We start from the raw sequence: 115,343 nt of genomic DNA, 5'->3' as shown, positions 1-115,343 counted from the left end.
GATGAGAGTACTGCAGAAATGGAAGCAACCGCAGCCAAGTACGATCCGAACAGAGGTTTGGGAAAACATGAAAATATTGATGTAAGCACTTTCGATCCTGCTATGGCAGCAGCCGGCAAAAAGGTAGCAGAAGTAAAATGTACTTCCTGCCACAAACCTACAGAAGAAAAATTAGTAGGACCAGGCTGGAAAGGCGTTACAAAAAGACAGACACCGGAATGGATCATGAACTTCATCACCAATCCCGACCCAATGATCGACGTAGATCCCGAATTACAGAAACAGCTTGAACTTTGTCTGGTAAGAATGCCAAACCAGGGTCTTGCTGATAACGAAGCCCGGGAAATTCTGGAATATATGCGCCAGATCGACGGAGCTAAATAGCCCGTAGCCTAGAAAAATTACCTTAATTATAACTATATGAAAAGTCTTAAATTATTTGGACTGTGCTCGATCTATGCCTTAACGGCACTGACCGGATGTAAGCCAAAAAGTACCGAAACTGCTGTGAGCGGTGATGCCGCACAGCGGGTTTACGTTGCGCCCGGAAAGTATGATGAGTTTTACAATTTCGTCAGCGGTGGGTTCAACGGGCAGGTAAACGTTTACGGATTACCGAGTGGCAGATTACTGAAAGTTCTTCCTGTTTTCGCCGTAAATCCTGAAAACGGCTACGGCTACAGTGAGGAAACAAAACCTATGCTCGAAACATCGCACGGATTTATTCCCTGGGATGATCAGCACCACCTTTCGTTGTCGCAAACCAACGGTGAGGTTGACGGCAGATGGCTGTTTGCAAATGCGAACAATACGCCGCGGGTCGCACGCCTGGATTTAAAGACTTTCAAAACAGTTGAAATTATTGAGTTACCGAACTCAGCGGGAAATCACTCCTCACCGTTCCTTACAGAAAATACGGAATACGTAGTGGCCGGAACACGTTTCGCGGTACCTACAGATGATATGAACGGTGACGTTCCTATCAATTCCTTTAAGGAAAATTTCAAAGGAGTGATTTCTTTCATCGGTATTAACAAGGACAGCGGCGATATGGATGTTTCTTTCCAGATCGAAGCGCCGGGAATTAACTTTGACCTGTCGCATGCCGGCAAAGGAAAATCCGGTGACTGGTTTTTCTTCTCCTGCTATAATTCAGAAAAAGCAAATACACTTCTTGAAGTAAATGCTTCCCAAAACGATAAAGATTTTATCATGGCGGTGAACTGGAAAAAAGCAGCTGAACTGGCGAAAGCAGGTAAAGGCAGAAAAGTAGCGACTGAATACGTGCATAACAAATACGACGAAAGTACGCACACCGCAACTTCAACAATGAAAAAAGAAGTGCTTGTACTTTCTGTAGAAGATATGAAGGACGCCATGTATTTCATCCCATGTCCAAAATCACCACATGGCTGCGACGTAGATCCAACCGGTGAATATATTGTAGGCTCCGGAAAACTGGCCGCATTAATCCCTGTGTTCAGCTTCGACAAAATTCAGAAAGCGATCGCTGAGAAAAACTTCAGTGGTGATTATGATGGTGTGCCTGTAATAAAATATGAGGCAGCACTCCACGGCGAGGTTCAGAAACCAGGTTTAGGACCGCTCCACACCGAATTCGACGGACAGGGAAATGCAATCACCTCCATGTTCGTTTCCTCTGAACTTGTACGATGGAACATCAAGGATCTGAAAGTGATTGACCGCGTTCCTACGTATTACTCAACAGGTCACCTGATGATCCCGGGCGGCGATTCTAAAAAACCTTTCGGTAAATATGTGGTGGCGTATAATAAAATCACCAAAGACAGATATCTGCCTACAGGTCCGGAACTGGCACAGTCTGCACAGCTCTTCGACATCAGTGGAGATAAGATGAAACTGCTGCTGGATTTCCCGACTTTCGGCGAACCGCATTACGCACAGGCGCTTCCGGGCGAGATGATTTCCAAAAATCAGGTGAAGTTCTTCAAGATCGGAGAAAACAAACACCCGTATGCGACCAAAGGCGAAGCTGAAAGTAAAGTGGTGAGACAGGGCAATCAGGTTCATGTTTATATGACTTCTATACGCTCGCACTTTGCACCGGATAATATTGAAGGTATAAAAGTAGGTGATGAAGTCTACTTCCACGTGACCAATCTGGAGCAGGACTGGGATGTGCCACACGGTTTTGCCATCAAAGGAAATCAGAATGCTGAACTGCTGATTATGCCGGGAGAAACCTGTACGCTGAAATGGGTTCCGAAAAAAGCCGGAATGTACCCTATGTACTGTACAGACTTCTGCAGTGCGCTGCACCAGGAAATGCAGGGTTATGTAAGAGTCTCGCCCGCAGGTAGCAGCACACCGCTGATCTACTCCCTCAATAATAAGAAAGACAACGCGCAAAGCCCCGTCAAAGAAGGAGAAACCAAATAATTTAAAATAAAGGGCAGATTTTTCTGCCCTTTTTAATTTCATTACCATGCAAAATCAACCCTTACTCAAGTTGACCAGAATTGCGCTCATTATCTGCGGAATTGCTCTGGCCATTGCTATTTTTGTCCCCATGTGGGCAATCTATCTGCAGGCTCCACAATATCCCGAAGGACTCTCCATGTTTCTCTGGGCCAATAAGATCACAGGCGACTACGAGATCATCAACGGGCTTAACCACTATATCGGTATGAAAACCATCCACGAAGAGGATTTCTGGGAATTTAAGATCCTGCCTTATGCCTTGGCTTTCTATGCAATCCTGTGTATCATCGCAGCTGCTTTAAATAAAAAAATCTGGCTCTACGTGACCACTGCTTTATTCCTGATTTTTGGCGTCGCCTTCATGGTCGATTTCTATATGTGGGAATATAATTACGGTCACAATTTAGATCCGCACGCGGCGATCGTGGTGCCCGGAATGTCTTACCAGCCTCCGCTCATCGGCTTCAAACAACTGCTGAATTTCGGCGCATATTCTTATCCGGACATAGGTGGAAGCATCATGATTGGTGTTGCCGTAATTTTGGTTATCTTAGCGTTTATTGAGTTTAAAAAGAGCGGCAAAGCACCGGTCTGAATTCAAAACCATTAATAAAATAATCAAACTAAAAAATATGAAAATTCTAAAAAACATGCTCGTTGCCGGCTCGGCTCTTCTTTTATTTGCCTGTCAGAAAAGTGGTCCACAGGACTTCCTGCTGGAAAGTGACCAGTGCGATAACTGTAAAATGACGATCACTGACCAGAAATTTGGAGCAGAACTCATTACAGAAAAGGGCCGCGTATATAAATTCGATGACATAAGCTGTATGACAATGTATGAAAGTTCCGAAGCGGAGAAAACCGTGAATGCCAAAAAATATGTGATCGATTATCCCACCGGAAAATTTCTGGCACTGGAAAACGCGCACCTGATCACTGGCGGAAGCATAAAATCACCGATGGGCGGGAATACACAGGCTTATGAAAATAAGGCTGAAGCAGAAAAAGCTGCCGCCGCGCTGGGTGCCGAATTACAAAAATAAATTTTTTCATGCTCAGACTTTTTCTTTTGCTGTTTCCGCTTTTTATGTTTTCAGGCGTATTGAAAGTGGGGAAAAACAGACCTTACAAAACCATAAAATCAGCTGTTGCTGCTGCAAAAAGCGGCGACAGCATTTTTGTAGACAATGGAATTTACAGAGAGGGAAACATCAGCCTTACCAAACCGGTGACACTCATTGGGCTGGGGCGGCCCGTGCTGGACGGCGAAATGAAATATGAGATCCTGTCCTTCCGTGCGAGCCATATTGTTCTTAAAGGTTTTAAGATTATAAACTCCGGAGAAGATGAAATTGAGAATATTGGTGCGGTCCGGCTGTATGACAGTCATTTTTCGACCATAGAAAATAACATTTTCGAAAACAACTATTTTGGCATCTACATTCAGCGCGGTTACAGATGCACCATTCAGAACAACAGGATCACTTCTGCGCGGGCAGTTTCGCAGGAAGGCAGCGGCGACGGCATACACGCGTGGGTAAGTGAAGAGCTCTGGATCAAAAACAACTATATCGAAGGACACAAAGACGGTATTTACCTGGAAAAAGTCATCAACTCTTATATTTACCACAACTACTCCAGGAAAAATTTACGGTACGGCCTTCATTTTATGTTTGCGGACAATAATGTATATGTAAATAATACCTTCGATAACAACAATGCCGGTGTGGCTGTGATGTACAGCAACAATATCGGAATGGTCGGCAACAACTTCATCAATAACTGGGGCGATGCGAGTTACGGTCTTTTACTAAAGGATATTGGCTTCAGCAAGATCAAGCACAACCAGTTTCACAGTAACACGACCGCCATTCTTCTGGATGGTGCCACGAAGATCGATTTCTACGAAAATGATTTCGAAAATAATGGCTGGGGCATGAAGATCAGCTCCAACTGTATGGAGAATAAGATCATCAATAACAATTTCATTAACAATACCTTCGATGTGAGTACGACCGGTACCGCAACGATGAATGATTTTAAAAGAAATTACTGGGATAAATATGAAGGTTATGATCTGGACCGGGATAAGATCGGCGATATCCCGTTTCATCCGCTGAGTCTGTATGCTGTACTGGTGGAAAACAACCCCGCCGTCATGCTCTTGTTCCGTACATTCTTTGTGGATCTGCTCGATAAAACCGAGAAAATAATCCCAAGTCTTACGCCCGAGAATTTTGTTGATGCGCAGCCACTCATGTACAAAGTAAAAATTTAAAAAAAATCAACGGAAGAAAGACAGGTTTATGGCCGGTACATTCTTCCGAATTTTAAGATGATAGAAGTTAAAAACTTAACCAAGAAATTCGACCGCTTCACCGCGCTTGACGACATCAATTTATCCTTTACCCAGGGACATTCCGTAGCGCTTATAGGTCCGAACGGCTGTGGGAAAACCACACTGATCAAATGTATTTTGGGACTGAATGTGGTAGAGAACGGCGATATTCTGGTGGGTGACAAAAGTGTAAAGGAAGATTACCGCTACCGCGAAAACATCGGTTACATGCCACAGATCGGCCGCTACCCGGAAAATATGACGATCGGGCAAACCATCAAAATGATCAGGGATACACGAAAAATTCCGCAGACACAGCTCGATACAGAACTGCTGGAATCATTTGAACTTGAGAAAATGTACAGCAAAAAGATGGGAAACCTCTCCGGCGGTACTACTCAAAAAGTCAGCGCCGTACTCGCATTTATGTTTGATCCACAGATCATTATACTCGATGAACCTACGGCCGGGCTGGATCCTTTGGCTTCGGAAATTCTGAAAAACAAAATCATCAAAGAAAAAAACCGGGGAAAACTGATCATCATCACCTCACACCTTTTAAGTGAGCTCGATGACATTGTAAGTGAAATCGTGTTCATCAATGAAGGAAAAGTTCTCATACACCAGTCGGTCGCCGATCTGATGGCCGAAACCGGAGCCGCTAAAATTTCGGACTCGATCGTCACCATTTTGAAAGGCATGAAGAACGCGGCTGTGTCGCAGTAAAATTCTTACCGAAAGATTTACCTTATTAAAAATTATTTATTCAGATGAACAAGATCGCCCGCTTTATACTTTTTGATATTTTAAAGAACAAGACCGTTATTTTCTATACCGTTTTACTTTTCATCATTTCCTGGTCGGTGTTGGGTCTGGAAAGTAATTACACCAAAGCTACGCTCAGTCTTTTAAATGTAGTTCTGCTGGTGGTCCCGCTGGTGAGTATTATATTTTCAACCATTTATGTGTACAACAGCAGCCAGTTTGTGGAGCTGCTCCTCAGCCAGCCTGTACCTCGCGTGAAGGTCTGGTTTAATATTTTCCTGGGACTTTCGACCGCTTTGGTTCTCGCATTTCTCATCGGCTGTGGAATTCCGATCCTCCTCTATTCTTCGATAGAAACAGGTTTTTCGCTTATCATTATCGGCATTTTTCTGTCCGTCATCTTTACGTCCTTTGCCATGCTTTCCGCCATTGTAAGTCGGGACAGAGCCAAGGGAATAGGTATTTCGATCTTCATCTGGCTTTTCTTCAGTATAATTTACGACGGAATTCTTTTGATGTTGATGTTCCAGTTCGCAGATTACCCGATCGAGGGTATAATGGCGACGCTCACCGGTCTGAATCCCGTAGGTTTGGCCCGGATCTTCGTTTTGCTGCAGCTGAATATTTCGGCTATGCTGGGTTACGCCGGTGCGGTTTTTCAAAAAGTCTTCGGATCCGGCGGCGGTATGGGAATCTCAATGCTCATTTTACTTATTTGGGCAACTGTTCCATTTGTACTTTCCTTAATAAAATTTAACAGAAAGGATCTGTAAATTCGCTGCAGGGGAACTGAGCTTTTCACAATTTTTTCTCTGACATTACGGGTTTATTTAAACTGAAACGCTGCACTTCCCACTTTTTTAATTTTTATTGATAAATATCAGGTGTATTGTGGTTTACGTATGATTATGATCATAGGTGATCCATCCCTTCTGTTGTACATTTATATAAAATTACAGCAAATGAAAAAGTCAATTCTTATTTTGGGCATCTTGGGTTTTATGCTCAGTTCCTGTGCGAAAAGCGAGACCATCGCTCCGGCAGGTACAGAAAACAGTTCGGAAGCAGCCGGTCCCGGCCAGGAAGCGGTTGTGGATGATGAATCAAATCCAAATGTAGTGCAGCTGGCCGCCACAAATCCAGATCTGTCTACACTTGTTACAGCAGTAAAAGCTGCAGGATTAGCCACCTCACTGAGTAATGCCGGGCCGTTTACGGTTTTTGCACCGATGAATTCTGCCTTCGAAAAGCTTCCGGCAGGAACAGTAGACGGACTTTTAAAACCGGACAAAGCAGATCAGCTCTCAGACATACTTGGTTATCACACTTATGTAGGCGTGATCAAAGAAGACCAGATGACCGACGGACAAACGCTGGGAATGGTCAATGGAAAAAATATTAAAATTACGATGGTCGACGGGAAACCGGTGATCAACGGAAAAGCAAAGATCGTAGCCACGGTTCCGGCCTCAAACGGAATTGTATATGCGATCGATGAGGTGCTACTGCCTGAATAAGTTTCATTCTTTTATTGGTTTAATTGGAAACGGCTGTCAAAATTTTTTGGCAGCCGTTTTATTTTGAAATATATTTTTTTCAAATCAATCCTGGATCACATCCTTCCGCGTTTTCATATTGATGAAAATAACGAAGATCGAAATAAACATGAGCAGCGAAACATACAGGAGTATATTGTTTGCATACGGTACCGCAATGTATTTAATGGATAAAATGCCCATCATGCCAAGCACAAATTCATTCAGGAAAATTCCGAGCAGCAATAACTTCAGTCCGAGCAGCAGCGGTTTTGTAATGGTGAAATAGTTGGTTGCCAGAATCTGGTTGATCAGGAAAGTTGCGATACACATCAATAATACCAAGTGAAGGTAGGCAATTACCACATTTCTGAAACCAAAGGCAAACTGATTAAGCGCCGGAATATTGGAGCCCAGCTGCAGTGCAATTTTTACGGCAAAGGCAAATCCGGCAAATATGAGCACAAACCTTTGCATCGGCGACCATTTTAGCACAAGATTTGTCCAGCTTTTCTTCACAAAAGCATATATCATTACCGCGCCGACCGTCTGCGCAACGGAGGCGATCACAATTACGGCGAAAATATAAGCAGGCATTTTCAACCACAGAACAGAAAGTCCGAAACCAATTAAACAGCCAATAAACATCAGCCAGAATATAATGCTGTTGTGCCTTTTGGTTATTGCCGCACCAGTTTCCTTTAAAGAAAACAAAAGCAGCCCAATGCAGGAAAAAATAAAGAAACCGTTATACTGAAAGTGCAGATAATAATATTCTGAAGCCAGATACATATCCTGTTTCATAGTTCCGGTCATACCCATGTACGCCAGATTAAAAACGCCAAGTGACGAAATAAAGGCGAAAAACAAGCCTGCCAGAAACCAGATCTTCGAAGCATCCTGAATCTTAAATGAATCGCGGATAAAGAAGAAAAAGAAAACAAAACTACACAGCAATGCAGCGGTAGAAGCCACAATCGATGCCCAGAAGTAACCACCGTAAATAAAAGTTCCCAGCATAGAGAACGACGCGACCAGATTGATGATGATCAGATATTCGTACTTCTTCAGATTGAGCGCCGCGCCTACTTTGCGCAGGTAAATGAGGATGAGCACATAAATCGCGTTGGTGATCCAACCATAAAATGCAAAATGGGAATGCGCCTCCTGCAGATGTTTCTGATCGAGAAATGGAAGTGAATATAAGATTTTGTACCGCATTACCACGCCCAACAGCGCCACGATGAAAAAATTGAATACTGAGAATTTCAGCCAGAAACTGCGCTGCATTAGTAAAATATTTTATGGTTAATAAGTTCAAGTTTATTTTCGCGCTCCATTTTCTTTACAGCACGGATCACGGTTTCTACAGCCAAACCTGTGGAGTTGGCCATTTCTTTACGTGTAATATTGATCACGGTTTTTGTGTCGGGTTCTATACCTGCCGAGACTTTGTGCATCTTCAAAAAATTGAGGATCCGCTCATGCGGATTGAGGTGTACGATGGACTTCAGCTTCAGGGTTTTTTCGTAGGCTTTGCGTGCGATCGAACGTGTAAAAACGATTAGACCTTCGGGATTATCGAGCATGAATTTCTGAAAAAGCGCGTCATTAAAACTGAATAGCTCTGCAGTTTCGCTGGCAATCACCGCATTGGCCGGGTAGCGCTCGCCGAGTAAAAAAGGCGGCTCGCCCAGAAACATGCAGTCTGTAACCTTGTTGATGAGAAATTCTTTACCTTCGGAATCGGTATTGTAAATTTTTATTTCACCTTCCATCAAATAATATAAATTTACCGCTTTCTGATCCTCACGGAAGAGGTTGTCTTTGCGCTTTAAATGCAGTAGCGGAACATTATTTTTCAACAGAATCTCTCGTGAAAACATATTTTTACTTTGTTTCAAATTTAATAAAAATAACCGACCGTCCCAAGCCTCAGACCTGTAATAGTTCAGTGGGAATTCCTTATTTTTGAGGAAATCCCAGAACTTAAAATGGCAAACATTTACAACCCCAGAGATATTACCTGGCTCGCCTTCAATGAAAGGGTGTTGCAGGAAGCGATGGATGAGCGTGTACCGCTGCATCTGCGCATCCGTTTTCTGGGGATCTTTTCCAATAATCTCGACGAGTTTTTCCGCGTGCGTGTGGCGGGGTTGAAGCGCGCGATGGATTTTAAAGACAAATATATTACCGAATCATTTTACCAGCCGCCCACAAAGATCCTGCAGCGGATCAACGAGATCGTCATCCGCCAGCAGCAGAACTTCGACAAAACCTGGCATAAGATCCAGGCAGAGATGGCCGCTCAGCATATTTTCATTAAAAATTCTAAAAACCTGAATGCCGCCCAAAAAAAGTTCGTGAGCGGTTACTTTGATGAGGTCGTGGAAAGCAATGTCATCCCAATTCTGTTAAATGAAAATTCGGCGATGCCCTATTTACGGGACAAATCGCTGTATCTGGGTGTCGCCATGCGCAAAAAGAAGTTGCAGTACGAAAGTAAGTTTGCAATCATTGAAATTCCCTCGCGCCTGTTGGGGCGTTTTGTCCTCCTGCCATCCGCCGAAGGTGAAAAAGCGGTCATGCTGCTGGAGGACGTGATCATCTACAACCTTCCACATATTTTTTCTTATTTCGGATATGAGGAATTTGAGGCGCACTGTTTTAAAGTAACCAAAGACGCGGAGTTCGATCTGGACAACGATATAAAAACGACTCTCGCCGAAAAAATTGAAAAAGGCATAAAATCTCGCCGGAAAGGTAAACCGACACGGTTTGTTTTCGATAAGGAAATGGATAAGGCTTTGCTTGAATTTCTCATCAGGAAACTACATCTCACCAAAAAAGACAGCATCATTCCGGGTGGCAAAATCCACAATTTCCGCCATTTTATGGAGTTCCCCGAGGTTTTCGAAACGTACAGGAAACCCGTCGAAAGAACTTCCTTCGATCATCCCGAAACAGTAGGAAAACGGGTGACCGACGTAATTCAGAAAACAGATATTCTGCTGTCTTTTCCGTACCATAAGTTCACGCCTGTAATCGACCTGCTGCGGGAATCGGCTATGGATCCCGACGTGAAATCCATTCAGATCACGGCCTACCGCCTCGCCAGTCATTCCAAAGTCATCAATACGCTCATCAACGCAGTGCGCAACGGCAAGGAAGTTACCGTAATGCTGGAGCTCCGCGCAAGGTTTGATGAAGAGAGTAATCTGCAATGGAAGGAAATCCTGGAACAAGAAGGTGTAAAAGTACTCGTAGGCATCCCGAACAAGAAAGTTCACGCCAAACTCTGTGTGATCAAAAAACGCGTGCAGAACAAAACCATTCAGTACGGATTTGTGAGCACCGGAAACTTCAACGAAAAAACAGCGAAAATTTATGGCGATCATCTGCTGATGACTTCGGACAGAACGATCATGGCAGACATCAATAAAATTTTCAATGTCCTGCGAAAGCCTAAATCAGATATCGTTGCGGCGCTGAAATCCTGTAAAAGTCTGGTGGTTTGTCCGACTTATATGCGCGAAAAGATCATACAACATATCGACAAAGAAATCGAGGAAGCCAAAGCCGGCCGAAAAGCGCTGATGATCATTAAATCCAATTCACTGAGCGACCGCACGCTGATCCGCAAATTGTACGACGCCGCAAGAGCCGGTGTCGTCATCAAACTCGTCATCCGCGGGATTTACTGCGCTGTAAATCAGAAGGATTTTAAACATAAAATTGAGGCCATCAGTATTGTTGATGAATATCTGGAACATGCGCGCGTGATGTATTTTTACGGTAAAGGCAATGAAGATATCTACATTTCATCGGCGGACTGGATGACCCGGAATCTTGATTACCGTATAGAGGCAGCCGCAAGGATCACCCAGAAAAACCTTAAGAAAGAAATCAAAGACCTTCTCGAAATTCAGCTCAGCGACAATGTAAAAGCCAGAATCCTGGATAAAAAACTGAGCAACAATTATGTAAAAGGCGGCCCTGAAAAAATCCGCTCGCAGGTTGAAACCTACCGATATCTGAAAAACAAAACAGAGTCTGCAGAGCCCGCAAAAAAGTAAGGCTCAAAATCTTTTGTTTATACCACACAAACTCCTATTTTTGCAGAGCTTGTAGAAAAGGGAATTGTGTGCAAATCACAAACTGTCCCCGCAACTGTAAATCACCATTAGTGAAACTGCCATACAACCACTGAGCGATCGGGAAGGTGCAGTTTTGTGAAAGTCAGGAGACCTTACTGCCAGGCGTTAACTTAGAAAAAGCTTTCGGAGGAAAGGCCTTAATAATGACTGTAAAACACCACTTTTCTGCGGCGCTGATGTTTTGTTTTTCTCTGGGATTTGCTCAGGAGAAGACAATCGACACGGTTTATATTTTCGACAGTCAGTTAAAGAATTCCAGAAAATTCCAGAAAATCGAAACTTTAAAACAGGAAGATTTTCTGAAAAACACAGCAAATCTATCGGAAGTTCTGCGTTTTCAGTCGCCGGTTTATATTAAAGAAAACGGGCGCGGCATGGTTTCTTCGCCCTCATTCCGCGGTACCACGGCGCAGCAAACAGCTTTTATCTGGAACGGTATCAATATCAACTCGGTTTTTCTGGGCCAGGGCGACATCAATAATTTAAATCTTTTAGGATACGATCAGCTCGAGATAAAGTCCGGCGGCGGCAGCGTAATTTACGGCAGTGGCGCGATTGGTGGCACCATTCATTTGAATAATGACCTGGCTTTTAACAAAGGATTCAACGCTGGCTTTTTTCTGGAAGGTGGCTCATTCAATACTTTTAATTCTTTTTTAAAAACTTCCTATAGCGATGAAAGATTATCAGTAAAGGTTTCAGGTAATTTTGTAACAAGCGACAATGATTATGAAGTGCCCGAAAAAGATTACCGAAACCTGAACGGTGCGTATAACAACCGCACTTTTAATCTGGGCGCGGCTTATATGGTCGGTCGGAACAACACGATTTCCTGGCAAACCCAGATTTACGATGGAATTCAGCACTACCCTGTGCGCTCAGAAGATTATACAAAAACGAAATATTTTGCCGACAGTTTCCGCAGTTTGGTTTCGTGGGATTTTAAAAGCAAAAAAATCACGAACAGTTTCAAACTCGCATATTTGCAGGATGATTTTCAGTATTTCGACCATATTGATCAGCCCAAAAGCAGTGGCGGGAATTCAGAAGTCTATCTGGCGAAAAACGATCTCAACTACATTTTCAGCGATAAATTTGCATTCAACCTCATCGGCGATTACCAGCTCAACAAAGCTGAAGGTTTTCAGTCCGGAATTTCTTCTGTTCAAAGAAATGCGGGTTCCGCAGCAGGTTTAGTGCGATGGAATCCGGTGAAAATCATAAATTTCGAAGCTGGCCTTAAAAAAGATTTCGTGGAAGGAATTGCCACACCGATACTCTATTCATTTTCGGGAAAACTCGCGGTGAATAAGTGGTATGACGTGGTTCTGAATTTCTCGAAAAATTTCAGATATCCTTCCTTTAATGACCTTTACTGGAAACCCGCCGGTAACCCAAATCTGAAATCCGAAATTTCTCACCAGGCTGAACTCGGGAATCAGTTTCAGTATGGTGATTTCAGGCTGAATGTCACTCCTTATTACATCTACATCACCGATATGATCCGTTGGCTACAGAATTCCAAAGGCGTCTGGACACCTGTCAATACAAATAAAGTTGAATCTTATGGTGTTGAATCTAAGCTCGATTTTGCTAAAGATTTCGGGAGAAGCACCACAAAACTTTCTTTAGGCTATATTTTCACCCATTCGAAAAATCTGGAAACCAACCGTTTTCTCTCCTACGTTCCGCAACATAAAATTTACGGCAGCGCTGTTTACCGTTATGATTTCATGGAAATATTCTTTCAGGGACTGTTCAACGGACTCACCTATACCACGGACGACAGTAAAATATCTGCGGCAATCAATTCCTATTTTGTTGCGAATGCCGGAATTAATCTTACACTTGCAGCACACTATAAACTCGGTTTCAAAGTTCATAATATTTTCGACGAGATCTACGAAACCACCGCTTTCTTTCCTTTACCAAAAAGGAATTACAGCGCAAATCTGTTCATTAACTTTTAAATAATTATTATATGAAATTTCCAAAAATCCTGGCGTCAGCATTTGCGCTAACTTTACTTTTTAATGTTTCCTGCCGGAAAGACGATGATCCGATTACACCGCAGCAACCCAAAGGCGCGTATGAAAACGGCATCCTCATTACTAACGAAGGCGGATTTTCTACGCCCACCTCCAGTGTCTCATTTTTGAGCAGCGATCTTACGACGCAGGAAGACAATATCTTTGCAACGAATAACAGCAATGCCACGCTGGGAAATGTTTTCCAGTCGGTAGGTTTCAAAGATGACCTGGCTTATCTTGTCCTGAATGTACCCAATAAAGTGGAAATCGTAAACCGCTACACTTTTGCAAAAACCGGCACGATCACCTCCAACCTGAGCACGCCGAGATATATCGCCTTTACAGATAAGAACACATACATTACCAACAACGATTTCTTCAGCGTGAGAAAAGTGAATATTTACGACAATGCCAATACTTTTGTAAAAAGCATCAACTTCGACCGTTACGCCGAAAAAATTGCAGCCTCCGGCAACTACGTATATGTACAGACGGACGGTTCTACCTATGATACAAATTACAACGAATTGCCCACAGGACACACCATCACCAGAATTAATGCAACTACAAATGAAGTTGACAAAGTGATCACACTTGATGACGAACTGATCATTAAAGATATGGCCGCTGAAGGTGGTTTTGTGTACGTATTAACATCCAATAACAGCAGTACAAACCTTTACAAGATCGCAGCCTCGGCAGGTACTGCACAAAAAATTACTTTAGATAACGTGGCGGGCGGCACCAAACTAGCGCTCGAAAACAACAAACTGTACCTGATCTCTGCGCAGAATAAAGTGTACAGCGTTACCGGCACGGCTGCAAATGAACTGTTTACGGCAACTGCCAATAACGTATATGGTTTTAATGTAATTAATGGGAACATTTACATTGCAGATCCTACCTTCAGCTCAGACAGCAAAGTGCGGATCTACAACCAATCCGGAACTTTACTTAAAACGCTGACTACAGGCATCGGAACCAACGGTTTCTACAAGAATTAATCGGTAAACGCACCAGCAAAAAGCCCTTTCAAACCTATTTTTGAAAGGGCTTTTTCATTGTTTCACGGTTTCAGGAGCAGACAAGCCCGAGCTCTTTCCCCTGGTTAATGACAAATTCGCGTGCTTCGTTCTTATCATTTGCGATCTCGCCTTCCAGGATGGCTTCTTTAACTTTTTCCTTTAAGATCCCGATTTCCCTGCCGGGTTTCAGGCCAAATAATTCCATAATTTCCTCGCCCGAGATCGGCGGCTGAAAATTCCGGACGTGATCTTTTTCTTCGACTTCTTTAATTTTTATGGCTACCTCCTCAAAATTTCTTTTAAATTTTGTCTGCTTGGCGGAATTTTTTGTAGTGATATCGGCTTTGCACAAAGTGAAGAGATCCTCCAGATCTTCGCCGGCATCAAACAGCAGACGGCGCAATGCTGCATCCGAGGTGTCATCATCAACCAGTGCGATCGGCCGCGAAGACAGTTTTACGAGTTTCTGCACATACCGCATATGAGAACCCAGCGGCAATTTCAGCCGGTGAAAAAGCGATTTCACCATTTTGGAGCCTAAAAACTCGTGACCGTGGAAAGTCCAGCCGCTGCCTTCCACAAACTTTTTCGTCGGTGCTTTTCCTACATCATGAAGCAGGGCCGCCCAGCGCAGCCAAAGATCGTCGGTATGTTTGGAAATATTATCAACGACTTCTAAGGTATGCCAGAAATTATCTTTATGGGTTTGGCCTTCAACCTCTTCAATACCTTTTAATGCCGTAAGTTCGGGAATGATGTGCTGTAAAAGGCCGGTTTCCTCCAGCAGTTTTAAACCTTTCGAAGGTTTTTCACTGAGCATGATTTTGTTAAATTCCACCATGATCCGCTCCATCGAAATAATGGAAATGCGGGAAGCTTCAGTTTTTATGGCTTGCCGAGATTTGTCCTCAATTTGAAAATTGAGTGTGGATGCAAACCGAATGGCGCGCATCATACGCAAAGGATCATCGGAATAAGTCTGGCTCGGCTCCAGCGGTGTGCGGATCAGCTTATCGTGAAGGTCGGAAACCCCGTCGAATGGATCAAGCAGTTCGCCAAAATTTTCCTGATTAAGGGAAATCGCCAGCGCATTGATGGTGAAATCCCTGCGTTTCTGATCATCTGCCAGCGTTCCGGGCGAAACGGAGGGATTTCGGGAGTTTTCCGCATAACTTTCTTTGCGGGCGCCCACAAACTCAAGGTCGAGACCTTTGTAATGGAACATGGCGGTACCGTAATTTTTGAAAACAGAAACCTTGGTTCCTGGATTTATCCGGGCTGCTGCTTTTTTAGCCAGGTCAATTCCGTTACTTTCGGTTACAAAATCAATGTCTGTGGGATATTGCCTTTTCATCAGCAAATCACGAACGTAGCCGCCGACAATATAAACAGTTTGGTTGTTATCTTTTGCAACTTCAGAAATGAGTTTGAAGAGTTTTAAGTTTTTGTTTTGGGCAAGGTTGATCTTCATAACATACGCGAAAGTTCAGGTAATGAACTGAAAATTTCTGCAAAGATACTTAAAAACGCAGACAGACATTAAGCCAGATCCAGACGGGAAAAGCGACTCGAAATTGAAATGTTTATTGATTTGAAATAAAGTGCGCTTCATCAACGCAAGTGCATTATAGTAGATTTGCCAGAGAGACATTCGATAAAAGCACGAATATGGGGAATTAAAGAAAGCCGCGGCGAACTGAAAGGTACAACTTGAAATCTTAAAAAAAATTTTCGGCGAATTACATTTCTTTTAACGAAATAAAATAGGTGGACGGTTTTTAAACGTGTTTTCTGCTCCAACAAAAGTGAAGACGAAAAAGTTCCGCGGCTTATTGCGGGAGATGGTATTCCTCGAGCAGCAGATCATCGATCGCATGTTCCAGATAATCTGACTGAATTTTCATAGCCTCCACAAAATCATCGGGAATACTGTGCGCACTGTCGGTCTGTACAGTCCAAAGTTCATCATTGATCAGTTCATATTCCGAATAGATCCGTTTGAATTTGGGACATTTTTTCTCGAGTTCCTCGATTTCCTTTTGTTTCGGACTAAACTTTCGGAAGGGTTTGCGTGCGGTCATGGTCAATTTTACTTTTAAGAATTTAGGAAGTGCCGTTGTAACTGTTTTTCTGTACGATAAGTGCCGATTGTACCAACCTGATCAGGACCAATTTATCGTATATTCTCTCGCTTTGGGAAAATAAATGTAGCCATTAAATCGAAACAAAAAAATATTTTAACAGCTTTTTCTGATTGTTTAACATATAGTTTTAAATTTGTGCCAGCCAAAATATGAAGGAACTTTTACTAAGACAGAAACAGATTTTATTTTTCGCCCTGGCGGGCGGAATCAGCGCGGTGATAGAGATAGGGTCTTTCAAAATATTCAGCATACATCTGCCGCAGATTTTCCCCAGCGAGCAGAATTTTCATGGGGTGCATTTCCCGCTGAGTAATATACTTTCCACGTTTTGCGGGATCATTACCAATTATTTTTTAAGCATTTGGTTTGTTTTCGAGCGCGGCAAACATTCGAAAAAAAAGGAATTCATTTATTTCATGTTTATCTCTGCAATTTCTACATTGGTAAGTTTAAGTTTCTTCCAGATTTTCTTCCGTTTTGTTTTTGCAGATCATATTGATGCGGGAATCTTTGTATTCAGCCGCGAAATGCTCAGTAAGATTTCTGCCATACTTCTTGTTTCCATATTAAATTACAGCGTAAAAAAGAAAGTGATATTCAATGGTTAGATTGTGGACTTTTGCCGCATCAGTTATTTAAAATTCTTAATGAGTAAAATATTAAATTATATGTGGCGCGGATGGATGGTACTTTTGGGTGCTGTACTTACTGTGGTTATGGGGATTCCTGTGCTGCTCCTATCCATTCGCAAAGAACATTATAAATACGCCTACAAATTTATCCGGTTCTGGTGTTTCGGCATGTTTTACGGGATGGGCTTCCGCTACGAACTCCACAATCTTGCGAACGCCAGAATTGATCCCGGCAAACAATACGTTTTTATCTCAAACCACACTTCTATAATGGATGTGATGCTGCCCTGCATTCTGATGCCGCGCCACCCGCTCTGCTATGTCGGCAAAAAGGAGCTGGTGAAAATTCCGATTTTCGGCACGATTTATAAAAGGATCTGCGTGATGGTGGACCGAAGTTCTGCAAAAAGCCGCGCCGATGTATACCGCCGCTGCGCCGAACGTATGGAAGAAGGCCAAAGTATTGTGATCTTTCCCGAAGGTGGCGTGCCCGACGATCCGACTGTAATTCTGGATGACTTCAAAGACGGTGCTTTTATTTTAGCATCAAAACACCACTCACCTCTTGCAGTTTTTGCATTTGTGGGATTAAAGGAAATGTTCCCGTTTGACTATTCCAAAGGTTTCCCGGGAAAAGTGCAGGTATACCTCACCGATATCCTGGAACCCGGCAAAACAACCAAAGAACTGAAAAGCGCGGCGCACACGCAAATTAAAAAAGTACTGGAGACCAAATAAGGAGATTATATTGTTATATTTGTTTTAAAGAAACTTTTAATAAATGTCAACAACTTACACTAAGCAGACTAACTGGGGACAGTTCATACCGTTAGTTACCGTATTTTTCTTCTGGGGATTTGTTGCCGCGAGCAACGATATCTTAATTCCTGTTTTCAAAAAAGCCTTCGATCTTACACAAAGTCAAAGCCAGCTGGTTTCCGTCGCATTTTATGTGGCGTATACTGTGGGCTCACTGATTTATATGTTTGTGTCCAAAACCATGAAACAGGATCTTGTAAACAGGATCGGCTATAAAAATGGACTGATTGTCGGACTTCTTATTTCTGCCTCGGGTACGCTGCTGTTTTATCCAGCTGCCAATCTAGGATCTTTTCCTTTAATGATCACCGGCCTTTTCATATTAGGACTTGGTTTTTCGTTACAGCAAATTGTAGCCAATCCGCTCGCCATAGAAATCGGGCCTACGGAGACAGGTTCACAACGACTGACGATGGCCGGTGGAATCAACAATCTGGGAACGACCATTGGACCGCTAATTGTGGCATTTACCATTTTTGGCTCAGCTACCGCGTCAAATACCGAAGCAAGCATTGAATCTGTAAAGATCCCTTATATGGTTTTGGGTGGAGCATTTATTCTTGTAGCCGTGTTGCTGAAATTTTCTTCGCTGCCACAGATCACACCTACAATCCAGGAGGATCCTGCAGAAGAAATTGGCGGCAACCACCGGACTTCTGCCCTGAAATATCCGCAACTTGTTTTGGGCATGATCGCCATTTTTGTGTATGTGGGCGTAGAAGTTTCTACCGCCAGTAATTTACCAGCTTATATGGAAAAGTCACTCGGCTTTTCGACCAAAGATATTGCGCCCTATGTTTCATTGTATTGGGCATCACTTATGATCGGGCGTTGGACCGGCGCTGTTGATGCTTTCGATTTCGGTGCAGGAGTCAAGAAAATACTTCGTTTTTTAGCGCCATATCTGGCGTTTGGAGTTTTTCTTCTGGTCAATGCGATCGCCAAGCATGACCTCTCACACTTCTATATTTACGGCTTGATTATATTGGTGATGATCGCCTGCGACATTTTAAGTAAGGGAAATCCCGCACGGATGCTTTTAATATTTTCCAGCATGGGGATTCTTGCTCTGGTTTTCGGAATGATGACTTCCGGTATGGTTTCTGTGTACGCTTTCACCAGTGTGGGTTTGTTCTGTTCCACGCTGTGGCCGTGTATTTTTGCGTTGGCGATCAACGGTCTGGGAAAGCATACCAACCAGGGTTCCGGCTATTTGATCATGATGATTATGGGCGGCGGAATTATCTCCTGGATACAGGGAACTTTGGCTGACATGACGAACATACATGTTAGCTATATTGTGGGTGTGGCCTGCTTCGCCTATCTGGCATTTTACGCGGTTCGCGTAAGCGGAATCTTAAAAGCGCAGGGAATTTCACTTGATCATGTAAAAAATGGAGGCAACCATTAAAGGAAAAAAGCTTTTTCAAAGGAACAGATTCTGGGCAGGTTTTTTACTTGCCCAATTTCTTTTGTTCTTTATTTTTTCAAAAAGTGAATTATGTATTTCTCTGTTTGAAAAGTTCTTCGAAGTGCAGAAAACAGTCCATCAAAAGATATTTTCTGTATTTCCATTTTCGGTGGGCGACATTTTGTATCTGGCAACGGGAGTCTGGTTTTTGTTGCTTTTTTTAAAAATATTAAGAAATAAAAACCGGAAAAAGGCACTCAGGCTTGCGCTGATTACATTTAATGTCTTCTATTTTCTGTATCAAGTCTTTTGGGGATTGCTTTATTTTCAGACGCCACTTTTAAAGAGAATGCCTACAGATAAAATAACGCTCGATGAAACAAAATCTTTAGCCTTGAAATATCTGGAACTGTGTAAACAAACACGGGAGCAAGTCGCTGAAGATCCGAACGGTGTTTTTATACTCACTAATGCCAGGGAGCTTAAGAAAGAAATCCTTAAGAACCAATCGACACTTCCCGCTTTTTTAAATATAGAAAAACACGGCACCGGAATTCTTTCGTTAAAACCAAGCCTGTTTGAAGGTATTATGAGCTTCACCGGAATTTTGGGTTACTACAATCCTTTTACAGCGGAAGCGCAGTATAATTCAGACCTTCCACCGACTTACCAGCCGTTTACACTGGCGCACGAAAGTTCGCATCAACTTGGGTTTGCGCGGGAACAGGAAGCGAATTTCATCGGTTATCTTGTCGGCAGAGAGGCAAACAATGCAGATCTAAGATACAGTACGCAATATTTTGTATTAAAATCCCTGCTTCGGTCTCTGGCTGAAAAAAATCCCGATTTCGTCAAAACTATTTTAAGCCAATATTCATCTGGGATGCAGAGAGACCGGCGCGAAGAACATAAATTCAATAAAGAGCACGAAGGTTTTCTGGAAGTTTTTTTTGGCGTCAGCAACGACCTTTTCTTAAAAAGCAATCAGCAGGAAGGAAGCGTTACGTATTCATATTTTGTAGAATTAATGGTACGTTTCGAAAGAATTTCACCCGTGAAAGCATAAAAAAAGAATCGCATTTTGCAATACGATTCTAAACACAAATGATGAAAAAAAATTTAGTTTTAAGCAAGACTGTCGCCTCTTTTAAAACAGTGTAAAATTATAACTTTTATCCTGATAAAAAAAATAAAAATACCTATTATTTGCCATGTTTTCGATTAACCTGAAAAATTTCGGCATCATAAGAACAATCGGTTGCAGTAACAGTAATGAAGCGTGGGATCCATTACGATTTTGGTGTTAAAATTTTATAAAAGTGCTCCGTATGACATATAACATACCAAATTATTTTTTTCAAATTTTTCAAATATTTAATGTTTCCAAAGCGACTCCTGACTTGAAGAATTTCTCACGAGCCATGGCTTAAGATTTTGAATTGTAAAACTCCATTTAAATAACTTCCCAGGCCGATAACGAAAGGTAAATCCTTTGGTGGGAGAATGAGTTGTGAGAATGAAAACGTTTTATCAGTCAGAAGTGAAGCCGACATACCGTTTCTTAAATTTTTTAGAATATAAAATATAAACAGCAAATTCCACAAAAAATCCCGACCAAAGCCGGGAAAGTTAAGGTCGGAAATTAAATCCGAAACCATTAAATAAATTTACGGCGAAAACTGCATGAAAATTTCCGCCGCCGTGAAAATATTACTGAAAATAAGTAATAAAATCACCCTAACCTTGTAGCGAAGACGGGAATTGAACCCTGTCCGCCGCGGCGGATATGAATCCTTTACTCGTCGGAAAAAGCAATATTCAGATTGATCCAATCCCGCCCTGCTCCTGACTTGAAGAATTTCTCACGAGCCATAGCTTCAGATTTCGAATTGTAAAACTCCACATAAATAACTTCCCAGAGACAGTATCGCAAGGTAAATCCTTTGGTGGAAAGTGAATTGTGAGAATGAAAACGGTTTATCAGATCAGAAGTGAAGCCGACATACTGTTTCTTATATTTTTTAGAATATAAAATGTAAACAACAAAATCCATAAAAAAATCCCGACCAAAGCCGGGAAAGTGAAGGTCGGAATTTAAATCCGAAACCATTAAATAAATTTACGGCGAAAACTGTATAAAAATTTCCGCCGCCGTGAAAATATTACTGAAAATAAGTAATAAAATCACCCTAACCTTGTAGCGAAGACGGGAATTGAACCCGTGTCCGCCGCGGCGGATATGAATCCTTTACTCTTCGGATACAGTAACATCCAGTTGATCCAAATTTTGCTTAGTCCCCAAGTTTTGCGCTTGGTCCGAACTATCACCCAGCATTACAATGATATTCTGAATTACTTTATAAAAAGAAGCACAAATGTAAGTGCGGAATAATTCAAAATAAAAAACTTCAGAATGCAGCTTCGCGGAGTGAAAGACCGAAAAATTTTCCTCTTCAGATTAACACAGATTTTTGCTTAGTCCCCAAGTTTTGTGCTTGAGCCATATAAACAACAAAATCCATGAAAAAATCCCGACCAAAGCCGGGAAAGTGAAGGTCGGAAATTAAATCCGAAACCATTAAATAAATTTACGGCGAAAACTGTATAAAAATTTTCGCCGCCGTGAAAATATTACTGAAAATAAGTAATAAAATCACCCTAACCTTGTAGCGAAGACGGGAATTGAACCCGTGACCTCAGGGTTATGAATCCTGCGCTCTAACCGACTGAGCTACCTCGCCAAAATCTCAGAAAAATACCCAGGATAGAGTAATTTTCTACACTCTAAGCCGCTGTGGTTGCCCCGCTGATTAAAGTGGTGCAAAGATAGAAATATTTTGTAACTCAGCAAATAATTAATTTAATTTTAAAAATTTAATTACATCTGCCGCGTGATCTGGCTTCGCAATAATTTTATCTGCACTGTCCAATATAAAATATGTTGGAGTCGCATGCACGTTATACTGGTCTACGTAAGAACTGTTCCAACCTTTTAATTCTGAATCATTGATCCATGGTAAATCTTTCACCTTATTGTCATAAGCTGCCTTTTCACTATCCAGAGAAAGCGCGATAACCTGAATGTTCTGCACCTTCATTGCCGCATATTTCTCAATAATTGTCGGAAGTTCCTTTTCGCAATGTGAACAGGTGGACGCCCAGAAAATAATTACTTTTTTTGCTGCTTTTACGTCTGCGATAGATTTTGCACTGGTATTCGAAGGCTGCTTAAAAACATAGTTGGGGAAAACAGCACCCATTTCTGTATTCTTGTTGGTTGCAATAGTTGCAGAAAGTCGGTCGTTGATAGTGCACTTCAGATTGGTGGCTTCGGTAAGATACTTTTCTTTAAGATCTTTCATATCGTAAGCATCAAAGATCTCAATAAGTTCGGAAAGAATGGTTTGTCCGCGCGGCGTTTCTACATTTACGGCTTTTAACAGCGCATCAATATCAGAGGTTATATTTGTATTTGGACCTACATTGAGATAAGCAACCAAAACCGGTCTCAGCAGTGACGACGATTCCAGCATATCATTAGACTTCGTCAGAAAGTCGATGATCTCTTCGTGAGTTAAGACTTTCTGGGTGGCTCCTTTCTCTAAAAACCGCGAATAATTCGTATTGTAAAAACTGATAAAAGGATGTTTTGCAATATCTGCCGGTTTGGAATTAAGACGGGCAATCTCAGCATTCACGGCTTTACCAAAATCCGAACTGTCTTTGTAGTACGATTTCATCTGCACCAGAGCGGGAAGGATAAATTCCTTCTTCTGCTGAATGTCCTGGATATTATTCATGACGGAATTGCTTTCATCAAGATACTCCACATCTTTAATTTTCCCCTGGTCAACCTGGAATTTAAGTTTTACATCTTTGTTTTCTGAAATAAAATTGATGGATACATTCTGTTCAGGAAAATAAAGTTTCATCATTCCTGTGTAAGGCTTCGCGACATTGAGCTGCCACGTATTGCCTTTTCTAATTTCCTTGGTGTTCAAAATATCCTTCGAACCGTTCAGGGAATAAAGGTAGACTTCGTTCGGGGTAAAGGCAGCAGGAGCCTCTACAAATACTTTAAACTGTGCCGAAATTGTGTTGATCAGCGAAAGACACGCTATTCCAAAGATTTTTTTCATGTTGTAAATATAAAAAAACCCACCGGGATTCCGATGGGTTGCATATGGTAAAAAAGCCTAAACCAGTTTTTTCTGCATTTTTTTGGCGTAATAAAATATGAAGATAAGGGCGGCAACTGCTAAAATATATACATACATATCAATAGGCGCAGGCGCACCGGGCCCCACTCCACGACCACTGCCGCCATCGGGTGGTGGTGGCGGACCTTCCTGCGCACTTAGAATTGCTCCTATGAGGAGAAAGGAAAAATAGAGAAGTTTATTAATTAGTTTCATAATTTGTGTTTTTAATATTATCTAATAATTTTAGCGCTTACTTTTTCACCCTTTTCGGAAACTGCCGTAACTACATACGCCGAATTGGATTTCGAGAGGTTAATGACATAATCTTTATCTGCCAAAACATTGGCTTCAGAAAGAATCAGTTTTCCACTCATATCGTAAACGCTGATGTCTGCTTTTTGCCACTGAGGGTCAAACCGCACAACAAAATTATTAATGTAACCATTATAAACAACCCTGGTGCGTGAGATCTTTACATTCCCATCCGTGCCAAGAACTGTGGCTGATTTGCCATAATACAAATTATACTGGTCACCGGAAACCGGTATGATCTGGTTCTGGGCAATTTCTGTTTTTTGACCGGCGGGGGTTTTATAATAAAAGCCTATACCTGTAGACATTTCAGAGGCTCCGTCATCTAAAAGTTCGGCATTTTCCCGAAGTTCAAATTTCAGGGATTTGATGTCATTGCCATATAAATTCATGGAGACTGCTTTCCCGAAAAAGTCTGTTTCATTCGCTTCATTGATGTAAAGCCAATACAGATTGGCAAAATTAGTATCAACCCCGCCTGCTACTGCATCTTCTTCGAAAGTGCCCATCTGGTCTGTACTGCCGAGAATGGTCTGGGTATTAGATTGCGAAGTATGGCCGGAAGTGGCGTCAGGATACACAACAAAATACGTTCTGGCCAATTCCTCGCCATTCTCATTAAGACCGATGACACCAAGCTGCTTGACGGAACTGCCAGCTTTGTTATTGACACCATACGACGTTCCGCTTGGTCTAGGTGTATATTTAAATCGTCTTAGGTTATCAAAACTAAAAAGTCTGTCCGCCGGTGTTGGAAGCGTAGCATTATTATTTTTCAGTTTGATCACGAAGGTCTGCATGGGTTTGATCATTACGCCCACATCGCCCACAGGCGTATTGGCAGGCGTGTAGGTCACAATTTTAGCACCAACCGATTTCGTTCCGCCGCCGCTGATGGTCACTACAGATCCCGGATCATACCGCACACCCTGAATAGAGGTAATATTGTTATTATCAGTAACTGCACCGGTTTCTACCAGGCCTATCATTCCAAGATCAAGATTTGTGAGGTAAGGGTTTCCAAACTGGTACATGTTCCGGCCAAAAGTTGGAACTGAGAAAGGGTCACTGGGATTCAATGCATAATCAAACTGATCTTCCGTATATGTATTGTACTTTTCGCCATAGCTGTTGTTGTAAGTCCCCTGCGGTCCGAAAGATACCCCCGCACCCGCATTTTGCAAAGGTTCCTGCACGCCGTTTGCAAAAGGCACACCGCGTAGCGTATAAACGCTACCTGCCGGCGCAGGATAATTGGCAGGCATAGAAGCAGGCGGTGTTCCTGTATCGAGATCTTTGGAACCCAGCATATAATATGTGGTGCTTTTTGGTGTCACAGAAGCCACACTCAGATTATCTGAAACGACTGTGGTATTATTCCAGGTAAGCACTTCATTTTTCGAGTACCGGACATTTGTAAAGGTTTTACCCAGCGTGCCAATGGTAGACGCGGAGCCTGATAAGCTTGATATCGTTTTGTTGAAAAACGGAAGCGCAATCTGCTGATATGTACCGTGCTTTGCAGTGCGGTATTCTTTATCAACCACAGCGGTAATGCCACCGGTTTGCGGCAAGCCGTTGATATAAAGCTGACCATAGGTTGATGGAGCTGTCGGGCTGGAGTGATTGGCCGGATTATTAAGGCGCAGAATTATATTTCCGCCATCTGTCTTGGGACCGGTGCCCGCAGCATTCTGTGTTCTAAATACATCATTTGTACCACCAACAATCATCATATTTCCATGAATGTCGTAAATGCCATTTCCTTTGGTCTGCACTCCACCGCCGTTATATACCAAAGCGTTCTCCCCCACGTAGAAAGTTCCACCTGGGTTGACATTGACGAGGACGTTTTGGGCGGGTACGAAGTAGCCTATGGCGAGAAGCGCCACTGCGAGTAGATTTTTTTTCATTATTGTGTGTTTTGTGTTTAGCGAATGCTACTTGCAAAGATATTTATTTTTTTCTAATACAAAGAAAATATTAAATAAATACTAGAATTTTGTGTTTTTTTCCGTCAGTATGATCTTTTTTTGTGCGGATATATCAAACATATAATCTTCAAGGACTTTTTCTGTAGTACCACGCAGACCACGTGCTCCCAGACCCTTCTCCATCGTTTCTTCCACTATTTTTTCAATGGCTTCCGGCGTAAATTTCAGGTCCACGCCATCCATTTTAAATAACTCTGTAAACTGGTTGATAATGGAGTTTTTGGGCTCCTTCATAATACGGACCATCATGTCGCTGGTCAGTTTTTCCAGGTAAGTCACAATCGGAAAACGCCCGAGAAGCTCCGGGATCAGTCCAAACTTTCGCAGATCTATCGCATTGATCTGGCGCAGGATATAATCCTCGTCATCGGTCTTGGTAAGTTTATCTGAACTGAAACCAATAGCCTGTTTGTTGAGTCTTCTTTCGATAATCTCTTTAATGCCATCAAAGGCGCCACCGGCAATAAACAGAATATTCTGCGTGTTTACCTGGATATATTTTTGGTCAGGATGTTTTCTGCCGCCTTGTGGCGGAACATTTACAATGCTACCTTCCAAAAGCTTCAGGAGGCCCTGCTGTACGCCTTCACCTGACACATCGCGGGTGATACTTGGATTATCGGACTTTCTGGCGATCTTGTCGATCTCATCGATAAAAACGATTCCTTTTTCAGCTTTTTCCACATCATAGTCAGCAACCATAAGCAATCGGGAGAGGATGCTTTCCACATCTTCGCCTACGTAACCTGCTTCCGTCAAGATCGTTGCATCTACAATACAAAAGGGCACATTGAGTTCCCGTGCAATGGTTTTTGCCAGAAGTGTTTTTCCCGTACCGGTTTCACCGATCATAATGATGTTCGACTTTTCGATCTCCACGTCACGGTCTTCTTTTTTGGAATGTAAAATTCTTTTGTAATGGTTATAGACCGCAATCGAAAGCTGTTTTTTTGCCTGGTCCTGACCGATTACATATTGGTCAAGAAACGTTTTTATTTCCTTTGGCTTCTTTAGATCTTCCATACTTTCTGCCGGCGAGAAGCCCGAAGTTTCTGCATTTTCAGTCACAATAGCGTGTGCCTGTTCAATGCAGTTTTCGCATATAAATCCATCGTTTCCGGAAATGAGCATTTGAACTTCGGAGCGTTTTCTTCCACAGAAAGAACATTGGTTTGAATTCATTGAATATTGAGATTATTAAGAATTTAGAATAGAAACTTCTAAATTATTTTTAAAAATTTGAGTTAAATTAAGAATTGAGTATCAGGTTCTGGATTTCCTGATATTCTGAATCACTGAACCGAAGCCGCTCATTGTGAAAATTCATGTCGCCCATGCTACTGATGGGAATAAGGTGAATGTGCGCATGTGGAACTTCTAATCCTACCACGGCGACTGCGATCCTTTTTTGCGGATACGCCCTCTCCAGCTTTTTTGCGACCGTTTGTGCAAAACTCCAGAGGCTTTTATGATCCTCACTTTCAAGATCAAAAATAAAGTCGGTTTCCTGTTTCGGAATCACGAGTGTATGCCCCTGTACCAAAGGCATTGCATCTAAAAAAGCCAGATGACTGTCGTCTTCTGCAATTTTATAGGAGGGAATTTCGTTCTGAATGATTTTTGTGAAAATGGAACTCATGATCTTGGTATTTATAGAATTGAAGGCAGATGGAATCTCCAGCGCGCCGGGCGTTCTAAAAATACAAAATTACGATTTATTAAAAAAGCAGTTCTTAAAATTTGAGGAAAATTAAAATGTATTAAAAGCCTACGACAGGAAAATATCCAAAACTTCAAAGGACAGTTTATTGCCGTTCGGAAGTTCAATTTCTGCTGTCTGACCCACGGTTTTTCCTAAAAGCCCCTTGGCAATTGGTGTATTGACCGAAATTTTCCCGGCTTTCAGATCGCTTTCATTATCGGGCACCAAAGTAAACTGCTGCTCAGCTTTGGTCGCATTATTCTTGAGTTTCACGGTAGTCAGAATGGAAACTTTAGAAGTATCAAGCTGTGTTTCATCAATAACCTTGGCATCGGAGATCAGATTTTTGAGTTTGGAGATTTTCATCTCCAGCATTCCCTGGGCTTCTTTGGCCGCATCATATTCTGCGTTTTCAGAAAGGTCACCTTTATCTCTGGCCTCAGCGATCTGCTGGGTAATTTTTGGTCTTTCGATTGTTTCCAGCTGTTCCAGTTCAATTTTCATTTTATCCAGACCTTCTTTGGTAACATAACTTGCCATCATTCTTGTATTTAGCGTTAGTATAAAAAAATAATCCGACATTTGTCGGACAATGTTTTCTGCGTTGATTCGTTTTACAAATATATAAATTTATTTTCGATGAAAAGAAAAATTTCACTGTTACTTTCCACAATCTTTCTCATTTTCAGCCTCTTAAATATGAGCTCCTGCACAACGCGGGAAGAAACAGTGAACTGCTTTCCGGATCAACCAATCAATGTTTCATTAAACCTGAACCTTCCCGCTTATTTTGCGTTGCAAACTGTTGGCGGCTGGATTTATGTGGATGAGCAACAGGACGGCACGCGCGGACTTATCGTGGTGCGCACTACCACAGGATTTAAAGTGTATGACAGAAATGCGCCGCACATTTGCCCCGACACCAACACCACACTTTTGGTGGAAAGCAATATTAAGATCGTGTGTCCCAAGGATGGTGCAGAATGGATTTTGATCACAGGTGAACCTACCAAAATCGCGAAGGTCGCACCCAAAAGTTACCGTTATAATTTCGACTCCAATTCGGGGAATCTTGCCATTTTTTATTAAAGCCAAATTAAAGACTGAATGAAGGCAGTTATTCAAAGGGTTTCCGAGGCAAATGTGGTGGTTGAAGGAAATACAGTGGGTGAAATAAAAAACGGCCTGATGATTCTTGTCGGTATTGATGAAGCTGATGAAAACGCAGACGCAGACTGGCTCGTACAGAAAATTCTGAATCTCCGCATTTTCGCTGATGATGACGGGAAACTTAACCGTTCGGTGCGGGATATTGGCGGCGAAATCCTTTGTATCAGTCAGTTTACGCTGATTGCCGATTATAAGAAGGGAAACCGGCCATCTTTCATCCGTGCGGCAAGACCTGAAAAAGCGGTCCCTTTGTTCGACTACTTTAAAAGTGAACTCGCAAAATCGAAGCTGAAAACAGAAGCCGGAATATTTGGTGCCGACATGAAGGTTTCGCTGCTCAACGATGGGCCGGTTACAATAGTGATGGATTCGCACACAAAAATGTAATTTCTAATCATTAAAAACTTTAATAAATAAGATAAAACCATTCAAAAAAAAGAAAGGGGAAACCAAGTACATCGCCGCCTATTTTGTATTTTTGAAATCATTAATCATATAAAATGCGAGAACTAAGTCTGCTTTTCCTTCTCATCGGCTGTTTTTCCTGCAGTAAAAATAAAAGTACAGGCCCCAAGTATTCTGCTGCGGCAAATATAGACTCGATCAATGCTGCGCGTACAAAATACAATGACAGTATTAAGATCCTGAATACTAAAAATCATTTCCGGGATCTGAGCGGCAGCCACAAATTAACACACAGTTCCATAACCAGTTTCGGCGCGGTCAACTTTAAAAATACCGGCCGCGACCTTTATCAAGTTTCAGGCGGTGCAAAATCCGGTAAAAATTACGTGGAAATTGAGGGGCAAATAAAAATGGTCTCAGAAAAATACCTGAACTTCACGGGAAAAGTCACGCAGCGTATTATAGAAAATGATGGAGGAAAAACAGATGTCCGCTCCAAAAAAACGAGTTTTGTAAGGACTGGAAATTCACCTTACTGGAGATTCCAGAACAGAGTAAACAATTCAGGTTTTGCCGATAATATCGACATTTACCGATAATGTATCTTAATTTCAGATCTTTTTATATCAAAACAAACATATATGCTACACTACGAAATAACCGGTGAAGGAAAAGTGAACCTTGTACTGCTTCATGGATTTATGGAGAGCTTAAAGGTGTGGGATGATCTGCAGAAAAATCTTGATGCAGAGTTCAGGTTAATAAAGATCGATCTGCCCGGTCATGGTCTTTCCGATACTGATCAGGAAACCAACACGATGGAATTCATGGCCGATGAAGTACACAAAATTACTACTCAATTGGATTTAGATACTTTTCATCTTTTAGGTCACTCCATGGGCGGTTATGTGACACTTGCTTTTGCGGAAAAGTATCCGGATCTACTCCAGAGTCTTACCCTCTTTTTTTCGACGTGGATGGCAGATGACGCTGAAAAGAAAGAACAGCGGAAAAAGAGTTTGCGGATTATTGAACAATCCTACAGCACCTACGTAAATGCAGGAATTCCTAATCTGTTCAACCCAAATGAAAAAGATATTCTGGAAGGCAAAATACTGCTGGCAAAGGAAATTGCACTTTCTACCAAAACCGAAGGTGTGACAGCAGCAGTAAAAGGTATGTTGGAACGACCGGACAGGCTCAAAGTTCTTGAAAATTTTGAAGGTAAAATCCTGGTCATTTCGGGTAAACACGATTCGGCGGTGAACAGTGTAAAAACGATAAGTCAACTCCCTGACAAAACCAACATTAAATCCTATCTTTTAGATTGCGGCCACAACGGCCACTGGGAAAAGCCCACAATATGCGCGGAAATCATCAACACGGAACTGCTTCACAATCTGCCTAAACATCTTATTTTCTAAAAAACAAAAATGGGAATTTATGCCTAAAAATCCTCCCCCTCTATTTTTTCTTTAAAGTCCTCGATCGTGCCTTCGATGGTTTTATAATATTTTCCGCCTGCGGCATTGATATGTCCGCCGCCATTAAAATATCTTCTGGAGAAACTGTTTACATCCACATCATCTTTGGAGCGGAAGGATATTTTGATGAAATCATCATACAGATCCTCCATAAAAAATGCGGCCACCCGCGTGCCCATGATGCTTAAACCATAATTTACAAAACCTTCGGTATCACCTTTCTGAAAGCCGAATTCCTTGAGTTCATCGCGTTTCAGCCAAAGGATCGCAACCTTACCGTCTTTCACCACCTCAATACGCCCTAAAATCAGTGCCAGCAGATGCAGGCGGGACACGGTGTTGGTATCCAGAGTATTTGAAGAGATCATTGCAGGATCGGCTCCTTTTTCAATAAGGTTTGCCACGATCCGGTGTGTAGTGGCACTGGTGGATCTGAAACGGAACCCGCCCGTATCGGTCATGATTCCGGTGTAGAGACAGTCCGCAATATCTTTATTTATAAGATCTTCCCGGCCCAGTGCTTCTATGAAATGACAGATCATCTGCGAGGTTGCCGGAACACTCACATCTGAATAGATATAATCAAAGTCATCGGGCTGCTGATGATGATCGATAAGAATCTTTACAGCACGGGCCTTATCGAGCCACGGACCTACAAGGTTGCCACTGCGGTGTGATGCATTGAAATCCAGTATAAAAATAAGATCTGCGTTATAAATCGCTTCACCGGCGACTTTGCGTTTGTAATCTGCAATTATAATTTTCTTTGCCCCGGGCATCCATTTCAGAAACTTCGGAAAATCATTGGGCACAATTACATCTGCGTCCACACCATTTTGACTTAAGAAATGTTTCAGCCCCAAGCTTGATCCTATGGCATCACCATCGGGATTATAATGAGTGACAATTACAATCCTGCGGTCCGGAGTTAAAAGTTTCTTTATTTCTGAAATTTCCTGGGAAGTAAACATTTATCGATTTTTTTTAATGAGCAAAGATAAGGTTTGTCTGTTTGTTTTTAGAACCCGCCGCAAGAAAGAATTGGCATTTTGAAAGCAAACCCAGGTTAACAGCCCTCAGTAAGGGTCTAATCACCTCTGTTAAAAAGGCTAAATCTACATTGTTGATGTATAGATTAAACTAATATTTGCATTCACAAAAACCTTAAAAATATTAAGTCATGAAAAAACAATTTTTACTTCTTCTAAGTTTGTGCAGTACATTGGCATTTGCGCAAAGCAACCGCTCCACTGATGTAAACCGCACTGCAACTCCAAAAAAAAATGTGGTTGTTACACAAAAACTTCCGGAAAAACCTACCGTAAGCACGAAGGCTTATATGGATATCTTTAACTCTCAAAATCTTATCAACCCAAAGCTTTACAAGCAGGAACTGGATCAGACTTCAGGTGTCTCCTCACAGGAATTTGAAACCGGCAACGCGGCTTACAGTGCGATGGCAGCAGATGATTTCGAAGTACCTGCAGGTGCTACCTGGAACATTACTGATGTATATGTAAGCGGTACATCATATAATTCAAACTATCCTACGTCATTCAAAGTTACTTTTTATAATAACTCGGGCACAAATTTACCCGGAACGGCAATCAGAACCGATAATGTAGTGCTTACCGCCGGATCCATCAGCCCCACCATTCCTTTACCTACACCGATGGTATTACCTCCCGGAAAGTACTGGATGAGTGTGCAGGCAGTAATGGATTATACCGTGGGCGGCCAGTGGTACTGGAATACCTACACTGCCACATCAACACTGGGTGCATCATATGCGTGGATGAATCCCGGCGGAGGATTTGGAACAACGTGTACAGGCTGGAACACAGGAACAGTTTGCGTACCTACCACACTGAAAGACCTGCAGTTCTCGCTAAATGGTACGACCGCAGGAATCTGTAAAACTTTTACAGGCAGAGTGTCCACATCTGACCCTACACAAAGCCCACGTGTCAGCAGAAATGGAGTTGCTTCAACCTGTGCCACACCAAAAACATATCCCGGAGATATCAGTTCAGGAAATTTCCATTACAAAACACATTCGATCACCAATACTTCCGGCTCGGCAGAGTGTGTAACCTTTAATTTAGATAACACAGATCCAGACGCTTTAAATCAACTGTTCCTTGTAGCCTACAACGGGTCATTCAATCCTGCAAACGTAGGCCAAAATTATATTGGTGACAGCGGAAGCAGTGCAAGTGGCGGGCTTCCTGTCTCAATGAGCGCTACGATTCCTGCAGGCGCAACAGTTGTTCTTGTCCTCAGCGAAGTTACAGCCAATTCGGTTTTCACTGCAGATTACACGCTGGATGTGGTTGCTGCCAACTGCGGCGCGATTCTGAAAGTGGGTGATATCAGCGGAAAACAGTCCGTGGCCTTATATCCCAATCCCGTAAATCAAACGCTCCACGTAAACGGCATGAATGTAAAAAGCGCGAATATAATTGATGCCAGCGGAAAGCTTATTCCAGTAAAAAATACAGGTAATGAGATCAACGTAGAAGCACTTACCGAAGGAACATACATCATCCAGCTTCAGGATAAAGATGGAAATGTACACTCCGATAAAATCATTAAAAAATAACTTTTTCCTTTAATGTAAACCTGCCTCTGATATAGGGCAGGTTTTTTGTTGAAAATAATTAAGTTATTGTTTGTGGAAAATAAAAACTTTCCTATCTTTGCAATCTGAAAATACGATATAGTTTTTACTTTAAAATATAAGCAATGAGCAAGAGAACATTCCAGCCATCTGAAAGAAAGAAAAGAAACAAGCACGGATTCCGTGAAAGAATGTCAACCCCAAACGGTAGACGCATCTTGGCTGCAAGAAGAGCGAAAGGCAGAAAGAGTTTAACTATCTCCGCGGTTCGCGCGAAGAGATAATCTCCGGATTTATCAGATACGATACATGCTTGAAAGAAATCTTTCAGGCATTTTTTGTTTGTTAAAATGTTTTAATTTTAGCCCAAAGACAAAGTTTTTCGTTATTTTTGAAAAGATTAATTTACACCAATATAACTGTACAACATGCCACATTCATCTAAGGAAGGTCAGGACGTAATTCATCTGAAAAACGCGAAAATTGCACAGAAAAATTTCACGGTTTTGAATGAAGTAAACCTCCATATCAAAAAAGGACGGTTCTGTTACCTGATCGGAAAAACAGGTTCCGGTAAAAGCTCTTTGCTGAAAACCCTTTACGGGCATATTCCCCTGGTTAGCGGAGAGGGAAATGTGGCGGGTTTTGACCTTGAAAAATTAAGGACTTCTGAAATCCCTAGTTTACGGCGAAAGTTAGGAATTGTCTTCCAGGACTTTCAGCTGCTTACAGACAGAACTGTTGAGAAAAATTTACGGTTTGTTCTGGAAGCGACTGGCTGGAACGATAAAACCAAAATGGACGACCGAATAAATGAAGTTTTGGGAAGCGTAGGCATGAAGTCTAAAAAGCATAAGATGCCGCATGAGCTTTCCGGCGGTGAGCAGCAAAGGATCGCGATTGCGCGTGCGTTACTCAACCATCCGGAATTGATCCTGGCCGACGAGCCCACGGGGAATCTGGATCCGGAAACATCAAATGAAATCATGACACTGCTCAAGCAGGTAGCGTTTGAAAACAATTCAGCAGTAGTGATGGCTACACATGATTACCACATGATTCAGAATTTTCCCGGCGAAGCGATACGGTGTGAAGACGGAAAGGTGACTGTTCTGGACACTGCGGAACTTTTCGAATAAGATTCAGCTTCTAATAAAACTCAATTCTGTATTTTTTACAGAATTTTTTTTGCATTTTCATTAAAAAATTTATCGGATCCCGGAAACAGTTTTAAATAAAAAAGACGGGCTAAAGCCCGTCCTGTAATATTTTTCGTAATAATACTTAGCCTTTAAACTGACCCATGGCGATAAATTTATCCTGCCGCTGCGTTTCAAGTTCTTTTCCCGTGAACTTGGAAAATGCTCTGATATTCTGCAGGATGGAAGTTTTTAAATGATCATACGCAAGTTGTGGATCATAGTGCGCGCCACCCAGGGGTTCCTCTATAATTCCATCGATAAACTTTTCACGTAAGGCATCAGAGGGTGTTAATTTAAGTGCATTTGCAGCGTCTTCTTTATGATCCCAGTTCCGCCACAAAATCGAAGAGCAACTCTCCGGTGCAATCACTGTATACCAAGTGTTTTCGAGCATATATACCTTGTTTCCCACGCCAATTCCCAAAGCGCCACCACTTGCACCTTCACCGATAACATAGCAGAAAATCGGAGTTTGAAGTCTGGTCATTTCAAAGATATTCCTTGCAATAGCTTCGCCTTGGCCGCGTTCTTCGGCTTCCAAACCGGGATAAGCTCCGGGCGTATCGATCAGGGAAATGACAGGAATATGAAATTTCTCGGCAAGTTTCATTAATCGTAAAGCTTTTCTGTAGCCTTCGGGATTACTCATTCCGAATCTGCGAAGCTGGCGCTCCTTGGTGGTCCGCCCTTTCTGTGTCCCAATGATCATCACTCGTTCGCCATCAATAGTTGCAAGACCGCCGATCATGGCAGGATCATCGGCAAAATTCCGGTCACCGTGAAGTTCCAGGAAACTGTCTTTATCTGTAATGCCTTTAATAAAATCTAAAGTGTAAGGACGGTTTGGGTGCCGCGAAAGCTGCACACGCTGCCATGGCGTCATACTGCCGTAAATTTCCTTTTTCTTTTCCGTAATTTTATCTTCAATTTGGGAGCAGGCCAACTTTACGTCAACGCCGCTTTCCTCACCGACAAGTGAACATGTTTCATACTGATCCATAAGTTCTTTAACGGGAAGTTCAAAATCTAAATATTCCATTTCTTGCTTTAAAGTTATACCTCAAATTTAGTAAAAATAAGAGGAAATTAAGAGATATTATTCAGCGCATTTTTTATCCTGCGCAGTGACTCATCTTTGCCGAGAGTGGCCAGGATATCAGGAACTTCAGGGCCTTTTAATTCGCCTACGAGGCTCAATCGGAGCGGCATCATGAGTTTCCCCATTCCAATTTCTCTGGATTCTGCAAAGTTGTGAAGTTCTTCTTTAAGATTTTCGGGATGGAAGTCTATATCCTGCAAATGGGCAGATAAAGCATTCAGTAATTCAGGAGTGGACTCATTCCACGATTTCTTCACGGCTTTGGCGTCGTATTCACCTGGGGTTTCAAAAAAGAATTTTCCCTGTTCGTAAATGTCTTTTACAAAAGTCGCCCGCTCTTTTATCAGAGAAATTATTTTTAATAATTTTTCGTCGGTAGCCTCCAGATCAATATCCTGGACGTCTCTCAACATGGCCAGTAACTGCTCATCGGTCTTGGTTTTCAGGTATTCATGGTTGAACCATTCGGCTTTTTCTTTGCTGAACCTCGCGCCGGCTTTATGAACTTTATACAGATCAAACTCCCCGACCATTTCGGGCAGTGAAAGGATTTCGCGGTCATTTGCGGGACTCCAGCCCAAAAGTGCCACCATATTGATAAATGCTTCCGGCAGGTAACCTTCTTCGCGGTAACCTTTGGAAACATTGCCCGTTACAGGATCTTTAAAATTTAAAGGAAATACCGGGAACCCAAATTTATCGCCATCGCGCTTGCTGAGTTTTCCCTTACCTTCGGGTTTTAGGATCAGAGACAGATGCGCAAACTGAGGTCGTTCCCAACCCATGGCCTCATACAGTAAATAGTGAAGGCCAAGTGACGGCAGCCACTCTTCACCCCGGATCACATGTGAAATCTGCATTTCGTGATCATCTACAATATTGGCAAAATGATACGTAGGCATTCCATCGTTTTTAACAAGGACCTTATCATCTAAGGTATTTGTATTCACAGCGAATTTACCGCGTATGATATCTTCCATATTCAGGATGCGGTCGACGGGCATTTTGAAACGAACAACATAAGGAACATCCTGATTTATAAGACGCTGAACCTCTTCTTTGGAGAGTGTAACGGAATTTTTAAGTTGGTTTCTGGTAATATAATTGTAGGCGAAAACCTCGCCTTTTTCCTCCGCTTTTTTTCTGGCTTCATCGAGTTCTTCCGGTGTGTCAAATGCGAGATAAGCTGAATCGGTTTCCAGAAGCTGTGCTAAATATTTATCGTATATATCACGTCTTTCGGACTGGCGGTAAGGTCCATATTCACCACCGTGTTTAGGGCTTTCGTCGGGAATCAGGCCGCACCACTCCAGTGCTTCCATAATATAATCTTCGGCACCTTCCACATATCGGGCAGTATCAGTATCCTCGATACGTACTATAAAATCGCCACCCTGGTTTTTTGCAAAAAGATAATCATATAAAGCGGTTCGTACACCTCCTAAATGTAAAGGCCCTGTAGGACTCGGTGCAAAACGCACTCTTACTTTGCTCATTTCTCTATTAATTTTTAAGGTGCAAATTTAACTAAAAAAATGGCGTGTCCGAAATTTGTTTATTTTTGCAGTTAAATAAGGGAAGATGTTAGAAATTGGCGAAAGACCATGGGGAAAATATTACGTTTTAGAGGATGAGCCGCATTTTAAAGTAAAACGCATTGAGGTAAATCCCGGACAACGGCTTTCGTATCAGTTCCACCATAAACGACAGGAACAGTGGACCGTAATTTCCGGTGAAGTCACCGTGATTTTAAATGATGAAAAAAAGGTCTTGCAGTATGGCGAAAGTCTGTCCATACCCCGCGGCGCCAAACACCGGCTCATGAATCTTACGACGAAACCCGCAGCTATAATTGAAGTTCAGACCGGAACATATTTTGGCGAAGACGACATTGTAAGGCTTGAAGATGATTACGACAGGAAATAATTTCCTTGTAAATTTCATAAACTACCTGAGCAGCAAAAGCTTAAAAAACAGGACAGGATGCTTATATTTTATTTTATACTTTTCGGTTTTCCAGGATTTCTGTAAAGTCTTTCTTTCAGTTTTTGAGGTAGTTTCTGCCAACAGGATCTCGTATTTGTGCCGAAGCGCATTGATTTTATACTTTTTTAATAAATTCTTATCAGCCCGGATATCATCCATGTATTTGGAAGTGATTTTTCTGAAGGAAATTTCCATGAGCTTCCAGTTTTTCGACAGACTGCCGGATAAGATGCGGTAATAAAAAAGTTTTTTATTTAAAAAACCAACTTTAAAACCTAAAGAAGTCAAGCGCAAATTCATATCCCAGTCTTCCGCGTGAATTTCTTCATCAAAGGGATAATTTACCAAAAGTTCCCTTTTCACAAAAACACCAACATTGAAGGGTTGGTTTCCGGTTACATTTTCATAGAAAAAATTATCAATGGTGCGCATAATTCTGTTCTTCTGCTTATCGGTGTACGCATCTACCAATTTATTCTCATCCTGAAGGTAGCGGTAACCATCAGCTAAAATAAAATCGAGCTTGTTTTTTTCTAAAAATTCCAGCTTTTCTGTCAGACTTTCTTCAGCCAGCCAATCATCACCGGAGAGTATTGAGACGTATTCCCCACCTGCATTCGACACCAAAATGTTAAGGTTTTTTGCCACGCCAAAACGTTCTGTATTTTCAATGATCCTGTGCGGAATATCCGAATTCTTCAAAACAGATTTGGCCACACTTAAGGTTCTGTCATCAGATTTGTTATCAAGCAAAACAATTTCAAAATTGGGATAAGTTTGGGCGAGAGCAGAATCAACGGCCTGCGCAATGAACTTTTCGTGATTCATTGTAATGATAATCAGGCTGATAAGTGGATGTCGCGTCATCGATAGAAAGTTTAGTTGCTGATTCCGGTTTTTAATAAACTGCTCAGGTGATCTTTAAAAACATTTGAATCCACCTCGTAATCCTCATGAAATTCTGCGCTTTTACTTTCAAAACGAATATACTTCAAATCAAAACCCACGGATTTTGCAAGTGTTGAGAATACGGAAAAACTTCCCCAGACTGAACCCAGCCACGTTAATCCTTTTCCTCCGCGTTTCGCAAAGATCAAATTGGTCCATGCCGCGCCACTGGAACCCACGACCAAATCGGCGTTCTGCATCAAGAAGATTTGTTCATGGATATTTAAGTCTTCGAAATAAACCGCCTGGAAGCCATAATCAACAGCAATACAAAGTAATTCCTCTTCGTTATATTTCCGTCGGGCGGATTTTCTGGCGATAAATATTTTGGAAACCGGCTTGACCTTCACCTCCTCAACTTTGTAATTCTGCAGGCAGACATCGCGCAGATACTGCACCGACTGCGGATCGATCATTGTAAAATCGGGCTCAAATCTTAAACCTTGCTGCAAATTGGGAACTGTAGGATTGGGACTGGTAATAAACCAAAGTTTTAAAAAACCATGGTAGAAATTCTTTTCCAAATAAATGATTTTTAAATCCTTCAGAAAAAATTCGGCAAGTGTCTTTAAGTTTGGAATCTTCTGTATGTCTTCGTCCAATATAAAAGTGAGTTTCCTGTAGTCAGGGATTTTGGTAATAAACTGTGTCTTGGATAATAACTCGATGACAAAATGATAGTAATTGAAGGAAAAAGTTCCGCCCAGATAAACCGCGTCCAACCGGTGAAATTTTGTCGGATGATTGGTTATTTTCGCCAGACTATTCGAATGAAACGATATATTCGTATGATTATAAATAAAATTCACCGGCGGATCTGTTGGGTAAACTTCATAGAAAATCGTGTCTTTCTGCTTTGTTAAAAAAAATGAAGAATTCCCTGGAATAAATACATCTCGGAGGCAAAGTGCGCAGACGGCAGGTCGGGTTACTCCTACAGAATATTCGGGCGCACCGGTCTCACGCGGCAAAAATATCTGCAATTCCTTTTCGGGATCCGCCAGAATTGTTTTCGTTAGAAAAGGAAAGTGAATATTCTGCAGAGGCAAAAACTTCACAATCCGAGCCTTGGTTCGGAAAAATACCGACAGAATTTTATACTTCTTTTTTTTCCTGAGAAGTATTTGGTGAATTTTATCCAAATTGTTTCCTTCCATGAATTAGTTCTGAAAAAATCCTGTTATTTACTTTCCAGAAAGCCATTTCCGCATCGTATAATCTGCCCATTTACCACATTCTGATAAATCTGAAAATTCCTGTTTTCAGATTTGCGGTCAAAAAAATCGTGGTAAAGATGAAAACAGACCGCTTTCATCTTTAAGCGCCGCTGCTTTATTCCCAGATTATTCAGCCGTGCAGCCAGTTCAATATCCTCGTGTCCCCAGCCGTTCATTTCATTGTTGTAACCATTAACAGCGATAAAATCTTCCCTCCAAAATGAAAAATTACAGCCTTTCACATTGCTGGATTTAAAATGATTCTTTCGGAAAAACCTGGAAAGTACGGTATTTCGTGTGGCATTGATTTTATTTTTTGCCAAAACCGCAATTCGGAAAAAGTTCAGTTTGCCGTGCGCCATAATTTCTTCAGTGTGTTCTTTTGAAATAAGAGAACGGCTGCCATTGAGAAAATATTTTTCTTCACGTTCAGAAATATGGTCTTTTATAAAATCTTTATGAAGCAGAATATCGCCGTCGATCTGTATAATATAATCTGCAGATGTTCCTGCCACAGCTTTATTCATAATAACCGTTTTGCGGAAACCCTGATCTTCCTGCCAAAAATGTTTAATGGGAATTCCGCTTTTAAGTTCCCAACGGTCAATCAGGATTTTAGTTTCTACGCCGGAACCGTCATCAGCAATTAATATTTCCGCAGGTTTTATGGTTTGATTCTGAACTGTTTGCAACACCAGATCCAACGCTTTGGGCCAGTTATAAGTAGAAATTAATATTGCTGTTCTCATCTTCACAAATATTGGCTGACACCGTTTTCACAGTACTTTACGCCGTTTTCTTTGGCGAGGGCGAAGATTTCCTCGTTCTTTTTCAAATTTTCTTTTGCATTTACAGGATGAAAAATATGAAAAACCAAGCCGCCAAGTTTCAGGAACCGCTTTTCTTTTCCGGCATTGAGCAGGCGTGCGACAAATTCCTTATCCTCCGGTCCCCAACCTTTGAAATCTTCGTTATAGCCATTAACTTCAATAGCATCGCTGCGCCAATAGGCCATATTGCACCCATGAATTTCCCACCGCTCGTCGCCACTGATCTTATAATTCGATTCGAACTTTTTCCAAAGGAAAGGTATACGGAACGAACTGAAAAAATTGGCAATACCGCGGGAGAACGGGTTAACTGATATATCTAAGTTTTTCAGTTTCTCTGCTGAAAGCTTTTCATCGATATATATGCGGCTTGCACGTACGAATGAATTTTCCTTCGCAAAATCAATATGATCTTTTATAAAATAAGGATGCAGGATCAAGTCACCATCAATCTGAATAATATACGCACCACTGGCTTTTGCGATAGCCTTATTCCGGATTTTGGCCAGCTCAAATCCATTGTCTTCGTGCCAGATATGAAGCAGTGGAACGGGAGAAATTTTCTGATATTTCTCTACTATTTTCGCGGTACTTTCGCCGGAACCATCATCTGCAACCAGGATTTCAGCCGGCAGAACTGTCTGTTCCATAACACTTTTCAAACAGATATCCAGTGCTTCGGGCCAGTTGTATGTCGATATGAGCAGTGAGGTTTTCAAATATTAACGCGTAAATTCCAAAACGGTCTTTTCAATGATTGCTACGCAGTCCAGGATCTCGGCTTCGGTAATTACCAGTGGCGGCGCCAAACGGATAATGTTGCCGTGTGTTGGTTTTGCAAGTAAACCGTTTTCCTTCAGTTTCATGCAAATATCCCAGGCTGTGGTACTTTCGGGCGTATCATTTATTAAAATTGCGTTAAGCAAACCTTTTCCGCGCACTTTTGTAATGAGCGAAGTTTTTGCGATTACTTTTTCGATTTCGGCGCGGAACAGTTTTCCGAGTTTTTCGGCTCTTTCAGCAAGATCTTCTTCCTGCACAACTTTTAGTGCGGCCATGGCCACGGCGCAGGCAACGGGATTTCCTCCAAAAGTTGAACCGTGCTGTCCAGGTTTGATGACGTGCATGATCTCATCATTGGCCAACACCGCAGATACAGGATACATACCACCGGAAATCGCTTTTCCTAAAACAAGAATATCCGGTTGTACGCCTTCATGATCACACGCAATGAGTTTTCCTGTGCGGGCAATCCCGGTCTGAACTTCATCTGCAATAAAAAGAACATTGTGCTGTTTGCAAAGTTCAAAAGCTCCTTTCAAGTAACCTTCATCCGGAACATATACTCCAGCTTCTCCCTGGATAGGCTCTACCAGAAAGGCCGCAATATTTGCCGCATCATTTTTTAAAGTTTCTTCCAAGGCCGCGAGGTCGTTATATGGGATTTTAATGAATCCTGGTGTAAAAGGGCCATAATTCTTACTTGCATCGGGGTCATTTGAAAAAGAAACGATGGTGGTTGTTCTCCCGTGGAAGTTATTTTCGCAAACAATGATTTTTGCTGAATTCTCATCGATACCCTTTACTTCATAACTCCATTTCCGCGCTAATTTCACCGCAGTTTCCACAGCTTCTGCACCGGAATTCATCGGCAGCACTTTATCGAAACTAAAAAGTGAAGTGATCATCTTCTCATATTCGCCCAATTTGGAGTTATAAAATGCACGCGATGTAAGCGCGAGTTTTTTTGCCTGCTCCACCAGGGCTGCCAAAATTTTCGGATGTGAATGCCCCTGATTTACAGCCGAATATGCCGATAAAAAATCATAGTATTTCTTACCCTCAACATCCCAGACAAATACACCTTCGCCTTTATCTAAAACCACAGGCAGCGGATGGTAATTATGCGCTCCATATTCGCTTTCGAGGTTGATATAATATTGGGAATCTTTCTGTTGCGTAACTTCTGACATATCTTTGCTTTTTTACAAATTTAAGGATTATTAATGGAAACAAAAACTGCCTCAAATTGAGGCAGCAGGTATAAAAAAGTATATTTCTTAATTTTCGAAATTTTTATCCATCACGAAATCCTCCATGAATTTTGTGGTGTAGTTACCGGCGATATAATCTTCATTTTCCATCAGCTGGCGGTGGAAAGGAATTGTTGTTTTTACCCCTTCTATATAAAACTCCTCGAGCGCACGCTTCATCTTGGCAATCGCTTCGTCCCGCGTTTGTGCCGTAGTGATCAGTTTTGCGATCATAGAATCGTAGTTCGACGGAATCGTGTACCCGGAATATACGTGCGTGTCTACGCGAATTCCGTGACCACCGGGAATATTAAGTTCGGTGATCTTTCCGGGTGACGGGCGGAATTCATTGTATGGGTCCTCTGCATTGATCCTGCACTCTATGCTGTGAAGCTTAGGTAAATAGTTGGTGCCGGAAATTGAAAAACCTGAAGCCAAAAGAATCTGCTCACGAATCAGATCGTAATCCACCACCTGTTCCGTAATCGGATGTTCTACCTGAATACGCGTGTTCATTTCCATAAAATAGAAATTCCTGTCTTTGTCGACGAGAAATTCGATGGTTCCTACACCTTCATAACCGATATATTCTGCAGCTTTTACGGCAGCGGCGCCCATTCTTTCGCGAAGTTCATCGGTCATGAATGGCGAAGGCGTTTCTTCGGTCAGCTTTTGATTTCTGCGCTGGATGGAGCAATCTCTTTCGGATAGGTGACACGCCTTGCCATACTGGTCACCGGCGATCTGAATTTCTATATGGCGTGGTTCTACAATCAGTTTTTCCATGTACATACCGCCATTTCCGAAGGCAGCAGTCGCTTCCTGAACGGCCGAGTCCCAGTGATCGTGCAGATCCTCGGCACGGAAAACAGCACGCATACCTTTTCCGCCACCACCGGCAGTTGCTTTAATCATCACAGGATAACCGATTTCTTCTGCTAAAACTGCGGCAGTTTCGTAGCTGTCAATAAGACCTTCTGAACCGGGAACGCATGGAACACCGGCTTCTTTCATGGTTGCTTTGGCGTTGGCCTTATCGCCCATTCTGTCGATATTATCGGGAGTTGCACCTATGAACTTGATGCCGTTTTCCTGACAGATTCTGGAGAAATTGGAATTCTCCGATAGGAATCCATAACCCGGATGTATCGCATCTGCATTGGTGATCTCGGCAGCTGCAATGATATTTGAAATTTTTAAATAAGAATCTTTACTCGCCGCAGGACCGATACAAACTGCTTCATCTGCAAACCGCACATGCAGACTGTCCTTGTCGGCGGTTGAATACACAGCGACTGTTTTGATCCCCATCTCTTTGCAGGTACGCAGGATGCGCATCGCAATTTCGCCGCGATTGGCTATTAATATTTTTTTAAACATCTAAGAAATTTTGAATTTTAAATTTTGAATTTTAAATTATTTTAGAAAGGTCATCTAAAATTTATAATCTATCATTTAAAATTATATTAAGAAGGATCTACAAGGAATAATGGCTGATCATATTCTACCGGAGTGGTATCATCCACAAGAATTTTCACAATTTTACCGGAAACTTCGGATTCGATCTGGTTGAAGAGTTTCATAGCTTCGATCACACAGACTACTTTACCCACGGATACTTCGTCGCCTACATTTACAAATACATCTTTATCCGGTGATGGTTTTCTGTAGAAAGTTCCGATCATTGGGGATTTTATGGTCACCAGTTTACTTTCGTCGGCTACCGGTTCTTCGGCTGCATTTGGAGTTGCCGGGGCTGCGGCCTGTGGCTGCGGTGCGGAGATCTGCTGCGCACCTGTATGATAAACTGGTGGCTGCTGCATGTAAGTTACCTCATTTCCCCCAAGCGGGGTTTTAATGGTGATTTCGAAATCTTTTGTTTTGTACTTTACCTCGGAAACCTCAGCTTTAGACACAAATTTAATGAGATTCTGTATGTCTTTAATGTCCATAAAAATAATATTTATTTATTATGCCAAAGATACATAAAAACAACAAAAAACCACCCGAAATCAAAAAATCGAGTGGTTTTTGTATAAATTTAAGTGAAAACCTTGCTTTATCGCTTAATCTTCGTCTGTAGTTTCTACGGCTTTTTCCATTACCACTTTACCGCGGTAATACAGTTTACCTTCGTGCCAGTGTGCTCTGTGGTAAAGGTGCATTTCTCCGGAAGTTGCATCTTTGGCCAACTGAGGAACCTCAGCTTTGTAATGCGTTCTTCTCTTATCTCTTCTTGTACTGGATTGTCTTCTTTTTGGATGTGCCATTTTCTTATAATTTTGTTGATGAGCGATGAGGAATTGATTGCTCAATACTCATCATTTTAAACTATTTTAATTTTTATCTTTCAATTTCTGCAGTGCTTCCCACCGCGGGTCAATTACGGGTTTTTCTTCCTCTTCTTCTACGGGACTGAATCTGTTCAGTATTTCCAGGTCTTCTTCCGACAGGTCCGGCGAAACTTTTTTCATAGGTATCGCAAGCACCACATCTTCATATATGAGCTGAACAATGTTGAAGGCGTGATCCTGAGCAGGAATGGTAATTACATCAATATCGCTGTCATCATATTCCTCTCCGAATTTTACCAGAACTCTGATCTCATTTTGTAACGGGTAACGGAAGTATTCGTTTGAAATATCACAAACCAATCTTACCGAACCTGCTGTTGTAATCCAGAACTCCAGAAATGTGGCGTGTTTTTCCATTAACACATCTGCCACCAGTTCAGGTTCCGAAAATTCCTGTTCCGTATCGAAAAGCGCAAAGAACGTCTTATCTATCTCAAATTGGAAATTATGTTTTCCGTTTTTCAGTCCGGAAAAAACAACTTCGTAGTTTTTTCTCCTGTCCATAAATTGAGTGTGCAAAAATATGCAATTTTTTTAATATTACAAATAATTCTGAAAACAAATCCCCGACATTTCAAATTTATCCCGGTTTAATGATTTTGGTCGCGTGGCAGGTCCTCATCAACACCACTGTTCACGGGGCTTCTGCGTGGCTGAAGCCTGTTTGTCATCAGATCATTATATTCCTGCCGGTTCTTAAATATTTTGATTGCAGTAAAAATCGCTTCTGTAAAACTGTGCTCATCTGCAATATTTTGTCCGGCAATATCGTAAGCCACACCGTGATCGGGTGAGGTCCTCACAAAGGGAAGACCGGCGGTATAATTTACACCGTCTTCGTAAGCCAGTGTTTTAAACGGTGCCAAACCCTGATCGTGATACATGGCTAAAACCGCATCGTATTTTCTGTAATTTGCGGGCTGAAAAAAACTGTCTGCCGGAAAAGGGCCGAACGCCAAAACACCATTATCGAATAGTTCGCGGATCACAGGCTGAATAATTTCAATCTCTTCCCTGCCGATTGCGCCACCATCGCCGGCATGCGGATTAAGTCCGAGTACAGCAATTTTTGGCCTTTCGATCTGAAAATCTTCGGTAAGACACTGGTTCAGGAGCTTGATCTGTTTTTTAATCTTCTCTTTTGAAATGCTTTCTGCAACCTGAGAAACAGGGATATGGTGTGTCGACACAGCCACTTTCAAATCATCGGTAACCAGGAACATCAGTCCTTTTTTCCCGAACTTTTCTTCGAGATAACCGGTATGACCTGCGTGGGCAAAACCCTGCTTCAACATTTCATCTTTATTAATGGGTGCGGTAACCAACACATCAATCTCACCGTTCATAAGTGCTGTAGAAGCTGCTTCAAGAGAGTCGATTGCCATACGCGTTGATTCTTCAGTTGGCGTTCCCAGGTTAACATTTACATTGTCTTTCCAAAGGTTAACCATATTGATCTTGTCATTCTGGACCTGACCAACTTCGGTAATATAATTAAAGGTATGCTGAAATTTGAAAATATTCTTCTGATAGGTAAACAGTTTTCCGGAACCAAAAATAACCGGTGTGAAAAATTCGGTAATCGCTTTATCGTTCAAAGATTTCATAATGATTTCCGGACCAATGCCATTAAAATCACCTATTGATATGCCTACTTTTATTTTCTGATGTTTCGGACCCATTTTTGTTATCTTTGGATATTAATAGAATTTCACAAATTTAATAAATTAGGACGAACTATCCCGATTTATTTAAAACAGCGGAAACTCAGACCTCCTGATTTTAGCGCTTTCTTAAGAAAAAAAATATATGTTTACAGGAATTGTTGAAGCCACAGGAATCGTGGAACAAATTACACCAAAAGGCACCAATGTAGAGTTTATTCTGTCCTGCCCTTTCACCCAAGAATTAAAAATTGATCAAAGCCTGGCGCACAACGGCTGCTGCCTTACGGTAGTTGAGATTACAGATGACAAATACAGTGTTACTGCGATCCAGGAATCACTCGAAAAAACCAATCTTGGACAGTGGAAAGAGGGTACCCAAGTAAATCTCGAACGCTGTCTGAAGTTCGATGGACGGCTCGACGGACACCTGGTGCAGGGACATGTAGACCAGACAGGAACTGTAGAAAATATTGAAGATAAGGACGGAAGCTACCAAATCACGATCCGGCATTCCGAGGATGGAGGGTTTATAACCGTACCCCAGGGCTCGATCACGGTCAACGGAATCAGCCTCACAGTAGCCGAAAGTGGCGAAGGTGAATTTAAAGTGGCTATCATACCTTATACCTGGGAGTTTACCAATATGAAAAATCTTCAGAGTGGTGATATTGTCAATTTGGAGTTTGATATTATCGGAAAGTATGTAACGAAACTTATGACAAAAAATGCCATTCTCTAAATACAAAGGTTACAGTCTGCGGAACAAGGTTTTCGGTGGTTTTCTGCTCATCTGTCTGCTGAGTATTTTGGGTTCAACCGTGCTTTCTTATTTTGTTTTAAAGAGCAATGCTATAGAGCAGAGCCGCACCGATCTGCAGAAAAAGTCAGATGCGCTTATGTCTGCGCTGGATTATGCAGTAAGTCACCGCCAGGTTCAGACCGCCGATCTTCCCGACGTTTTATCCAACGATATCTTCGAAATTGCCGACATTAATAATCAGGATATCATGATTTATGACCTGAAAGGTAACCTACTGATCTCCAACAAAGACATTCACCTCATTCCAAACAAAAAAATCGAGCTCGACATTGTAAACCGGGTTTTAAAAAATGTAGGCCGCGTTGATTTTCAAAGTTATGACAAGAAGACAGACGCCAATGTAACTTCCTCTTATATGCTTTTGAAAAACAATATGCTGGAACCCATCGCAATTGTCTATTTTCCCTTCTACCACAACGATTCCTCTTATTTTAATGTTTTTGATAAGTATGTGAATTATATTGTATTAGTGAATCTCGCAATTATCGCCATCGCGATTTTCATGAGCTGGATCATCTCCAACAATCTTACAAAAGCAGTGTCGAAATTCTCGGAACTTGTAAACAGGATCACACTTTTTGAAAATGAACCGCAGCCGATCAGGTATTATCAGAATGACGAATTAAACCAGCTTGTAAAGGCTTACAACAAAATGATTTTGCAGATCAAAGAGCAGAAAGAACGGCTGAGTTTTAAGGAAAAAGAAGAAGCCTGGCGCGAGATGGCAAAACAGGTCGCGCACGAAGTGAAAAATCCGCTTACTCCGATGAAACTCACCATTCAGAATTTCGAAAGGAAATTTGACCCGGCGGACCCCAAAATTCATGATAAGGTAAAACACATGAGCAAAACGATCGTAGATCAGATCGACCTTGTAGCTACAGTGGCCACCGCTTTCTCACAGTTCGCGCAACTTCCCGAAAAGCACAATGAAATTTTCGATCTGAACCGTGAGATCAAAAACATCATCAATGTATTCAGCGACGAGAAAATCTATTTTCACGCGAACCAGGACAATATAATGATCGATATGGACAAGATCTACCTCTCGAGAATTATTACAAATCTGGTATCAAATGCGCGCCAAGCACGTGACGAAACTCGCGAAAGTGTAGTAAACGTAGATGTAGAACAACGCCACAAACGCATTCTCATCACAGTCCACGACAACGGGATCGGAATTTCGCAGGAGCTGTACGACCGGATCTTCGAACCCAATTTCACCTCTAAATCCAGTGGCACCGGGCTGGGTCTTACCATGGTCCGCAAAATGGTTGAAGATTACAAGGGTGAAATTTCGGTGGAATCTGAAGTGGGAAAAGGCACAACTTTCAGGATTTCTTTACCTTCAAATCTTTAGAGCGGCAAGCAATTCATTAAATAAGAATACAGAATTCTTTGGCAAAGTATCATTAATGAAACCTTTTCATTTTCAGCAATTCAGTCTTCAACAAAATCAAAACGTTTTCCGCGTGGGTACCGACGGGGTTTTACTCGGTGCGATGGCCAGCGTAGAAAATGCCCCAACCATTCTGGAAGTCGGGACAGGTACTGGCTTAATCTCGCTGATGGTGGCGCAGCGAAACGGGAGCGCTAAAATAGTAGCTTTGGATATTGATAATAACGCCGTAAGCCTGGCGGCCGAAAATTTTAAGAATTCACCGTTCACTGCCAGGTTGTCTGCGCAAACCGTCGATTACAGGGACTTCGAAACCGTAGAAGAATTCAGTCACATTATTTCAAATCCGCCCTATTTTGAGCAGAATTCTTCAATAAAAGATATCACTGCACGACAGCAGACACAACTTTCGTTTAATACTTTAATTAAAAAAACTGCCACACTTTTAAAGAGTGACGGCCGATTTTCTGTAATTATACCCTTTGAAGCAGGACTGGAATTTGAAAAACTATGTGTTGAAAATGGACTGCACGCCTTTAGAAAAATAAAAATATCCGGACTGAAAGATTCCAAACCAAAACGGTGGATCCTGGAATTCAGCAAAAAACCCGGTCCATGTAATGAAGCAGAATTTACGATCGAAAAGTCAGCACGACGGTATTCGGACGAATATCTTGAACTGACTAAGGACTTTCATCTCTTTGGAAAAAGATAAAAAAAATTATTTAGGAGCGTTCAGCGTCACCACAATATCCTTCGAAATATTTTTCCTCGAGGTGTATTTGGCATCGCAAACCGAGGTGGTTAAAGTATAGGTTCCCTTATCCAGAAGCACAAAATTCTGATTGTTTGCGGGCACATCCAGATTATAATATTTTTTTCCGCTGATCTTTACGATCAGATTGCACTTCGATTTGTTTACGATCTGCACATAAGCTGTTGTACTGGAGGGATCGCTGTTGAACAGATGGTTCAGCAGATCGGCAGTTCGCTTATGTTTATCGTTGGAGCCGTCTTTGGCGACATCCCTTTTAATGGAGGTCTGCAGTTTTGACGTGCTGAGCGGTTTTACCGTGGGTTTTGCCACTTTTGCCTGTTGCGCTTTTGTTTTATCACCATTGATCACCGCGAAAAGTTTGCGGCGGAATTCGGGAGTTTTCGGGTGGTTCGGATTATATTTTATGAAATTTGCAATAACCTGTGGATCGCTGCTGTTCTCCACCTGTGCAGCAGAATATTTAGATTGTGCAAAAGAATATACCGATAAAAAAAGAGGAAAAAAATAGAAAAATCTTCTCATGAAAAGGGTGATTTTTAAAGTTGAAATTTTAGTAATAACGTATAAATCTGCTTTTTAGTTTGTATGGAATTTATTATCTTTGCACGGCCGAAAAAAGCTAAATTATTCAATTTTAATTATAAAAATAAATATATGTATACAGTGGTTGCTGCAGATGTAGCTAAATTAAGAAACATTACAGGAGCAGGAATGATGGACTGCAAAAAAGCCTTGATCGAAGCTGAAGGCGATTTCGATAAAGCAATTGAAAACCTCAGAAAAAAAGGTCAGAAAGTTGCAGCAAACAGAGCCGACAGAGATTCATCTGAAGGTGCAGTAATTGCCAAAGTGAACGAAGACAACACGCTGGGTGCGGTTATCGCGCTGAACTGCGAGACTGATTTCGTAGGTAAGAATGATAATTTCGTAGAACTGGCGCACGAACTTGCGGAGCAGGCTGTATTTTATGCAAATAAAGAAGAATTTTTAGCGTCAGATTTCCACGGAATGACTGTAGCCGACAAACTGATCGAGCAGACCGGTGTGATCGGTGAAAAAATCGAGATCGGTTCTTTCGAAAGAATTGAAGGTCCTTTCCTTGGAGCTTACATCCACGCAGGAAACAAGATCGCTGCAATCGCATCGCTTTCCGGTAAGGCCGAAGGAGCTGCAGAAGCTGCAAAAGCTGTAGCCATGCAGGTTGCTGCAATGAACCCAATCGCTTTGGATGAAACTATGGTTTCTCAGGAAACGATCGACAAAGAACTCGATATCGAAAGAGAACTTTTAACTAAAGAAGGAAAACCTGCAAACATCATCGATAATATCCTGAAAGGTAAAATGCAGAAATTCTACAAAGACAATACTTTGGTACACCAGGCTTTCATTAAGGATTCCGGTGTTTCCGTAGCAGACTACGTAAAATCCGTGAATTCAGATTTAAAGGTTGTAGGTTTTGTAAGAGTAAGTCTTTCGTAACAGAAATATTTCTGAAAGTATATTTAAAATCTCTTTCTTATTGGAAAGGGATTTTTTCGTTTAAATAGGAGTAATTTTGCAGTCCTAATTTTTATATAATTGAAAAATTTACTTTCCTTAGTTTTTGCCTTGTTTTTTATTGCCGGATATTCGCAACAATATATTACGGTAACTTCAAAAACTCCCGACGAACTTGTAAGAGATGTGTTTATCGGTTCTAATAATGCCAGCTGTATTACGGTCTCTAATATAACAGCGAAAAACTGGTCAGATTATGACAATTATAAACCTTTTAGCTACGGTTATTTCGAAAAAGGCAGTTTACCTTTTGCTATAGAAAAAGGGATAATCTTGAGTACCGGCGGCGCAAACCATGCATCCGGTCCAAATACGACAACTTTGATGGATGGGGTTGCGGACTGGCCCGGGGACACCGATTTAGCCGACGCTTTTGGAGCTTCCGTCGGCAGCTTTGTAAACGCAACTTCCCTGGAGTTTGATTTTATCGCTTATAATACGACGGGAATAAGTTTCGACTACATGTTTTTATCGGAAGAATATCAGAGCAGTGGTTGTAATTATTCCGATTCATTTGCATTTCTTATCAAAGAGGTCGGTGAGACTTATTATCATAATATTGCACTAGTTCCGGGTACGAATACACCTGTTTCATCAACAACGGTTCGCGGAGAAGGTCCCTGCTCGGCCAGAAATCCCGAATATTTTGACAGATATAACTATCCGCCTTACTCCTCCCGTCAGGATTCACCCACCAACTTTGATGGCCAGACAAAAGTGCTTACCGCCAGAACCAACATTATCCCGGGCCAAAAATATCATATCAAACTGGTGATTGCCGACAACACCAATTACTCCCACGATTCCGCCGTATTCTTAAAAGCCGGAAGTTTCGTCGGTAAAAAAGATCTGGGTCCTGATCTTTTGCTGGGCGCAAACACCTCGCTGTGCGAAGGCGCCACGAAAACACTCGATGCCACCACGACAGGTGGAACTGATTACAGATGGTTCAGAAATGGAAATCCGATTCCCGGCACAGATAATAATCCTAAATACACGGTTGATCAGGAAGGAGTTTATGAAGTAACTTTGGATGTGGGCGGCTGCCAGCTGAAAGGCTCCATCACAGTTGAGTATGGCGCAATACCTCTGTTTTCCCCAAATCCATATTTTTGTAATTACAACGAGGGAAATCCCATATCACTTAATCTTCAGGATTTAAAGTCTCAAATTATTTCCAATTATAAAGATTATTTTCAGGTAAGATATTATCAGTATGAAAACGATGCACTCGCCGGAAATTCAAATTTTCTTTCCGAACCATTTACCTATTCTTCTGATACCGAAGTTTATATCTGGGTAAGGAGCGGTTCCTGCCCGCCGGAAATTGAAAGTGTACATTTATTAACGCCTAAAAAGTCACTCCTTTTAAGTGACCAAGCCATCTGTCCCAACGCGACAACTACTTTAAAAGCGGAAACTACATTTATCTATTACAAATGGATGCGTGAAAATGGTGATGTGATAGTGGAAGGACCTACCAATAATATGATCAGCGGCATCTCAACAGGTAAATACAAAGTGCAGCTTACCTCAGCTAATGGCTGTTCGCTGGAACAGGATGTTACGATCTCTGCCGCGACTTTACCCCAAATTACAAATATCGACGTTACCGGAAATACAGTTACAGTGAATGTTGCAGGTGGCGAGCCGCCTTACCGGATCACCAATTCGTGGAACAGCGAAGTTCTTACCGGCACCAATGTTTTTCAAAATGTACCTCGCGGCAAACATACCGTTTCGGTCACTGACGCGCAAAACTGCGAAACAGTAACGAAGGAGCTTCTTATCCTCAATTTGATTAATGTCATTACACCAAACGCTGACGGCAAAAATGAAGTTTTGGATTACTCCGATCTCAACATTAAAAAAGACGTGAAGATCGAGATTTTTGACCGTTTTGGAAATCAGGTTTTTATATCGCAGAAAACTCCTTACACTTTTGACGGAAAAATGAACGGAAGACCGCTGCCAACGGGAACATATTGGTATATACTGAACTGGACTGAGCCCGATACCAATTTGCCGGTTTCCTACAAAGGCTGGATTTTAATCAAGAACAGAAACTAATCTAAGCAAGCGAAATGTGGTCGAAATGCTGAAACCCATTTAGAAAATCTTTGACCGACATTCTTTTTTTTCCTTCGAGCTGCACTTCTTCAGGCAGGTACAGACCATCTGAAGTGGAAATCTGGAAGCAATGTTTACCGATTTCTAATGTTCCGGGCTTTTTACGCTCCTCCGAAAGCTGAATATTTCCTTTGTAGATTTTCAGGAATTTCTCTTCATCGCCAATTTTAAGAGTGGTGAAAGCTGCGGGATACGGTGACATGCCCCGAATAAAATTATGAACGGTTTCTGAACTTTGATCCCAGTTGATCCGCGTATCTTCTTTAAAGATTTTAAAAGCATTTTTGGGATGTTCCACTTGTGGTTGCGGTTTTTCGTGAATCGTATTTTCAGCAAGACCGTCCAGGGTTTTTACCACAAGTCCGGCGCCCATTTCCATCAGTCTGTCGTGGAGGGAACCTGCATTTTCGTGGGGAAAGATGTCGAGTTCCTGCTGCAGTAAAATATTACCTTCATCAATCTTTTCATTAATAAAGAAAGTGGTTGCGCCTGTGGTTTTCTCTCCGTTAATGATGGCGTAATTGATCGGTGCCGCACCGCGATAATCCGGCAGGAGCGAGGCGTGCAGATTAAATGTTCCGAGCGGCGGCATTTCAAATAAAACTTTTGGCATCATTCGGAAAGCGACGACCACAAAAACATCCGCGTTGAGTTTTCTGATATCCTCCAGAAAAGCCGGATCCTTTAATTTTTCAGGTTGAAAAACAGGTAACTGCTGCTCCACCGCATAATCTTTTACCGCCGAAGTGTTTATCTTCTGTCCGCGCCCACTGGCTTTGTCTGCTACGGTTACTACGCCTGCAACTGTATGGTGGGAATTATGAATGGCTTCGAGACAGGTTTTTGCAAATTCAGGCGTCCCGAAGAATACTATGTTCAATGATTTCATTTTTCTGGAATGTAAGGTTGTGCAGCAAGAAGCACATTTTTGTTTTGATTTAAGGCAAAATTTTTATCAGGTTGCGATATAGGTACGGAAATTCAGCATTTTCACCTCCCCGGAATCGAGAAGCTGAATAAGGTTTTCAAGTATATTTTCTTTTTCATAATAATGAAGGCGAATGGCAATTTCCTCTACGTTGGCGGGATTCTGTTTTAGAATGCTCAATATCTCTCCGGATATATTCCGTCCGAAAACGCCCTCCTTCTGTTGTACACAAACCGAACATTTACCGCAGTTCTTTACATTTTTCTCACCGAAATAAGATAGTATCAGTTTCATTTTACAGTAATCTGAATCCTGCACAAAGAACTTCATTTCCTCCCACTTCTGAATTTTATTTTTTTGAATCTGTTCAAATAGATGCCAGTATTTTCCCTGCATGCTGCGGTCATCCCTATGTTTTAAAAATTTAATGCCCGACAGTGCTCCATCGATATAATCTACATAACCTTTCCTCTGCATATCTTTGATCCGCTCGCGGACAAGATGGGGTTCAGAACTAATTTTTGTGCTAAAGTTCTGCTCACTGAACATGATCTTGTGTGTGGTAAGCCCCGAAAAATTCCGCAACATCAATTCCAGAAAATATGCATCGCTTTTAGGAAGAATGTCGAGGTCATCCGCAGAAATTTTCAGTTCAAGAGAAGACAGCGACTTGTTTGCTCTGTAAAATATAAGTTCCTGGTTATGCAGAAAGTTCAGTACATTTCTGATCTTCGCAAGCGAGGTTTTTGTTGCCTGCTGGATCCGCTGGATATGGAGCTGGAAAATATTTTCCGGGAGATCATTTTCAGCGATCTGAAAAGTGGAATAAATGTACGAGACGATATTTTTAAATTCTACTCTCGACGGGATCTGATTCATCAGAATCTGATCAAAATTCTTGAGTTCCTGTTCGTTCCAAAGCAAAAATGCATAAGATTGCTCACCATCCCGGCCGGCGCGGCCAATTTCCTGATAGTAATTCTCCAGTGACTGTGGCGGTGAGAAATGCAGAACAAAACGGACCTGATCCTTATCAATCCCCATACCGAAGGCATTGGTGGAAATAAGCACATGGTTACGGCTTCGGATCCATAAATCCTGCTTGGCATTTTTCTCCTTTAAACTCAAACCTGCATGAAAAAAATCGACATTTTGAATATTATTCCGCTGGAGGTATTTGGTTAACTCTTCGGTTTCTTTGCGGCTGCGCACGTAAATAATCCCTGCCGAATTATTGTACTTAAGAAGATCCAGTACGCGCTGGTATTTATCTGAAATCCGGTCGGAGACAATTTTAATATTAGTTCTGCGGAAACTTTGCTGAAAGACCGCGCTGTTCTGTAAGTTTATTTTATTTTTTATTTCCTGCAGCACTTTCGGTGTGGCAGTCGCAGTAAGCGCGAGCACCGCAATATCTTTAAGGCCGGCCCGGAAATCCTTGATATTCTGATAACTCGGCCGGAAATCCTGGCCCCATTCGGAAATACAGTGCGCTTCATCAACCGCAATAAATGATATTTGAATTTCCTCTATATTCTGTAGAAACACTCTGTTTGTAAGTCGCTCCGGGGATACGTACAAAATTTTAGTAATACCGTTTTTACAGGTATTGAAGATCGTTTCTGCATCGAAGTCATCAAGTTCGGAGGATAAGTATTCGGCTTCAATTCCTTTACTTTTTAAATGGAAAACCTGATCTTTCATTAAGGCTAAAAGAGGCGAAATAACCAGACAGGTTCCCTCCAGGATAAGTGCCGGCAACTGATAGCACAGCGATTTTCCGCCGCCCGTAGGCAAAAGTACAAGCGTATCCTTGCCCGAGATCACCGAATCAATGATCTCCTCCTGCTGTGCACGGAACTGTGAGTGACCCCAAAAATGTGTTAAGGTCTGCCTCTTGAGCTGTTGAAAATCCTGCGCCGAAACCATGAAGTAAAAATACAGAAAGTAAAGGCACAAAACAAAAAAAGCCACGCAGTGCGTGGCTTTAAATATATAATTATAAAAATTATTTAGCTTCGAAGTAAACTCTTCGGTTTGCTCTGTTTTTCCATTCAGGGCATTTCGTAGCTGGATTACACTCCGGATATTTAAGGTCTTTTTCTCCTCTACCGATTGCATCTAACTTACCTGAATCTACACCATTCTGGATCAGATAATTTTTAACTGTATTCGCTCTTCTTTCGGAAAGTCTTTGGTTATAAGCGTCAGATGCTCTTGTATCTGTACCACCTATTACATTATAGCTTCCGGTTGAGGAGTTAATATAGTTAACTGCATTATTTAAAATTGGTGTATTTGACGGAAGGATTCTGTCTGAGTCCAAATCAAATTCAATACCTTCCAAAGTTCTGGTATTATCTGTTACTGTACTGTTGGTCGGACAACCATTGTTTTCAACAGGTCCCGGTACAGTTACACATTTGTCATAAAGGTCAATTACCCCATCTAAGTCTGTATCCAAAGCTACACCTGCACCGTCAACTCTTGCACCTGCAGGAGTATCAAGCTGTCTGTCCCAATCGTCGCAAACACCATCGTTATCCGCGTCTCCTTTTTTACAAACTTCAACATCCTGGTTTTTCTCAGCCAAAACATCTAACTTGTAATAGATTTCCTGCAACGGGTCGTGCCACATCAGGTGTGATTCGTGTTTTCCTAATTTTAATGACAGTCCTAAAGTAGCATTAAAGAAGTTATCGGAAACCGCATCATTTCTACGGTTGATTTCACTGTACTGAGCACCGCCACCATCAAACTGATCGTCGGTAGTAACAACATACATTACTCTACCTTCCAGGTCAATTCTTCTGTTTATTTTATATTTTAAACCTGCACCGGCCTGTCCGAACAGTGAATTAAATTTAAACGGTTTAACTTCTGTCATCAGTCTTTGACCTGCAGCATCTTCCAAATAAGCTCTGTAAGCCAGTGTTCCAATACCTGCGTAACCGTGAAGCGCCCATCTGTAAGGAGATTTGTTGTCAACTCTTCTCAACAGGTTAGAGAAATTCACATCTCCTAAAAGGGAGATCGCGTCATATTGTGTACGTGCACCAAGATCCTGATAACCGGTTCCTGTAGCATTGTCAGTTTTGGTGTTGAACCAACCCTGTCTGGTTTCTCCCCTGTCGTACTGAAGATTTAAGCCGAAAGCATGGGTAATTGCCTTGTCGATACTGACATAAGCAGAATATCCAAAAACATTCTTACCGTTTCCATTTTTAATTGAAGTTAAATCTGCGGACTGAAGAAGCGGAACGCCGGCACCAACAGAAATTGCCCAGTCATTAAATCGTTTAGACTCCTGTGTAAAAGGAGATACATTTGCAGAACCTGAAGAATAGGTATCTGGGTAACCCATTGTTGATACTGCGACCGAATCCTGCGCAAAGATAGCGGTAGGCAGAGCCAATGCTAGAGCTGCGATTGCTAAATTTAGTTTCATAAATTTATTTTTTTAGTTATTATTATTTATTTTTTTAAGTAGCTGTATTTGTTGAAAACGTAATGGACAAGGGATATTCAAGCGTTTTCTTTCTCCGTCCTACTCAACAATTACCGTGCCACTATCCTAAATTTTATTTACCAACTGAGTTTGTCGCACCTGTATAATTGGTGGGGCAGCCATCATTTTCTACCGTTCCGGGAACAGTTACACATTTATCATACAGATCGATAACGCCATCCAGATCCATATCCAGGGCAACACCGGCACCATCAACCCTTGCACCTGCAGGCGTGTCAAGTTGTCGGTCCCAATCATCGCAGACACCGTCATTATCATTATCGCCTTTTTCACAGACTACAAAATCGTTTGAAGCGTTTTCTAAAGCGCCTGTTCTGTAGTAAGCTTCCTGTAACGGATCATGCCATGCGAGGTGCGAGTCATGCTTACCAAGCTTGAAGGTTAAACCCAGATTTACGGTCCACATATCATCACTGTGTGAGTCGCTGATGAGATTATAGTTGATGCGCGGTGATCCCGTGTCACGTAACCGTCCGCCTCCATCGAATGCCTCGTCGCCAGTAAATATATACATCGTTCTCGCTTCTACATCGATCAGTTTATTCACCTTATACTTCACACCCACACCACCCTGAAAAAAGAAAGACGAAATGTTCAGTTTCTGATCCACAGAAATGGGAAAGGTTCTCGGGTTATAATTAGAAAGGTCATTATCAAGCAGCAGGGTTTCATAGCCCTGCAATCCTACACCCCCGTAGCCGTGCAATGCCCATCTGTAAGGAGAATGATTATCGACGCGCCGAAGTAAGTTTGAAAAATTGAGATCTCCCAGAACAGATATCTGGTTAAATTTCGTCCATGCATCTGCTACACCGGCTTTTACACCTTCCGCGCCAGGTAACATACCGCGCTGATTGGTTTTGCCCGTGGCATACTGTAGACTCATACCAAAGGTGTGTGATATCTGTTTGTCCAGTGATACATAAGCGTTCCAGCCCCAGTTGATTTCCTTGTCGTAAAAGGACGTTAAGTCTGCTTTGGCCATAAATGCAGCACCACCACCGACGGAGATTGCCCAGTCGTTGAACCTTCTCGCGGAATTATCGAATTTCTGAACCTTCGCCGAGCCGCTGGAGAAAGTATTCGGATAATTGCTGGTACCCGAAACCTGCGTTTGGGCAGATATCGCCACAGGAGCAATAACTGCTAAAAATAAACCTAATTTCATATTTTGTGTTTTAGTGTTTTAAGGACTGTAGAAGACGCATTGAAAAATCCCGGTCGTGCAGATGTCTGATGTGTGGAATTTGCAATCTCTTGCACTTGAAAATTACCTGCCCGAATAAGACGATATCAATATCTATAACTCTGTCTGCATAGGTTTCTGTAACCGACGAATCGACCAATCGGCCCATCTCCACTTCTATCTTTTTTATCGAATTCAGAAGTTTAATTGGCGAAAAGTCGGATTTTATCAGTACTGCAATATTACAAAATATATTATTACTTGCAAATTCTACAGGTTCAGAATAAAGGAACGGACTTTGCGCCACCACCGGACCGATTTCTTTTTTAATCATTTCTAAGGCACGCTCCAGATTTCCGCGCGTATCTCCAAGATTACTCCCAAGTAACAAAGTGACCTCATATTGCGACATATTCTGAAATATTAAAAATTTATGAAAGGGTTCTTTAAAAACGTCTTAGCAAATATAGTGGCAATTATGCTCATAGGTGCCGTTTTTTTTATGTTTATACTAATGATGATCGTCGCAGGTTCTTTCAGCGACAGCAAGAAAACAACTGTAAAATCAAATTCCGTACTTACTTTAGACTTTAAAACAAAAATCATAGACAGCCCTACCGAGGGAAACGAAAACTTGTTTTCCTTTACCGAAAAGCAGAAGAACGTCCTGATCTATGATATGCTGCAAGCCATTAAAAATGCAAAGACCGATGATCACATAAAAGGAATCAGCATAGAAACTGATGGCTTACAGGCTGGGATGACGCAGCTCGACGACATTAGGGCCGCATTGCAGGATTTTAAGAAAAGTGGAAAATTTGTGTATGCCTATGGAAATACAGTTTCGCAGCCTGCATATTATTTAGGGTCCGTAGCCGATCAGTATTACCTGAACCCCGCCGGTGGAATTGAACTGAAAGGCTTAAGCTCAGAAGTCCTTTATATGAAAGGTTTTACGGAAAAATATGGTATTGGCGTAGAAGTGATCCGCCACGGTAAATATAAATCTGCGGTAGAACCCTTTCTGCGCGACGACATGTCACCTGAAAACCGCGAGCAGATATCGGTTCTGCTAAGCGACCTCTGGCAGCCAAATGCCATAAAAATCGCCAACTCAAGAAAAATTGACACGGCACAATTCCGCTCCATAGTCGACAGCCTTTACGGCATTATTCCCGATTACAGTTTGCAGCACAAACTTGCAGACCGCCTGATTCAGAAAGAACAGTATGACGAGATTTTAAAATCCAAACTGAAACTCGGCGACAAGGATAAGCTCAACAGAATTTCTTTTACCTCCTATTTAAAATCATTTGGAAGCGATAATGCCTCTGCGGATAATCAGGTTGCGGTTTTATATGCCTCCGGAGCAATTTACAACGGCGAAGGCTATGATGCGATTTACGCGGATAATTTCATTAAAGAAATAAAGAAACTGACCGAAAACAAAAAAGTAAAAGCAGTGGTCCTGCGAATTAATTCTCCTGGCGGCAGCGCAAACGCATCCGATGAAATTCTCTTTAACCTGCAACTCCTTAAGAAGAAAAAACCACTGATCGTTTCCTTTGGCGATTACGCGGCTTCAGGCGGTTATTATATTGCAATGGCTGCAGACAGAATTTTTTCTGAGCCCAACACGCTGACCGGCTCGATCGGCGTGTTCGGTGTAGTACCGAATTTTAAAGAAATTGCAAACAGGAATGGCTTAAATGCTTACGCAGTCAATACAAATGCAAACTCAAACATGTATTCACCCATTAATGGCGTTACGCCGGGCGGCCTGGCGATGATGACCCGAAGTGTGGAACAGACTTATAAAAGGTTTGTACATTTTGTTTCGGCAAACCGCCGGAAATCACTTGAGCAGATCGACGAGATCGGCGGCGGAAGAGTCTGGAGCGGCACGCGTGCTAAAGAGATCGGCCTGGTCGACGAGTTGGGAACCATCAACGATGCAGTTGCCTATGCCGCAAAAAAAGCAAATATGAATGAATACAAAGTTGCAGGATATCCGAAAAAAATGAGCAAGTTCGAACAGCTTTTCAAGGAAATGGATGAAGATAAGATTTCTGCAAAGCTTATTAAAAATAAGATCGGTGCAGACAATTATAAAATATTCGAACAGTTTACCAACCCCCAGGCGCGGGCCGGAGTTTTGATGGAAATGCCGCTCAGCATTAAATTTGATTAAAAAAAAATTCCGGTCTGAAAGTTCAGACCGGAATTTTTATCTTGTTTATATATTAAGCTCTTCTTGTAGCCATACCGTAAATCCAGAGGACTACCAAAGCACCTACCACGGCGAGCAACATACTTTTGATGTCGAATTCATTTACAGTTCCCCAACCGAGCATACTGCCGATCCATCCGCCTACGAATGCACCTACAATACCTAAAATAATTGTCAGTAGCCAACCCATTCCTTGATTTCCCGGCATGATGAATTTTGCGATTGCACCTGCGATAAGACCAAAAATGATCCAAGTTAAAATACCCATAGTTTTAAAATTTAATGTTAGTAAATAGTTAAATAATTAATTTTAGTGAAACGAAGTCGCAGAATCTTTACTAAGATTATACTATTTCGCTCTTCTAAAAAAAGAATCTACAAATTCCGTTCCATTAAATAATTGCAGGTCCGCCATTTTTTCTCCAACACCAATATATTTTACCGGAATCTGAAACTGATCCGAAATCCCGATGACCACGCCACCTTTGGCAGTCCCGTCTAATTTAGTGATCGCCAGCGCATTTACTTCGGTCGCAGCGGTAAACTGTTTTGCCTGCTCGAAAGCATTCTGTCCTGTAGAACCATCCAACACAAGTAAAACTTCATGTGGCGCATCAGGTATAACTTTCTGCATCACCCTTTTGATTTTCGACAGTTCATTCATTAGATTCACTTTGTTGTGAAGCCGCCCTGCCGTATCGATGATGACCACATCGGCATTTGAAGCTACTGCGCTCTGCACCGTATCGAAAGCTACTGAAGCGGGATCAGAACCCATATTTTGCTTTACGATCGGAACTCCCACGCGCTCACTCCACACGACAAGCTGTTCCACTGCCGCTGCACGGAAAGTGTCTGCAGCACCCAGAACTACATTTTTGCCTTCACTTTTGAACTGATGCGCCAGTTTCCCAATGGTTGTGGTTTTTCCAACGCCATTTACACCGACCACCATGATGACGTAAGGTTTTTTACTTTCGTCGATATTCCCTGTTCCGCGGTGTGGATTTTCCAACAGAAGTCCCGAAATCTCTTCCCGCAGAATCCGGTCGAGTTCTTCGGTACTCACAAATTTATCGCGGGCCACGCGCTCTTCGATACGGCTGATGATTTTTATGGTCGTAGCCGCACCTACATCGGAAGCAATGAGCACTTCTTCCAGATCATCCAGAACATCTTCATCGACTGTACTTTTACCGACAACAGCTTTGGAAATTTTTTCAAAAAAATTCTGGTTCGATTTTTCCAGACCTTTATTCAGTGTTTCCTTTTCTTCTTTTTTAAATAATTTCTTATACCAGCTCATCTTTTCATTTAGTCATTTTATAATCGCTAAAACCTGCAATCTGCCCGTAAAGATAACAAAAAAAACTACCCAAAGATTTGGATAGTTATATATTTCAGGGCTTTGAAGACGGGATTATTTTTTCAAAAAACTGTCCACTTCGTCAGCATTCATTACTTTCTCTTCGAAAACGAAAGCACCACTTTTTGGTGACTTTACCATTTTCACAACTTTGGTCATTTTCTTAGAACCTGCACCACCTTGAAGCGTTGCTACTACTTTCTTTGCCATTTTTTATTATTTTAAAAAATTACTTGATTTCTTTGTGTAAGGTGTATTTCTTAAGAACAGGATTGAATTTTTTCAACTCCAATCTTTCGGTAGTGTTCTTTTTATTTTTTGTGGTGATGTATCTTGACATTCCTGCAACACCGGTTTCTTTGTGCTCTGTGCACTCCAAAATCACCTGTACTCTGTTTCCTTTTTTTGCCATGATTTCTGCTTATTTAATAAATCCGTTTCTTGTTGCTCTTAGTATTGCTTCTTCAATCCCAATTCTATTGATGATTCTTAAACCATGAGCCGAAATCTTAAGAGTTACAGATTTTTCCTGCTCCGGAATGTAGAATTTCTTCTCCAATAAATTAATTTCAAAACGACGTTTCGTTTTGTTATTAGCGTGAGAAACATTGTTTCCTACCATGGCACGCTTTCCTGTTATTTGGCAAATTCTTGACATATCTCGATGTTCTTTATTACTACTGAATATTTGAGAGTGCAAAATAACGAAGAATATTTCAGTTAGACAAATAATTTTAAAATTTTATTTGCTCATTTTCGGAAAATTACGCCTGCCAGACCGTTTAAAGCGATCCTGATAATCTGCGCTAGATAATATTAACTTCCCGCTCCAACTCGATCCCAAATTTATCCTTCACCGACTCAATAATCCGCGCAGAAAAATCAAAAATCTCCTGTCCCGAAGCTCCACCGGTCGCATTAACCAGAACCAGCGCCTGAAGTTTGTGGGATGCCACATTCCCCACTTGTTTGCCCTTCCAGCCGCACTGTTCGATCAGCCAGCCGGCCGGAACTTTTACAAATTCGCCCTGAGGAAAATTGGGGATATTCGGATACTCTTTCTGAACTTCCAGAAACTGCTTTTTCGGTACCGACGGATTCTTAAAGAAGCTTCCCGCATTCCCCAAGACCGCAGGATCCGGCAGTTTGCTCTGTCTGATGTTGATGACCGCTCTGCTCACGTCCTGAATTGTGGGCCTTTCGGTTCCTAAGCTTTCTAATTCGGAAGCGATAGCGCCATATTCTACTTTGATTACATGGTCTCGGGTTCTTAGTCTGAAAGTAACTTCCAGAATAATATATTTTCCTTTTCCTTCTTTTTTAAAAAAAGATTCACGATAACCAAAACTGCATTTTTCGGCACCGAAAGTTTCAACTTCTAAGGTTTTAAGGTTCAAAACTTTGCAGTTTACAAAAGTGTCCTTTATTTCTGTTCCGTACGCACCAATATTCTGCATGGGCGAAGTTCCTACATTGCCCGGAATTAAAGAAAGATTTTCTAAGCCGCCATAATCTTTTCTAAGGCAATACTCCACAAAGCCGTGCCAGTTTTCTCCGGCACATGCGGTAACCAAAACTTCACTGTCACTGATCTTTTCCTCAGAAATTCCTTTTAAATCCAGCTGAATAACAAGACCGGTAAGATCTTTAGTAAAAAGAACATTGCTTCCGCCACCCAAAACCAACAAAGCCAGGTGCAGGTTTTTCGAAAAAGTAACCGCTTCCAGAAGTTCTTCCAGAGAATTGACTTGCGCAAAATATTCCGCAGCCACATCCACACCAAAAGTGTTGAATTTTTTTAAGGAAAAGTTTTGTTTTATGTCCATGATTTATCTGGGGCTGCGGGCTAAAATGTGATGTACTCTTTTTTCGGCTTCTTCTTTTGTAATGCCGTGATAAAAATCCGCTACAAATGGATGACTGAAATCCAGCACCGGATAAACTTCCGGCCTTTGGTTTCCGGTTTTTGCCTTTACATCCATCGGGATGCTTTTTTCAAATTTATAATCCGGCAGGGCATTACTGAGCCAGCCGAAATATAAACCCTCGTGGTTTTCATTTCCGAAATTAAAGAGATAGTCATTGTAATCGTCCTCATCCAGCGCTACCCAAAGGATATAATCCAGGTAAAGACGTGATTTCTTAATCTTCTGCCTCATTACTACTTTAATGAAACGGTCGACGCGGTCGGGATACTGAATCGTGCAAAAATCTGCATCCATCTTTACATTTTCGCTCTTCTGCTCATCGGTCAGCCAATAGTAGGGATTAGGATATGTAAAGGTGAACGCCGGATATTCCGTATGAATTTCACCGCAGATCCCGCATTTATTTTCTATACTCATTTCTTTCGGTTTTTTTCTGATGTCCTTTAATAAAAACAAAAAACGGATTATAAAACCCGTTTTCTAAAGTTACAAATTAAACTCAATTTTATATTTCTGCAGTGCGTCGTTCAGCAGCTCTACACTTCTTTTTAGATCCTCTTCTTTCAATACGTAGGCAATCCGCACCTGTTTCCTGCCGAGTTCCGGATCGCTGTAAAAACCGCTCATCGGCGCAACCATTACGGTTTCGTTGTTGTGCGAATAACTTTCAAGAAGCCACTGTGCAAATTTATCAGTATCATCCACAGGCAGTTCTACGGCGCAGTAAAAAGCACCTTTGGGTTTCGGACAAATTACACCGGGAATACCGTTCAGCAGATTCACAAGCACATTTCTGCGGTGCGTATATTCGGCACGGACTTTCAAAATATAGTCGGAATCATTCTGGTGCGCAGCCGCTGCGGCGATCTGACCCAGAAGTACGGGACTCAGTCTTGCCTGTGCAAAAAGCATCGCGGCATCGTGTATTTTTTGTGAGCGTGTCACCATAAAACCGATCCGTACGCCGCACATCGAATAGCGTTTTGATTCCGAATCAATGATGATGCAGTTTTCCGCGATTTCAGGAAAATCAAGCATCGAAACCGCCTGTTTACCATCGTACACGTATTCTCTGTAAACCTCGTCAGAAATGATCACGATATCATGTTTCAGCGCAATATCTGCCAGCTTCTGCAGTTCTTCTCTGCTGTAAAGGTAGCCCGTGGGATTACCCGGATTACAGATCAGAATTGCTTTAGTCTTTGGCGTTATTTTCTTTTCGAATTCTTCAACCGGTGGCAGTGCAAAACCAGTTTCAATAGTCGATGTTACCGCCACAACATTCACATTGAACGTGCTGGCAAATCCGTTATAATTCGCGTAATACGGTTCGGGGATGATCACCTCATCGTCGGCATCGCACAACGTGGAAAGCGCAAAATTAAGCGCTTCCGAACCACCGTTGGTCACAATGAAATTGTTGGTGGTTAGATCCGTGAATCCCAGCGCATGATAATAGTTGTTCAGTGCCGTTCTGTACTCCAGATTACCTTCAGAAAGTGCGTATTCAAAGATCTTGAGGTCATTGTCTTTCACCGCATCCAAGGCAGACTGCGGTGTTTCAATATCGGGCTGGCCAATGTTCAGATGGTACACTTTTATTCCCTTCTGTTTCGCTAACAAAGCATACGGAACCAATTTCCGGACAGGCGAAGCAGGCATGTTTTGAGCGCGCTGAGAAATGTTTGGCATTATTTTATATTTTTTACAAAATTAGGAATTATTTTGGAGCAATCAAGCATTATTCCCTCCCGAAAATCCGTACCAGCTCTGCGCTGCTCCCGAAATTTCGGGATCCACTGCCATGGTAAGTTTGCAATAAGAAAAATAAGTAATAATTTGGTTAATAATATTAACCAAAGAGTAAAAGCAGCAGGATAAAGGCAGACGTTGCGTTGATACTTAGATATCGCCCCGGATTTTATTCCCCTGCTGCTGTTTTCTTCCAAATCCGGATAGAACATTGTTGGTAAGAACTTTTACCATGGTGGATCAGAAGAAAACCTCTTTTTAAAAAAAAATGTATGTCAAATGTATTAAAAAAAGTGATTGGTGTTGATGTTGGAGCAAAATTTTTAACAGTAAGTTTTAATGACCACTGCGATAAGGATCAAGTTCAAAATATTGGAAACAATCAGCGTTCGATCGTAGCTTTTTTGAAGAAGTTCTCTACGGAAGATTATTGCTTCGTGATTGAAGCGACGGGTAATTACAGCAGTCGGCTTCTGCATCTTTCTTTGTCGAAAGGTTTTGAATCCAGTTTGATTAACTGTATGTCTGTGAAACATTTTTCGAGAATGAAAAACATCATCACCAAAACTGATGCGGAAGATGCTAAACTGATCAAGCTTTATGGAGAAATGTTTCGACCGGAGGTTTATGTGCCCAAAAGCATTGAAATTGAACATTTGGATCAGGAAATAAAACTGCTGAATGATCTTGAAGAAGAAAAGCGTCGGTATGCGGTAAAACTCCAGGCACTTCGTTACAATCCTTTTCTTAATGCTAACACAGAAAAACATTATGAGAAAAGACTTAAACAGTTAGAAAAAGAAATTACTGAAGTAGAACTGCGCCTGCCACAACTTCAGGATGAAGAGTTTAAAGAAGTAAAAGATTTGATACAAAGTGTATGTGGAATTGGGGAGAAAACCTCTCTTCAACTGATGATAGCTACCTCTGGTTTTAAAAACTTTGATTCTGCAAAATCATTGGTAAAATACTTTGGTTTAGCACCCCGAATTTATCAATCGGGAAAGAAATCCTATTCACCCCGGCAAATGCAGAACCTCCAAAACTCATATCAGAGGAATGCTGTATGTTTGTTCCTGGACTGCTATGAAACATAATCTACCTTGCAAAGAACTTTATCTGCGACTCTTGGCAAAAGGAAAACCAAAGAAAGTAGCCTTAATAGCAGTTTGTAATAAACTCCTGAGAATTTGTTTTGGTGCCGTAAAAAATAAAACTGCATATCAACAGGATTATCTAAAAAACTTGAAAATTTTAACCTGATTAATTTGCAAATTAACATAGAACATCCGGGCTAAAAGAAAAGATGGTTTCCCCCACCGAAAATTTTTCCTGCAGATTCCGCTGATTGCAGGATACAGAAGCGCTACGACTTATCAACTAAAAAAACCGGTCAGCGAGCTCCCTGTTAAATCCTTTAGTCATAAAAAAAACCGCAGAAAAATCTGCGGCATTCTTATTCAATCTTAAACTCCTGATAAATCCAGTGTTCTTCATCCTTAGTTACCGGAATATCTTTTTCAAAAAAGTAGGTTTTTGAAATCCTGTACCGTCCTGCTTTTAAACTGGAATAATACGCAGTGATATCAGTCTCCAACCTTCTGCTTTCGCCCGGATTGACGATGTATCCTATACTGGAGAAAATGCTGTTGTGAATTACTTTTTCCTTCGTCCACTGTTGGCCGTTCCACTTTTCGATTACGAAATAAGTTCCTGTAGAAATTACTTCACCAGTATTATTCGTAACCGTAAGTATTATTTTTTTTTTAAATCTTTCTGTTCAATGGTGTTATCCGCTATCTTTAACTCAACAGTTCCCGAATTCTGACTGATAAATCCTTTACTTCTTAACAAAGGTTTCAGATCAGGATTTCTGCCGGTAAAGTTTTTAAAGGCTTCATTCAGATCCATCGAATTTCCTACGGATAAGATATATTTTCGGAAACGGTCGCCGTTTTCACGCGTCATGCCTCCATGCGTCGTGATCCAGTCCCAGGCATCGGCATTCAGCATATCGCTCCACATATACGCATAATAGCCGGCAGAATAGCCACCACCCCAAATGTGCGCAAAGTAAGGCGTGTGATATCTTGGCGGTACTTCTTTCAGATTAAAGCCATATTTTGCCAACACATCCTTTTCAAATTCCAAAGTCGGTTTAAACTGCGATGCATCAGTTACAGAATGCCAGTTCATATCCAAAGTCGCAGCCGAAACCAGTTCAGTTGTAGAATAACCTTGGTTGAATGTTGAAGCTTTTTTAATTTTATCAACCAAAGCCTGCGGCATAGGTTGTTTGGTTTGGTAATGAATGGCGTAATTCTTCAGCACAGAAGGTTCAAGCGCAAAGAACTCATTGATTTGCGAAGGAAACTCCACGAAATCCCGCGGAACATTAGTACCCGAAATCGAGATGTACTTCTGGTCGGCAAACAGACCGTGCAGCGTATGGCCAAACTCATGGAACATGGTGGTCACATCATCATAAGAAATCAAGGACGGTTTCCCTTCTGCAGGTTTCTGGAAATTGAATACGTTTACAATAACAGGTTTCTGGTTCAGTAGGTGACTTTGCTCCACAAAATTGCTCATCCAGGCACCACCGTTTTTATTGTCGCGGGTGTAGAAATCCAGATAATAAATCGCGAGTGACTTGCCGTCGCGGTCGAAAACCTCATACGCCTTCACATCAGGATGATAGACTGGCAGGTCATTTCTTTCTTTAAAAGTGATGCCGTAGAACTTTTCTGCTGCAAAGAATACCCCTTTTTCCAAAACGGCACGAACTTCAAAGTACGGCTTAATCTGGTTCTCATCCAGATCATATTTTGCTTTTCTCACTTGCTCAGCGTAGAAATTCCAATCCCACGGCTCAACGGTAAAACCTCCTTTCTGCTGATCGATGAGTTTCTGTATTTCATCGCTTTCGCGTTTCGCAGTTGCAACAGCCGGCGTTGCGAGTCTTGCCAAAAGATTCATTGCATTTTCCGGCGTCTTTGCCATTTGGTCCTGAAGTTTCCATTCTGCAAATGATTTTTTACCCATAAGGTGACCTTTTTCCATGCGCAGTTTCGCTTCTCTTTCCAGAATATTTCTGGTGTCATCGGCATTACCTTTTTCCGCTCTGTACCACGACGCTTTAAAAAGTTTTTCGCGTGTCGCGCGGTTTTTCAGGTTTTGCAGCAAAGGCTGCTGCGTTGTGTTCTGAAGTGTCAGCAGATATCCATCTTTTCCGGCACTTTTTGCATCTGCTGCGGCGGCGGCGATCTCATCTGCAGAAAGTCCGTCGAGTTCCTTCACATCCGTGATCCATAACGCACCATTCTTTCTGGCGTCGAGCAGTTTGCTGCTGAACTGTGTAGAAAGCGTGGCCAATTCTTCGTTGATCTTTTTAACTTTGGCTTTATTCTCAGGTGATAGATTGGCACCCGCGATTTCGAAATTGGTCATATATAAATCGAGGACGCGCTTTTCTTCACTACCTAAATTTTCGGTTTTTATCGCTTTGATCCGCGCATAAAGTTTTTCATTTAAAAGGATCTTATCGCTGAGCGCAGAGAATATCGGCGCATACTCTTCTTCAAGTTTCTGAAGCGTCGGGTTGGTATTTGATCCTGTGAGGTTATAAAATACAAGTTGCGCACGTTTTAAAACTTCGCCGCTGTTCTCCAAGGGAATAATTGTATTTTCAAAAGTGGGTGCTGCAGGATTGTTGGCAATTTGATTGATCTCGGCGATCTGCACTTTCATACCGTAATCAAAAGCGGGTTTGAAATGTTCATCTTTAATTTTATCAAATTCGGGCGCCTGATATTGCAGTGCACTTTTTTTCATGAAGGGATTTCCGGCAAGATTTGCACCGGGAGCAGGCATTTCGGTAGTTGAATTTTCAGTTGTCTTCATTGTAGTACAGGCGGTTGTCGCCGCCAGGGTAGAAATTAATAATACAGATGTAATATTTTTCATGTTGAAATTGTTATTTAAGGTAAAGGTATTAAATTTAACCAAAATAAAACTGAACCTATGAGATCTCTACTCCTGACCGCCGCTGCGACAGCCCTGCTTTTGTCCTGCAATGTAAAATCCGATAACGGGTTTTCATTTAATTTAACGCCAAAAGAAGGAAGTGGACCTGTGAAAACAAAACAGTTTAAAATGGATTTTGACGAAATTAAAGTCGCACAGTCCATCAACGCGCAGATCGTAAAAGCAAATGAGGAAAAGGTAGTTGTAACCGCGCCCGCCGATATTATTGATGAGATCCTGGTGGATAATAATGGGGGCAAACTCTTTATTCACTTTAAGCCCAATATGAATATTTCTGCGCGCAACGTAGCGGTAAAGATTTTTGCTAAAGATTTTTCGGCCCTGGAGGCGAGTTCCTCAGCACGGATTAAAGTTTTGGATAAATTTACGCAGGAGCGGACAGATGTAAAAGTATCGAGTTCCGCTGAAATCTCCGGCGATCTGGAAGCTAATGACATTTCGGTTCAGGTTTCCAGTTCGGCAAACTTTACGGCAAAAATTTGGGCGGTTAATTTAAAGGCTGAAGTATCGTCTTCTGGCGATATCAACATTTCCGGCAAATCGCAAAATGCAGATTTAGACGCTTCCTCCTCGGGAACGCTCAATGCACAAAAAGTTGTAACGCAAAACGCAGAAGCCAAAGCTTCGAGCAGTGGCGATATCAGTATTTCGGTGAGTGATCGGTTAAATGCGGCGGCAAGCTCCTCCGGCAGTATTATGGTCATCAAAAAAGGGAATTTGAATATTTTGGCCAAAAAGGAAAGCAGTGGCGGAAGCGTGACTATTAAATAAAAAGTACCACCGCAATCCATAGGAAGCGGTTTCATCAAAAGAAAAGCATAGGATTTAGAATCTCCAGTCAAAAAATATCCAAATTTTAAAAAAACAAGAAAACTATATGTTGAAAGGTTCTGTATTCGCTCAAGGATAACTGGCACACGCAGTTTCAAACTCTTATACTCTTTAAAAATAAATTCAGCGAAGATATTTCTCCGCTGAATTTTTATTGTGAATCTGTATTTCTTTAAAAACTTTACAAATACTTTTTTTCAAAAAAAACTCGAATTCTGAAACTGTAATTCCAGGATTCGGTATTTCGGCAAGCAGAATTATTGCTAAGATTTCAAGTTCATTCTACCAGCCGCCAGATGCACCGCCGCCGCCAAAACTGCCACCACCACCGAAACCGCCAAAACCGCCGCCGCCACCTCCGCCGAAGCCGCCACCCCGACCAAAGCCGCCGCCGCCAAAACTTCCCGGAAACGGGAAAAAACCTCCCGGATACGTTCGTCTACCCCGTCCTGAGAGCATTTCATCATCATCATCGTCATTGTTTCCGCCGCCACCGCGGTTTTTGAACAGAAAACTTAAAATCATCAAAACAAAAAATGAAATGATCAGCAGCCGAAATGGACTAATGCCCTCGCTGTTACTGGTGTTTTTGATCAGAGGCTTGAACTTGCCCTGCACCGCTTCCATAAGCGCGGTGGTTCCTCTGTTGATTCCTTCGTACCACAAGCCCTGCTTGAAATTAGGCGTCACGATATAATCCAGAATCTGACCGGCAACTGAAGCCGTAAGATACTGCTCCACAGCGCGGCCCTGCTGTATGGCGAATTTCCGGTCTTCTGTCGCGATAAGGAAAACAATTCCGTTATCCACGCCTTTCTGCCCGATTCCCCATTTCTCACCGTACATCGTTGCAAGATAATTTACATCTTCACCACCTGTAGTCGGAATGATGATAACTTCGATCTCCGTGGATGTAGAATCTGAAAATTTAATAAGCTTTTGGTTAAGCTGGTCTTTCTCGGATTTCGTCAGAAGTCCAACTTCGTCGTACACAGGATATAATACCGCCGGCTTTGCAGGAATCTTTTGGGCAGAAACAACAATGTTAAAACCCAGAAACAGGCACAATAAAAGGTTTTTAAGAGAAAGTAATCTCATTGGGAAGTTCATTCGGGTTTTCTCCTGTTACGGGAAAATATTTTTTAAGTTCTAATCCGGTCTGCAGCACGGCATTCCGCAAACCTTCATGGTAATTTCCTTTTGCAAATTCCGAGGTAATTTTGTCGTGCATGCGGTCCCAGAAACGTTGGCTCACTTTTTCGTGAATACCTTCATCACCAATTATGGTAAGATATTTCTGTTCAAAATTCACATGGAAAAGCACAGCATTCTTTGCCGCTGTTTTGTCTTTGCAAAGTGTGCGGAAAACTTCAAACGCAATTTCTGCATTCCGGCCTTCGGTATTGGAATCTATATGGATCCTGATCTCGCCGGTCGAATGGTCTTCTGCTGTTTGAATGGCTTCCACAAGGGAAGCCATTTGAATATTTGTAAGATAAGTGCTCATTAATTTGTAAAGACATCAGGAGCTTTTTGCGCGCCCGCGTCTGCTTTGAAATAAGGTTTTTCTTTGAAGTTGGTAAAATTCGCCAGGATATTGTTCGGGAATGTTTTTATAGAAGTGTTGTAATCCTGCGCAGCTTCATTATAATAAACTGTTTCACTCCGTATGCTGTTTTCAATTGCCGTATATTCCCGCTGGAAATTAATGTACTGCTGATCCGCTTTTAAATTAGGATAGCTTTCTACAACCGCCATTAATCTGCTCAATGCGCCGGTTAGCTCGCCCTGTGCAGCCTGAAATTTGGCCATATCTGCTTCGGTCATATTCGTGGGATCCACATTGATCGAAGTTGCTTTTGAACGTGCTTCAACCACTTTAGTCAATGTTTCCTGTTCGAACTGGGAATAGGATTTTACCGTCCTTTCCAGGTTGGGAATCAGGTTTGCCCGCTTTTGGTACACAGTTTCTACATTCGACCATTTGGCACTTACTGTCTGCTCTTTTGTAGTAAAACTGTTGTATCCGTTCTTACCCCAAAAGAAGAGCACAGCGGCAATGACGAGAAGAGCAATACCGATGGTTCCGGCGCTCATACACCCTCTGTTTCTCATAGTTTATTATTTTTAGTGTTTAAATTCGCTACCCAAATATACAAATTAAGTGCTAAATTTGTAAAAATTACCAGAAAATGATCACAATTGTCGTGGCAATGGGCCTCAATAATGAAATAGGCGCTAAAAATGAATTGCTTTGGCACCTGCCCAAAGATTTAAAACGTTTCAAAGAAATCACGACCGGCCACCCGATCATTATGGGCCGTAAAACTTATGAAAGCATTGGTAAGCCATTGCCAAACCGCACCAATATTATAGTCAGCAGAAAGGAAAACTATTTTGAAGAGGGAATTCTGATCGTAGGCAGTTTAAAGGAAGCCATAAAATTCGCAAAGAAGATCGATGAAAACATTTTCATTATCGGCGGGGGAAATATTTATCAACAAACCATTGATCTCGCCGACAGATTGGAAGTAACGCAGGTAAACGCTAAACTTGAAGCCGACGTATTCTTTCCGAAAATCGACGGAAAAATCTGGGTAAAAATCCAGGAAGAATGTCACGGTAAGGACGACCAAAATGAATATGATTTCTGCTTTCAAACCTTTGAGCGGAAAGAAAAGCTGTAAACTTCCGGCCACCCGTTTTCCTGCGTGACCGCAAATTAATATCTTTGCCCTTCTAAAATTTAACAATGAATAAATACATAAAATTTGTAATCGCGGCAATTATGATCGCTGCCGGAATTTATCTGATGATGAACAGGAATATCGGTTGGGGAATCGTAGTGGTTGTACTTTCGGCAATCCCGATTTTCCTTTTCTTTAAAAATGAGTTTATACTTATGTCTTTTTGGTTTTTAAGAAAACAGAATATTGAAAAAGCCCAAAGCTGGTTAACAAAAATTACCAACTACGAAAGTCAGCTGCACAAATCACAATATGGTTATTTTCATTATTTGCAGGGTCTGACACTTGCTCAGGAAAATCCCGCAAAAGTGGAACCTTTGATGAAAAAAGCCCTGGAGTTTGGTCTGAATATGAAACATGACCGCGCCATGGCCACGTTAAATATTGCTGCAGGTGCCATGCAGAAAGGCCGGCGACAGGAAGCCACAAAACTGCTGGAGGAAGCTAAACGGCTGGATACTGCCGGTATGATGACCGACCAGATCAAAATGATGAAAGACCAGCTGAAAATGCCGTCAATGCAGAAACACATGCATAATCCAAATATGCGCCAGCGCGGAAGATCTTTCTAAAGGATTGAAGCCGCCGGATCTTTGCTGCCGTATTGCAACGCAAAATCATTAATAAAAACAATTAAGCGCTTCTTACATTTCCGAAGTCTGGTCTGTACCATAAAATTTGGGAATCTGCCACTGGTATTTTACAGCGAGCGTGCGGATGAACACGATCAGCAGAATGGTGGAAATCTGTACAAAAGTGTACGTGAAACTGCTGTATTTTACAAGCAGCATAAACACGGTTCCGCCGAGCAGGCAGGCCGTAGCGTAGATCTCTTTCCTGAAAATGAGCGGAATTCTGTTCAGCAGTATATCGCGGATAATCCCACCAAAACAGCCTGTTATCGTTCCCAGCGTAAGGCAGATCAAAGGATGAAGTTCTGCACTTAAGCCCTTCTGTATACCGACGATTGTAAAAAGCCCGAGCCCGAAACTGTCGAAAACAAATAAGGTGACACGGAATTTCTTTTCCAGGGATTTGAAGATCATCGCGAGAATACAGGTAATGAAAATCACGGTACACATCACAAGGTCGCGCATCCAGAAAACGGGAACATCCAGCAAAACATCGCGCACGGTTCCGCCGCCCACAGAAGTTACAAATGCAATGATCAGCACACCGAAGGGATCCAAACGTTTCTGCATCGCGGCAAAACTGCCCGACATGGCGAAAGCAATTGTCCCCAAAAGCTCAATGATGAAATTTAAATTCTCGTGTATGATCAAAATCCCTGTTTTTTAGCAGCAACCCGCACCGCCTCCGGTACAAGAAGTTCGTAATGGCCGCCGAAAGTCAGTATTTCCCGCACAATGCTTGAACTTATAAATGACTTGCTGGCCGAAGTCAGTAAAAATATGGTTTCAATTTTATTGTCCTGCGTAAGCTCACGGTTGGTTTGGGCAATGGCTTTTTCGAATTCGAAATCGGCGGGATTACGCAGACCGCGAAGTATAAAACTTACTTTTTTGCTGTGGCAGTAATCGATGGTCAATCCTTCGAAATGATCAACTTCTACATTAGGGAAATCTTTAAAAGTCCTGCGGATGAAATCCATACGCTGCTCCAGTGAAAACATATATTTTTTCTGGGAATTCTGCCCGATCGCAATGATGATCTTATCGAAAAGCGGTGTCGCCCTTTCTACGATATCGAAATGGCCGAGCGTAATCGGATCAAAGGAACCTGGAAAAACTGCGATTTTCATAATTTAATTTAGATTTTGGATCTCAATTCTTGGATTTTTTCAAAGTAAAATCTACTTTTTATTTTAATGTTTTGGCTAACGCTTTTTCCACTTCATTTCCACAGAGGTCTTTTATAGAGGTACCGTAGTGAGCGGCCTGCTGCGGCAGAATGGATGCTGGTGAAAAACCGGGGTTTGTATTCATTTCCAGCATAAATGGCGTGCCGTTCATAATAATGAATTCACTTCTCGAAAAACCGCTCATTCCTAATGAATCGTAGGCGCGCTTCGCAATTTCTTCTACTTTCAAACGTGTTGCGTCATCAATTCTTGCGGGTGTAATTTCCTGCGAGGCACCTTCGTATTTGGCTTCGTAATCGAAAAAATCATTATCGGGCACTATTTCGGTGATTCCCAAAACCAGGGTTTCGCCTTTATAATCCAAAACTCCCACGGAAACTTCCATACCATCTAGAAAACTTTCGATCAGGATCTGGTCATCTTCTGCAAAAGCAAATGCCACAGCGCGTTGAAAATCTTCTTTATCCTTTACTTTGGTAATACCGAGCGAAGATCCGGACTGGTTGGGCTTTACAAATAAAGGTAGGCCCAGGTCTGCAATGATCTGCGCTTCGTTATAGCTTTCACCGTTCCTCAAATAGACACTTTTTGCGGCAGGAATATTATATTTGGAAAGTACCGCGAGTGTATCTTTTTTATTAAATGTAAGTGCGCTCTGGTAAAATCCGCAACCTGTATATTTCTGGCCGATCGTGTCCCAATACGCCTGTAATTCACCATTCTCACCAGGTTTCCCGTGAATGATATTAAAGCAGACATCAAACTTTACATCGAAACCACTGCTTAGATTCACTGAAAAATCCGCGCGGTTGATGGCGGCTTTTTCACCTCTGTCATCCAGAAAATACCATTCTTCTTTCAGAATGATGACTTTGTACACATTGTATTTCTCACGGTCCAGCGAATCAAAGATCAACTGTCCGCTTTTAAGTGAAACTTTGTATTCATCTGAATAACCGCCCATCACCACGGCTACATTTGTCTTTTTCATACACTGGAAAACTAGTAGCGCAAATTTAGACAAAATGTTTAATACTCCCCGGAATGCGTCCAAATATTCTCCGATGGAAAACTGCCCAAACTTTTCTGCGAAAATAGCTGGCCGGCGTATTTTGCACCGTGCTAAAAATCCGTATTTTTGCGGGCTATGAAAAGATGGTATCTCTACCCTTTTTCTCTTGGTTATCATTTAGTGACCGGTGTGCGGAACTTAATGTATGATTGGGGAATATCTAAATCAACCCGCTTCAAAACACCGATCATCAATGTCGGGAATCTTTCTGTGGGCGGCAGCGGCAAATCACCGATGGTTATGTATCTTGCGGATTTTCTGTCTACCCATTACCGCACCGGTGTGCTGTCCCGCGGTTACGGCAGACTGACCAAAGGTTACGGCATCACCAATTACGACAGCAATTATAAAACGGTGGGCGACGAGGCGATGCAGCTTTTTGAGCGCTTTCGGAACCGTTTTGTAATCGGCGTATGCGAAGACCGTGTGCCAGGTGCAAAAAAAATGATCGAAGACATGGACCTGGATGTTCTTGTATTGGATGATGCCTACCAACACCGAAAAATAAAAGCAGGTTTCAATATTCTGATGACCGATTACAATGATCCTTATTTCAAGGATTTTCTGTTGCCTGCAGGCGATCTGCGGGAAAGCCGAAACGGTGCGCAGCGTGCACAGATCATCATGGTATCAAAATGTCCCGATGACCTTACCGAAGAAAAAAAACAGTACTGCATCTCGCGGATCAAACCGCAGCACGGCCAGAAGGTATTTTTCTCCAGTATCAGATATGATGAAAACATTTATTCTAAAGATGAATTTCTGCCGGATAATAACCTGAGTTATTACGATATACTGCTCATCACAGGAATTGCAAATCCAAAACCTTTAATTCAGCATCTGGCGAAATTTTCGCAGCGCGTGAAACATTTAAAATTTAAAGACCACCATAATTTCACCGAAGACGACATTAAAAATATTACGGCGGAATACAGAAAACTTGGTGAATACAAACTTATTCTTACCACCGAAAAGGATTACGTGCGCCTGAAAACTTTTGATTATCTTCGGGATATTGTTTACTACTGGCCGATTAACGTCCTCATTGATCAAAAGGAGGAGTTTAATAAAACTATTCTTAATTATGTTAGCAAAAATTAAAGAGACTGCAGCCTTCATTAAAAACATTATTCTGGAAACCCCCGATTTTGCAATCATCCTGGGTTCCGGTCTGGGTGCTTTAAAAGAGGAGGTCGAGGCAATCCACACTTTAGAATATCATGAGATTCCGAACTTTCCGCAAACTACCGTAGTTGGGCATGGCGGTAAACTGATCTACGGAACGCTGCAGGGCAAAAAAGTCCTGATGATGAGCGGCCGGTTTCACTATTACGAAGGTCACGATATGCAGACCGTAGTTTTCCCGATACGCGTTTTCCATCTTTTAGGAATTAAAAACCTCATACTTTCCAATGCTTCCGGCGGCGTAAACCCTGCGTTTCATGTGGCAGACGTGATGATCATCAACGATCATATCAACATGATGCCGGAGCACCCGCTTCGCGGGCAGAATCTGGAGGAACTGGGACCGAGGTTTGTAGATATGAGTGAACCTTACAGCAGGAAAATGATCGAAATAGCGGCCATGGTTGCTGAAGAAGAGGGAATCACCGCACATCAGGGCTGCTACGTGGCACTTCAGGGGCCGACATTTGAAACGCCCGCCGAGTACGGAATGATCAAAGCGATCGGCGGCGACGCTGTGGGAATGAGCACCGTACCGGAAGTTATTGTAGCCAAACACCAGGGAATGGACTGTTTCGGGATTTCGATCATCACCGATGTAGGCGGACCGGATATTGCGTACACCGTTTCCCACGAGGAAGTTTTGCAGGCGGCCAATAAAGCCATGCCAAAAGTTATAAAAATTGTCACAGGCCTGGTGAAAAATTACAATTCCTGATCTGTAAAATCAATCCAAAAAAACGCACCTTTTGGATGCGTTTTTTTTATGGATACAGACGGGAATATTTAAGGTCTTACTTCACTTTCACATAAATATGGCGGATATTATTTACGCCAGTTTCCCTTTCGTCGATCTCAATTTTTCCGATACTTTTTATTAAAGGCAAAAGCTTTACAAAACCGAAATTCCGGGGATCGAAATCAGGTTTCTTTTTCAGTATGAAGTTTCCGAGGTTTCCAAGGAAAGTCCAGCCGTCTTCATCACCCAGATCATTGATGCTTTCGGTGATAAGTCTGATGGTGCGCGAATCTACTTTACTGATCGGTTCTTTTTTGGATTTCGGTTTTTCGGTCTTTTTCCTGACCGGATTTTCCGGCTCTTCTGAATTATCAGCATCCTCGGTATCGTTCAGGATTTCCAGGTAAATAAATTTATCACAGGCAGAAATGAAGGGTTTCGGGGTTTTCTTTTCGCCAAATCCTATAACGGTCATTCCGGCCTCCCGAAGTCGTGTTGCCAGTCTGGTAAAATCGCTGTCGCTGGACACGATGCAGAAACCATTAACTTTTTGGGAATACAAAATGTCCATAGCGTCGATGATCAAAGCGCTGTCGCTGGAATTCTTACCTGTGGTATAACTATATTGCTGGATCGGTGTAATGGCATTCTCCAGCAGCACATTTTTCCATCCGGAAACCGTAGGTTTGGTCCAGTCGGCATAAATTCTTTTGATGGTCGGGGTTCCGTTCCGGGAAATCTCCTCCAGCATTTCCTTTACATTCCTGTACGGAACATTGTCTGCATCTATGAGTACGGCTAATTTATCGTCTGCCATAAAATTATTTTTTGGTTTGTGCACTGCGAATTTACAACCTATTTTATTAAATAATTCAGGCCTCTTTAATATACCTGGAAAAACCAGCTGAACTGTGAAACCTCAGCCGTCATTTTACACCTTTATGGTTTTTACTAATGATTTCAGCTGCTTTTAAGGATTCCAGCATGATCAGCGGTAAGTTTACGCTCAGTTTCTGTCCTGCCGGCGAACTGTAAAAGCGAGTAAGCTGTTTGATTTCCTGCAGGGTAAAGTGATTTCTATAAATGTGGATCACGGCATTTTCCAAAGCCCTTGCACCAGTACCGGCTGTAAAAAACTGCTGCATCTTTTCCTTTTCCGCGCTGGTGATCTCTTTATCTTCTTTAATTTTAAAAAGTACCGCTTCCTGAATGTTGAATCCGCCTTTTGCTTCCCGAAGTCTTCGGATTTCCGCCGTAAGTTTATCGTTGGGAACTGCTGTAGTATCCGGCACATATTGCGCTGCCGCTTTCGCAGTCCTGCTGAACATTTCAACTTCAGGTCGTTGAGCGTTACAGAAACCCGAAAGTAGTGCCATTATAAAGAGAATGTGATTTTTCATCATTTTAAATTTGTGTGGATCAAAGTTAGAAATTATTTCAATGAATTTTAAACGGCTTCAAACGGAAAGCCTGCGTGTTTTTTTCAACTTCAGTCATATTTACAGTTAAATATTCCTCACGAGTTTTTATACTTTTGCCCTGTGGAAATTCAGCGGAAAATTATTCATGTAGATATGGATGCATTTTATGCCTCTGTGGAACAGCATGACCGACCGGAACTCCGCGGCAAACCTCTGGCGGTGGGTGGCGGACAGTATGGCGTGGTGGCGGCAGCAAGTTATGAAGCCCGGAAATTTGGCGTTCGGTCGGCAATGCCCGGCAGGTTGGCTCTGGAAAAATGCCCGCATCTGATCGTCGTAAAACCGCGCTTTGCACGTTACAAAGAAATTTCCCAGCAGATACGAGAAATTTTTTATCAGTATACAGATCTTGTAGAACCGCTTTCGCTGGATGAAGCTTATCTGGATGTGACTGAAAACAAAAAAGGAATTGAATCAGCCAATGATATTGCGCGTGAGATCCGCGAGAAAATCTTTCAGGAAACTGGTTTAACTGCTTCGGCGGGAATCTCGGTAAATAAATTTCTTGCTAAAGTGGCCTCGGACTACAATAAGCCCAACGGGCAGAAAACAATTCATCCCACGCAGATCCTGGATTTTATGGAACAGCTTCCGATCGAGAAATTCTACGGCATCGGGAAAGTAACAGCCAACAAAATGCACGAACTGCATATTTATAAAGGCCTGGACTTAAAGAAAAAATCCCTGGAAGAACTGCTGCAGCTTTTCGGAAAATCGGGCGGTTATTATTACAACGTGGTACGCGGCATTCATCAGAGTGAAGTAAAACCGCACCGTATACAGAAAAGTGTGGCAGTAGAGGAAACGTTTTGGGAAAATCTTCTGGACGAAGCTGCTGTCTTTGACCAACTGAAAACCCTTAGCGAAGAACTTGAAACCCGACTTCAGAAAAAAGACATTAAAGGAAAATCATTGACTCTGAAAATCAAATACAAAGATTTTTCGGTCTTTACACGCAGCCGAACTCAGGAAACATATTACACGGGCGCTACAGAATATTTAAATATTGCACGGCAGCTCTGGGAACTCCGCCCTTTCGATAAACCGATCCGGTTGCTGGGGCTTTCACTTTCCAATCTTAACACGCAGGAAAAAAAACAGGTTTCTGTACAGTTGAAAATTCCGTTCGAGGAATTTCTTTAATTTCTTTTTAAAACCGTACTTCTTAACATACATCAATTTTACAGCGCGCAAAACGCCCTATTTTTGCGGCATTAAAAAATTAACAAAAAATTAGAAATGAAAAAATTATCTGTGATGGCACTGGCTGCCTCCTTATTTATCGTATCGTGTAAAGAATCCACAACCGACACTGCTACCACTGCAACAGAACAGCTGGCAGCCGCGCATCAGGGTGAAACTTTCGCTATAAATACCGACAGCACAGTTGTTAAGTGGACAGCTTACCACAAAGGCGGTTTGAATCCCCGTTTTGGAATCATGAAAACTACAGGAACGCTTTCTGCGGATAACGGGAACCTGACGGCGGGTAATTTAAAATCAGAAGTCAGCACTTTGGTTACCGACCCTGCTGCGGTAGACCCTTCAATCACAGATGGTAAAACCTCTGCTGATCTGGATGCACATTTGAAAAGCGCAGACTTTTTCGACGCAGAAAAATATCCGGAAGTAAAATTTGAAATCACTAAAGTGACAGACCTCGCACCGGGAACTGAAACCAAGACTGCTGGCGCCAACAAGACCTTAAGCGGAAACCTGACCATTAAAGACAAAAAAGTAAACGTGACTTTTCCTGCAAAAGTTGAAGTGACCGATAAACAGATCAGCCTATTCTCGAAATTCACAATTAACAGACAGGACTGGGGCTTGGCGTATGGTGCTGAAGGTGACCCCAAAGACTGGATGATCTCTCAGGAAATTGATTTGGAACTGCATGTAGTTGCAAATAAATAATTAGTTGTTTTTAGTGTTATCCGAAAGGGCTGCGATTTACTGCAGCCCTTTTTTTGGTTTGAAAAATCTTTTATAAAATTGTCATCTTTTTTAAAGCCGTTTTGACTTTATTTCTGATGCCGGTCTTTCAGATACTTTTCCAGCGTTTTCCGGTCATTGGAACCCGTGGCACGAATGGCACCGGTTACGGCCTGAGCAGTAACACCCATCTTTTCTTTAAAATACTGAATTTCATAATTTTCGGAGCTGCTTACGGTGGCGCGGTCGCGGCCGCCTCTTTTACTTTTGTCGTCCATGATAAATGATTTTAGTGTGTAAAAAAATTTACAAAAACTGCGCCGATTCTTTCATCTTAAGAGGTTTAGAGCAAAGTTCCAGGCTTGTTTTCAGAGGTAAGCTGGCAGATCTTGCACCAAAATTAGCTAACTTCACGCTTCAAAAAAATATACGATGAATTCAACAATGCTGCAGGCGTTCCACTGGTATTCCGAGGGAAATGCGAAATTATATGATGAAATTGCCGGCTGTGCAGATTACTTTTCATCGCTCGGTATTTCTGCCGTTTGGTTTCCGCCTGCGTATAAAGCTGCAGGTGGCGGTTATTCTGTAGGTTATGATCCGTATGATATTTTTGATTTGGGAGAGTTTGACCAAAAAGGAGCGGTAGAAACAAAATACGGCACCAAAGAACAGTATTTAAATGCCGGTAAAACCTTGCAAGAAAAAGGAATCTCGGTGATTGTAGACGTGGTGCTTAATCATAAAGCCGGTGGAGACGAAAAAGAAAAGTTCCTGGCGGTACGCGTAAATCCGGAAAACAGACAGGAAGATATTTCAGAACCGTTTGAGATTGAGTCCTACACCAAATTCACCTTTCCGGGCCGTGGCGAAAAATATTCTGATTTCAAGTGGGATTTCCAGTGCTTTTCGGGGGTTGATTATGCAGAAGGTCAGGAACCGGGAATTTTTCGGATCATCCACGACCATGGCGAAGGCTGGGAAGAAATGATTGCTGATGAAAAGGGGAATTACGATTATCTCATGTACAACGATATTGAACAGCGGAATCCTTTTGTAAGAAAAGAACTCAACGAATGGGGAAAATGGTATCACGATACTTTACAGTTCGGGGGTGTTCGGCTGGATGCGGTAAAACATCAGTCACCGGAATTTTATAAGGAATGGCTTTACAACCTGCGTGCAAATACGGGCGAAAACATTTTTGCCGTGGGCGAATACTGGGCACCGGGTGAACTTCATCTTCTGCAGAAATATATCGACGCAACCGATGGTGCAATGTCACTTTTCGACTCATCGCTCCAGCATAATTTTCATTTGGCCTCACTCCAGGGCGCGGCGTATGATCTCCGAACGATCTTCGACGAAACTTTAACTTTAGCCAATCCAATGCTTTCTGTAACAGTAGTTGACAATCATGATACTCAACCGCTGCAGGAACTGGAGGCTCCGGTGGAAAAATGGTTCAAACCCCTGGCATATGCACTTATCCTGTTACGCGAAAACGGTTATCCGTGCGTTTTTTACCCGGACCTTTTCGGTGCACATTATACGGATAAGGATAAAGAAGGGCACGATCAGGAAATATTCCTGGATAAGGTGGAAAAGATTGAAGAGCTCTTGAAAGCACGGCAACTTTACGCTTACGGAACGCAGAACGATTATTTCGAAGATGCCAACTGCCTGGGCTGGACGAGAGAAGGCGATGGCTATAATAAAGGTTGCGCTGTAGTGTTAAGTAATAAAGACGCCTACGAGAAACCCATGGAAATAGGGAAACAATATGCCGGCCAGCATTTTATAGATTTCATCGGTTGGTTCCCTGAGAAGGTAATTATTGATGAAAATGGCTGGGGAAATTTCCCGGTGCCGGCCGGAAATGTGTCGGTTTGGGTTCCCGAAGATTAAAATGTTCGCCGGGAAATCTTTTTAAAAAAAAAAGCATTTAAAACCTGTTCAAGAAGTGCTGAACTTAAAATAACTGTGCTTTTTTTACGGGGAAAATTTCTTTAATCGCCAGACTTATCACCGACGTCGTCAGGCTTTATTTATTACTTTCTTAACATAAATTCACTGAGCAACAACTTACCTTTGTTATTTAAATTTAATAAAGAAGATGAATACATTCAACGTAAAAGCTTTCGGAACCGAATCCAAAGAAGCTGATCTAAAGCAAATGCGGATTGAGCGCCGCGAGGTTACACCCACAGATGTTGAGATCGAAATTTTATATTGTGGTGTTTGCCACAGTGACCTGCACACGGCGAGAAATGACTGGGGTGGTACAAAATATCCTGCAGTTCCGGGTCACGAAATCGTAGGCCGGATTACCAAAGTGGGTTCCGAAGTTACCAAATTTAAAGTCGGAGATCTGGCCGGTGTTGGCTGTCTGGTGGATTCCTGCAGGGAATGTGAAAGCTGCAGACAGGATTTGGAACAGTATTGTTTGAACGGTTCTACAGGAACTTACAACGGTGCCGACAAACATTTGCAGGGACACACTTTTGGCGGTTATTCCGAGAAAGTGGTGGTTACCGAAGCTTTCTGTCTGAAAATTCCGGAGAATCTTGATCTGCAGGCGGTGGCTCCATTGCTGTGCGCGGGCATCACAACCTGGTCACCACTAAAACACTGGAATGTAAAAGAAGGCAGCACAGTTGCAGTTGTAGGTCTTGGCGGTTTGGGACATATGGCTATAAAACTTGCCAAAGGTCTGGGCGCGCACGTGACCCTTTTTTCCCGAAGCCCGGATAAAATTCAGGATGCGCTGGATTTGGGTGCAGATGCAGTTGTAATATCAACTTATGAAAACGAGATGGAAACCGTAACCGGTAAATTCGATTTGATCATCGATACTGTTCCTTATGACCATGATCTTAATCCTTACATTAAAACTTTAAATATCAGCGGAACCCTGGTTTTGGTAGGTTATATCGGGCAGATGAATGACGCGCTCTTCACTCCACCAATGATTTTGGGGCGCCGTTCTGTAGCAGGATCTGTAATTGGCGGTATCAGGGAAACCCAGGAAATGCTTGATTTCTGTGGTGAACATAACATTCTGCCGGAGATCGAGCTGATTAAAATGCAGGACATCAACGAAGCATACGAACGGATGTTGAAAAGCGATGTACGCTACCGTTTTGTGATCGATATGCAAACTCTTAAAGATTCCATTTAAAAAAAGTTAGCCTTTTGAGAAATCAAGAATCACTTAATTAAAAACCACGGACTTCAGATTAACTTTCTGCGTCCGTGGTTTATTTTTTTGCACAGATCAAAAGTGGTATTTTACATTCAGGCCTCCAAAAAAATAGGCTTTTGAAGGTCCGGGATTTATATCGGTTTTCACCCCTGGATAATTGGAGCCGGCATCACTGTCATTAATGCTGTTTCCCAGAAACAGAAATGTATAATTGATCTGACTTGTGAGATTATTTCCGGCCACATACGCATCAATTTCCCACGGCCCGAAACCGTGTTTATATCCGAATTTACTGTTGAGCTGTGTAAAGCTTTTCACCGAATTGGTATTTGCAAAGTCGGTATACACATCATCCATATAGGAAAAAGTATTCATCAGATAAAAACCGAACTGCGTTTCAAGGTCCAGACCTGCGGCAATCTTGGTCCGTGGTACGCCGACAACCGTGCGGTGCGTAAAATCGGTTAACTTACCGCCGAGTACAGTTTGGAAATCAGCATACTTGAAGTCATAATAAGAAACCCCAAAAAAAGGTCTCACTGAAGTAATGAAGAATTTTTCCGGGCGAAATACATATCCCAGACTCGCCTCGAGGCCCTGGTTTTTCTGCCGGCCGGTATTCGCCCAGTATGTATAATTTGTTCCGTTTTCATTGGACGAAAGTTGCGTGAGCTTATCCTCTACATCAATCCTAAATACGGAGATTTGATAGTCCAAACGTGTATGGTCAAGCAAACCGTGCACACTGAGATCCCACATTTTTGCGCGCTCAGGCAGTAAATTATCGTTCGCACGGTTAAGAGCACCTATAAAAGCGGTCGAAGATGTGGGCGCATTATAACCTTCGCTGTAACTTAAATTGAAGATCTGCTTCAGCCATGTTTTTTGCAGCGCAATATGCGGCGTAAACACAGTTTTAAACTTTTTCTGAAAGGACATATCTTTGTTGTAACCCGGAACTAAACCCGGAAGAGCGAGCAAATCATCTCTTTGGTAGTCGATGGCATTTCCGCTTAGGCCTAAAAGTAATGTAAGTTCAAACGGCACATAAGAAATCTTATCAATGGCAAAAACGGTGTGCTGATGATTGTAATTCTTAAAATAACTTCCGCCTTTCGCAAGTTCCTGAACCTGGGTGGGCACAGCATCATTGGTCCCTGTAAATCTGTAATTTGTGACCAGGGCGCGTGAATTTGTAAATTCAATCCCAGTTTCCACGGCGTTTTGAAAGTCTGCGCTTAACTTATTCTTCAGGCTAAAAACCGACCGGAACCCATAATTGGGATTCATGCTCTGTTCATACGCGCCGGCCGCAACCCGCTTTGCATCAAGATGTGAGAAATAAACAGAAGTAGTGTTACTCAAATTATGAAGAATACCCCAGTTGTGTGAAACCGTAACCCGGTCCGAAACAAAAGTATTTCCCGCATTTTTTTTGGCGTAGGCAAGATTCCCCGGATCGATCTCCGCATAATAATCTGCGTAAGAAATCTGTCCCGGCACGCCTTCATAAGAAAAGTTATGACTTGTATACACGGTCAGCGACTGTTTGGGATTCAGTTTAAAAGTACCCATAAAGGCGTAATTGTTCTTCAGGCTTTTACCGCGGGGCCGATAACCGTTACTTTGTAAATGACCGTAGTTGAGCATGAGCGAATAGCTGTCGCCAACCGCATCTACACGCGTGTTTGTCTGCAAAAGCCCGAAAGAACCGGCAGCAAATTTTTCCGAGAGCGTAACTCCTTTGCGTGTTTCCGGTCGCATGTAAAAACGTACCGCACCACCCACTCCACCGCCGTACATGGTAGCAGCAGGACCTTTGATCACTTCAATGTTGTTCACCAGGCTAAAATCAATATCCTCCAAAAGTGTCACGCCATCAGCATTGGTAAGCGGCACCGAATTGAGGTAAAACTTTGTGCCCCAGTTATTGAATTTCTGATCGTTACCGTAGCCACGCACCACCACCCGCTGGCCGCCAAGCTGAGTGCGTTTGTCAACCTGCACACCGGGAATCGTGTTGAGACTTTGCTCTACAAAAGCCGGGTTATTGCGGTTGAGCTCGTATTCACTCAGTGTTTCTGTACTTTGCGCATGCCTTCTAAATTCCGCGCGTTCTTTTTTTACTTTGCTCCTGCCGGCGATCGCTACCGTATCGATGACCTGCTCCTGCGCATAGCTAAATGCCGCCAACAAAACAGCGACAAAACATAATATTTTATTCATGGTTCAAAAATTTTACTGTTATTAATGTATTTAATTCTAACAGTAAAATTCCGGGGGAATATCATCCGAAGGTGCTAAAGGGTTTTTGAGTGAAAAATAATTAGACTTCGTTTCTTTTTTCTTTTGACTAAAAGTCTGCAAACTTATTATAAGCTCAGGCTCATTAATAAAAACTGAGTTCAAAGACTTTGCGGTGAAAATCCTGCAGGAATGGAACTTTGCATTGACGGGTTTATTATTAAAAGTATTTGCTACAAAATCCCGGATCTTTCTTACGTTATTTTCCTTCGCATCCCGGAGGCAATAAATATAGGTCTCGCCGTGAAAAGCTTCTGTTTTCAGCACGTCGAACATGTCGTTTTTTAAAATAAACTCATCGCTTTCAATCCAGCGGGCATGATTTAGCGCTGACTTTTTAAAAATGAAAATTTCTTTGCGGCTAAAGTTTTTGTTTAAGATATCGACTCGGACTTTGTACTTAATTTCAGCTCTTAACGCATTAAGTGCCGGCAGGGTAAAAAATCCTGCTGAGATCACTGCAATAAAAATTAAAGGATAAAGCTTTTTCAAGATGCCGTAAAATAAAAAAAGCGGAAAAATATACTCCGCTTTAAGGTTGATTAGGGTATAAGTTCGTCGCCGTCTTTTAAATCAGTCCCAATTTTAGTAAACTCCGAAATGATCAGCTGTTTTGGGTTTTTTGAAGTTCCTTCCAGATAGTAGAGAACTGCCTTGTTGGTGTTCCCGGAACCGGGAAAACTTCCAGGTGCAGCACCCGCACTGATCTGGGGATTTGAAGGAGACGTACGGGCAGTGACAGTGTAAATATTGTTCTTTAAGGTCACGTTCACCGGTATTACACCGTCTGCCGTTTTTAATGAGGTAAAAGTAAAATCTTGGGAAGCAGATCGCTTTATCCGAACCGTGTAAATTTTTCCGCGAACACCTGCCACACCGCCAATCCAACTGCTTTCGGTAGCCGACAGTATATCGAGGGCCTTGTTCTGCACAATCTCATTCTTTGCAGAATCTGATGATCCTTTCACTGCAGGATTGCAGGAAATGATCATCAGGCTCAGTGAAAATATCTTTAAGTACATCAGCGGATCATTACAGGTGTAGTATAAATAATTTCTGTACCGTGATTCACCTGCATTACGTAAAAGCCTTTTGGCAGGCCGGTGATTATCTCTTCATCTGAATTCACATTCCGTTTTGTAAATACCAGTTTCCCCGAAGCATCCAAAAGCCTTACATCTACATTTCCCATTTTCACTTTATCGAATTTCAGGTACACACTGCCTCTGGAAGGATTGGGATATACTTTGAAGTTTTGTTTTGCTGCAGCCGCATCATTTACTGCCAATGGTGAGGTGCTGTTTGTGGAAGTCCAGGCACCACGCCCGTATGTAGCTGCCAACAGGGTTTTGGTAGCAGGGCGATAGTCGAGTTTTGTAATTCTGGTGTTGCCTATAGCGCCCGAAAACTGCGCCCAGGTGGGTGTTGGGGCGGTAAAATCTGCTGTACCCCAAACACCCATTTCTGTGCCGATGACCACTTCGAGGGGATTGCTGGGATTCATGAAGATTGCTCTGACCGGCATATCGGGAAGGTTACCTTCCTTATTCTGCCAGGTTGCACCGCCATCTGAAGTATAATAGACATTCACCATTGTAGCGCCATAATTTGATATGGTTACCAGAATTTCATCTTCACTGGCACCAAACTGAATATCGGAAACGGTACCGGCGAAGGGTGTGGAAACAGGAGTCGGGACGGGCGTGGTATCCGCATTTGAGATTTTAATAAGTTTACCCAATGTTGTTCCGGCAAACAGTGTAGTAGAAGTCGTGGTATAAGGAGAAACCGTAAGTTTGGAAATTCCCTCGCCACTGGCCGGCGTACCTGCGCTGATTGTAGATCGCACGTATGCATTGTTTGAATTCACATTCAGCACACGGTTGAGCGTATAGCCTGATACAGTGGAAAAGAACACATCACGGTTTCTGTCCAGAGCCAGAATATTCACAAAATATCCGGTGTTTCCGGGATTGTTCGTTATCAGCGAATAGTTATTTCCGTTCGGTGCTGTGATGTAATGATAATTATAAACATAGCTGAAAATTTTATAATTGCCGGTTTTGCCATATTCGGTGTGGCAGCCGTCGCCACCGTAATAGGAAGAAACGGTATAAAAATTATTGGCAAGTGGTGCGCCGGCAAATAAGGAAGTGCCGTTGTCCTGCGCGCCTGCTAAAAATTCTTCGTTGGCAGGAGTTTTCGCAGGATTTAAGGTGGCGCCGTAATATTGCGTCACATTGTATCTTGTATTTCTCATGGCAATCGCTGAGGTATTATTCAGTACAACGTTGTTAGCGGTGAAGAAAATACCACCATCATTTCCAAAAAGCATTTGTGCAGAATTCTTAGGGTTGAAGGCAATTGTGTGTTGGTCCGCATGCACCATTGAAACCGCCAGCGATGCCAAATTATTATTGTTGGACCATTTGCTGATCTGCGTCCAGTTGCCCGCACCATCAGTAGATTTAAAGAGATCGATCCCGCCGGTGTACACGGTTTCATCATTGGCCGGATCGGGAATGATCACCAAATCATAAAACGCCTGTCCTCTGGTAAAGTCATTTGCAGGAATTCCCGTGTCTGCGTCAACAGGTAATTTTATAGCAGGTGAAGAATCGTTGGTAGATAACCATGAGGTGCCGGCATTTGATGTTTTAATAATACGTACGGGTTCTGCACCGCCAATACTCATTAATGCATAAGCCTTCTGACCATTTGTGGCCGATAATCCAAAGCGTACTCTGGCAGTCGGCACATTGGCATCGTAAATCTTGGTGAAGTTAACGCCATCTGTTGAGCGGTAGATTTTGCCGCCGGAACTTGCACCGGACGAGTATCGGGATGTTCGTGTGGACACCCAAAGTGCATTATCCGCGGCGATTTCAATCTGCTGTATTGATAGTCCAAGCGTTGCACTTTCGGGAACAACAAGTGAATTGATCTTGCTGAAGTTAGCACCTCCATCAACGGATTTATATAACCCTGCCTGTTGCAGACCGGAAAAACCATCATTAAAGTTGATGGAAATATTTCCGCCACTTACACCGGCATAGACCTCTGAGACTCCGTTGTTGTTTCGTACAACTACATCATTAATATAAAAATTGCCGTTCCGGTTGGTACCGTTATAAGTGACGGGAATTACAAAAATATGGCTCCAGGTGGCGCCGGCATCGGTACTTTTCCAGATTCCGGAACCTATTGCATCGCCGGTTTCGCATTCACCGGTACCGATATAGAAAATATTTGGATTATTGGGATCATATGCCATTGACGAAATTGAAGTATTGGACCACATTCCGCTGAGTGGCGTCCATTCCGATGAAGCATTGGTCACATCATTGTTCACCCATAAACCCCCCGAAACCCCACCTGCAAAAACGCGTTTCCCGGATGCATCATTCGGATCGAACATGATTGCGCGGGTTCTGCCGCCTACCGAGTATGGTCCTCTTTCGGTCCACGGTTCACCGATAATATTTTTGGTATTTCCTCCTATGTTTGCGAGTAAGGAAAGCGGTTGTTGAGGTTTATACTTTCCGGCATCCAGATCTTTTTTCAGTGCGGTTAACTTGTAAAATTCCGGCTGACCGGTTTCCGGGTTCATGGTGAATTTAAAATCCTGCTCGTTGTACTCGTTTGGTGGGATACCATCTTTCTGAGCATGGACTTTTTTCAGGTTTTTCTCAAATTTAGCGTACTGCTTCTGTAGTGTCTTGCGCTGCTGTTTCACATTCATCGTCTGCGAATATCCAAAAACTGCAAAGCACAGGATAATCAAAGAATAAATTTTTATTTTCATGATCGTGTATTTGTGTATAAAGTTAAACGCTTTTTTTCATTAATGATGATTTTTTCTTTTAAAATTAACATCTAATTGTTTTTATTTCACTGGGTTACGGTATTAGTGAATTATTTGAAAGAATTGGATAAAACACAAAAATTGCTTCGGCGCAACTGAATGATGATATTATTCAATAAAAAGATTTCAGACTTTATAAATCATCACCGTAAATATTTTACTGATCACCTTGAGAGAAGGGCGAAACCAGCAAAAAAGCAAGTTTTTAACTGAGTAGAACTACCGTGAAAAATATCCGTCAAATGCGGAATTCACAATTTTTTTTCATTTGGAAAATATTATCAGGAATAAAAATGTACTTATATTATTAATAACGCTATATTTGCGCCGACTATAACCGACTTCAATGAAAAAAATTCTACTCCTAATATTCTTTTTCACGTTTCTATATTCTTTTGCGCAACTCGACCGCGAGCATTGGTTTGCACCGATGTATGACGGACAAAGTAATACTGGTGATGAACAGTTCCTGCATCTTAGCACAAACGAAACTACCCCATTTAATGTAAAAGTTTATAGTAACAACATAATTGTTGCAGAAAAGGTTATAAGTAAAGGAAATCCCGGAGTTATTGTGATTAAATCCAATCCCGGCGTAAATGAAATTGCCCGGAACCGCATAATAATTAACACTGCAGGTGAATTACACCAGGTAATTAATAAGGGACTTTACGTAAAAGCCGAAAAACCCTGTTTCGCAAATTTGCGGTTTGGTGTTACCAATCATACCGAAATCATCACATCTAAAGGTACCGCCGGTATTGGAACTCAATTTTTTACCGTTGTGGCACCAAGTTCATTAATTAATATTGTTGGGAACAATAATCTGGGATTTGCTGCCAGTTTCATAGCCACCGAAGACAACACCACAGTAGTTGTTAATAATTTTAAAAAGCCACTGGCTTTCACTAATTATGGTATGGCTACAAATTTCACCTTCAAGTTGAATAAAGGCCAGTCTTATATAATAGATGGAAGAGTTTCCAACACAAATGGCAAAGATGGATTTATAGGTGCTGAAGTGAATTCCGATAAGCCAATTTCCATGAGTAACGGAAATTTTAACGGACAATACGCAAGTACGGATGTTTCTGACGGTTCAGATATTTTAATGGATCAATCTGTTCCGGTCGACAAGTTAGGTGATGAATTTGTAATTGTAAAAGGCTATGGTTCCATTGGCAATAAGATGGAAGGGGCAATAATTGTTGCTACAGAACCAATGACATCTATTTACTTAAATGACTCAGTTACACCCACTGCAATTCTGGCAAATAAGGGTGATTTTTACAAGGTAAGCGAAACGAATTATGTTAACCGCGGAAACCAACATTACAATCTTCATATTGTAACAGATAAAAATGTATATGTATATCAGCTGCTGGCAGGTGTTGCTTCCGGAAGCGCTCCGCTTGCAACCGGCGGAATGAATTATATCCCGCCATTAAACTGCTACCTGCCAAAAAGAATCGATGAAATCAGCTATATCAACTATCTTTCAAATGTACCGCACAATCCGCCGTTCACTACCAAGCTCAATATCATTACCGAAAAAAATGCCACTGTAAAAGTAAACGGTGTAATACCAAACACATTATATGGCCCTTACGATATTTCAGTAATTGCGGGCAATCAAAATTGGGTTACCTATTCTATTCCCAATGTTACGGGAAATATTACAGTAGAATCTACAAAAGCGGTTACCGCGGGAATTGCAAGTGGAAATGCAGCGTTTGGTTACGGTGGTTATTTCGCGGGGTTCTCTTCCATTCCTCTGATTACAAAAACTGAAGGCGACTGTCTGCCCGGTGTGAAACTGGAGGTTACCGAAGGTTTCGATTCTTACGAATGGCTCATTAAAAATGCAGCCGGCGGGTACGACCCTGCACCGGGAGTCAACAACATTTTCAGTTATATTCCGCCTGAGGCCGGGATCTATGCCGTAAAGGTGAAACAGGGTTCCTGCGCCGAAATACAAACGAGGGACTTTAAATTTTATAACTGCACCACTTATACCAACAACGATTACGATATCTGCACCACGACTACAATTACACCGGCTTTCGCATTGAGTACGCAGGCGCTAAACCCAAGTTCGGTCGTGATCGACATGCCACCAACCAAAGGCGCGGTCACCAAAAATGCCGACGGTACCATAACTTATACCGCGAATCTCAACGCCACTGGTACAGATACCTTTAAGTATTCCTTCTGCGGAACAGGCTCCATTCCGGATTGTGAAACTGTGCAGGCCACCGTGCACCTCAATCAAATCGAACATTATGATAAAATACTGAACGAATGCTCAGCAACCTCAATGGCCACGTTTGATCTTACATCAGCGCAAATTACACCTGATATTGCGGTTGCAAAAACATATTTCAGCGATGCGCTTTATTCAGTTCAGATTCCCGACAGCCAATTAACCAATTACATTTCCGAACCGGGAACAGTCTATGTAAAACTCCACAACACTTATGGCTGTGATGCGGAGGCAAAAATCGAACTGAAAATAACCGCACCTCCGGTTGTAAATCCTGCACTCTATACGCACAAAACCTGCGACGAAGATATAGATGGTGTAATCGACAATATTTATAAAGTTGATCTAAGCAACATCACGCCGCTAGTGGTTCAAAACCCGGCTGATTTTACTGTAAAATATTATGAAACCGAAGCAAAAGCAATTGCAGGCTTAACGGATAATTTGACAGGAATCTACAGCTTCACCGGAAACACAGGAGTATGGATAAGAGTGGAATCACCTGCAGTGTGTGCGCCCGTTATTATGGAAATCCTTTTACAGATCGGCATCAAAGGCTCATTAATTACAAATGAAGTGACCAAAAATATTTGCGATACCGGCCTTGATGATACCGAGTCTATTGTACTCTCAGACTACATTCCGTTGTTTACCACTGCAGCAGGAAACTCGGCGACTTTTTTTAATACGCTCACGGATGCCCAACAAAATTTAAATTCCACCAGTGCAAATCAGGTTATTACCGGTGCGCAAACATTTTATTACCGTTTTAGTATTCCGGGCTTCTGCGACAATATTGGTACATTAAAAGTGAATTTAACAAAAGGAACTCCCTCCACATTTTTGCTGCCAAGTTATACGGTATGCACGGGAAGCACGGTCACACTGAACGTAGGAACCGGCTACAGCAGTATTCTCTGGAGCACGGGTGACAATTCCGAAACAATCAACGCAGGACCGGGAAATTATTTCGTGGATCTTACGAACGCTTCCAACTGCGTTTATCGTCAGTATGTAACAGTAACAGAATTGCCGAAGCCTCAATGGACAATTGGCGCATTTAATGCCGTCATTTGCGATGATAATCTCGACGGTCAGGTCGAAGTGAAATTTTCAAGTGTTACATCTCAAATTTTGCAAAACCCAGCACTCTTCACAGTAGAATATTCGCTTTCCCGAACTTTCAGCCCTCTTTTACCCGATAACTGGACTTATTCTGCAGATACAAAAGTGTACGTAAGGGCAGTGTCCGCAGATTGTCCGCCAGATGTCCGGACCATTGATTTTAAAATCGGTGATAAATTTATGTTGCTGACATCTGTAATTTCTTATCCTGTCTGCGATAATGATCTGAACAATACCGAAAATATAAATCTCGCAAACTATAACACGCTTTTTACGCCTGATGCCGGTGTCACGGTAAAATATTTCGATGACCGGATCAAAGCGCAGAACAATCTGCCCGGCCAGAACATTGGAGCAGCGCAGACCGTTAGCGGAGATAAGACTTTCTACTATAGATTTAAAAAAGCAGGTTTTTGCGATACCATTGGCACTTTAAACATTTTGCTGAAAGCTTCCACACCCACTGCGCTGCTGGATTCCTACACAGTTTGTGCCGGCAGTTCCATAACACTTATGGCAGAATCTACTTATACGGATTATGTTTGGAAAAAAGGAAATACTACAGTCTTTACCACGCAGACCGCAATTTTGCCGGCTGGCGTATATACCGTGTTTTTCACCAATGCTTCCGGCTGTACTTTTACAAAAAGCATCACCATTCTGGAGTCGCCCCTGCCAAAGTGGAATATTGGTGCTTACAACCCTACCCTTTGTGATGATGATTTCGATGGGGTAATTCATGTTAAACTGTCCACCGTCACTCCGGTGATCATACAGAATTCTGCGCTTTTCACCGTTGAATATTCGCTTTTCAGTGATTTTTCAACCATTTTACCGGACGACTGGTTATTTTCAAAAGAGACAAACGTGTATGTGAGAGCAGTTTCCGCATATTGTGGAGCAGAAACAAAAATGCTCACTTTTAAGTTCGGCAACAGGGTTCAGTTAATTACAGATAACGCCTCCGTTTCCGAATGCGACGATGATCTTGACGGCATTAAAACTGTGAATCTCAGCAAATTCGTGTCCGTCCTTACTAATGAGAGCGGAGTTCAGACCACTTATTTCAACAGCTTAAGTGCGGCACAGCAGAACATCGGTTCTGTTCCCGCAGATGTAACGGTAACAAACAGCGGAACCTACTACCTGCGTTTTCATAAAAATGGATTTTGCGATAATATAGCTGCGCTACATGTCACTGTAAAAATCCCAAAGATATCAACGCAACTTGGCGATCAGGCGGTTTGCCCGGGAAGTTTGGCAACACTGGACCCCGGCAGCGGATTTGCCAGTTACCATTGGAGCACGGGAGAAACTACCCAATCCATCAAGGTTCCCGTGGGTGAATATTGGGTGGATCTTACTTTTGAAGGATGTACTCACCGCCAATCTGTAACGGTTACAGAAATACTTTTACCCGGGATCACCTCCGTGGAAATCCAGGGTACAACAGTTATAGTGAACGTTACCGGTGGTACACCACCATACGAATACGCCCTTGACGGCAATAACTATCAGACCTCCAACGTATTCACAAATGTGGCAGGCGGTGACCACACGGTTTACGTAATATCCGCCGATAACTGCAGTCCTGTTACTGCTGAAATTACTGTAGTAGAAGTTTACAACGCAATATCACCTGATGGTGACGGTATTAATGATATTCTGGATTATTCTGTATTGCTGAAAAAAGAGGAAGCATCCATAAAGATTTTCGACCGGTTTGGTAATACGGTCTTCACCGGCGATAAAAACAATCGGTTTTCCTGGGATGGTAAATCTGCCGGAAAAGCGGTAACATCCGGCAGTTACTGGTATGTAATGAAGTGGCGCGAGCCTGGCTCTGCCTCGATGGTAGAATACAACGGCTGGGTTTTGGTAAAAAACCGCAGATAGCTGCCAAACAAAAAACCTGAATCCAGTGATCCAGGTTTTTTTTATATATTTTCCGCAGTTTAAACCGCTTTCAGACTGCCTTCCAGTTGTTCTAAAGTCTGCAGGGTCTGCACCTTAAGTTCGTCTAAACCGTCATTGTTATAGATCACATAATCGGCAAATTTTATCTTATCTTTTTCCGCCATCTGTCGGTGCATGATGGTTTCCACCTCCCGGTATGTTTTGCCGTCGCGGTCCATCACACGCTTCAGTCGGCAGTTGTCATCAGCTGTTACCAAAATGGATTTATAGCACGCCTCGTGTAATTTCAGTTCAAATAAAAGTGCGGTTTCCTTAAATACAAACTCAGAATTCTGCCGGGAAACCCAGTTTTCAAAATCTGATTTTACCGCAGGATGAATGAGTGAATTTAGCTGCAATAACTTTTCTTCATTTCCGAAAACAATTTCTGCGACATATTTACGGTCGTAGCGGCCATTTTCATCGTAGGAATTTTCACCTAAGAGTTCTTTAATTTGCTGCTGCAGCTGCGGTTCATCATTAACAATTGTTTTTGCGCGCGCATCTGAATAGTACACGGGATAACCCGCCTCTTCGATATATTTTGATACCGTAGATTTGCCGGAGCCTATACCGCCGGTAATTCCGATTGTTTTGGTCTTGGGCCCGGGTTCGGGTTCGGGTTCGTCGTTGATCATATTTTATAATTTATATTTTTTCTAATAGCCAAATACTTCATTCATACTGAAGGTTTCATCTAACCGGATTCCTTTTTCGGTTACTTTTAAACTTGCGAGTTCATTGTGCGCATCATGTTCAAAAAACAGAAGATATTCATTATCCACGCACTGTTTCAGGAATTTTGCTTTTTCTTCCATTGTTAAGAGTGGCCGCGTGTCATATCCCATGACATAAACCTGGGGAATATGACCCACGGTCGGGATCAGATCCGCTGCAAAAACAATAGTCTTGTCCTGATACCGGATCACGGGAAGCATCTGCTTGTCGGTATGACCATCTACAAAGATCACATCCATTTTCAGATCGGGTGCGAAACCGTAATTCCCATTTTGCGGGATCGGCAAAAAGTTGAGTTGACCGCTTTCCTGCATCGGCAAAATATTTTCCTTCAAAAAACTTGCCTTTTCTCTGGCATTTGGCTCGGTTGCCCATTTCCAGTGGTCCTCATTAGTCCAGAACTGCGCATTTTTAAAGGCGGGCTGATAACCGGTCCGGTCAGCATTCCACTCGATCGCGCCACCGCAATGGTCGAAATGCAGGTGCGTAAGGAAAACATCGGTGATATCTTCTTTCACGAAACCATATTTTTTAAGGTTTTTATCTAAGGTATCATCACCCCATAGCGAGTAATGGCCAAAAAATTTTTCGTCCTGTTTATTACCTAACCCGCAATCAATCAGGATAAGTTTTTTACCGTCTTCCACCAAAAGAGAGCGGGTTCCCAATTCGATTAAATTTCTTTCATCTGCAGGATTTGTTCTTTGCCACAAACTTTTCGGCACCACACCAAACATGGCACCGCCATCTAACTTAAATTTTCCACACTGGACTGGATATAGTTTCATAAAATTTTATCTTTTAAATTCAGACTTGTTTTTAACGCAACGATCGCAGAGGTTTTTTCCTGCTGATCAAATAATAGGTTCGCAAAGGCGTTTCACTCAGCGAAGGGTAGTTGCAGTAGATTGCTTGCAAATTCATTTCAGGTTTCATCTTCTTTTGTTAACGCAAATTCCGCAAAGATTTCTTTAAATATACCACTTTCTGTCGTTTTTTTAAGAGCGCAGAGGCGTTGCACTCAGGGAAGCGAAGTTGCAACAGATTGCTTGCAAATTCATTTTCAAGTTTGCTCTTCTTTTTTAACGCAAAGTCCGCGAAGGTTTCATAAATATATGTTTTTCCTCTCCTTTTTAAGTTCGCAAAGGCGTTTCACTCAGCGAAGACGATCATCTAAATTCTTTGCTGTACTGCTTAATGTATACTTAATTTTAACGCAAAGGCCGCTACTATTTTTTTTTATTTATTGGTTTTCTCATTTTTACGTCCGCGAAGGCGTGCACTCAGCGAAGACATATTAATTTATAAATGATTAACGATTCTTTTAACTCCATCTTTAAATAATAAAGAATGAAAATTCAAAAGCATTCCCAGTTTAAATCCAGTAATTCTTAAATAATTTAATAGTTGACAGGTATGATAACTATTAATCTCGGGAACAGCCTTAATCTCTATTATTACCTTATCTTCAATTAACAAATCTACTCTGAAAGCCTTTTTGATAAGCAATTCTTCGTATTCAATAGGGATGTCTTTTTGCTTTTCAACTTTTAAACCCTTTCTACTTAATTCATAAAACAAACATTCTTCATATACTGCTTCATACAAACCTACTCCAAGCGCCCGATGAATTTTCAAACCCGATTCAAATACAATTTTTGAAATTTCATTTTCATTCATATTTTCAACCCTTTAACTTGAAGAGATCAAATCGAGCCTTTGCTGAGTGAAACGCCTTCGCGCCCCACCACACAGAAATAAATTTAATCTTCTTTGCGTCCACAGCGTTTAAATATTCATCCAATTCGAGTATTAACGTTAAAAAAGCTCATCCGGTCTTTTGGGAATCGAGATCTGTAAATGCTTATAAGCTTTCTCCGTTACTTCTCTTCCTCGCGGCGTGCGGATTATAAAACCTTCCTGAATGAGAAATGGTTCATATACTTCTTCCAAAGTTTCGGGATTTTCACCAATCGACGTTGCCAACGCAGAAATCCCGACCGGTTTCCCGCGGAAATTTTCGATCATCACGCGCATGATTCGGTTGTCCATATCATCGAGCCCGAATTCATCAACATTTAGGGAATTCAGCGCAAACTTTGTAATTTCAATTTCAATTTCGCCATTTCCTTTGATCTCCGCAAAATCACGAACCCTGCGCAAAAGTGCATTTGCAATCCTCGGCGTTCCGCGGCTTCTGCGGGCAATTTCCGTCGCGGCATCCTCATAAATTTTAACATCTAGAACACGCGCGCTTCTTTCAATGATCATCGACAGCAGTTCGATCGTATAATATTCCAGTCTGCTTTGAATTCCGAACCGCGCCAACATTGGTTTTGTCAGCATTCCACTTCTGGTAGTGGCACCGACTAAAGTAAACGGATTCAAACCGATCTGAACGCTTCTGGCATTTGGTCCGCTTTCGAGCATGATGTCGATCTTATAATCTTCCATCGCCGAATAAAGATACTCCTCCACAATCGGCGAAAGCCGGTGAATTTCATCTATGAAAAGCACATCATTTTCTTCCAGATTCGTGAGCAATCCGGCTAAACTTCCGGGCTTATCTAAAACCGGACCCGAAGTTATTTTGCAGCTAACTCCCAATTCATTCGCAATAATATGGGCTAAAGTAGTTTTTCCCAACCCGGGTGGACCGTGTAAAAGCACGTGATCCAAAGCGCCACCACGATTTTTCGCCGCCGCTACAAAAACCTCCAGATTGTCCAGCGTTTTCCGCTGTCCGGCAAAATCCCGGAAACTCTGCGGACGGATCTTTTCTTCCTGAATAAGTTCGTCTTCGGAAAAATTATCTTGGTCTGGATGCAGAAAATCGGGCATTTTTTAAAATTTAGTCAAAGATAGAAATTTTTAGAGGGAAAAATTCCTGTCATCTTTAACAAATAAAATCGGAACAAGCCCTAAGAATTATAAAAAGCGACTGCCCAAGCGTCACCAGATCGGGCTATAAATTTGTAAATTTGCCGGATATGTTTTCAACTCCTCAAAAGGAAAGAATCGCTCTTTCTGCCTACTTTTTACTCTCCGGAATTTGTTTCTCGTCCTGGGCGTCGCGAATTCCCACACTCAAAAACCTTTATAATTTGAGTGAAGGAGAACTGGGAAACCTGCTGATGATTCTGCCTGCAAGCGCGATTGTCGGCATTCCGCTTTCCGGTTGGCTCGTCGCGAAATTTGACAGCAGAATTCCCATGCAGATTGCAAGTATACTATTTTTGATCTCACTTTTTTCGCTCAGCTGGGGTTTTTCGCTTCTCGGAATTTCGATTGCGCTCGTCTTCTTTTCCATCGCGCTTCGTACGATCAACATTTCCATCAACACGCAGTCGATTGCCGTACAGCAAAAATTTAAAAAGAAGATCGTAGGTTCATTTCACGGCATTTGGAGCATTGGCGGGATTTTGGGAGTTCTTTTCTCGACGATCATGTTGGAAAATGAAATCTCAATTTTCTGGCACTTCTTGTCCGTCACGATATTTGGTCTTTTAATCACGGTTTTTATGTTCCCGATGCTCATTAAAGGTGATAAATCAAAGGTCGGAAGCAAATTTAAACTGGGGAAACCGAGCAGATATATTTCACTTTTAGGTTTCATTGTTTTTTTTGCGGCGATCTGCGAGGGCGGAATGTATGACTGGAACGGCGTTTACCTGCAGGAAGTCGTGAAACAGGAGGTCTTCACTTACGGCTATCTTCTTTTAATGATCTGCATGACCATCTCGCGGTTGAGCATCGATAAACTGATGGAGCATTTCGGCATGCAAAAACTATATATTGCCGGTTCTTTGCTCATTATTTCGGGTGTACTCATTGCCACAATTTTCCCCTATCTTTATCCGGTTCTTATTGGTTTTGGAATGGTCGGCTTTGGCGTTTCCGGACTTTACCCGATGACTTACATTCTCGCCGGAAAGGCCAGGAAATACCCGGTCGGTATTGTAATGTCGATCATCGGCACGTATTCTACAGTGGGTATGTTTCTGGGGCCGCCGATCATCGGCTATCTTGCCAGCGCCTTCGGTTTACAGCGGGCATTTGTCGTGTTCATTCTTGCAGGATTAATGTTTATTCCACTTTCGAAAATGGTTTTCGATCACCTTAAAAAATGGGAATAGCATTTTATTAATTTTTAAAAATATTCATCATGAAGTTAATCGGTCCTTTCAAACAAATTGTAACACTTGCCAATCTTCCGTTGCGGGGGAAACTTTCTGATGATCAGCTGGAAATTATTGAGGACGGCGGACTTTTAATTAAAGAGGGAAAAATAGCAGATGCAAACAATTTTTATGATTTAAAAGAACAATACCCAAATATTGAAGTCGAAAACATTGAAGATGAGCAGGTTTGTCTGCCGGCTTTCACCGATTCCCACACGCATATTTGCTTTGGTGGAAACCGCGCGAATGACTTTGCCATGCGAAATGCCGGAAAAACCTATCTGGAAATTGCAGAAAGTGGCGGCGGAATCTGGAGTTCCGTTTTACACACCAGAAAAGCGTCCGAAGAAGAATTATTAAAAACAACTTTAGAAAGAATAAATTCCGTCATTTCACTGGGAATTACGACCATCGAAATAAAATCCGGTTACGGTTTGGATGTAGAAAATGAACTAAAAATGTTACGTGTCATTAAAAAAGCACAGACTTTCACGAAAGCGACTTTGGTTCCGACCTGTCTTTCTGCTCATCTAAAACCAAGAGATTTTGACGGAAGTTCAGTAGAATATTTGAATTTTATTTTAAATGAAATTTTACCTAAAGTTAAAGAAGAAAATCTCGCAAAACGCGTTGATATTTTCATTGAAAAATCTGCGTTTTTACCCGATGAAAGTACAGAATTCTTATTAAAGGTAAAAGAATTAGGCTTTGAAATTACCGTTCACGCTGATCAGTTTACTTCCGGAAGTTCCAGAATTGCGGTAGAAGTGGGCGCAAAATCTGCCGATCATTTGGAAGCAACAATTGATGAAGATATCGCTTTTCTGGCGAAATCAGAAACCGTTGCAACGGCACTTCCCGGCGCAAGTTTAGGTTTGGGCGAAAAATTTACACCCGCCCGAAAAATTCTGGATGCCGGCGGAATTTTAGCCATCGCCTCCGACTGGAATCCCGGTTCTGCCCCGATGGGAAATCTCATTACGCAGGCTTCGATTTTGGCGACTTTCGAAAAATTATCAACCGCTGAAGTTTTGGCCGGTATCACTTTCCGCTCAGCCCACGCTTTAAATCTATCTGACCGCGGAACTTTGCAAAAAGGAAAGAAAGCCGATTTTGTCACTTTTAAAACCGATAATTTTCATAACATCCTTTATCACCAGGGAAGTTTGAAAGCGGAATCGGTTTATATTAATGGCGAAAAAATGTAAACTTTTTACCATCATCAATTTTAAGAAAATTAAGATTCACGAAATTTTAATATCGATAAAAATCTGGGCAAATTCGTAGAATCTGTGCGCTTATTATCCACACAGATTTCGCAGGTTTGCCTGGATTATAAATTATAAATGACAAAATGCCTGAACTTATAGCCCCGATTGCAATGAAAATCCCGCAGTGACGACGAAGGAGGAGCGAGGAATTGCAATGGAAAGCGGGACCGGATTTCCAAAAAAGCGAAAAATTTGCTGCTCCTAAAAAAAATCTTTCCGAAGTTTTAATTTTTTAAATTCTTCAAAATTCTTATCTTAACCCCTCAAAATTTAAAGAATGAGCAACTTAGACGTATGGGAAGTTTTTATACAGACAAAACCCGGACTTTCCCATAAACACGCAGGAACCGTACAGGCCGCAACTGCGGAAATGGCATTGCAGGCTGCAAGAGATGTTTATACCAGAAGAATGGAAGGAACCTCGATTTGGGTCGTGCCGAGCAAATATTTGGTGACATCTGAAGGGATTGATAAAGAAGCTTTTTTCGATCCTGCCGATGATAAACTCTATCGCCACCCGACTTTCTATGAGATTCCGAATGACGTGAAAAACATGTAAAACAGACCAGAGATTGGGAGACATGAGACACGAGAAATTGGATCGTTAAGAATATCAGGTCAATTTCTTCTATTATAAAAATCTCATGTCTAAAATCTCTACATCTCATGTCTAAAAATTTAAATAAATGAATCCACTTTTTAATTATACTTTAAAATTAGCCGATGATACTTTGATTTTTGGTCAGAGATTGGGTGAATTGTGCGGACAGGGACCTTATCTGGAAGAAGATATTGCCTTGACGAATATCGCTTTGGATTACCTGGGACAATCAAATAATTTTTATAAATACGCTGCTCAAATTCAGGATTTGGGGAAAACTGAAGATGATCTGGCTTTTCTGCGTTTGGAAAAAGAGTATCTGAATTGCCAACTTTCCGAACTTCCGAATGGTGATTATGCGAATACGATCCTCAAGGTTTATTTCTTCGCAGTTTATCAGCGAATTCTTTATGCGGAATTAATGAAAAGCAGCGACGAACAACTTTCTGCAATCGCAGAAAAATCTCTGAAAGAAGTAAAATACCATTACACGCACACTTCGACGTGGATCAAAATGTTTGCAGGCGGAACCGAAGAAAGTAAAAACCGCATCAAAAATGCAGTTGAAAATCTGTGGGAATATACCGGCGGAATGTTTGCGGAAACTCCAGGCGAAGAGGATCTGGAAAAACTCGATATTGTTCCAAACAGCAAAAATCTGCAGGAGATCTGGACAAAAACCATCAAAGAAGATTTCCAAAATTTTGGCATTGTAATTCCGGAAAATGACTTTATGCAAAAAGGTTCCAGAACTGGATATCACACCGAATATTTTGGATTTATTTTATGTGAATTGCAGTTTATGCAGAAAACTTATCCTAATTGCGCCTGGTGAAAACAATTTGAAAATTTGGTAATGTGATAATTTAAAAATGAAAAAAGCGCATCGTCAATTTTTAAATTTTCAAATTGGCACACTCTCAAATTCTCAAACGCTTAAAATATTTTGGAGAATCTCTTAAAAATACTGTCCCATATTCCCGATCCCGAAATTCCCGTGATCAATATTGTTGAGTTAGGAATTGTTCGGGAAGCGAAAATGCTTTCCGAAAACGAAGCAGAAATTGTCATTACACCGACTTATTCAGCGTGTCCTGCGATGTTTAATATCGAAGAAGATATTATTAAACTTTTTAAAGAAAAGGGAATTACGGCGAAAGTCATCACCAAAATTTCTCCCATTTGGACCACCGACTGGATCACCGACGAAGCCCGGGAAAAACTCAGAATTTACGGAATTACGCCACCTGAAAAAGGAAATCACGAAGATCATTTAAACGTTCCGAAAAAATGCCCAAGATGCGGTTCTGAAAACACCAAACAGATCAGCCGTTTCGGTTCTACCCTGTGCAAAGCCAGTTATCAGTGCAATGACTGTCTGGAACCTTTCGATTATTTTAAATGTCATTAATTCAATTTGAAAATGTGGCAATTTGAAAATTTGATGATCAAAAAAAATTCACTATTTAAAGCATTATTTTAAGGGTGAACAAACACTTATCTTTGTTAAAATACTCTTGCGTAAAAAACAACTACATTCTTTAACACATTTTCAAATTCTCAAATTCTCAAATTACCTAATTCTCAAATCAACAATATGTATAAAGAACTCGAAATAGAAACTCACCTCGACGGAAAACTGCAGATCGCTTATCTGAACGACGAGAAAACTTATAACAGCTTAAATAAAACTTTACTTTCTGAACTTAAAACTTTTATTCATGATGGAAGTCGGGATGAAAATATTCGTTGTCTGGCGATTTCAGGTCGTGGAAAAGCATTCTGCTCCGGACAAAACTTAAAAGACGCTATGTCTTTCAGCGATCCGGATGAAGATCGGGTGATTCAAAGAATGGTGATTGATTATTATAATCCTTTGGTGAAAGAAATTGCAAATGCCAGAAAACCGGTTATTTCTTTGGTGAATGGTCCTGCAGTTGGAGCTGGAGCAATGTTGGCTTTAATTTGCGACATCGCTTTGGCGACAGAATCTTCTTATTTTTCGCAGGCATTTGTGAACATTGGATTAATTCCGGATACCGGCGGAACGTATTGGTTACCAAAACTTTTGGGCAGACAGCAAGCAAATTATTTAGCGTTTACCGGGAAAAAATTATCAGCTGCGGAAGCAAAAGATTTAGGATTAATTGCGGATGTTTTTGAAGATGAAAATTTTATGGTGAATTCAATGGGCGTTTTAGAACAAATCTCCAATTTACCAACGAAAGCAATTTCACTCACAAAAAAAGCCTTCAACGAGTCTTACGACAATACACTGAGTCAACAACTTGATATGGAAGGAATACTGCAGCAAACCGCAGCCGAATCAGAAGATTTTATGGAAGGCGTTTCTGCATTTTTAGAAAAAAGAACACCGGAATATAAAGGAAAATAAAATAATTTGAAAATGAGATAATTTTAAAATTTGAGAATGATGAGAAATGATAAAGAAAACATAATCGTTAATAAAACCTTTGATTTTGCTCTTCAGATTATAGAATTTTCTGAAATGTTTTTCGAACAAAAGAAATTCTCATTAGCAAATCAAATTTTCAAGTCCGGTACTTCTATTGGTGCAAATGTACGAGAAAGCCAGAATGTAGAGAGTAAAGCTGATTTTATTCATAAGATGAAAATATCTGCAAAAGAAGCAGATGAGACGGAATATTGGTTACTTCTTTGCAAACATTCGAAATATTTAACTTCTCCTAACGAAGAAATGTTTTATGATTTAAAAGCAATTCAGCTGATCCTCTCCAAAATTATTTCAACATCTAAAACCTAATTATCAAATTAACACATTTTCAAATTCTCAAATAAAATATATGAATATAGGGATTATCGGCTCCGGAACCATGGGAATTGGCATTGCACAGGTTGCAGCAACTTCCGGTTGTGAGGTTTTTTTGTATGATACCAATTCGGCTCAAACTGAAAAATCTTTAGCAAGTCTTAAAAAAGTTCTGGACAGATTGGTCGAAAAAGAAAAAATATCTTCAGAAAAAAGTTCAGACATTTTTGGTAAAATAAAGCCCTGCAGCGAACTTAAAGATTTCAAAGATTGTGATCTCGTGATTGAAGCCATTATTGAAAATAAAGAAATAAAAACCAAAGTTTTTCAAAATTTAGAAGAAATTGTTTCTGAAAAATGTATTATTTCCAGCAATACTTCTTCCATTTCTATCACTTCCCTGTCTTCTGAATTAAAAAATCCGGAACGTTTTATTGGAATTCATTTTTTTAATCCGGCTCCTTTAATGCCTTTGGTAGAAATAATTCCAGGACTTTTAACGGAAAAAGATTTAGATGAAGAAATGGTTTCGCTAATGAAATTATGGGGGAAAATTCCAGTGATTGCAAAAGATGTTCCCGGATTTATTGTGAACCGAATTGCAAGACCTTTTTATGGCGAAGCTTTACGAATCGTGGAAGAAAACATCGCCACTCCAGAACAAGTTGATGATGCGATGCGAACTTTGGGAAATTTCAAAATGGGACCTTTTGAATTGATGGATCTTATTGGAATTGATGTGAATTTCTCTGTCACAAAAACGGTTTACGCGGATTATTTTTACGATCCAAAATACAAACCGAGTTTGCTTCAACAAAGAATGAGCGAGGCCAAATTACACGGTAGAAAAACAGCAAAAGGATTTTACGAATATTCAGAAAACGCCATAAAAACTGCTCCGGAAAAAGACGAAAAATTATACGGCGAAATTTTTCTTAGAATTATTTCAATGCTCATTAATGAAGCAGTGGAAGCTAAAAGATTAAAAATTGCAAGTGATGAAGCGATCGAATTAGCCATGCAGAAAGGCGTGAATTATCCGAAAGGTTTGCTTGCTTGGGGAAAAGAAATCGGTTACCAAAAAATTTCGGAAACGCTGCAAAATATCTACGAAACTTATCAGGAAGAACGATACAGACAAAGCATTTTGCTTCGCCAAATGTAAATATTTATCAATGTAAGAATATAACAATTTTTTTATATTTCTTATTTGCAAATTATTATATTGGTATACTGGTACACTGATAAACTGGTAAATTAAAATAAAAAATGACTCCACACGAACTCGCTCAATACATGCTCAATCAGGATCAGTTCTCACAATGGATGGGAATAAAACTCATCGAAATTCGGGAGAAATATTGTCTGATGGAAATGCCTGTAAAACAGGAAATGATCAACGGATTGCGAACGGTTCACGGTGGCGTAACTTTTTCTCTCGCAGATTCGGCGCTGGCTTTTTCGAGTAATAATACGAATGAGGCTTCTGTTGCTTTACATTGTTCGATGAACTTTACAAAAGCAGTGAGATTGGGAGATACTTTAACAGCGGAAAGTGTTCTTATTTCTGATACCCGAAAAACCGGTGTTTATGATATTTCGATTACGAATCAGCATAAAATTTTGGTGGCAACTTTTCGTGGAACGGTTTATAAAATTGAGAAGAAAGTGACGGATTTGTAATTTTTTTGGGCAGACAATTCCGCCTTCCACTCCCGCTTTTTTTATTGTTGGCTTCGACAAGCTTAGCCACCAATAAAAAAGAGCTCCGTTCAAGTCGGGCTGCAGATTAGTTCGCAAAACAAAAGAGGAATTAATAATAAAAAGCGAGCATAAAATAAAACTTCAAAAACTATTTTGAAGTTTTATTTTATTTTGATGTAATATAATTCGGAAATTAGTTGTCTTACTATTAGAAACAAAACAATGACCCACGAAATCTTTAAAAATACGGTATTCTGTCTCAAGGATGAGATGTACCGTTTTGCGAAAAGATTCGTGATGAGCAGTGACGAAGCGGAAGATGTAGTTCAGGATCTGATGCTCAGATTCTGGCAGAAGAAAGAAGAACTCACAACCTTCGGAAATTTAAAATCTTATGCGCTGAGAGCGGTGAAAAACGAATGCCTGAACAGGCTGAAGCATCACACGGTGAAAATGGGTTTTGCAGATTTCCAAATGCACAGAAGTGAACTTTACCACGTAGAAGCCAATAATATGAAGGAGCAGATCATCGGGTTTATCAACCAGCTTCCGGAGAAGCAGAAAACGGTGATCCACCTGAAAGATGTAGAAGAGTACGAAGTTTCCGAAATTGCAGCAATCATGGAAATGGAAGAAAATGCAGTGCGGGTAAACCTGATGCGGGCCCGGCAGAAGGTGAAAGAACAGATCCAGAATCTCATGGATTATGAAAACAGAGTGATTGAGAATTTTTAATTTTTATTTTACAGAAAACTCCTTTAAAGTTTGGCGTTTAGGGGATTAAAGAGACCGAATTATGAAGACAGACCACACACAGGATAAATATACAGAGATCCTTACAGAAATGAAGGACGAGAAAATGAACTGGGATTTCGATGAATTTTTAGCTGCAGCTGAAGATCCGCAGGAAGTGGCGCCAATCCAGCCGCTGAGAAGTTCCGCCACGTTCCCGAAAATCTTCTGGATGGCTGCAGGTTTGGCATTTTTAGTTTCTCTTGGAGTGCTGTATAAGATCACCACAAAACCTACGATTGCCGAACAGGATCAGTTCGTAAAAAACGAAATCTTAAAGCAGAAAGAAAACTTCGGTCATGACGGCAACGTGGCTGTTCTTACCGCAAAAGATTCTGTAAATGTAGTTTCCGACAGTTTGGTTGCAGATTCAACATCCGTACAAAACGCAGCTGATGTGGTAGAACAGATCCTGCCAAAACGCGGACGTATAAGGAGAACCGGCAGAGTGCAGTATGTTCAGAATGCTGTTCCGGAAAGATCTGCACCCCAACATTCAGTGAAAACTCCGGATTATCACTCGAATTACGTCATCATCAACGGTCAAAAAATTGAAAACGAACAGGAAGCAATCGATTTAACCAAGTACTCTTTCCGTGTTCTTTCTGAAAATGTTTCTAAAACGGTGGCTCAAACCGACGTCATCACTAACTTTAACAATGATTACTAAAACCGATATCATGAAAAAATTACTTTTAATATTTACATTGGTCTTTTCGTCTTTCTTTCAACTTAATGCGCAAAAGGCGAAACTGGATCAGCTTTTCGAAAAATACCAGGAAGCAGATGGCGTAACCTCCATCAAAATCGCCAAACCGATGTTTAATATGCTTAATAAACTCAATATTGCAGATGATGAACTGTCGCAGATCAAACCGCTGCTCAGCAAGATCGAGGGTTTGAAGATCCTTATCCTGGAAAAACCGGCTTCAGCGAAAACGCCGGGAGCACCGGAAAATAAGATGCAGCTCATGCAGTTCGACAAACTGCAGACGGATATCGCAAGTTCGCTGAAAAACATGAAATATGAGGAACTCATCACCGTGCACAGCAAAGACAACAAAATAAAATTTCTGTCATCCGACGCGGCAAACGGAGTTTTAGATAACCTGCTGCTCAACATAAATTCCGACGGTAATACAATGCTGATGATGCTGGAAGGAAAAATTTCGATGGATGATGTGAATAATCTCATCAATGAAGCGGAAAAACCCAGTACCAAAACGTCGGTGACCACGGAAAACATCAGCCGCAACGGCACCACACAGGTTCGTAACGTAGGGAAATTTACAGGAATCTCTGTCTCCAGCGGCATTACAGTAAATTTTACGCAGAGCGACACGCAGTCGGTAGTGGTACAAACCGATCCCGACCTGCAGCAATACGTTTCTACAGAAGTCGAAAACGGGATTTTGGTGATCACCATCAAGAATAAAGATAAAAAGAATCTTAATTTCAAGAAACTTTTTGTCGCTGTAGAAGGACCGCGGCTTGCATCGGCTCAGGTTTCGTCGGGTGCCCTGCTTACAACGCTGAACGCCATTAATGAAGATAATTTTAAGGCGGATATCTCGTCCGGTGCAAATCTGAATGCCGACCTGAACATAAAAAACACGACAACCGTGTCAATAACTTCAGGCTCATCCATGCGGATGGGCGTACAGACCAAAAATTTCAGTTTCGAAGGAACGAGCGGTTCTATGGCGACGGTCACCGGCAATGCAGAAAGTGCAAACCTGAAAGTAACCAGTGCAGCGGCATGTAACGCACAGAATCTCGTGTCAAAAAACGGTACGGCAACAGCTTCTTCCGGCGGAAACATCAAACTTACAGCAACCGAAAGCTTAGCCGCAAATGCAAGTTCTGGCGCTTCGATCCGCTATAAAGGTAATCCACGAAACATTTCCGGCGGTTTGCAACAGAGCAGCGGCGGCACAATTAAACCTTTAAACTAAAAATATGAAAAGTCTATACGCTGTACTTGCGCTAAGTTTGCTTGGTTTTACACTCAATTCCTGCATGGTATCTACAAAACCAAAGATGGAATTTTTCAACAAAGCGGCACATGATTACAGGGAAGCAAAATTTACAAGCATTAATGTGCCTATGTTTCTTGCAAAACCCATCGTAAAAAAAGCGCTGCGCGAAGACGGTGAAAGCGAAGAACTCATTAACCTCATCAGAAAAATATCCGACATCAAAGTGATGACCATTGAAAACGGCAACAAATCGATGCTCGCCGACTACGCAAACTACCTCGCCAATAATAACTTCGAGGAATGGATGACCGTACGGAAGGAAAACGAAACGGTGAATTTTCAGGCGAAACAAACCGGCGATGTGATCAAAAAACTACTCATTTCAATACAGTCTGGCAGTGAATCTGTTTTTGTAGATGTTTCTGGCAAATTTACCGCCGATGACATTTCCCGGATCATCAACTATTCTGAAAAAAATGACGTGAAGAAAATCGTCAGCAAATAAGCCTTCACTTCTTAAGCCACCCATTTCCGGGTGGTTTTTTATTTGAAATTCAATCTGCTGAATTTTTTTTTTAATGGATGATCATCTCAACGTAATTGCCGGACGGTTATTAAAATTTGGACAATATTTAAAAGATTATTCTTCGCTTCAAAATCTATATTTTTATTTTTCCTAAAAATTCCTTAATTTTGCGCAGAAAGCAAAGATGTCTATTCACACAAAAATTGTAGAAAGTGCCATCACCTTTGATGACGTGCTTTTAATCCCTTCTTATTCCGAAGTTCTGCCTAATCAGGTTTCCCTAAAATCCCGGCTTTCCGATAAAATCACTTTGAATGTTCCTATAGTTTCCGCGGCTATGGATACTGTAACTGAAGCAGAAATGGCTATTGCGCTGGCAAGAGTTGGCGGCATAGGTTTCATTCACAAAAATATGCCGATCGAGGAGCAGGCGACACAGGTTTATAATGTGAAGCGTTCGGAAAACGGAATGATCTCCGATCCGGTGACTTTATCAAAAGACCACACTCTTGCCGAAGCCAAAGAGCTGATGGCAAGATTCAAGATCTCGGGTCTGCCGGTGGTTGATGAAAACAATACACTGATCGGAATTATCACCAACCGCGATGTGAAATATCAGGAAAACCTTGCGTTAAAGGTTGAAGAGCTGATGACCAAAGAGGACCTCATCACTTCAAACAAAGCGACCAATCTGGATGAAGCCAAGCAGATTCTGCTGCGTAACCGCGTAGAAAAACTTCCTATAGTTGATAATGATTTTAAACTTGTAGGTTTGATCACCATTAAAGATATCGACAACCAAATGGAATATCCCAACGCCAATAAAGACTTAAACGGTCGCCTGATCGTAGGTGCCGGCGTGGGCGTGGGCGAGGATACCATTGACCGCGTTACTGCACTTGTGGAAGCGGGAGTAGATATCATTGCGGTAGATTCCGCACATGGCCATTCGCGCGGTGTGCTTGATAAAATTGCTGAAATACGTAAAAACTTTGCGGACCTTGATATTGTAGGCGGAAACATTGTAACCGCAGATGCTGCAAAGGACCTGATCGAGGCCGGCGCAAATATTCTGAAAGTCGGTGTGGGACCCGGTTCCATTTGCACGACCAGGGTTGTGGCAGGCGTTGGTGTTCCGCAACTTTCTGCGATTTATAATGTTTTTGAATATGCGAAATCTAAAAATGTAGCTGTAATTGCTGACGGCGGAATTAAATTGTCCGGAGATATTGTAAAAGCGTTGGCTTCCGGTGCAAGTGCCGTAATGCTTGGTTCACTTTTGGCCGGAACCGATGAAGCGCCGGGCGAGGAAATTATTTTCCAGGGACGGAAATTTAAAGCCTACCAGGGAATGGGTTCACTTTCTGCCATGCGACGCGGCGGCAAGGAAAGATATTTCCAGAGTGAAGCCAAGAAATTTGTGCCCGAAGGTATTGAAGGGCGTGTGCCACACAAAGGAAAACTCGAGGAAGTAGTGTTTCAGCTTACAGGTGGAATCCGCGCCGGTATGGGATATTGCGGAACCAAAGACATTCCTACCCTGCAAACGGACGGAAAAATGGTGATGATCACCGGAAACGGACTGAAGGAATCTCATCCGCACGATGTAATAATTACGCAGGAAGCGCCGAATTATTCGTTATAATTTAACACTGCGTAACAGACAAAACTCCGAAATCAGGCTTTCGGAGTTTTCTTTTGCATTTTTAATATGCAGATTTTAATAAAAAATAAAGGCTGCGAAACGCAGCCCTTATCATTAAAAGAAAGTGAGAAAATTATTTCTTGATTACTTTTTTAGTTTCTGTAGAACCGTTTGCATATTTCACAGATACTACATAAGAACCTTTTGCAAGATCCTGAACATTTACTGAAGTTTCAGCAGCAGTTTTTACCAGTTTTCCGGAAAGATCAAAAATAGAGATCTCAGAGATTTTTTCTGCAGATCTTAAGTTGATCACATCAGTTGCCGGATTCGGATATACACTTAGTGCAAATTTAGATTTGGTACTGTTAACTGCCAAAGCTGCTTCTGCAGACATTTTAATGTTATCGAAACCGGCGTTGTTTACGCCTACAGAAACAATATCGACTTCTGTCGGATAGTAGTTTGCCGCTTTAGCGTAAGGACCGTATTCTGTTCCGTTGATGTTTACTTTCATACTTCCTTCCAAAGTATCGTAAGTAACTTTTACTTTGTACCAAGTGTTTGCGGTTACATTGTCTGTGAGCAACTCGCCGTTGGTCTCGTCGTCGAAATCTGCCTGGTCAGCTAGATATACACCTACGCCCGGTGCCATATAAATGTCGAAAATTGCATAGTATTCGCCACCTGCCGCGTCGTACACCTGGATTTCTGCCGGTGAAGTGGCCGTTGGATAAAGTTCAAACTCTGCAACGAATACATCATTACCATCTGCTTTTGAAAACCAGTCGAATTCCTTGTAGATGAACATACCTGCTGCATTAGCTGCTGTGCTCGCCATTTGCAGGGATTTACCGTGTGCAGCGTCTATCGTGGCGATTTTCGCCATGTTGTTGGCCCCGCCATCGCGACCCCAGCCACCTTGTGTACCAAGATTTCCGGTGTTGTAAGAATTAAAATCGTCAGCCATTAAAGTCTGAGAGAACATTGTTGCTGCAAATGCTGCAGAAAAGACAACAGATAAAACTTTTTTCATAAATAAGAATTTAAATTGTTAATTCCCCAAATATATATAGATTTTATTAGTTGAAATTTTGATGTTATCACTATAAAACACGGCAGATAGTAAAAGAACAGTAATCGTTTTCCTCTTTGATTTTCGCTTCAATACCGAAAACCAAATACTGATGAATTATTTCTAAAATTTACCTGCCGAGAAATTTATTCAATGTGTAGAAAATTTAATCTTTCTCCTTTTAAATAGTCTTTAATGACTGGTTTTCTTATTTATTTTATAAAAGAAAATGCTATATTTATCTTTTACCAATCTGAATCTGTAATGAAATACTGTTTCTTCTTTCTTCTCTTATTAATGGTAACAGGTTGTGAAATATCAACAATACCTAATACCGTGTACAGAAATTCGTCCACTTCCACTCCGGCAGCCCCGTCGGCTGAGCGCAGCGAGTTTCAGGAACTTATGGAAAAAGACAAGATCAATAAAAAACAGGTAAATGCGGCTGTTCTCACGTATCTCCTTAACGATACCGATCCGCGCGAGACCGAAACCGCTGCCGTAGTCGAAAACGCTTCCAACTGCAATATTATTCTGCGCCTTGTAGGAATTTCCAACAGCCAGATTTATAATTTACCCATCGCGGCACACTCTAAAAATCAGTTTGTCCTCCGTAAAGGAAATTATACGCTGCGATCCACTGTGTGCGGTGCCGTATATTATTCCCAGAAAGTAATCAGTGACCCGCTTATTCTGAAGCTTTCTGCACAATAGATGAGATATTTTTGAATACGTACTTTTGCACACAAATTCTGAAATAGAAAGAAGCCATCGGATATTTTACCCAAGTCTGATATAACTCATATCCAAATATTTTCAAATATATTTTAATTAGGATAGATTTGTCCTATTAAAAAACAGTTAAAAAATCAACAATGAAAAACATTCTGACAACCCTTGCAGTAGCCTTATTCACACTTCAGGCGTGCAAACAAAATTCAACAGAAAATGCAGGTTCCACCTCGGCAGCCGAAGCCATGGAAATTAAGGTGAGTGGTGAACCTGTAAAACAGGGAATTGTAGCGCCACCAGGAGTTCCTGCTGCGATCGGTGACAGAGCGGCCCAGAAAGTCGTTGTACACCTGGAAGCTACGGAAGAAGAAGGTGAACTTGCTGATGGCGTCACTTACAAATTCTGGACTTTCAACAGCTCCATTCCAGGATCATTCATCAGAGTTCGGGTTGGTGATGAGGTAGAACTTCACTTAAAAAACAAAAGTAACAGCGTAATGCCGCACAATATAGACCTTCACGCGGTGAATGGCCCAGGTGGTGGCGCAGAAGCAACAAATGTTGCACCCGGCAAAGAAGCGATCTTC

Annotated in this window: 113 protein-coding genes, 1 tRNA gene and 1 riboswitch (2 of these 115 running past the window's edge); of the genes, 56 read left to right on the top strand and 58 right to left on the bottom strand. The window is 41.7% G+C overall.

The annotated features are described in order from the left end of the window. From H562_RS0106675 to H562_RS0106640, 8 genes are all read left to right on the top strand, one after another. On the top strand, nt 1–384 hold the 3' portion of the coding sequence (locus H562_RS0106675) for a c-type cytochrome (protein WP_027376789.1). 120 nt of this gene lie to the left of the window's left edge; the window shows 384 of its 504 coding nt (coding positions 121–504); its start codon lies beyond the left edge, outside the window; it ends in the stop codon at nt 382–384. Nucleotides 385–420: 36 nt separating this feature from the next. Next, nucleotides 421–2,421 carry a Sec-dependent nitrous-oxide reductase gene (gene nosZ / locus H562_RS0106670; protein ID WP_027376788.1) on the top strand — a complete coding sequence of 667 codons (2,001 nt, stop codon included), beginning with the start codon at nt 421–423 and terminating at the stop codon, nt 2,419–2,421. Between the two features lie 46 nt (nt 2,422–2,467). Beyond that, nucleotides 2,468–3,058: a hypothetical protein gene (locus H562_RS0106665; protein WP_027376787.1), complete on the top strand. Its 591-nt coding sequence runs from the start codon at nt 2,468–2,470 to the stop codon at nt 3,056–3,058. A 37-nt stretch (nt 3,059–3,095) separates the two neighbouring features. Continuing rightward, nucleotides 3,096–3,506 (top strand): nitrous oxide reductase accessory protein NosL, encoded by a 411-nt coding sequence (locus tag H562_RS0106660; RefSeq protein ID WP_027376786.1) that lies wholly within the window; start codon nt 3,096–3,098, stop codon nt 3,504–3,506. Nucleotides 3,507–3,514: 8 nt separating this feature from the next. Further along, complete coding sequence (locus H562_RS0106655; protein ID WP_027376785.1) at nt 3,515–4,741, top strand: nitrous oxide reductase family maturation protein NosD; 1,227 nt, start codon at nt 3,515–3,517, stop codon at nt 4,739–4,741. Nucleotides 4,742–4,798: 57 nt separating this feature from the next. Continuing rightward, nucleotides 4,799–5,527, top strand: a complete 729-nt coding sequence (locus tag H562_RS0106650; protein ID WP_027376784.1) for an ABC transporter ATP-binding protein — start codon at nt 4,799–4,801, stop codon at nt 5,525–5,527. A gap of 44 nt (nt 5,528–5,571) precedes the next feature. Further along, nucleotides 5,572–6,339: an ABC transporter permease subunit gene (locus tag H562_RS0106645; RefSeq protein ID WP_027376783.1), complete on the top strand. Its 768-nt coding sequence runs from the start codon at nt 5,572–5,574 to the stop codon at nt 6,337–6,339. A gap of 189 nt (nt 6,340–6,528) precedes the next feature. Then, nucleotides 6,529–7,083: a fasciclin domain-containing protein gene (locus tag H562_RS0106640; protein WP_027376782.1), complete on the top strand. Its 555-nt coding sequence runs from the start codon at nt 6,529–6,531 to the stop codon at nt 7,081–7,083. A gap of 84 nt (nt 7,084–7,167) precedes the next feature. Here the strand turns inward: H562_RS0106640 and H562_RS15715 are convergent, their stop codons facing one another. Together H562_RS15715 and H562_RS14785 are read right to left on the bottom strand one after the other, a co-directional pair. Beyond that, nucleotides 7,168–8,391, bottom strand: a complete 1,224-nt coding sequence (locus H562_RS15715) for a hypothetical protein (protein WP_034690827.1) — start codon at nt 8,389–8,391, stop codon at nt 7,168–7,170. Continuing rightward, on the bottom strand, nt 8,391–8,987 hold the full coding sequence (locus tag H562_RS14785) for a Crp/Fnr family transcriptional regulator (protein ID WP_051190424.1): 597 nt from the start codon (nt 8,985–8,987) through the stop codon (nt 8,391–8,393). The genes H562_RS15715 and H562_RS14785 overlap by 1 nt, the downstream gene beginning before the upstream one ends. A gap of 108 nt (nt 8,988–9,095) precedes the next feature. Between H562_RS14785 and ppk1 the strand changes: the two genes are divergently transcribed. The 3 genes from ppk1 to H562_RS0106615 all read left to right on the top strand — a co-directional run bounded on the left by ppk1 (nt 9,096) and on the right by H562_RS0106615 (nt 14,292). Then, complete coding sequence (ppk1, locus tag H562_RS0106625) at nt 9,096–11,177, top strand: polyphosphate kinase 1 (protein ID WP_027376781.1); 2,082 nt, start codon at nt 9,096–9,098, stop codon at nt 11,175–11,177. A gap of 4 nt (nt 11,178–11,181) precedes the next feature. Continuing rightward, nucleotides 11,182–11,368: riboswitch (cobalamin riboswitch) on the top strand. A 33-nt stretch (nt 11,369–11,401) separates the two neighbouring features. After that, nucleotides 11,402–13,228 (top strand): TonB-dependent receptor plug domain-containing protein, encoded by a 1,827-nt coding sequence (locus H562_RS0106620; RefSeq protein WP_027376780.1) that lies wholly within the window; start codon nt 11,402–11,404, stop codon nt 13,226–13,228. Between the two features lie 11 nt (nt 13,229–13,239). Then, nucleotides 13,240–14,292: a hypothetical protein gene (locus tag H562_RS0106615; protein WP_027376779.1), complete on the top strand. Its 1,053-nt coding sequence runs from the start codon at nt 13,240–13,242 to the stop codon at nt 14,290–14,292. 70 nt (nt 14,293–14,362) lie between these two features. Here H562_RS0106615 and H562_RS0106610 read toward each other — a convergent pair whose 3' ends face one another. Next, nucleotides 14,363–15,784 (bottom strand): CCA tRNA nucleotidyltransferase, encoded by a 1,422-nt coding sequence (locus tag H562_RS0106610; RefSeq protein WP_027376778.1) that lies wholly within the window; start codon nt 15,782–15,784, stop codon nt 14,363–14,365. A gap of 358 nt (nt 15,785–16,142) precedes the next feature. Continuing rightward, nucleotides 16,143–16,394 carry a hypothetical protein gene (locus H562_RS0106605; protein ID WP_027376777.1) on the bottom strand — a complete coding sequence of 84 codons (252 nt, stop codon included), beginning with the start codon at nt 16,392–16,394 and terminating at the stop codon, nt 16,143–16,145. Between the two features lie 212 nt (nt 16,395–16,606). Between H562_RS0106605 and H562_RS0106600 the strand changes: the two genes are divergently transcribed. From H562_RS0106600 to H562_RS0106585, 4 genes are read left to right on the top strand one after another with little or no spacing between them, the layout of a single operon-like run. After that, complete coding sequence (locus H562_RS0106600; RefSeq protein ID WP_027376776.1) at nt 16,607–17,065, top strand: GtrA family protein; 459 nt, start codon at nt 16,607–16,609, stop codon at nt 17,063–17,065. 39 nt (nt 17,066–17,104) lie between these two features. Further along, the gene (locus H562_RS0106595) at nt 17,105–17,827 is read left to right on the top strand and encodes a lysophospholipid acyltransferase family protein (RefSeq protein ID WP_027376775.1); all 723 of its coding nucleotides are present in this window, start codon (nt 17,105–17,107) and stop codon (nt 17,825–17,827) included. A 43-nt stretch (nt 17,828–17,870) separates the two neighbouring features. Next, nucleotides 17,871–19,319: an MFS transporter gene (locus tag H562_RS0106590; RefSeq protein WP_027376774.1), complete on the top strand. Its 1,449-nt coding sequence runs from the start codon at nt 17,871–17,873 to the stop codon at nt 19,317–19,319. Next, complete coding sequence (locus tag H562_RS0106585; protein ID WP_027376773.1) at nt 19,303–20,385, top strand: DUF3810 domain-containing protein; 1,083 nt, start codon at nt 19,303–19,305, stop codon at nt 20,383–20,385. The genes H562_RS0106590 and H562_RS0106585 overlap by 17 nt, the downstream gene beginning before the upstream one ends. Before the next feature lie 729 nt (nt 20,386–21,114). Here H562_RS0106585 and H562_RS0106570 read toward each other — a convergent pair. From H562_RS0106570 to greA, 8 genes are all read right to left on the bottom strand, one after another. After that, nucleotides 21,115–21,429, bottom strand: coding sequence for a GIY-YIG nuclease family protein (locus tag H562_RS0106570; protein WP_233701980.1), 315 nt, complete (start codon nt 21,427–21,429; stop codon nt 21,115–21,117). Nucleotides 21,430–21,986: 557 nt separating this feature from the next. Further along, nucleotides 21,987–22,060 (bottom strand) — tRNA-Met (locus tag H562_RS0106560). Between the two features lie 114 nt (nt 22,061–22,174). Beyond that, the gene (locus tag H562_RS0106555; protein ID WP_034690824.1) at nt 22,175–23,458 is read right to left on the bottom strand and encodes a TlpA family protein disulfide reductase; all 1,284 of its coding nucleotides are present in this window, start codon (nt 23,456–23,458) and stop codon (nt 22,175–22,177) included. A gap of 57 nt (nt 23,459–23,515) precedes the next feature. Then, on the bottom strand, nt 23,516–23,734 hold the full coding sequence (locus H562_RS0106550) for a hypothetical protein (protein WP_051190423.1): 219 nt from the start codon (nt 23,732–23,734) through the stop codon (nt 23,516–23,518). A gap of 17 nt (nt 23,735–23,751) precedes the next feature. After that, nucleotides 23,752–25,746, bottom strand: a complete 1,995-nt coding sequence (locus H562_RS0106545) for a hypothetical protein (protein WP_027376768.1) — start codon at nt 25,744–25,746, stop codon at nt 23,752–23,754. Nucleotides 25,747–25,827: 81 nt separating this feature from the next. Beyond that, nucleotides 25,828–27,009: an ATP-dependent Clp protease ATP-binding subunit ClpX gene (gene clpX, locus H562_RS0106540; RefSeq protein ID WP_027376767.1), complete on the bottom strand. Its 1,182-nt coding sequence runs from the start codon at nt 27,007–27,009 to the stop codon at nt 25,828–25,830. A 67-nt stretch (nt 27,010–27,076) separates the two neighbouring features. Beyond that, on the bottom strand, nt 27,077–27,466 hold the full coding sequence (locus H562_RS0106535) for an HIT family protein (RefSeq protein WP_027376766.1): 390 nt from the start codon (nt 27,464–27,466) through the stop codon (nt 27,077–27,079). Nucleotides 27,467–27,595: 129 nt separating this feature from the next. Then, nucleotides 27,596–28,069 carry a transcription elongation factor GreA gene (greA, locus tag H562_RS0106525; protein ID WP_027376765.1) on the bottom strand — a complete coding sequence of 158 codons (474 nt, stop codon included), beginning with the start codon at nt 28,067–28,069 and terminating at the stop codon, nt 27,596–27,598. 99 nt (nt 28,070–28,168) lie between these two features. On the opposite strand from greA, the gene H562_RS0106520 reads away from it, so the two are divergent. The 4 genes from H562_RS0106520 (at nt 28,169) to H562_RS0106505 (ending at nt 30,528) form a co-directional block, all read left to right on the top strand. Then, a complete protein-coding gene (locus tag H562_RS0106520) occupies nt 28,169–28,618 on the top strand; it encodes a hypothetical protein (protein ID WP_027376764.1) in 450 nt (149 codons plus the stop codon). An 18-nt stretch (nt 28,619–28,636) separates the two neighbouring features. Further along, nucleotides 28,637–29,086, top strand: a complete 450-nt coding sequence (gene dtd / locus H562_RS0106515; RefSeq protein ID WP_027376763.1) for a D-aminoacyl-tRNA deacylase — start codon at nt 28,637–28,639, stop codon at nt 29,084–29,086. A gap of 113 nt (nt 29,087–29,199) precedes the next feature. Beyond that, nucleotides 29,200–29,703 carry a hypothetical protein gene (locus H562_RS0106510; RefSeq protein WP_027376762.1) on the top strand — a complete coding sequence of 168 codons (504 nt, stop codon included), beginning with the start codon at nt 29,200–29,202 and terminating at the stop codon, nt 29,701–29,703. A gap of 42 nt (nt 29,704–29,745) precedes the next feature. Further along, entirely contained in the window at nt 29,746–30,528 is a 783-nt protein-coding gene (locus H562_RS0106505) for an alpha/beta fold hydrolase (protein WP_027376761.1), read from the top strand. A gap of 23 nt (nt 30,529–30,551) precedes the next feature. Here the strand turns inward: H562_RS0106505 and H562_RS0106500 are convergent, their stop codons facing one another. After that, nucleotides 30,552–31,559, bottom strand: coding sequence for a DHH family phosphoesterase (locus H562_RS0106500; RefSeq protein WP_027376760.1), 1,008 nt, complete (start codon nt 31,557–31,559; stop codon nt 30,552–30,554). 209 nt (nt 31,560–31,768) lie between these two features. Here H562_RS0106500 and H562_RS0106495 point away from each other — a divergent pair, with 209 nt between their 5' ends. The 3 genes from H562_RS0106495 (at nt 31,769) to H562_RS0106490 (ending at nt 34,347) form a co-directional block, all read left to right on the top strand. Beyond that, nucleotides 31,769–33,190 carry a T9SS type A sorting domain-containing protein gene (locus tag H562_RS0106495; protein WP_027376759.1) on the top strand — a complete coding sequence of 474 codons (1,422 nt, stop codon included), beginning with the start codon at nt 31,769–31,771 and terminating at the stop codon, nt 33,188–33,190. A 143-nt stretch (nt 33,191–33,333) separates the two neighbouring features. After that, nucleotides 33,334–33,492: a 50S ribosomal protein L34 gene (gene rpmH, locus H562_RS15535; RefSeq protein WP_084466338.1), complete on the top strand. Its 159-nt coding sequence runs from the start codon at nt 33,334–33,336 to the stop codon at nt 33,490–33,492. Between the two features lie 144 nt (nt 33,493–33,636). After that, nucleotides 33,637–34,347, top strand: coding sequence for a cell division ATP-binding protein FtsE (locus H562_RS0106490; protein WP_027376758.1), 711 nt, complete (start codon nt 33,637–33,639; stop codon nt 34,345–34,347). Nucleotides 34,348–34,492: 145 nt separating this feature from the next. Here H562_RS0106490 and H562_RS0106485 read toward each other — a convergent pair whose 3' ends face one another. Further along, nucleotides 34,493–35,449: an acetyl-CoA carboxylase carboxyltransferase subunit alpha gene (locus H562_RS0106485; RefSeq protein ID WP_027376757.1), complete on the bottom strand. Its 957-nt coding sequence runs from the start codon at nt 35,447–35,449 to the stop codon at nt 34,493–34,495. A gap of 47 nt (nt 35,450–35,496) precedes the next feature. Further along, nucleotides 35,497–37,005 (bottom strand): glutamate--tRNA ligase, encoded by a 1,509-nt coding sequence (gene gltX / locus H562_RS0106480; RefSeq protein ID WP_027376756.1) that lies wholly within the window; start codon nt 37,003–37,005, stop codon nt 35,497–35,499. 85 nt (nt 37,006–37,090) lie between these two features. Here gltX and H562_RS0106475 point away from each other — a divergent pair, with 85 nt between their 5' ends. Further along, nucleotides 37,091–37,435: a phosphomannose isomerase type II C-terminal cupin domain gene (locus H562_RS0106475; RefSeq protein WP_027376755.1), complete on the top strand. Its 345-nt coding sequence runs from the start codon at nt 37,091–37,093 to the stop codon at nt 37,433–37,435. A gap of 21 nt (nt 37,436–37,456) precedes the next feature. On the opposite strand, the gene H562_RS0106470 is transcribed toward H562_RS0106475, so the two are convergent. The 10 genes from H562_RS0106470 to pdxA all read right to left on the bottom strand — a co-directional run bounded on the left by H562_RS0106470 (nt 37,457) and on the right by pdxA (nt 46,559). After that, on the bottom strand, nt 37,457–38,362 hold the full coding sequence (locus H562_RS0106470) for a glycosyltransferase family 2 protein (protein WP_027376754.1): 906 nt from the start codon (nt 38,360–38,362) through the stop codon (nt 37,457–37,459). 11 nt (nt 38,363–38,373) lie between these two features. Further along, the gene (locus H562_RS0106465; RefSeq protein WP_027376753.1) at nt 38,374–39,600 is read right to left on the bottom strand and encodes a glycosyltransferase family 61 protein; all 1,227 of its coding nucleotides are present in this window, start codon (nt 39,598–39,600) and stop codon (nt 38,374–38,376) included. 23 nt (nt 39,601–39,623) lie between these two features. Beyond that, nucleotides 39,624–40,409 (bottom strand): glycosyltransferase family 2 protein, encoded by a 786-nt coding sequence (locus H562_RS0106460; RefSeq protein WP_027376752.1) that lies wholly within the window; start codon nt 40,407–40,409, stop codon nt 39,624–39,626. Nucleotides 40,410–40,411: 2 nt separating this feature from the next. After that, on the bottom strand, nt 40,412–41,209 hold the full coding sequence (locus H562_RS0106455) for a glycosyltransferase family 2 protein (RefSeq protein ID WP_027376751.1): 798 nt from the start codon (nt 41,207–41,209) through the stop codon (nt 40,412–40,414). A gap of 3 nt (nt 41,210–41,212) precedes the next feature. Beyond that, nucleotides 41,213–42,463, bottom strand: coding sequence for an ornithine--oxo-acid transaminase (rocD, locus tag H562_RS0106450; RefSeq protein ID WP_027376750.1), 1,251 nt, complete (start codon nt 42,461–42,463; stop codon nt 41,213–41,215). A gap of 87 nt (nt 42,464–42,550) precedes the next feature. Beyond that, nucleotides 42,551–43,903, bottom strand: a complete 1,353-nt coding sequence (accC, locus tag H562_RS0106445) for an acetyl-CoA carboxylase biotin carboxylase subunit (RefSeq protein ID WP_027376749.1) — start codon at nt 43,901–43,903, stop codon at nt 42,551–42,553. An 86-nt stretch (nt 43,904–43,989) separates the two neighbouring features. Next, nucleotides 43,990–44,475: an acetyl-CoA carboxylase biotin carboxyl carrier protein gene (accB, locus tag H562_RS0106440; protein ID WP_027376748.1), complete on the bottom strand. Its 486-nt coding sequence runs from the start codon at nt 44,473–44,475 to the stop codon at nt 43,990–43,992. 114 nt (nt 44,476–44,589) lie between these two features. Further along, nucleotides 44,590–44,793: a 50S ribosomal protein L32 gene (gene rpmF, locus H562_RS0106435; protein ID WP_027376747.1), complete on the bottom strand. Its 204-nt coding sequence runs from the start codon at nt 44,791–44,793 to the stop codon at nt 44,590–44,592. Nucleotides 44,794–44,859: 66 nt separating this feature from the next. Then, nucleotides 44,860–45,381, bottom strand: coding sequence for a YceD family protein (locus H562_RS0106430; RefSeq protein ID WP_027376746.1), 522 nt, complete (start codon nt 45,379–45,381; stop codon nt 44,860–44,862). A gap of 86 nt (nt 45,382–45,467) precedes the next feature. Next, nucleotides 45,468–46,559, bottom strand: coding sequence for a 4-hydroxythreonine-4-phosphate dehydrogenase PdxA (gene pdxA, locus H562_RS0106425; RefSeq protein WP_027376745.1), 1,092 nt, complete (start codon nt 46,557–46,559; stop codon nt 45,468–45,470). A gap of 127 nt (nt 46,560–46,686) precedes the next feature. Here pdxA and H562_RS0106420 point away from each other — a divergent pair, with 127 nt between their 5' ends. From H562_RS0106420 to H562_RS0106410, 3 genes are read left to right on the top strand one after another with little or no spacing between them, the layout of a single operon-like run. Continuing rightward, nucleotides 46,687–47,283 (top strand): riboflavin synthase, encoded by a 597-nt coding sequence (locus H562_RS0106420; protein ID WP_027376744.1) that lies wholly within the window; start codon nt 46,687–46,689, stop codon nt 47,281–47,283. After that, entirely contained in the window at nt 47,270–48,724 is a 1,455-nt protein-coding gene (locus tag H562_RS0106415) for a sensor histidine kinase (protein WP_027376743.1), read from the top strand. The genes H562_RS0106420 and H562_RS0106415 overlap by 14 nt, the downstream gene beginning before the upstream one ends. A gap of 55 nt (nt 48,725–48,779) precedes the next feature. Beyond that, nucleotides 48,780–49,478, top strand: coding sequence for a tRNA1(Val) (adenine(37)-N6)-methyltransferase (locus tag H562_RS0106410; RefSeq protein WP_027376742.1), 699 nt, complete (start codon nt 48,780–48,782; stop codon nt 49,476–49,478). 6 nt (nt 49,479–49,484) lie between these two features. Here the strand turns inward: H562_RS0106410 and H562_RS0106405 are convergent, their stop codons facing one another. Next, the gene (locus tag H562_RS0106405; protein WP_051190422.1) at nt 49,485–50,063 is read right to left on the bottom strand and encodes a DUF6759 domain-containing protein; all 579 of its coding nucleotides are present in this window, start codon (nt 50,061–50,063) and stop codon (nt 49,485–49,487) included. A gap of 132 nt (nt 50,064–50,195) precedes the next feature. Here H562_RS0106405 and tsf point away from each other — a divergent pair, with 132 nt between their 5' ends. Both tsf and H562_RS0106395 read left to right on the top strand, forming a co-directional pair. Then, the gene (gene tsf / locus H562_RS0106400) at nt 50,196–51,020 is read left to right on the top strand and encodes a translation elongation factor Ts (protein WP_027376740.1); all 825 of its coding nucleotides are present in this window, start codon (nt 50,196–50,198) and stop codon (nt 51,018–51,020) included. Between the two features lie 99 nt (nt 51,021–51,119). Further along, nucleotides 51,120–53,168, top strand: a complete 2,049-nt coding sequence (locus H562_RS0106395; RefSeq protein ID WP_027376739.1) for a T9SS C-terminal target domain-containing protein — start codon at nt 51,120–51,122, stop codon at nt 53,166–53,168. A 1-nt stretch (nt 53,169) separates the two neighbouring features. On the opposite strand, the gene fmt is transcribed toward H562_RS0106395, so the two are convergent. The 5 genes from fmt to folK all read right to left on the bottom strand — a co-directional run bounded on the left by fmt (nt 53,170) and on the right by folK (nt 59,283). After that, entirely contained in the window at nt 53,170–54,117 is a 948-nt protein-coding gene (gene fmt / locus H562_RS0106390; RefSeq protein WP_027376738.1) for a methionyl-tRNA formyltransferase, read from the bottom strand. Between the two features lie 66 nt (nt 54,118–54,183). Beyond that, complete coding sequence (locus H562_RS0106380; RefSeq protein WP_027376737.1) at nt 54,184–56,085, bottom strand: RecQ family ATP-dependent DNA helicase; 1,902 nt, start codon at nt 56,083–56,085, stop codon at nt 54,184–54,186. 79 nt (nt 56,086–56,164) lie between these two features. Continuing rightward, nucleotides 56,165–57,604, bottom strand: a complete 1,440-nt coding sequence (locus H562_RS0106375) for an OmpA family protein (RefSeq protein ID WP_027376736.1) — start codon at nt 57,602–57,604, stop codon at nt 56,165–56,167. Between the two features lie 133 nt (nt 57,605–57,737). Then, nucleotides 57,738–58,853: a flagellar motor protein MotB gene (locus tag H562_RS14780; protein WP_051190421.1), complete on the bottom strand. Its 1,116-nt coding sequence runs from the start codon at nt 58,851–58,853 to the stop codon at nt 57,738–57,740. Between the two features lie 10 nt (nt 58,854–58,863). Next, the gene (gene folK, locus H562_RS0106365) at nt 58,864–59,283 is read right to left on the bottom strand and encodes a 2-amino-4-hydroxy-6-hydroxymethyldihydropteridine diphosphokinase (RefSeq protein ID WP_027376735.1); all 420 of its coding nucleotides are present in this window, start codon (nt 59,281–59,283) and stop codon (nt 58,864–58,866) included. Between the two features lie 21 nt (nt 59,284–59,304). On the opposite strand from folK, the gene sppA reads away from it, so the two are divergent. Further along, nucleotides 59,305–61,062, top strand: coding sequence for a signal peptide peptidase SppA (gene sppA / locus H562_RS0106360; protein WP_027376734.1), 1,758 nt, complete (start codon nt 59,305–59,307; stop codon nt 61,060–61,062). Between the two features lie 52 nt (nt 61,063–61,114). On the opposite strand, the gene H562_RS0106355 is transcribed toward sppA, so the two are convergent. The 8 genes from H562_RS0106355 to H562_RS0106320 form a co-directional block, all read right to left on the bottom strand. Further along, nucleotides 61,115–61,369 (bottom strand): GlsB/YeaQ/YmgE family stress response membrane protein, encoded by a 255-nt coding sequence (locus H562_RS0106355; RefSeq protein ID WP_027376733.1) that lies wholly within the window; start codon nt 61,367–61,369, stop codon nt 61,115–61,117. Nucleotides 61,370–61,450: 81 nt separating this feature from the next. After that, a complete protein-coding gene (ftsY, locus tag H562_RS0106350) occupies nt 61,451–62,407 on the bottom strand; it encodes a signal recognition particle-docking protein FtsY (protein ID WP_027376732.1) in 957 nt (318 codons plus the stop codon). Nucleotides 62,408–62,521: 114 nt separating this feature from the next. Next, nucleotides 62,522–62,677: a DUF4295 family protein gene (locus H562_RS15530; protein ID WP_084466337.1), complete on the bottom strand. Its 156-nt coding sequence runs from the start codon at nt 62,675–62,677 to the stop codon at nt 62,522–62,524. A 19-nt stretch (nt 62,678–62,696) separates the two neighbouring features. Next, entirely contained in the window at nt 62,697–62,879 is a 183-nt protein-coding gene (gene rpmG, locus H562_RS0106340; RefSeq protein WP_015806891.1) for a 50S ribosomal protein L33, read from the bottom strand. Between the two features lie 9 nt (nt 62,880–62,888). After that, the gene (gene rpmB, locus H562_RS0106335) at nt 62,889–63,125 is read right to left on the bottom strand and encodes a 50S ribosomal protein L28 (RefSeq protein WP_027376731.1); all 237 of its coding nucleotides are present in this window, start codon (nt 63,123–63,125) and stop codon (nt 62,889–62,891) included. Nucleotides 63,126–63,273: 148 nt separating this feature from the next. Further along, complete coding sequence (gene murB, locus H562_RS0106330; protein ID WP_027376730.1) at nt 63,274–64,293, bottom strand: UDP-N-acetylmuramate dehydrogenase; 1,020 nt, start codon at nt 64,291–64,293, stop codon at nt 63,274–63,276. A gap of 3 nt (nt 64,294–64,296) precedes the next feature. Further along, entirely contained in the window at nt 64,297–64,812 is a 516-nt protein-coding gene (locus H562_RS0106325) for a DUF2199 domain-containing protein (protein WP_027376729.1), read from the bottom strand. Between the two features lie 69 nt (nt 64,813–64,881). Next, on the bottom strand, nt 64,882–66,087 hold the full coding sequence (locus tag H562_RS0106320; protein ID WP_027376728.1) for a pyridoxal phosphate-dependent aminotransferase: 1,206 nt from the start codon (nt 66,085–66,087) through the stop codon (nt 64,882–64,884). A 332-nt stretch (nt 66,088–66,419) separates the two neighbouring features. Between H562_RS0106320 and H562_RS0106310 the strand changes: the two genes are divergently transcribed. After that, a complete protein-coding gene (locus H562_RS0106310) occupies nt 66,420–67,244 on the top strand; it encodes an IS110 family transposase (protein WP_027376726.1) in 825 nt (274 codons plus the stop codon). A 359-nt stretch (nt 67,245–67,603) separates the two neighbouring features. Here the strand turns inward: H562_RS0106310 and H562_RS15870 are convergent, their stop codons facing one another. Together H562_RS15870 and H562_RS14775 are read right to left on the bottom strand one after the other, a co-directional pair. After that, the gene (locus H562_RS15870) at nt 67,604–67,870 is read right to left on the bottom strand and encodes an immunoglobulin-like domain-containing protein (RefSeq protein ID WP_394330169.1); all 267 of its coding nucleotides are present in this window, start codon (nt 67,868–67,870) and stop codon (nt 67,604–67,606) included. A 32-nt stretch (nt 67,871–67,902) separates the two neighbouring features. Continuing rightward, entirely contained in the window at nt 67,903–70,113 is a 2,211-nt protein-coding gene (locus H562_RS14775) for a M3 family metallopeptidase (RefSeq protein ID WP_084466336.1), read from the bottom strand. A gap of 57 nt (nt 70,114–70,170) precedes the next feature. Between H562_RS14775 and H562_RS0106290 the strand changes: the two genes are divergently transcribed. After that, nucleotides 70,171–70,965, top strand: a complete 795-nt coding sequence (locus tag H562_RS0106290; RefSeq protein WP_027376724.1) for a head GIN domain-containing protein — start codon at nt 70,171–70,173, stop codon at nt 70,963–70,965. Between the two features lie 342 nt (nt 70,966–71,307). Here H562_RS0106290 and H562_RS0106285 read toward each other — a convergent pair whose 3' ends face one another. Genes H562_RS0106285 through H562_RS0106275 form a run of 3 tightly spaced genes read right to left on the bottom strand, consistent with a single transcriptional unit; the run spans nt 71,308 to nt 73,140 of the window. Beyond that, nucleotides 71,308–72,123 (bottom strand): TPM domain-containing protein, encoded by an 816-nt coding sequence (locus H562_RS0106285; protein ID WP_027376723.1) that lies wholly within the window; start codon nt 72,121–72,123, stop codon nt 71,308–71,310. Next, entirely contained in the window at nt 72,104–72,532 is a 429-nt protein-coding gene (locus tag H562_RS0106280; protein ID WP_027376722.1) for a TPM domain-containing protein, read from the bottom strand. The genes H562_RS0106285 and H562_RS0106280 overlap by 20 nt, the downstream gene beginning before the upstream one ends. After that, nucleotides 72,532–73,140 (bottom strand): LemA family protein, encoded by a 609-nt coding sequence (locus H562_RS0106275; RefSeq protein ID WP_027376721.1) that lies wholly within the window; start codon nt 73,138–73,140, stop codon nt 72,532–72,534. Before H562_RS0106275 ends, H562_RS0106280 begins: the two co-directional genes overlap by 1 nt. Before the next feature lie 77 nt (nt 73,141–73,217). Between H562_RS0106275 and H562_RS0106270 the strand changes: the two genes are divergently transcribed. Both H562_RS0106270 and H562_RS0106265 read left to right on the top strand, forming a co-directional pair. Beyond that, nucleotides 73,218–73,712 carry a dihydrofolate reductase gene (locus H562_RS0106270; protein ID WP_027376720.1) on the top strand — a complete coding sequence of 165 codons (495 nt, stop codon included), beginning with the start codon at nt 73,218–73,220 and terminating at the stop codon, nt 73,710–73,712. 65 nt (nt 73,713–73,777) lie between these two features. Next, complete coding sequence (locus H562_RS0106265) at nt 73,778–74,344, top strand: hypothetical protein (RefSeq protein WP_027376719.1); 567 nt, start codon at nt 73,778–73,780, stop codon at nt 74,342–74,344. A gap of 72 nt (nt 74,345–74,416) precedes the next feature. On the opposite strand, the gene H562_RS0106260 is transcribed toward H562_RS0106265, so the two are convergent. Genes H562_RS0106260 through H562_RS0106250 form a run of 3 tightly spaced genes read right to left on the bottom strand, consistent with a single transcriptional unit; the run spans nt 74,417 to nt 76,585 of the window. Further along, complete coding sequence (locus tag H562_RS0106260) at nt 74,417–75,049, bottom strand: trimeric intracellular cation channel family protein (protein WP_027376718.1); 633 nt, start codon at nt 75,047–75,049, stop codon at nt 74,417–74,419. Between the two features lie 2 nt (nt 75,050–75,051). Further along, on the bottom strand, nt 75,052–75,534 hold the full coding sequence (coaD, locus tag H562_RS0106255; protein WP_027376717.1) for a pantetheine-phosphate adenylyltransferase: 483 nt from the start codon (nt 75,532–75,534) through the stop codon (nt 75,052–75,054). 58 nt (nt 75,535–75,592) lie between these two features. Beyond that, on the bottom strand, nt 75,593–76,585 hold the full coding sequence (locus tag H562_RS0106250; protein WP_027376716.1) for a D-alanine--D-alanine ligase: 993 nt from the start codon (nt 76,583–76,585) through the stop codon (nt 75,593–75,595). A gap of 156 nt (nt 76,586–76,741) precedes the next feature. Here H562_RS0106250 and lpxK point away from each other — a divergent pair, with 156 nt between their 5' ends. After that, nucleotides 76,742–77,767 carry a tetraacyldisaccharide 4'-kinase gene (gene lpxK, locus H562_RS0106245; RefSeq protein ID WP_027376715.1) on the top strand — a complete coding sequence of 342 codons (1,026 nt, stop codon included), beginning with the start codon at nt 76,742–76,744 and terminating at the stop codon, nt 77,765–77,767. Beyond that, nucleotides 77,751–78,569, top strand: a complete 819-nt coding sequence (locus H562_RS0106240) for a purine-nucleoside phosphorylase (RefSeq protein ID WP_027376714.1) — start codon at nt 77,751–77,753, stop codon at nt 78,567–78,569. The genes lpxK and H562_RS0106240 overlap by 17 nt, the downstream gene beginning before the upstream one ends. 76 nt (nt 78,570–78,645) lie before the next feature. Here the strand turns inward: H562_RS0106240 and H562_RS0106235 are convergent, their stop codons facing one another. Together H562_RS0106235 and H562_RS0106230 are read right to left on the bottom strand one after the other, a co-directional pair. Continuing rightward, on the bottom strand, nt 78,646–79,407 hold the full coding sequence (locus H562_RS0106235; protein ID WP_027376713.1) for an NYN domain-containing protein: 762 nt from the start codon (nt 79,405–79,407) through the stop codon (nt 78,646–78,648). Between the two features lie 109 nt (nt 79,408–79,516). Further along, nucleotides 79,517–79,990: a DUF2059 domain-containing protein gene (locus H562_RS0106230; RefSeq protein WP_169463264.1), complete on the bottom strand. Its 474-nt coding sequence runs from the start codon at nt 79,988–79,990 to the stop codon at nt 79,517–79,519. 174 nt (nt 79,991–80,164) lie between these two features. Between H562_RS0106230 and dinB the strand changes: the two genes are divergently transcribed. Both dinB and H562_RS0106220 read left to right on the top strand, forming a co-directional pair. Continuing rightward, nucleotides 80,165–81,214, top strand: coding sequence for a DNA polymerase IV (dinB, locus tag H562_RS0106225; RefSeq protein WP_051190433.1), 1,050 nt, complete (start codon nt 80,165–80,167; stop codon nt 81,212–81,214). Between the two features lie 96 nt (nt 81,215–81,310). Beyond that, nucleotides 81,311–81,985: a YceI family protein gene (locus tag H562_RS0106220; protein ID WP_027376710.1), complete on the top strand. Its 675-nt coding sequence runs from the start codon at nt 81,311–81,313 to the stop codon at nt 81,983–81,985. 107 nt (nt 81,986–82,092) lie between these two features. Here the strand turns inward: H562_RS0106220 and H562_RS0106215 are convergent, their stop codons facing one another. Next, nucleotides 82,093–82,281 carry a DUF3606 domain-containing protein gene (locus H562_RS0106215; RefSeq protein WP_219729257.1) on the bottom strand — a complete coding sequence of 63 codons (189 nt, stop codon included), beginning with the start codon at nt 82,279–82,281 and terminating at the stop codon, nt 82,093–82,095. A 154-nt stretch (nt 82,282–82,435) separates the two neighbouring features. Here H562_RS0106215 and H562_RS0106205 point away from each other — a divergent pair, with 154 nt between their 5' ends. After that, the gene (locus H562_RS0106205) at nt 82,436–83,911 is read left to right on the top strand and encodes an alpha-amylase (RefSeq protein WP_027376708.1); all 1,476 of its coding nucleotides are present in this window, start codon (nt 82,436–82,438) and stop codon (nt 83,909–83,911) included. Between the two features lie 208 nt (nt 83,912–84,119). Further along, complete coding sequence (locus H562_RS0106200) at nt 84,120–85,184, top strand: NAD(P)-dependent alcohol dehydrogenase (protein WP_027376707.1); 1,065 nt, start codon at nt 84,120–84,122, stop codon at nt 85,182–85,184. Nucleotides 85,185–85,280: 96 nt separating this feature from the next. Here H562_RS0106200 and H562_RS0106195 read toward each other — a convergent pair whose 3' ends face one another. The 3 genes from H562_RS0106195 to H562_RS0106180 form a co-directional block, all read right to left on the bottom strand. Continuing rightward, nucleotides 85,281–87,434 (bottom strand): TonB-dependent receptor, encoded by a 2,154-nt coding sequence (locus tag H562_RS0106195; protein ID WP_027376706.1) that lies wholly within the window; start codon nt 87,432–87,434, stop codon nt 85,281–85,283. Between the two features lie 620 nt (nt 87,435–88,054). After that, nucleotides 88,055–88,534 (bottom strand): hypothetical protein, encoded by a 480-nt coding sequence (locus H562_RS0106185; protein ID WP_027376704.1) that lies wholly within the window; start codon nt 88,532–88,534, stop codon nt 88,055–88,057. Beyond that, entirely contained in the window at nt 88,534–91,317 is a 2,784-nt protein-coding gene (locus H562_RS0106180; RefSeq protein WP_027376703.1) for a T9SS type A sorting domain-containing protein, read from the bottom strand. Before H562_RS0106180 ends, H562_RS0106185 begins: the two co-directional genes overlap by 1 nt. 406 nt (nt 91,318–91,723) lie before the next feature. Here H562_RS0106180 and H562_RS15370 point away from each other — a divergent pair, with 406 nt between their 5' ends. Then, entirely contained in the window at nt 91,724–96,661 is a 4,938-nt protein-coding gene (locus H562_RS15370) for a T9SS type B sorting domain-containing protein (protein WP_084466334.1), read from the top strand. Between the two features lie 59 nt (nt 96,662–96,720). Here the strand turns inward: H562_RS15370 and coaE are convergent, their stop codons facing one another. The 4 genes from coaE to ruvB all read right to left on the bottom strand — a co-directional run bounded on the left by coaE (nt 96,721) and on the right by ruvB (nt 100,300). Next, on the bottom strand, nt 96,721–97,359 hold the full coding sequence (gene coaE, locus H562_RS0106170) for a dephospho-CoA kinase (RefSeq protein ID WP_051190418.1): 639 nt from the start codon (nt 97,357–97,359) through the stop codon (nt 96,721–96,723). 21 nt (nt 97,360–97,380) lie between these two features. Then, nucleotides 97,381–98,247, bottom strand: coding sequence for an MBL fold metallo-hydrolase (locus tag H562_RS0106165; protein WP_027376701.1), 867 nt, complete (start codon nt 98,245–98,247; stop codon nt 97,381–97,383). Between the two features lie 514 nt (nt 98,248–98,761). Continuing rightward, entirely contained in the window at nt 98,762–99,139 is a 378-nt protein-coding gene (locus tag H562_RS0106160; protein ID WP_027376700.1) for a GxxExxY protein, read from the bottom strand. Between the two features lie 138 nt (nt 99,140–99,277). Next, the gene (gene ruvB / locus H562_RS0106150) at nt 99,278–100,300 is read right to left on the bottom strand and encodes a Holliday junction branch migration DNA helicase RuvB (protein WP_027376699.1); all 1,023 of its coding nucleotides are present in this window, start codon (nt 100,298–100,300) and stop codon (nt 99,278–99,280) included. Between the two features lie 149 nt (nt 100,301–100,449). Here ruvB and H562_RS0106145 point away from each other — a divergent pair, with 149 nt between their 5' ends. The 14 genes from H562_RS0106145 (at nt 100,450) to guaB (ending at nt 112,949) form a co-directional block, all read left to right on the top strand. Continuing rightward, nucleotides 100,450–101,595 (top strand): MFS transporter, encoded by a 1,146-nt coding sequence (locus tag H562_RS0106145; RefSeq protein WP_027376698.1) that lies wholly within the window; start codon nt 100,450–100,452, stop codon nt 101,593–101,595. A gap of 29 nt (nt 101,596–101,624) precedes the next feature. After that, nucleotides 101,625–102,848 (top strand): imidazolonepropionase, encoded by a 1,224-nt coding sequence (gene hutI, locus H562_RS0106140; protein ID WP_027376697.1) that lies wholly within the window; start codon nt 101,625–101,627, stop codon nt 102,846–102,848. 340 nt (nt 102,849–103,188) lie between these two features. Beyond that, nucleotides 103,189–103,470, top strand: a complete 282-nt coding sequence (gene paaB, locus H562_RS0106130; RefSeq protein ID WP_027376696.1) for a 1,2-phenylacetyl-CoA epoxidase subunit PaaB — start codon at nt 103,189–103,191, stop codon at nt 103,468–103,470. 127 nt (nt 103,471–103,597) lie between these two features. Then, nucleotides 103,598–104,347, top strand: a complete 750-nt coding sequence (gene paaC / locus H562_RS0106125; RefSeq protein WP_027376695.1) for a 1,2-phenylacetyl-CoA epoxidase subunit PaaC — start codon at nt 103,598–103,600, stop codon at nt 104,345–104,347. A 111-nt stretch (nt 104,348–104,458) separates the two neighbouring features. Beyond that, nucleotides 104,459–104,923, top strand: coding sequence for a 1,2-phenylacetyl-CoA epoxidase subunit PaaD (gene paaD / locus H562_RS0106120; protein WP_394330168.1), 465 nt, complete (start codon nt 104,459–104,461; stop codon nt 104,921–104,923). 186 nt (nt 104,924–105,109) lie between these two features. Continuing rightward, nucleotides 105,110–105,907: an enoyl-CoA hydratase-related protein gene (locus H562_RS0106115; protein WP_027376693.1), complete on the top strand. Its 798-nt coding sequence runs from the start codon at nt 105,110–105,112 to the stop codon at nt 105,905–105,907. Nucleotides 105,908–105,946: 39 nt separating this feature from the next. Continuing rightward, a complete protein-coding gene (locus H562_RS0106110) occupies nt 105,947–106,297 on the top strand; it encodes a four helix bundle protein (protein WP_027376692.1) in 351 nt (116 codons plus the stop codon). A gap of 40 nt (nt 106,298–106,337) precedes the next feature. After that, on the top strand, nt 106,338–107,468 hold the full coding sequence (locus H562_RS0106105) for a 3-hydroxyacyl-CoA dehydrogenase NAD-binding domain-containing protein (RefSeq protein ID WP_027376691.1): 1,131 nt from the start codon (nt 106,338–106,340) through the stop codon (nt 107,466–107,468). Nucleotides 107,469–107,572: 104 nt separating this feature from the next. Next, nucleotides 107,573–107,986 carry a PaaI family thioesterase gene (locus H562_RS0106100; RefSeq protein WP_027376690.1) on the top strand — a complete coding sequence of 138 codons (414 nt, stop codon included), beginning with the start codon at nt 107,573–107,575 and terminating at the stop codon, nt 107,984–107,986. 243 nt (nt 107,987–108,229) lie between these two features. Further along, nucleotides 108,230–108,742, top strand: a complete 513-nt coding sequence (locus H562_RS0106095) for an RNA polymerase sigma factor (protein ID WP_027376689.1) — start codon at nt 108,230–108,232, stop codon at nt 108,740–108,742. A 61-nt stretch (nt 108,743–108,803) separates the two neighbouring features. After that, entirely contained in the window at nt 108,804–109,469 is a 666-nt protein-coding gene (locus H562_RS0106090; protein ID WP_027376688.1) for a hypothetical protein, read from the top strand. A 10-nt stretch (nt 109,470–109,479) separates the two neighbouring features. Further along, nucleotides 109,480–110,754 (top strand): DUF4252 domain-containing protein, encoded by a 1,275-nt coding sequence (locus tag H562_RS15365; protein ID WP_169463262.1) that lies wholly within the window; start codon nt 109,480–109,482, stop codon nt 110,752–110,754. Between the two features lie 4 nt (nt 110,755–110,758). Further along, on the top strand, nt 110,759–111,283 hold the full coding sequence (locus tag H562_RS0106080) for a DUF4252 domain-containing protein (protein WP_027376687.1): 525 nt from the start codon (nt 110,759–110,761) through the stop codon (nt 111,281–111,283). Between the two features lie 205 nt (nt 111,284–111,488). Beyond that, complete coding sequence (gene guaB, locus H562_RS0106075) at nt 111,489–112,949, top strand: IMP dehydrogenase (protein WP_027376686.1); 1,461 nt, start codon at nt 111,489–111,491, stop codon at nt 112,947–112,949. Between the two features lie 133 nt (nt 112,950–113,082). Here guaB and H562_RS0106070 read toward each other — a convergent pair whose 3' ends face one another. Continuing rightward, complete coding sequence (locus H562_RS0106070; protein ID WP_027376685.1) at nt 113,083–113,985, bottom strand: T9SS type A sorting domain-containing protein; 903 nt, start codon at nt 113,983–113,985, stop codon at nt 113,083–113,085. Between the two features lie 234 nt (nt 113,986–114,219). On the opposite strand from H562_RS0106070, the gene H562_RS15360 reads away from it, so the two are divergent. Further along, nucleotides 114,220–114,738: a DUF6759 domain-containing protein gene (locus tag H562_RS15360; protein WP_051190416.1), complete on the top strand. Its 519-nt coding sequence runs from the start codon at nt 114,220–114,222 to the stop codon at nt 114,736–114,738. A gap of 161 nt (nt 114,739–114,899) precedes the next feature. Further along, nucleotides 114,900–115,343, top strand: partial view of a copper-containing nitrite reductase gene (gene nirK / locus H562_RS0106060; protein ID WP_027376684.1) — the beginning only. It continues 594 nt past the right edge of the window; the window shows 444 of its 1,038 coding nt (coding positions 1–444); its start codon is at nt 114,900–114,902; its stop codon lies off the right edge, out of view.

Source organism: Kaistella palustris DSM 21579 (assembly GCF_000422265.1).
Taxonomy (GTDB): domain Bacteria; phylum Bacteroidota; class Bacteroidia; order Flavobacteriales; family Weeksellaceae; genus Kaistella; species Kaistella palustris.
Note: the sequence above shows the minus strand (reverse complement) of the source record. Positions and strands in the feature narration are given on the sequence as shown.

Coding starts and splice junctions, on each gene's coding strand:
- H562_RS0106495 (WP_027376759.1), top strand. CDS start 31,769: ATGAAAAAACAATTTTTACTTCTTCTAAGTTTGTGCAGTACATTGGCA.
- H562_RS0106640 (WP_027376782.1), top strand. CDS start 6,529: ATGAAAAAGTCAATTCTTATTTTGGGCATCTTGGGTTTTATGCTCAGT.
- H562_RS0106460 (WP_027376752.1), bottom strand. CDS start 40,409: ATGAGAACAGCAATATTAATTTCTACTTATAACTGGCCCAAAGCGTTG.
- coaE (WP_051190418.1), bottom strand. CDS start 97,359: ATGATCAACGACGAACCCGAACCCGAACCCGGGCCCAAGACCAAAACA.
- lpxK (WP_027376715.1), top strand. CDS start 76,742: ATGAAAAGATGGTATCTCTACCCTTTTTCTCTTGGTTATCATTTAGTG.
- H562_RS0106080 (WP_027376687.1), top strand. CDS start 110,759: ATGAAAAGTCTATACGCTGTACTTGCGCTAAGTTTGCTTGGTTTTACA.
- H562_RS0106590 (WP_027376774.1), top strand. CDS start 17,871: ATGTCAACAACTTACACTAAGCAGACTAACTGGGGACAGTTCATACCG.
- fmt (WP_027376738.1), bottom strand. CDS start 54,117: ATGAAATCATTGAACATAGTATTCTTCGGGACGCCTGAATTTGCAAAA.
- paaB (WP_027376696.1), top strand. CDS start 103,189: ATGAGCAACTTAGACGTATGGGAAGTTTTTATACAGACAAAACCCGGA.
- H562_RS0106485 (WP_027376757.1), bottom strand. CDS start 35,449: ATGGAATATTTAGATTTTGAACTTCCCGTTAAAGAACTTATGGATCAG.
- rocD (WP_027376750.1), bottom strand. CDS start 42,463: ATGTCAGAAGTTACGCAACAGAAAGATTCCCAATATTATATCAACCTC.
- H562_RS0106105 (WP_027376691.1), top strand. CDS start 106,338: ATGAATATAGGGATTATCGGCTCCGGAACCATGGGAATTGGCATTGCA.
- clpX (WP_027376767.1), bottom strand. CDS start 27,009: ATGAATTCAAACCAATGTTCTTTCTGTGGAAGAAAACGCTCCGAAGTT.
- H562_RS14780 (WP_051190421.1), bottom strand. CDS start 58,853: ATGAAATTAGGTTTATTTTTAGCAGTTATTGCTCCTGTGGCGATATCT.
- H562_RS0106265 (WP_027376719.1), top strand. CDS start 73,778: ATGAATAAATACATAAAATTTGTAATCGCGGCAATTATGATCGCTGCC.
- H562_RS0106660 (WP_027376786.1), top strand. CDS start 3,096: ATGAAAATTCTAAAAAACATGCTCGTTGCCGGCTCGGCTCTTCTTTTA.
- H562_RS0106280 (WP_027376722.1), bottom strand. CDS start 72,532: ATGAGCACTTATCTTACAAATATTCAAATGGCTTCCCTTGTGGAAGCC.
- greA (WP_027376765.1), bottom strand. CDS start 28,069: ATGGCAAGTTATGTTACCAAAGAAGGTCTGGATAAAATGAAAATTGAA.
- H562_RS0106375 (WP_027376736.1), bottom strand. CDS start 57,604: ATGAAACTAAATTTAGCAATCGCAGCTCTAGCATTGGCTCTGCCTACC.
- H562_RS0106650 (WP_027376784.1), top strand. CDS start 4,799: ATGATAGAAGTTAAAAACTTAACCAAGAAATTCGACCGCTTCACCGCG.
- H562_RS0106090 (WP_027376688.1), top strand. CDS start 108,804: ATGAAGACAGACCACACACAGGATAAATATACAGAGATCCTTACAGAA.
- H562_RS0106620 (WP_027376780.1), top strand. CDS start 11,402: ATGACTGTAAAACACCACTTTTCTGCGGCGCTGATGTTTTGTTTTTCT.
- ruvB (WP_027376699.1), bottom strand. CDS start 100,300: ATGCCCGATTTTCTGCATCCAGACCAAGATAATTTTTCCGAAGACGAA.
- H562_RS0106555 (WP_034690824.1), bottom strand. CDS start 23,458: ATGAAAAAAATCTTTGGAATAGCGTGTCTTTCGCTGATCAACACAATT.
- H562_RS0106405 (WP_051190422.1), bottom strand. CDS start 50,063: ATGAGAAGATTTTTCTATTTTTTTCCTCTTTTTTTATCGGTATATTCT.
- H562_RS15365 (WP_169463262.1), top strand. CDS start 109,480: ATGAAAAAATTACTTTTAATATTTACATTGGTCTTTTCGTCTTTCTTT.
- H562_RS0106325 (WP_027376729.1), bottom strand. CDS start 64,812: ATGAGTATAGAAAATAAATGCGGGATCTGCGGTGAAATTCATACGGAA.
- H562_RS0106275 (WP_027376721.1), bottom strand. CDS start 73,140: ATGAGAAACAGAGGGTGTATGAGCGCCGGAACCATCGGTATTGCTCTT.
- H562_RS0106605 (WP_027376777.1), bottom strand. CDS start 16,394: ATGACCGCACGCAAACCCTTCCGAAAGTTTAGTCCGAAACAAAAGGAA.
- sppA (WP_027376734.1), top strand. CDS start 59,305: ATGAAAGGGTTCTTTAAAAACGTCTTAGCAAATATAGTGGCAATTATG.
- H562_RS0106595 (WP_027376775.1), top strand. CDS start 17,105: ATGAGTAAAATATTAAATTATATGTGGCGCGGATGGATGGTACTTTTG.
- H562_RS0106510 (WP_027376762.1), top strand. CDS start 29,200: ATGCGAGAACTAAGTCTGCTTTTCCTTCTCATCGGCTGTTTTTCCTGC.
- H562_RS0106195 (WP_027376706.1), bottom strand. CDS start 87,434: ATGAATAAAATATTATGTTTTGTCGCTGTTTTGTTGGCGGCATTTAGC.
- rpmG (WP_015806891.1), bottom strand. CDS start 62,879: ATGGCAAAAAAAGGAAACAGAGTACAGGTGATTTTGGAGTGCACAGAG.
- ppk1 (WP_027376781.1), top strand. CDS start 9,096: ATGGCAAACATTTACAACCCCAGAGATATTACCTGGCTCGCCTTCAAT.
- H562_RS0106240 (WP_027376714.1), top strand. CDS start 77,751: ATGTTAGCAAAAATTAAAGAGACTGCAGCCTTCATTAAAAACATTATT.
- tsf (WP_027376740.1), top strand. CDS start 50,196: ATGTATACAGTGGTTGCTGCAGATGTAGCTAAATTAAGAAACATTACA.
- gltX (WP_027376756.1), bottom strand. CDS start 37,005: ATGAGCAAAGTAAGAGTGCGTTTTGCACCGAGTCCTACAGGGCCTTTA.
- H562_RS15715 (WP_034690827.1), bottom strand. CDS start 8,391: ATGCAGCGCAGTTTCTGGCTGAAATTCTCAGTATTCAATTTTTTCATC.
- coaD (WP_027376717.1), bottom strand. CDS start 75,534: ATGAAAATCGCAGTTTTTCCAGGTTCCTTTGATCCGATTACGCTCGGC.
- nosZ (WP_027376788.1), top strand. CDS start 421: ATGAAAAGTCTTAAATTATTTGGACTGTGCTCGATCTATGCCTTAACG.
- paaC (WP_027376695.1), top strand. CDS start 103,598: ATGAATCCACTTTTTAATTATACTTTAAAATTAGCCGATGATACTTTG.
- H562_RS0106520 (WP_027376764.1), top strand. CDS start 28,169: ATGAAAAGAAAAATTTCACTGTTACTTTCCACAATCTTTCTCATTTTC.
- accC (WP_027376749.1), bottom strand. CDS start 43,903: ATGTTTAAAAAAATATTAATAGCCAATCGCGGCGAAATTGCGATGCGC.
- H562_RS0106600 (WP_027376776.1), top strand. CDS start 16,607: ATGAAGGAACTTTTACTAAGACAGAAACAGATTTTATTTTTCGCCCTG.
- H562_RS15360 (WP_051190416.1), top strand. CDS start 114,220: ATGACTGGTTTTCTTATTTATTTTATAAAAGAAAATGCTATATTTATC.
- H562_RS0106470 (WP_027376754.1), bottom strand. CDS start 38,362: ATGACGCGACATCCACTTATCAGCCTGATTATCATTACAATGAATCAC.
- H562_RS0106665 (WP_027376787.1), top strand. CDS start 2,468: ATGCAAAATCAACCCTTACTCAAGTTGACCAGAATTGCGCTCATTATC.
- accB (WP_027376748.1), bottom strand. CDS start 44,475: ATGGACATTAAAGACATACAGAATCTCATTAAATTTGTGTCTAAAGCT.
- pdxA (WP_027376745.1), bottom strand. CDS start 46,559: ATGGGTCCGAAACATCAGAAAATAAAAGTAGGCATATCAATAGGTGAT.
- H562_RS0106220 (WP_027376710.1), top strand. CDS start 81,311: ATGAAAAAATTATCTGTGATGGCACTGGCTGCCTCCTTATTTATCGTA.
- H562_RS0106145 (WP_027376698.1), top strand. CDS start 100,450: ATGTTTTCAACTCCTCAAAAGGAAAGAATCGCTCTTTCTGCCTACTTT.
- H562_RS0106285 (WP_027376723.1), bottom strand. CDS start 72,123: ATGAGATTACTTTCTCTTAAAAACCTTTTATTGTGCCTGTTTCTGGGT.
- H562_RS0106545 (WP_027376768.1), bottom strand. CDS start 25,746: ATGAAAAAAAATCTACTCGCAGTGGCGCTTCTCGCCATAGGCTACTTC.
- H562_RS0106095 (WP_027376689.1), top strand. CDS start 108,230: ATGACCCACGAAATCTTTAAAAATACGGTATTCTGTCTCAAGGATGAG.
- H562_RS0106160 (WP_027376700.1), bottom strand. CDS start 99,139: ATGAATGAAAATGAAATTTCAAAAATTGTATTTGAATCGGGTTTGAAA.
- H562_RS14785 (WP_051190424.1), bottom strand. CDS start 8,987: ATGTTTTCACGAGAGATTCTGTTGAAAAATAATGTTCCGCTACTGCAT.
- dtd (WP_027376763.1), top strand. CDS start 28,637: ATGAAGGCAGTTATTCAAAGGGTTTCCGAGGCAAATGTGGTGGTTGAA.
- H562_RS0106570 (WP_233701980.1), bottom strand. CDS start 21,429: ATGGTTTCGGATTTAAATTCCGACCTTCACTTTCCCGGCTTTGGTCGG.
- H562_RS0106115 (WP_027376693.1), top strand. CDS start 105,110: ATGTATAAAGAACTCGAAATAGAAACTCACCTCGACGGAAAACTGCAG.
- H562_RS0106270 (WP_027376720.1), top strand. CDS start 73,218: ATGATCACAATTGTCGTGGCAATGGGCCTCAATAATGAAATAGGCGCT.
- H562_RS0106180 (WP_027376703.1), bottom strand. CDS start 91,317: ATGAAAATAAAAATTTATTCTTTGATTATCCTGTGCTTTGCAGTTTTT.
- H562_RS15530 (WP_084466337.1), bottom strand. CDS start 62,677: ATGGCAAAGAAAGTAGTAGCAACGCTTCAAGGTGGTGCAGGTTCTAAG.
- H562_RS0106320 (WP_027376728.1), bottom strand. CDS start 66,087: ATGCCAAACATTTCTCAGCGCGCTCAAAACATGCCTGCTTCGCCTGTC.
- H562_RS0106215 (WP_219729257.1), bottom strand. CDS start 82,281: ATGGACGACAAAAGTAAAAGAGGCGGCCGCGACCGCGCCACCGTAAGC.
- H562_RS0106205 (WP_027376708.1), top strand. CDS start 82,436: ATGAATTCAACAATGCTGCAGGCGTTCCACTGGTATTCCGAGGGAAAT.
- H562_RS0106430 (WP_027376746.1), bottom strand. CDS start 45,381: ATGGACAGGAGAAAAAACTACGAAGTTGTTTTTTCCGGACTGAAAAAC.
- H562_RS0106355 (WP_027376733.1), bottom strand. CDS start 61,369: ATGGGTATTTTAACTTGGATCATTTTTGGTCTTATCGCAGGTGCAATC.
- H562_RS0106235 (WP_027376713.1), bottom strand. CDS start 79,407: ATGGCAGACGATAAATTAGCCGTACTCATAGATGCAGACAATGTTCCG.
- H562_RS0106070 (WP_027376685.1), bottom strand. CDS start 113,985: ATGAAAAAAGTTTTATCTGTTGTCTTTTCTGCAGCATTTGCAGCAACA.
- H562_RS0106500 (WP_027376760.1), bottom strand. CDS start 31,559: ATGTTTACTTCCCAGGAAATTTCAGAAATAAAGAAACTTTTAACTCCG.
- H562_RS0106310 (WP_027376726.1), top strand. CDS start 66,420: ATGTCAAATGTATTAAAAAAAGTGATTGGTGTTGATGTTGGAGCAAAA.
- H562_RS0106550 (WP_051190423.1), bottom strand. CDS start 23,734: ATGAAACTAATTAATAAACTTCTCTATTTTTCCTTTCTCCTCATAGGA.
- H562_RS0106645 (WP_027376783.1), top strand. CDS start 5,572: ATGAACAAGATCGCCCGCTTTATACTTTTTGATATTTTAAAGAACAAG.
- H562_RS0106615 (WP_027376779.1), top strand. CDS start 13,240: ATGAAATTTCCAAAAATCCTGGCGTCAGCATTTGCGCTAACTTTACTT.
- H562_RS14775 (WP_084466336.1), bottom strand. CDS start 70,113: ATGAAAAATATTACATCTGTATTATTAATTTCTACCCTGGCGGCGACA.
- rpmH (WP_084466338.1), top strand. CDS start 33,334: ATGAGCAAGAGAACATTCCAGCCATCTGAAAGAAAGAAAAGAAACAAG.
- H562_RS0106290 (WP_027376724.1), top strand. CDS start 70,171: ATGAGATCTCTACTCCTGACCGCCGCTGCGACAGCCCTGCTTTTGTCC.
- H562_RS0106420 (WP_027376744.1), top strand. CDS start 46,687: ATGTTTACAGGAATTGTTGAAGCCACAGGAATCGTGGAACAAATTACA.
- H562_RS0106230 (WP_169463264.1), bottom strand. CDS start 79,990: ATGAAAAATCACATTCTCTTTATAATGGCACTACTTTCGGGTTTCTGT.
- folK (WP_027376735.1), bottom strand. CDS start 59,283: ATGTCGCAATATGAGGTCACTTTGTTACTTGGGAGTAATCTTGGAGAT.
- H562_RS0106185 (WP_027376704.1), bottom strand. CDS start 88,534: ATGTACTTAAAGATATTTTCACTGAGCCTGATGATCATTTCCTGCAAT.
- ftsY (WP_027376732.1), bottom strand. CDS start 62,407: ATGAGCTGGTATAAGAAATTATTTAAAAAAGAAGAAAAGGAAACACTG.
- H562_RS0106415 (WP_027376743.1), top strand. CDS start 47,270: ATGCCATTCTCTAAATACAAAGGTTACAGTCTGCGGAACAAGGTTTTC.
- hutI (WP_027376697.1), top strand. CDS start 101,625: ATGAAGTTAATCGGTCCTTTCAAACAAATTGTAACACTTGCCAATCTT.
- dinB (WP_051190433.1), top strand. CDS start 80,165: ATGGATGCATTTTATGCCTCTGTGGAACAGCATGACCGACCGGAACTC.
- H562_RS0106610 (WP_027376778.1), bottom strand. CDS start 15,784: ATGAAGATCAACCTTGCCCAAAACAAAAACTTAAAACTCTTCAAACTC.
- murB (WP_027376730.1), bottom strand. CDS start 64,293: ATGGACATAAAACAAAACTTTTCCTTAAAAAAATTCAACACTTTTGGT.
- H562_RS0106655 (WP_027376785.1), top strand. CDS start 3,515: ATGCTCAGACTTTTTCTTTTGCTGTTTCCGCTTTTTATGTTTTCAGGC.
- guaB (WP_027376686.1), top strand. CDS start 111,489: ATGTCTATTCACACAAAAATTGTAGAAAGTGCCATCACCTTTGATGAC.
- rpmB (WP_027376731.1), bottom strand. CDS start 63,125: ATGTCAAGAATTTGCCAAATAACAGGAAAGCGTGCCATGGTAGGAAAC.
- H562_RS15370 (WP_084466334.1), top strand. CDS start 91,724: ATGAAAAAAATTCTACTCCTAATATTCTTTTTCACGTTTCTATATTCT.
- rpmF (WP_027376747.1), bottom strand. CDS start 44,793: ATGGCACATCCAAAAAGAAGACAATCCAGTACAAGAAGAGATAAGAGA.
- H562_RS0106110 (WP_027376692.1), top strand. CDS start 105,947: ATGAGAAATGATAAAGAAAACATAATCGTTAATAAAACCTTTGATTTT.
- H562_RS0106490 (WP_027376758.1), top strand. CDS start 33,637: ATGCCACATTCATCTAAGGAAGGTCAGGACGTAATTCATCTGAAAAAC.
- H562_RS0106200 (WP_027376707.1), top strand. CDS start 84,120: ATGAATACATTCAACGTAAAAGCTTTCGGAACCGAATCCAAAGAAGCT.
- H562_RS0106505 (WP_027376761.1), top strand. CDS start 29,746: ATGCTACACTACGAAATAACCGGTGAAGGAAAAGTGAACCTTGTACTG.
- H562_RS0106100 (WP_027376690.1), top strand. CDS start 107,573: ATGACTCCACACGAACTCGCTCAATACATGCTCAATCAGGATCAGTTC.
- H562_RS0106585 (WP_027376773.1), top strand. CDS start 19,303: ATGGAGGCAACCATTAAAGGAAAAAAGCTTTTTCAAAGGAACAGATTC.
- H562_RS0106250 (WP_027376716.1), bottom strand. CDS start 76,585: ATGAAAAAGACAAATGTAGCCGTGGTGATGGGCGGTTATTCAGATGAA.
- H562_RS0106475 (WP_027376755.1), top strand. CDS start 37,091: ATGTTAGAAATTGGCGAAAGACCATGGGGAAAATATTACGTTTTAGAG.
- H562_RS0106465 (WP_027376753.1), bottom strand. CDS start 39,600: ATGGAAGGAAACAATTTGGATAAAATTCACCAAATACTTCTCAGGAAA.
- H562_RS0106535 (WP_027376766.1), bottom strand. CDS start 27,466: ATGAGTTCCATTTTCACAAAAATCATTCAGAACGAAATTCCCTCCTAT.
- H562_RS0106410 (WP_027376742.1), top strand. CDS start 48,780: ATGAAACCTTTTCATTTTCAGCAATTCAGTCTTCAACAAAATCAAAAC.
- H562_RS0106380 (WP_027376737.1), bottom strand. CDS start 56,085: ATGGTTTCGGCGCAGGATTTTCAACAGCTCAAGAGGCAGACCTTAACA.
- H562_RS0106165 (WP_027376701.1), bottom strand. CDS start 98,247: ATGAAACTATATCCAGTCCAGTGTGGAAAATTTAAGTTAGATGGCGGT.